The sequence below is a fragment of the Gibbsiella quercinecans genome (assembly GCF_002291425.1).
Classification (GTDB): domain Bacteria; phylum Pseudomonadota; class Gammaproteobacteria; order Enterobacterales; family Enterobacteriaceae; genus Gibbsiella; species Gibbsiella quercinecans.
Genome location: NZ_CP014136.1, coordinates 4,544,184 through 4,659,526, shown reverse-complemented (window position 1 = coordinate 4,659,526; position 115,343 = coordinate 4,544,184). Strand labels below are relative to the sequence as shown.

Genomic DNA, 115,343 nt, shown 5'->3' with positions numbered 1-115,343 from the left:
GTTTATACATTCACACGCCAAATCTCCATATTGTGTGTAGAGATGCCGGCAAAAATGAATATTCAGCTTTATGAGGCCATTTCCACCAACGGCTTAACGGCGCCGATGAGATGACAACCGTTATTTACCACCACACTTCTGCCTGAACGCCCACGCTGAGTTGGTCGTCTTTATCATCTGCGAAGCTAAATTGAGAAATGCCGTTTTGCAGCGATTTCAAATAGCTGGCATAGAAGCGAATTTCCGGGCGAGAGGTCAACATACTGGTATTGACTTTAAAGGTATGGAACAGCGTGGTTTTGTACCCTGATTCCCGGTAGTTGACATCGTTAGCCGTATTTTTTTGATTAAAATAGGCTAACTCCACCCCGCTCTGGTTGTACTGGTCCCAGATATAGGCCGGGCGCAACACGGCGCGGAATGTTTCAAAATCAGAGTGAGGGCCGGTCTCGTAGCTGTAGAGATCGTTCCCGCGGCCATAAACCAGCGCGTTCGCTACAATAACGTCCGGACGCAGGTATGCCTCACCCTGTGAGATAATGCGCAAGGCGGTGCCACCGGTATGCTCACCGTAGTAATATTTACCGTCGCCGTAATCAGGGTTAGCATCGGAAATACGCATAAACCCGCTGGCAATAGAGTTATTGGCAAACTGTACGGCAAGTTCATTAAACCCGCCCTTGGTGAATTTTTGCCTGATAACACCCGTCGCCAACCATGCGTCTTTCAACGCGAAATAGCTGCTTGATTTTTGGTTATTGCTTTTATTCGCCGTATTATATTTACCGTCAATTTCCAGCGTGGCGTTATCCCACAGCGGGATCTCGCGGTAGCGAATGTCCAGTGCATTGGTGTTAACCTGGGTAGTTGTTGAATAATCCTTTGAGTAAAGATCAAGATCCTGGCGCAACAAGGCCACGTCCATTTCCCCCCCCGCCACGTCGATATTTTCCAACCCAACAGCCCCAGCAGAATCCGCTTTATGGGCCTTCCAGTCCAACATCTGGATTTCATAATTGCGCAGATAGTGTTTACCCACCCAAAAAGACGCCTCCGGCAGGAAGGGAATAAAACCGGTGGTCGTTACGTACATATCAGAGAACTGCAGCAGGTTATCACTGCTGGAATCAAACATCCCATTACTGTACGACTGCCCTACGTTGCCATCCAGCCAAACAACTGCATGGACAGATTTGCCGTCCTGTTCATAAACTCGCTGATTAAGGATTAAATCAAACCAGCCACTGTGCTCATTGCCGAAACGGCCAAGCGAGCCAATGGCATAAGACTTCGGAACACCGTGTGACGCCGTGGCCCAGCCAGCACGGAAATAGCCAGAGTAAGTAAAGCCGATATCATTTTTCACGTACTTGCTGATATCGTCCAACGTGAGCGCCGGCTGGCCCACGCCGGCAGTGGCGGTTGCAGCCGCCGCCGGTTTATCCTCCCCAGTTTGTTTATCTTTGGCAGCCACCAGCGTTTTTTCCGCCACCGGAATATACACCTGCTCTTTGCCGGATAATTTATCCTGACGATCTTTTGCGGCTGCAGCCTTATATTCTTTTAACTCTTTTTTGGTTTCAATAAGCTCTTGTTCCAATAATGCCAACCGCTCCTCGACGGTTAATTTTACGGCAACTGCATTATGAGGAAAACCAATAGAGAGTATTGTTGACAGGACAACTCCTGCCGACAAAGTGTTAATTTTAGCCATCATCATATTCCCATTTCATTATTATAGATAGGCACGGGGATGCCCGCCGATTATCCCCGGCCGATTATCGTTGTCTTAAACAGTGCTGTTTATCGATATTGTTTTCGCACGGCGCCGTTTTATCGGTGCAAGCCGCCTTAGCGATTATTCCCTTTGCGCAAACCCATTACGGATAAAGTAACTGGGGGTGCAGCTCCAGGCATGACAGTAGCTATCGATTTGCTTACTACCATAGGGCGAAGATAGTGGGTTCTGGGGATCAAAAGCTTCCCAAAACGTATTTGTGCCGGTGCTCACCATCGCCCCCCAATATGTCTCTACCAGAGATTGCGCCTGCAACTTCAGCCCGCAACGTATCAGGGCATCCACCATATGGTGATACAAATACGGCGTCATCGGGCGAACGGCCTGCGGCATCGCCATGACGCGCTGCAACGCCTGCGCCATTTGTTCGCGCGGCAAGACATTGGCCAGCGCCATCCAAGCCTGGGATGCCCAAGAAACCTGGCGCTTTTCACCACTGACGAATACGCCCTGCGATTGATCGAAAAACTGACGCACAGCGGCCTGTTTCATCAACGCGACTTTGTTTTCGATATCCACCGCTTCTTGCTGACGGCCAACTTCACGCGCTAACACCAGCCCCTGCTGGCAGCTATAAATCAGCAGACCTTGCATCGCAGCCTGCTTATCCAACCCTTTCAACGCTTCGCTCTGATCCTGCCCCGGGTTCCAGTCAATAAAGACATAATCTTTCTCCGGCGCCACAAACAGCCCCTGTGCGTTAACGTTCTTCAGTGCCAGTTCCAGCTGTTGCTTCGCCACCGGCCATAGCTCCGCGGCGGTTTGCGTATCTTTGGTCGCATGCAAATAGTCAAGCACGATGCTGCCGAACAGGGCCGCATAGTCAATCAGCACCACTTCGCCAATGCGGGGTTGAGGTTTTTCATAAACGCAGGCGGTAATGTAGCCGTCTTCACGTTGCAAGCCGGCAAACAGATACAGGCAGCGGCGAACTAACGCGGCATTATTGAAACTGACATAGTTGACCAAGGCCTGCAGGCGCAAGTCCCCCACCCATAAACGCCGATCCCGCTTTGGTCCATCCTCAAAACAGGTTTGCATGCATTCATGCAGGGTTCGGATGCTGACCCGATCGATATCGCGCAGCATTGGGCTGGGGTAATTCGCGGGCCGCAGCCGATCGGCGCCGGCGGAAGACACTGCCTGCACCTGAAGATCGCTGAACGTCGCGCTGAAATTTGAAGACGTAGAGATCACCTCGATCTTGACGTAGCGAAAGGCGTGGCGGCGCACAATCCTCACCTGCTGCGGCAAAAAGTCCACGTTAAGCACCTCGTCCGGCAGCCAGGAAGCACTGATCCAGCCTTTATAGGGATACAACGGCTGGGCGACATCAGTGCTGACCTCACCGAAGATCAGGCGCAGGCGCACCGGCGCGTCGCACGACACCCCTTTCCAACCCAGCGTGAAGGTCAGATAGCCGGTATAGTGCTCGCCGAAGTCGATAATGAAACTTTCGCCGTTCTTAAAGCTTTTTCCCGGAAGTTCGGCAATGCCGTATTGGTTATCCATTACCACGCCCAGCAAATTGGTTTTGTCTTCACGCGGCACAACCACATCGATAGCGGGATAAGGCGTTTCTTTCAACGACGGTTTTAATATTTCAGCCATCTCAAGCCAATGCTGCTGCCGGGTAAGCGGGGCCGGCTTATTGTTTGCCGGCGTTCCAGACGTTGCGCTAACCGCGCTAGCAGCCTGTGCAGCCGGTAGTGCTTTTACACAACCAGCGACCACGGCGGCTTTGATTAATAACTCTCTTCGGTTCATCGTCATTCCTCTGCTGATTGGCGTTCAACAATCGCTCAAACGCTAAAATTTAGGCAAAAAAAAACCTAAACCCCTTTACTGCGGTGTAAGACACCACAGATAAAGAGATTTAGGTTTTGCCTCATGGCGCGGTGATGAAAACACGCCGCCCATAAAGTAACAATCCTGAATACCACCGCCCCGAAATAGCTGGCATTGGCAATAGTTTGAGTATGTTGTTATTTGGCCAATGAAGCAACAGCCCGCTGAAACACCTGTTTGCTTTTGTGACTAACTGCAAACTTTAAGCCTAATCGTGACGCAGCGTTAAATACGCGTCAATTCCCCCTACCTCCCCATCAGGCGGTGGCACGCCACCGCCTGATTTTCTTCCTTTTCAGACAATCGTGACAGTAGCGCACAGCATAGGCGCCATCCCCGCCCCAGACAGCCAGTGAACCCCGTTGACGGAGCGCGGTGTGGATATAGGTGCGGGCACGATAAGATCCTTAACGCTGCAGCGGCGTATAAGGCGTGAAGAAGTCCGCACCAGCCCAAGCCGGCATGTCAAAGGCAATCGCCGGGCCGCGTACAAAACTGGCGGCCTGATTCACATCCCCTTTACCGGCGTAGCTCACAGTATACGGCCACGGGTAAACGGGGCGGGTACGCAGGATCTTCACCGCCAGGGGCGCCGCAGGTTGATGTGCTTGCTTATCGGCCTTGCCCGGCTTATCGCCTACCGGAGCGCCAAAGTCGCTGGCGGCGGCTTGTTCAGGCTGGCTGGCGACGACCACTTCCGGCGCGGCACCCTTTTCAACCCAGCTCATCATCGGGGTGAGCAGATCCACCTGATACGGCCCTTCCCCGTTGCCGCAGTGGTACATGCCGGGGAACAGGTAAAGACGTGTAAAGGCATCGGCCTGGGTTTTACCCATCTGTTTTTCTACCGCCGTGTAATAGGCAATGGTGTTAATCGGCGATATATGCTGATCGGCCCAGCCGTGCCAGAGGATCAGCTTGCCGCCCGCGGCGGAAAAGGCGCTTAAATCCGGGTTGGTGGCATCAAACAGCGCGTGGCGTGGGCGCAGCTTATCGAAAGTGGCCAGATCGAACTTCATGTCGGCCAGGCCAAAACTGGCCGGCGGATTGGTTTCAAACGCCATATTGCGCAGCACCTGCAGCGAAACCATCTCGCTGAAGATTTTCTGATCGTGGGAGCTTGGCACGTAAACGCCGGTCCAGGCCAATTCAGAGCCGAACTGCGGGCCACCGGCCGTCAGGCGCGTGCCTGTCGCCGGATCGCGCGGGCCATCGTAGAATTTACGCACCACCCCCACTTCCGCCACCGTCAGGCAAGCCGATGTGTCTTCGGCGCCCGCCGGGCACTGCACAGTGGCCGGATCAAAGTGGCAGGCCAGCGGGTTCTGGATCAGCCCATCAGCCAGGCCGTCGAGTTTGTCACAGGCCGCGAGCACCGCTTGATGCAGGATCGGTAAACGTGATGCCAGCAAAATCGGCTTGCCATCCGCCCCGGTATTGGCACGTGCCTGCCAGGCATGGAACACCGCGTTCTGCGCCTGGAAGTTCAACGCGCTGGCGCCGGCGATAATACCATTAAAATCATCAGGATAACGTTGTGCTTCAATCAATGCCTCACGGCCACCGTCCGAGCAACCATTAAAATAGGCATAGGCGGCCTTCTGCCCGTAAAAGGCCTGAATCAGCGCTTTGGAGGCTACCGCCGTCAGATGTTGCGCACGGTGGGCAAAGTCCGCTCGCTTTTGCGGATCGCGCCCGAATGAGCCATCCTGATCCTGGTGCCCCATATCCGTGGCGGCAATAACAAAACCGCCGGCGTTCGACGGCGCACAGCCATCCGCCGCCCCCACGTTTTTCGCTACCCGGCCGCACAGCCCGCCGCAGCCAATCTGCAGATAGCGTTGCGTCCAACTTTCCGTCGGCAATTCCACCGAGAACGTAATTGACGGCGCCAGCACGCCCTCTACGGCGCAAACCGCCGCACCCTGGCTGGAGCGTTGTTCTTTCGCTGAAGTCACACGGCTGCCGCCGCCGCCGATAGCCGTCAGATCAAAGGTTGCCAGATTGGCACAGGCCGTAACGGGTTTAACGATCTCAAGCGCGGCATACTGTGCAGCCAGCGGCGTTTGCGCCGTAGCCGTCGATAAGGCGCTCCACGGCAACAGCGCGGCAGCCAGGCATGCCAGCCATGATGATCCAGATCCGCCTGAACGAACTTTGGGTGTAAGCATGAATGAAACCTCATTTCTTGTTGTTGATGACCACGGCGTTCGCATAACTCAGCGCCCAGCGCCGTGCCGACAAAGTGAGAGAGAAGCCTAATATAAACCAATCATCCGTCAGGTTTCTGATAAGAAAACGTTATTCTTTTCCGCAATGCGGGCATGCCATTCTTCGCTCGCGGTCTGGCAATAACGGGAAATCGCCGGTGCCGGCCGCAGGAAAAACCTATTGGCGATGAAGAGAAAAAACTGCGTGGCAAATCGTTATTCCACAAATGTGGATCATGAAAAAAGAGCAGAATGAGAGGCGCCCCATTCTGCCCTAAATCAGCAATATTTCTTTAGCATATTGCCCTGGCCGGATCCCGCGCTATCAACGGTAACCGGCCAGGGCGATGCCGATTAGAATGACATAGTCAGCCCGGCGTAGTAAGCACGACCCGGTTGGTTATAGGTGATAGCCCCGTTGTTTTCACGATAGATTTTTTTATCGAAGAGGTTGCTGATACCCGTATTCACCCGCAGGTTCTTCATCACGTCGTAGTTCACCCCTACGCCAACGATGGAGTAAGCACCAAGTTCATCGGTAGCCATCGAGTTTAACTCTGTACGTTTGTCGGCATATTGACGCGGTTTTTGACGGCCGTACATAGTCCAGGTGGCATTGGTGGACAGCTTGTCGGTAACCTGCCAATCCAGCATGGTGTTGATGGTATATTTCGGAATAACAGACAGCGGGTTACCCGTCTCTTTATTCTTGGACGTGATCATGTAGGTAGCATTGGTGCGCCAGTTAAGCGTATCGCGGATAACCGGCACCACCAGGTTAGCTTCCAGCCCTTCCACTAGCGCCTTACCGCCGTTTTCCCAACGCAGAATGTACTTATTGTCGGACGCCTGGCCTAAGACGTCGGTACCGGAGACAATCTTATTCTGGTAATCATTACGGAAATAAGTGATACCCGCATCGTAGCCGTTATGGGTGAACTCCAGGCCAATTTCTTTGTTGATACTAATTTCCGGCTTCAGATTACCGTTCCCCAGCAGATAGCAACCGTTATCCGTGGGTATCGTTACCGGGCACCCATTACCGCTGGTGCTTAATAAATAACCTTCACTAGACTGATACAGGTTAGGCGCTTTGAACACGCGGGCGATACCGGCCTTCAGCTTGAAGTATTCACCCAGCTCCTGCGATGCGTTCAGGCTTGGGCTCCAGTTGCTGCCAAATTTGCTGTGATAGTCGAAACGCAGCCCGGGAATGATAATGGTGCCCGGTACGGCTTCAATATTGTCTTCAAAATAAATCGCACTTAGCTCCGCGCTGTTTTTAGTACTACGCGCAGACGCATCGCCCGATATGTCGTCAATGGTCACCCCACTTGCAGAGGTCGCTTGCATTGAGGCCGGATCGTTTAGCTGCTCACGGTTCCATTCGGCGCCCAGCGTCACCGTTTGCTCAACCAGCAGATTGAGCGGAATGTTCACTTCACCGTTGGCTTTGTAGTTCTCCAGACGGCTGGTGGAGTATTCGTCACTGTTGATCATCCCTTCAACACGCCCGGTCGAACCTTCCTTCAGACGGGTGTTGTTGGTTTTTTCATAGTAGAAGCCCAGACGCGACTGGCCCCAATCCCAGATACCGTTGTGGGTGACACCATAGGACTGGCGATACATGCGGTTGGTTTCCGCGCCATACAGCGACGGCACCAGTGAACTAAGGTTACCGTTACTGTACTGGGTATCGCCGGCGTAGATATTGCCCTGGCGGCTGTAGGCGTATTCGAAGTCCACGATCTGCTGTGGATTGATTTTCCATGACAGCAGCGTGTTGATGTCCTTGTTGCGTACCCCTTCGCGCCCGGCCGCGTAAGAACCGTTTTGCTGGGTGTTGATGTCATAGGCATCGGCGTCGGTTTTGTTGATGTTGCCGTACATGCGCATGGTCAGCACATCTTCAATCAACGAACCGCTCAGGCTCACGTTGGCCCTTTTGGTCGCCCCTTCTTTATCGTTTTCAGGCTGGTTGGTATACAGGGAAAGCGAGCCATGCCAGTCTTTGGTTGGGCGCTTGGTGATAATATTGACCACCCCGCCCGCCGCGCCGGAGCCATAGCGTGCGGCAGCCGGCCCGCGCAGCACTTCAATACGCTCAACCATTTCCGCCGGCACCCAGTTGGTGTCGCCGCGCGTATCACGCTCGCCGCGCCAACTGTAGCGCACAGAGTTGCGTGACATCACCGGTTTGCCATCGATCAGGATCAGCGTGTTTTCCGGGCCCATACCGCGGATGTCGATTTGGCGGTTGTTGCCACGGTCGCCGCTGGCGCTGTTCCCGGTCAGGTTCACGCCTGGCATTTTACGGATAATATCGGAGAGATCGTTTACTGGAGGATCTTTTTTGATGTCTTCAGCGGTAATGATCGAGACACCCGGCTGCTGTTTGAGTTCTTGTTCTGCGGTGGCATGAACAACCAGAGTATCAGCCGAGTCAGTTTGATCTTCATCAGCAGCATAGGCATTGGCGCTGAGCAACCCGGCTAGCAGCAACGCAAGCGGTGTTTTTTTGTAATCTATTTTTACATTCACAGACCAAATCTCCATATTGTGTGTAGATATGCAAGTAAATGCGCATGATAATGATAACTATTATTATTGTAAACAATGTAAATAAATCTCCATATTTTCCTCACAATGTTCCATTTGGTGTAATTAAGTGAATAATTAACTTATTTCGTTAATAAATAATTCAGTTTTATAACTATATTCTTCTGGAAATGGCTTAATAAGGCGTTAAAGCCCCCGCAAATAGGTAACAAATCTTTATCTCATACCCTTTCCCTTGGCGGCTCGGGCGCTTTACAAATGATGGTTAGGGGGGATGGCTGTTCCCACAAAGGATTGCACATAGTGTAAAAAACCGTGAGGTGGTCGGCGCCAGGGGAATATCCCCTTAATAGAAGAAGGGATAATGAAACACGGTAGAAAACCAGGATAGGTTCTAAGGATTTCACCGGGCGGCCCAAAAGCGCTGCCCCGGCTTTTATAGAGTTACAATTGGCATTTCCTCGTTGTACAGTCTCAACAAGGGCTTTCGCAACGGCCTGTTTTTAGCCGCTGCCCGATCTTTAACGTGTGGGCTATATTCCTGGCGCAAACATGGATATTTTCAGAGGCGTTTCCCAGCGCACCGGTCAACGTGGTTACTTTGTTTAATATACTGAATGCCGAATCAATCCCGTGGGCATAAACCTCTTCAACGCCGTCGCCAAAGCAGCCGGCAATCACGATAACAGGAATGCCATGCGCCTTTGCCAGATGCGCAACGCCGATGGGCACTTTCCCATTAATACTTTGATTATCGATCCGCCCTTCACCGGTAATCACCAGATCGGCATCCCTAATGATCTCTTTCAACTTAAGAGATTCGGCGATGATATCGAACCCAGGCTTTAATTCTGAGCGAAAAAAAGCCAGCAGCGCCGCCCCCATCCCACCGGCGGCCCCCGCTCCAGGCACATCCGCTACCTCAATATTTAAATCACGTTTGATGACATAGGCAAAATGAGCCAGATTGTTATCCAACTGAACGATGGTTTTCTTCGTTGCGCCTTTCTGCGGGCCGAAAATCGCCGAAGCGCCATATTCACCCAATAGCGGATTCGTCACATCACAAGCAATGTGGAACTGGCAGGATAAAAGCCGCTTATCCATGCCAGACACATCAATTTTATCCAGCTTTGCCAACCCACCGCCGCCGAAAGGAATTTGCCTGCCTCGCTTATCAAGCAAACGCCCCCCCAGCGCCTGTATCATCCCCGCCCCGCCGTCATTGGTCGCGCTACCGCCGATGCCAATAATAAAACGACGCGCGCCCTGATCCAGAGCGGCTTTTATCAATTCCCCCGTGCCGAACGAGGTCGTGATCAGCGGATTACGTTTTTCTGGCGGCACCAACGCCAGCCCACTGGCCGCGGCCATTTCAATAAACGCGCAGGTTTTATCACGTGACAGGCCCAGAAAAGCACAGACTTTGTTCCCCAAGGGCCCGGTAACCTCTGCCTCCACGATGCTGCCCTGGATAGACTCGATCATTGTCACTACGGTCCCTTCCCCGCCATCAGCTACCGGGCATTTGATGTAGCATGCGTTGGGGAAGACTTCCATAAACCCTTTTTGAATATGAATTGCTACATCTAAAGCTGATAAACTCTCTTTAAATGAATCAGTCGCAATAATTATCTTCATCAGAAAAAAACCTCTCCACATCCGTTACAGCGTTTATCAGCTTGCCAAATAGTGAGTTAAATAAACCGAGCGTTATTTCGGCTCATCAATAATAAAGATCATGATCAATCCAATCACCGCGCAAACACCAAAATAGGTGAATACGGCGCCAAAATTCCCGGTAATATCCAATAAATAGCCCGCAACCATCGGTGAGACAAAACCACCCAAATTACCCCCACTGTTAACCAGCGATATAGCAATAGGATAATTCTTGCGATCGACAATTCCCATTGGGTAAGCGGTGAAAGCCGGCCAACCGATATTGAGCATTAACCCGACAAAAAACAGAGCGGCGGCCAGAATCGTGGTATTCCCAGGTATATTCACCATGATATACATCATGATCATCGTAGAGAAAGCAGTAAATAACATTGTCGGTTTACGCCGCCGCCCCAGCACTTTATCGGAGAACCATCCGCCAAAAATGGCACCGACAAAGCCACCGATAAACGGCATCGCGGCTATAAAACCCATTTTTATAAATGAAAAACCTTTTTCATTAACAAGATAGGAAGGTACCCATGTCAAAATACCATAAAGGATACTGACCATCATAAAGTACGCTATCGTGTTACCCCAGATGTTCCTGGATTTAAATATTTTTGCCGCTGAATCAATCGGAACAACTGATTTAGTACGGATGAATTTATCAAGCGACTGAAATTTATCGGCAATAACGATATTGCCTTCCACTTTGGCATTATCTACCGTGGCGTCTGAAGAACGGATATATTGCAGCTCGCTTTCTGAAACAAATTTACTCTCTTCAGGCCGGGATTTTACCAAGATAAACCAAAGTAATGCCAGAAATATGCCCGGTATGGCAAAGGCAAAAAATACCCAACGCCAGCCATAGGCGAGAGAGATCCAGACCACCAAGGGCGGCACAAGAATAGGTGCGAACATGGTGGAAGCAATGTAGACCCCCGTTGCCGTTGCTTTTTCTTTCGGCGGGAACCAGTTATTGATGGTTGAGGTTAATCCGACGGGCGTCGGCCCTTCCGCAACCCCCAGGCCAAAGCGAAGCCACTTAATCGCAAATGCAGAGTTGGCGGTGCCGATCAGCCACGTGAAAAGTGAAAAGCCAAGAATAGAAAACGAAATGATGCCCCGAACCCCTCTTTTCGCCATGAGAAACCCGGCGGGGATTTGGCATAGCGCATAGCCCAGGAAGAACATACTGGCTAGCGAACCGGCCTCAAAATTATTCAGCTTAAACTCTTCAACGATAAAAGGCAGAACGGCACCAATATTTGATCGATCGGCATAGTTAAGTGCATAAACAATGAATATCATAACAAGAACAAACCAACGATAATTTGTCTTTGGTTTTATTCCATTTATAGTCGCGTTTATCATAATGTTACCCTACCGAGTAAACTGTTTATTTGGATATTTTCAAATTAAGGCATTTGAAAACACTGTTTTATGATCGTAATGTAAACATCTTACAACGGAGAAAACGTTATCCCTTATTGGTAAATATAAAGGCCAACATTCCCTAATTATGTTTTACAGTTATCTATCCCAATGCACGGCCTAAGACGGAAAGAACGCCAGGCAGCCTGATACAAAAACATTTCATGCAGAAAAAACAACGTCAGTTTATAAGCAACTTATGCATAACTTTTTTTAGTGATGGGTAGAGTGATTCGTAAATTTCGAAATTCTTTTCATATATCTCTTTAATTTTCAAATCACGGTTCGGCTTAAATGACACCTCATCGGTTCTGATAATAGGAAGATCCGGATCATTAATACCGCAAAACTCACCGGCGCCCGTCGCGCCAATGATTGCCGCACCAAAAGCAGCGGCGTCGCTGCTCTGCGATATGCTGTACTCCACCTGAAGAATATCCGCTTTGATTTGAGTCCAAAGGTTGTTACGTGAGCCACCGCCAACGCTCAGAAGCTCATCCAGCGTGACGCCCCACTTCTCGTGCGCGATTTTAAGCAATTGCTTCATGCCAAAGGCGGTACCTTCAAATGCAGCCCTGATCATATCATTGCGATCGTGAGACAAACGTAGCCCAATCCATGCGCCGGAAGCCTTAGCGTCCCAGATAGGGCTTCTTTCCCCGGCAAGATAAGGCAAATAGATTAGCCCCCTGGCGCCAGGCTCTGACGCACTCGCCAATTTCTCCAGGCTTTTATGATCGTTAACCTCTGGCCAGACGGATTGATTAAGCCAGCCAAAAGTGCCCCCCGTGGTTGACATTGCGCCATGAGCCAACCATTGGTTTGGTACCACGTGATAACGGTTCATAAAGCGGCTGTCGAAGTTTGGCGTGTCCAGGCAAAACGTAATAACCCCCGAAGTCCCGGTAGATTCGAACGCGCTGCCGCCGTCGATCAAACCAACAGCAAACGCCGATGCGGCCGTATCCGCAGAACCCAGCACGATCGGAATACCACTCATTAACCCTGTCTCTTTTGATACCGCCTCGTTGACATGGCCAATCACAGAGGTGCACTGATAGATCGGCGGGAGAATATCGTGATCGAATGCCCAAAACTTCAGCAACGATGCAGACCATTTCGGCGCTCTGGCTAGCGCCACAGCCCCCGAATAGGCCGCCTGGGTTGGATCAATCCCGAGCTTGCGGCTCCCCAGTTTTAGCGCTAAAAATCCATTAAACAGCACCATACGGTGCACTTTTTTCATCAATTCGGGTTGATTCTGCTGTAACCAGCCCAGCGTCCCCACCCAACATGCGGACGGGCTTGGGCTGTTACAGATCAGACTTTTGACGCTTTCCTGATCTTCCCCGAGCGTTTGGTGAATAAAGGCCTCGGAACGGCCGTCCAAATAAGTAATCGCATTGCATACCGGATTATTAGCTTTATCTAATAAAACCAACGTAGGGCAAGCGACAGAAAGACCAATTGAAATAATGTTATCGACTTTTTCGGTCACTTCCTTTATCGCTGAAACAACCTGTTGCCAATACTCCGACAAATTGATTTCATGATTTCGTGAAGATTTTGAAATAATCTTTGTGTCTCTAGATGCTTTAGCCAGTAGTTCACCATGAAAATTAAATGCGCAAACCTTTACGCTGCTACTTCCGGCATCAATGCCTAAATAGGCTTTATTCATCTTATTCACCTCCATTAGGCGAAGGCTAGGTTGTATTCCACAATAATGCGTGAACACCGCTGGCAGTCATTGGGCTGGGGCCCAAGCCCGATCGCTACATAATCAGGCTTGAACATAGGCCCAGCCCGGCGCACTTTGTTTTGATCACAGGCCTTAGGGCCAACTATCTATTACGGACACAACCTAGTTATTAATAATTATTTTTATCGCCGCCCCCTCAAGGGCGCATTTAAAGGCATCTTCTACGTTTTCCAACGCAAAGCGATGACTGATCAGTTTTTCAACGTTAATTTGCCCCGAACTAATTAACGACAAGGCCGTTCTATACCCTTCCCGGCTGAGTGCACTGGCCCCGGTAATAATTAATTCGTTATAGTGAATAATATTCACATCGATACTGGCCATATCATCTTTTGAAAAACCGGCAAAAAGGTTTATGCGGCCGCCCTTGCGTGCCAGCGCTAACGATGCGTTGACCAGTGATGGAATACCAATCGCCATAATGACGACGTCAGCACCAACACCGCCGGTTTCTGCCAGCACCTTTCCGTGTAGATCCTCCTGGCTGGAATCAACGACATAGTCGGCACCGCACTGCAACGCCGCCTCGCGCCGCTGTGCATTCAACTCGCTGACAATAATTTTTGATGCGCCGGATAACCGTGCCAGCATGATATGCATCAGGCCAATCGGGCCGGCCCCGACAATCACCACGGTGTCGCCCAGTTCAATGCCCACATTTTTTTGGCCATTAATACAGCAGGCCAAGGGTTCGGCTAAGGCTGCAGCGTCATGGGTAATTCCCTCTGGGATGTTAAATACATTCCCCGCTTCCAGAGCAATTGCGGGTATGCGTACGTATTCGGCAAAAGCGCCATCAAATTCATAGCCAATCGCCTGCCGGTTCAGGCACACGTTTTCTTTGCCATTACGGCAATATACGCAGGCACGGCATGGGATCACCGGATCAACAGCAATGTGATCCGCGACCTTAAATTGCCTGACGCCTTGACCGACTTCGACAACTTCACCCGAGAATTCATGACCAATCACCGAAGGGTAACGCACTCCCTTGGTTTTTTTCCCGGTGACAATACGCCCATCCGTCCCACAGATTGCGGCGGACTTAACCCGGATAACCAACTCACCGGCATTCGCCTTGGGCTTTTCAACTTCTGCCAGTTCAAGTTTATTGGCCGCGAATAACACTGCTGCTTTCATCTCATTTCCTCCAGCATAAGTAGCAAACGGTTATTTGCCGCCGGCCTGTTGATAAACAGCAATCGCCTGATCAACGCTACAGTCACTGTTAATCAGAGCATCCAAGGCTTTCACCACCGCAGTCGGGGTTTCATGCTGCCAGACAAAACGCCCATAGGTAACGCCGCCGACGCCGATATCCAGCGCCTTACGGGTATTGGTTAAGAAACTCACCAGATCGCTCCCCATATCCCCACCGGCTAATGCCACCATTGCCGGGCAACAATCAACAACTTCCTTGAACGTTTCCGCCGAGCCCGACCACAGGGTTTTGATGATATCCACGCCCAATTCCGCCCCGGCGCGTACGCAATAAGCCAGGTTTTTCGGATCGAATGAATCTTCGATCATCGGCCCTTTGGGATAAATATGCGCCACTACCGGCAAGCCCACGGAACCGGCCGCTTTGGTTACCTGGCCGAGGAAGGTTAATTGCCTGGCCTGTTCTGGCCCGCCAAGAATACAACCAACGGAAATTGCATCAGCGCCAAAACGAATGGCTTCTTCAACATCTGCCACCGGGGTGTCGTATGCTTCATGATAAGGAATCGAATAGCTGGTGGCTTTCATGATAATTGACACATCGGAAGCCGCGTAAGGTGCAAATACTTTTTCAATAATGCCTTTATGCATCGTGATGGCATCCGGCTTCCCGGCAACGACCTTCTCCATCGCCGTATTAATATCGCCAATCCCAGGCAGAACGCCGCGCGTGATCGGGTGATCCATGGTGATCGCCAACAGGCGGCCGGAATGTGGGTTCAACAAGCGGTTCATACGAATTTTTTTGCCTAAGAACATAGTATTACCTCTTTGTATTATTAAAAAACAGCATACCCTTTCACACCTAAAATAACGGGCAGTTGAGTTATGGATTATTGGATATAACGTGGCAAAGCTAATTAACTAAATTAATTGGCTCTCCAGACAAATAAGCATTGATATTTTCTATCAGCTTATCGGCTAATGTTTGAATCGCCTCAAAGCTAGCCCAGGATATATGTGGCGTCAGAATAAAATTGGGCAGTTTGGTCAGGGCCATGATCAAATCCTGCGGTGCTGGTGGCTCGTTAACCGCCACATCAAAGGCCGCGCCGGCGATCTGGCCTTGAGTTAATGCATAATAGAGTGCTTTTTCATTGACGATCCCGCCCCGAGCCGTATTAATAACCAAACAGCTCGGCTTCATTTTTTCAAACTCGGCGCTATTTATCATGTTACGGGTTGAATCAAGCAATGGGCAATGAATCGAGATAATATCGCTCTCGCGCAATACCTCTTCAAACTGTGTATACAGCGGCCCCATGGATGAATTCCCCTTATATGCGGAGAATAAAACTTTCATTCCAAAACTTTTGGCAATTTCCGCCACGGCCTTACCTAAGACACCATCGCCAATCAACCCCAGCGTACAGCCCGACAGGTTTTTAATCGGATAATCGAAGAAACAAAACTGGCCGGCACGTTGCCAACGCCCGCAGCAAACAGCCTGATGATAGGCAATGATGCTGCGCCGCAGGGCCAACATTAATGCAAAGGTATGTTCAGGAACCGAATTCATCGCATAATGGCGGATATTCGCGACGGAAACCCCCCGCTCTTTACAGGCCGCAAGATCAACAACATCGGTGCCTGTTGCAGCAACGGCAATAAAACGTAATTTAGCGGATTTTTGTAATATTTCCCTGGTGATTTTTACTTTATTGGTGATAATGATATCAGCATCATTGATGCGTAATGAAATATCTTCCGGACTTGTATTCTCGTAAAGGACTATTTCATTAGGCGCATTGATCTTATTCAACACGATTCCCGGCGGGAACGTTGCGTGATCTAAAAAAACAATCTTTATCTTCTCCACCTTATCACTCACCTTATCATTGTGATGCAACAACACGTCCAATCGATGGGTTAATAATACGCGAAGGATAGAAAAAGCATTTTATGCAACTGCACAAAAATAATGTGGGCTAATGCCAATAAGCCATTCAAATGCACAAAATCGCGTTATACGGATCACACAATCATTTTCTACCGCGCGTTGTTCGGCCCCCGGTTCTGTGCAAAAAGAGCCGCGCCAATCTGTTATTACGCGTAACGCGATAAAAAGCATACTTGCACAAAAAATCAGGCTATTTCGCATCTCGCCAATTTACGTTGATAGGCGCGAGCAAAAAAATGTGATGTCTTTTCCATCTTCACATTTATCCCAGACCTTTTGTGCATTTGCACAATATGCCATGCAGTTTATTACATGTAGGCTCAGTCAAATCCGTGTCTTGGCCCAAATGGAGATCCTTATGGCAGCTTATCATCTCGATGGTAGACTGGCCCAAGTTATCGTTGATCGTACGATGAAGATTATCGACAGCAATGTTAACGTGATGGACAACCGCGGCCGAATTATCGGCAGTGGCGATCAGGATCGGATAGGCGAATTACACGAAGGCGCGCTATTGGCTATCTTGCAAGAGCGCATCGTTGAAATTGACGAGGCCGCCACCCATAACTTGCACGGCGTTAAGCCCGGCGTGAATTTACCGTTACGTGTCGAGGGCAACATCGTTGGCGCCATTGGTTTAACCGGTTCGCCAAAGGCGCTACGCCGTTATGGCGAGTTGGTCTGTATGACCGCAGAAATGATGTTGGAACAGGCGCGGCTGATGCATATGCTGGCGCAAAATACCCGCCTGCGCGAAGAGCTGGTGCTTAACTTGATCCACGCCGAGAAATTCTCCCCTCCTTTGATAGAATGGGCGCCGCGGCTGGGGATTGATCTGAATCTGCAACGGGTTGTCGTGGTGGTTGAAGTCGACAGCGGCCAGTTAGGCGTAGAAAGCGCGATGGAAGAACTCCAACAATTGCAAACGTTACTGCTTACCTCTGAGCGCGATAATCTGATCGCCATTGTTTCACTTTCACAGATGGTGGTGCTTAAACCCGCGCTGAACGCTCGCGGGCGTTGGGATCCGGATATCCATCGCCAGAAGCTGCAACAGTTGCTCTCGCGCATGTCCAAAAGCAGCCAGTTGAAAATACGCCTGGCGCTAGGCAACTATTTCCCCGACGACGGCGGGATCGCCCGGTCCTACCGTACAGCCCGCACCACCATGGCCGTGGGCAAACAGCGCATGCCGAATCAGCGCAGCTACTTTTATCAGGATATGGTGTTGCCGGTGCTGCTTGACAGCCTACGGGGAGGATGGCAAGCGTGCGAGCTGGTGCGCCCACTGGCCAAACTGCGGGGTATGGACGGTAATGGCCTACTGCGGCGCACCCTGGACGCCTGGTTCGCCAACAACGTCCAGCCCAGCTCTACAGCCAAAGCTTTATTTATCCATCGCAATACCCTTGAATACCGCCTTACGCGCATCTCGGATCTCACTGGCCTTAACCTGAGTAATTTTGACGATCGGCTGTTGCTTTACATCGCCCTGCAGTTGGATAACGGCAAGCCGGAACACGCCATGGCCGGCCAGCAGTCTGATTTACGACTATCTTCCCATTTCTAGGCGCACAGCCGCATCGCTGATTTCCCGGCCCGCCAGGCTACATGCGACAACTTTTTGGTTACGGCCTGGCGCATAAAAAAGCGTCTTTTCGCGCCGGCCTCATTAGGGCAATTTCACTTGCCAATTATGTCTACAAGGGCAATGTCTTAATTTACCTTTTGATAACACGCGCGAAACATTAAATAATCGATAGGTTCGGTTGCCGATTTTATATTTCTCTGTTGTGACCCGTTTCAATATTTTCTCTGGAAAAATCGTATACATTCTATGGGTAATTTTATTTATTTGTCCTGCAGGTGGATCATATGAATAATAAATATAAGCTGCACGAATTCCTTGATGTAAAAAGGCTGCAGACACTTCAGGATAATTTCAGTAAGTCGATGATGATTGCACTTGTCGTTGTCGATGAAAACGGCGTCCCGGTCACTAAACCCAGCGGCTTTTCTGATTTTTGCGCCCGCTCCCGCATGACCCCTGCTCTGGCAAACCATTGCTATGAGAGTGACGATGCGGGTGGCCGCTCGGCAATGCTGGCGGGCAAGCCGGTGGTTTATCGCTGTTACTGCGGCTTTGTCGAGTTTGCCGTGCCGATTATGATTAACGATCATTATCTTGGCGCATTTATATCCGGGCAGGTAAAAGTCGAACAAGAAATTGAACAAACGATACCTTATATTCTCGATAATACGGCCATTTGGCAAGAAATCCCCAGGTTGGTTAATTTGCATCAGAATACGAAACGTATGCCCTATGAACGTTTCGAATCGACTGCATATACCCTGCTACACGTTTCGTCCTATCTGGTTGAACAGGCGCATGCCAATAATATTCAGCGGGAGCTTCATAAAAAGGATCTTGAATTAACCGATGAACTGCGCAAGCGGGTTGAAATAGAACGCTCACTGCATGAAGCTGAGTTCAAAGCCTTATCCTATCAGATCAGCCCACACTTCTTATTTAACGTACTAAATACCATTGGCCGCCTGGCTTTTTTGGAAGGCGCGCAGCGCACCGAAACAATGGTGCATGACTTCTCCGATATGATGCGTTATTTACTACGTAAAAATAACCATGGGTTAATAACGCTCAGGAATGAAATAAATTATGTCACGAGCTACATGTCGATTCAAAAAGTCAGAATGAATGACAGGTTCAATTATGTATGCGATATACCAGAAAAATACCTGGATATCGTTTGCCCCTTCCTGATATTGCAACCCCTGGTTGAAAACTTTTTCAATTACGTAGTGGAACCACGTGAAATAAGTAGCCAATTGGTTATCCGTGCTACTGACGATGGCCATGATGTCATTATCGAAGTCAGCGATAATGGCGATGGTATTTCCGCACAAGACATTGATAATATTTTATCCGGCGATGAAACCCGCCGGAAAGGTGGGATCGGCATTAATAATATAAAAAACCGACTCCAGCTATTATTCGGTGAAAGCTATGGTTTGGAAATAATAAGTCCACATAAACCGCAAATGGGCACCACGATAAAACTACGATTTCCAATGCTACAGGCCTAAGATGCCGGGGATAGATTATGTATAATATAGTGATTGTCGAAGACGAACATATTGAGTCCGAAGCGTTACGCAGAATCATCTCGCGCTGTGTCGAAAATTCGGTGATCCACGAAGCCGCAACCGGCAAAAAAGCGATTCAGCTTATCGATCAGCTCAACCGAATTGATATGATGTTTGTAGATATCAATATCCCGTTGCCCAACGGCAGCCAGGTGATCCAATACCTAAGGAGAAACAATAACGACACCAAAGTCATCGTCACAACGGCCAATGATGACTTTGATATTGTACGCAGCATGTTGAATCTGAATGTCGATGACTATCTGCTAAAGCCGGTTAAACAAAGTACGCTGACCGCCACCATTAAAAAAACGCTTAACCATAGCGATGACGATAATGCGATTTCCCGTGAGATGAAGCAAAAAATCGCTGCGCTTATTGATGCTTGCAGTTACCGGCAGTGGCATGATTATTTGTTCGACACGCTCAATGGCAAGCAGAGCGCCACACCGGGCGAACAGAATAAGGCCTTCAGCGATTTTCTTGAGGTGCTTAATCAATACCTTGCAGGAAAAGAAGAAAAAATCAGCGCGCTGGGCAAAAAGGTGGATAACGTGATCCATGAGGTGGCCTTGCATGGGCTCACCAGCCACAGTTATTACCGCATTATGCTGGCGATGTTGAGCATCAGCGAAGAGATCTTCGATTACAGCTTTAAACACCTCAACGCCAATATGGACTTTGTCGAGCGAGCGAAATTCCATATTGAGAAAAATATATTGAAAAACATCACGTTGGATGACATTGCGACCCACGCTTTCGTCAGCTCATGCTATCTGAGCCGTGCCTTTAAAAAAGCGACCGGCACGGGTTTTTCCAACTATATCGCTAACCGAAAAATGGCGATCGCCAAATCGCTATTGCGGTTTAGCGATCTCAAGGTGAACACCATTGCATTAGAGTTATCCTATCAGGACGCCAACTATTTCTGCCGGATATTTAAAAAAGAAACCGATATGGCGCCTTCAGATTATCGCAAGGCGTGCTTACCGGCGCCGCATGCCGCGGGCGGGCAACCCTGCCATGCCTGTTAATTTTGTACCAATGCCAGGAGGGAAAACAAAAAAGTCCACCATGCAGGCAATATAGTTCACGCTAACGCTTTACGCTTATTTATATAATTGGATCAAACCATTATAACAAGCGGCGTTGGCGTGAATGACTCTCTGTTTACCTCAGAATCGGTGGCCGAAGGGCACCCGGACAAAATGGCCGACCAGATTGCGGATGCAATACTGGACGCCATCCTGTTGCAGGATCCCTGGGCCAAAGTCGCCTGTGAATGCCTGCTCAAAACCGGCGTCGCTGTTGTAGCCGGTGAAATATCCACCCATGCCACCGTGGATATTGAACAGATCGTCCGCAACACGATCAGAGATATTGGCTACGTGGGTTGCGGCGTGGGCTTTGATGCACTCACCTGCGGCGTGTTGAATATCCTGGGCAAACAGTCTGGCGATATCGCGCAAGGCACCCGCGGCGAATCCCCGCAGCACCTGGGCGCCGGCGACCAGGGCATAACCTTTGGTTACGCCTGTAATGAAACAGCGGAATATATGCCGGCGCCGCTGATATACGCCCACCGCCTGATGGAACGCCAGGCGTTACTGCGCAAATCGCGGCGCCTGCCGTTTCTGTTGCCCGATGCCAAAAGCCAGGTGACGTTGCGCTATCACCAACGTAACGTGCAATACGCCGATGCCATCGTGGTTTCCACACAGCACTGTGCCGATATTTCGCTGGCAGCGCTGCGCGAAGCGGTCGTCGAAGAGATTATCAAGCCCGTTATTCCCTCCCATTGGCTAACCCCAGCCACCCGCCTGCTGGTTAACCCCGCCGGGCAATTTATCATCGGTGGCCCGGTTGCGGACTGCGGCCTGACCGGCAGAAAAATTATTGTCGACACCTACGGCGGTGCTGCCCACCACGGCGGCGGCGCATTTTCAGGCAAGGATCCCTCCAAGGTTGATCGTTCGGCCGCCTACGCCGCACGCTATGTGGCAAAAAATATCGTCGCCGCCGGGCTGGCTTCGCACTGTGAAATCCAGCTTGCCTGGGCTATTGGCGTGCCGCACCCGGTGGCGCTGAGCGTGGAGACTTTCGGCAGCGGCAAACTGCCCGCAGAGAAATTGCAGCAGTTGGTCTATCGGCATTTTGATCTTAGCGTTTTCGGCATGATCCAGATGCTGGATCTGTTGGCGCCCCGCTATCGCCAAACGGCTTGCTACGGGCATTTTGGCCGGGAAATATTTCCCTGGGAAAAGACGGATAAGGCAGAAATATTACGTGAAGACGCCCAACGATAACGGGTTATACGCCGCCAGGCTGGGGCGGCCAGAGATGCCACATCATGAATACATCAACAGGAGAAGGTTATGACCGGGCAAAGTTTAGGTTTGATTGAAACCGTCGGCCTGGCCGCGGCAATAGCAGCGGCGGACGCCGCCGTAAAATCCGCGAATGTCAGCCTGGTGGGTTATGAACTCACCAAAGGCGGCGGCCTGGTGACGGTCAAACTGGAAGGCGAAGTTGGCGCAATCAACGCCGCCGTGGCTGCGGCGATCGTGGCCGCCGGCAAGGTTGGCCAGGTTTATGGCCACAGGGTTATTGCCCGTACGGCGCAACATATTGCCAGCCTGGTTCACTCGGCCGAAACGATCGGCCAAGCGCCCGCGCAACAGGCGCCGGCAACCCCCGCAAGCGATAAGATCCCCGTGGTCAACGTTGAGCCTGATCTGGCAACATCCTGCCTGGAAAGCGTGGAAGCAACTCCCCAACCCACTGCAGCAGAGGCACCGCCGGCCGTAGAACCACCAGCCGCTGAGCCAGAACCGGATGGCGTGAAGAAAAACACGCGCCCTACAGCAAAAAAAGGCGGCAACAAATAACCCCAGGCAAGAACCAGCACATTTAACCTTTCCCCGCCACCCGCAAAGCTGGCGGGGTTTTTCTTGCTATTGATTATCAAGAAGAAAAAAAAGAGAGAGGCCGGCAGAGAACCTGCCGGCGGTGCCGTTACAGCAAAGGCAATAGCGTGAAGAACCCAAGCATCGCCAACAGGTTAACCAGAGTGGTCATGATCGCAATGGTCATCGCGGGCGGATCGATATGGGTATCGCCATGCACCAGAAATACGCGCGAGACGAACTCCCCCAACAGGGCGCACAGCAGCCCGACTATCGCGGCCCAAATCAGGCTTTGCGAGAACATCGCGGCCAAGGCGGCAGGCAACGCAATATGATGTGATACCGGCACCTGGGTATTAAAGTGCAAAAAAATCAGCGAAAATGCCGAGAGGCCGAACGCCAGCAGCGCCCCATCCCCGCCGAACTTGTGGCCGAGATACCCCGCCATCAGCCCTATGCCCACGCCGAGCACCGACAACTGCGGAATACGGCTGTGGTACGGCATCCAGCATTTGTCCTGCGGCGGGTAGCAATGGCGGATCCCCAGCTCCGGTTTGCCCAACAGCCCCGTTTTACCAAAGGCCAGGCGCACCACCATACCGGAGATCACCACGGTTAATGCAACGGTATCCGTCCAGGCGTAGCCCGGCGCAAAGGCAGGGATCTGATTTAACCCCCAGGCAATCGCATAGCCCAGTACGCCAAATATTCCGCCAATCAATAATACGTCGTATGCGCCCAAACCACTTAGCCCCGCAGTAATATCACGCCCGGAGCTGAGCATGCCTTTCTTTGCCGCATAGGCCGTCGCCGCAACGCCGGCAGCAAACCCGCCGGTATGCGGGCCAAAAAAACCGAACGGAAATAAAATAAATTCTGAAGGTGCGCCGGTAATAATTTGAACAATAGCCATCACAATGACCAGTATCCCAACAAATTCAAACGCGGCCAGCGCCCCCACGGCGGCGCCAAAAACCCCGCCGCCAAATGCGACTAATATATCGAAGCTATTCATATAGCTTACCTCTTTAATTATTGGAAGAAATAAGATGTCTACGAAAGAAAATAGGGTTACCGCTGGCCGAAATGCATATTATTATGGGTATAGACTCAGCCACCGATCTGGCATTTAAACCCTAAAGACTCAACTTCTTTTTTTAATAGCGCCATTTTTTTATCATCGGTCTTCTGTGCATCCCCCATGGGATATTCCCGCCCCAGCAGGCCATATTTATTTTCACCAAACGCGTGATACGGCAACAAATGGAGGGTATCGACATTTTGCATTAACCGTGCAAATTCAGCGATGCTGTGAATTTCTTCGGGATTATCGTTTACCCCAGGCACCACTGGAATGCGTACAATCACTTTGGTGATCAGCGAAATGCGGATGAGGTTTTCCAGAATCCGGCTGTTATCCACGCCGGTATTGCATTGGTGCACCGCGGGGTTAATCGCCTTGATATCCGTCAGGGCAAGATCGACATACGGGAAAACATCTTCAATCACTTCCCGGGTTGTGAACCCGGTGGTTTCGATGGCGGTATGCCAGCCTTTCTCTTTGCAGGCCTTCAGCAGTTCACGCGCAAACTCTGGCTGCGCCAGCGGTTCACCGCCGGAAAGCGTCACCCCGCCGCCGGAACGGCGATAAAGATTCTCCTCTTTTTGCAGCTCGCGCATCACCTCCGCCACCGTCATGCGTTTGCCTTTCATTTCCAGCGCATGCGTTGGGCAAATCTGGGTGCATTTGCCGCACTGAATACAGCGTTCACGATCAACAAAGAAAAGATTATTGACTGAAAGCGCCTGCTGCGGACAAACCTCAATGCATTTGCCACAATGGATACAGTCATTTTTTTTGTAGATTAATTCAGGCTGCGGCCGTTGCGATTCAGGATTACTACACCATTTACAGGCCAGCGGGCAGCCTTTTAGGAAAGGAATTGTGCGTATCCCGGGGCCATCGTGTAAAGAATAACGTTGAATGTTAAATAAAACGCCTTCAGTATCGTACTGAACTTTATTCATAACATTGCTCTTAATAAACATTGCGGGGAATAAATACACGGAAATTACCCGCAAGATATTTAGATGCCAATTCGCCGCCAATAAAATAGCCAAGACGGCGAGCGCACGAATTTAATGCTGGTAATACCACCGCGATTAACGGTGACAAGCCGCAGGGCATGCTGTTATTCGGCCCGTCCTGGGCCGGTTAGCGAATCCATCAGCGCACGCGCCGTTTTACTGACTACGCATCAGAAGTGATGTTCAGTACGGCTGATAATGTCGTCCTGAACGTCTTTCGCCAGCACCACGAACTGCGCGCTATAGCCCGCAACGCGCACCACCAGATCCTGATGCTGCTCGGGGTTTTTCTGTGCTTCGATCAGGGCATTACGGTCGATAACGTTGAACTGCACATGCATGCCCTTTTTATCAAAATAGCTGCGCACCAGGCCGCTAAAGTTACGCAAACCACTCTCCCCGGCCAGTGATGAAGGCAGGAATTTTTGGTTATACAGCGTCCCGTTCGAAGCGATAAAGTGATCGAGCTTGGCTACCGAGTTTGCCGCAGCCGATGGCCCCAGGATATCCTTGCCCTGGCGCGGTGACACCCCATCCGCCAACGGCGCTTTGGCCAGACGGCCATCAGGCAGCGCCCCCACATCTTTACCGAACAGCACGTTGGCGGACACCGGGTAAATCCCCGCCTGGAACTGCCCCCCGCGTGGGTTGGTGTATTTCTCCACTTCCTGGCAGTAAATCAGCGCACACTGGCGGGCAACAAAATCGACATCGTCAATATCGTTACCGAAGCACGGCGTGTCTTCCATGATGCGGCGGATCTCTGCGTAACGCGTGCCGTTGCCCGCACCCGCCGGGGATGGTGATGCGCCATCAATGGAAAGCTGGCGGTAGACCTCTTTTTTGATCGCGGCAGGATCCAACGCGCCGTGCTGATCGATGATGCGTTTCACTACCGCATAAATATCCTGTTCGCCCAGTGCGGCTTTGCCTGCCGCCGCATGCGGCGCGCCGCCGATCGGATAGCCATAATTGGTATCCAGCGCGCTTTTCAGCTCATCAAGCGTCACTTTGCGGTCTTCAAACACCTGTTTTTGTATCGCATACACCGAATCGCCCGTGTCGGCGACGCCAAACGCCTGCGGGCCGGTGAAGTTATAAATCGCGCCCCCTTCCTGCAACGATTTACCGCGGCCGATACAATCATCCACCAGGGCCGAGAGAAACGGCAGCGGGCAACGTTCGCCGTGGGCGATGTCGACGCTGTTACAGGCTTCCACCAGTTGGTGCACAAAATGCGCCATTTGTTGACGGAAGGCCGTATAGAAATCATCCATACTGGTGTACTGCGTCATATCGCCGGTGGCCGGGCCGATCTGTTTATTCCCCGCCTTGCCGTTGTTCAGCGTAATCTCCAGCACCTTAGCCACATTAAAGAACGCGGCGTCATGCCAGCCCTCCGTGCGATGCGGCGCCTGCGGCTCCACGCAGCCGATAATGCAGTAATCACGGGCGTCATGCAGCGATACGCCGCGGTTTTGCAGCGCCGGAATAATCACTTCGTCGTTATACATCGCTGGCACGCCCAGCCCCAAACGCACCAGTTCGCACGCGCGATACAGGAATTCATCCGGCGTGCCCTGCCAGACGCGAATAGAGAATGAAGGCTGCGGCAGGCGCACATGCGCCGTCGCCTCCATGCACATGTAGCTCAGATCGTTGGTGGCATCGAGGCCATCTTCCGTCTGCCCGCCAACACACAGGTTCTGGAATACGGCATAGCCGGCAAACGCCTGGGCCGAAATTTCATCACGCGTTTTGTTAATGTCGTTGAGTTTGATCCAGCAGCAGTCCACCAGCTCCTGTGCGAACTCTTTCGAGATGGATTTATCCGCCGCCAGATAAGGATACATATATTGGTCGAAGCGCCCGGGCGAGATGGAATGGCCGCTGGATTCAATTTGCAGCATGCACTGAACAAACCAGAATGCCTGGCAGGCTTCCCAGAAGGTAGTGGCGCCGAATTCCGGCACGCGGCTGCAGTTTTGCGCGATTTGCTCCAGTTCGCGTTTGCGCGCCGGGTTGCTCTCTTGCTGGGCCAACTGCGCCGCCTGTTGGGCATAACGCTGCGCAAATTTAATGGCGGCGTTATAGCTGATAATAACGGCGTGGTAGAACTGCTCTTTCTTGATATAGCCGGAGGAGCTTCTATCAAGCTGCTCCAGCGCTTTGGTGGCGGCATTGATAATGCCGCGGAAGCCGATTTTCAGCACCTTGCCGTAGTCCACGCTGACGTGGCCGACGCCGCCATAAAAGTAGTTGCCCACGGTAAACACGCCGTTGGCCATACTCTCTTTGGTGCCTTCAGACATATACGATGCGGCCAACGAACTGGTGGTTTTACCCGGCCAATAGTTAAATGCCGCCTGCAGTTCCTGCACCGTTTTCTCTGGAATAATGAAAGGATCGGCCACGCGTGAACCCATGGTGCTAAATTCTTTCGCCACCCAGTCGAAGGAGAACTCTGGGCAGATTTCTGTTGAGCGTGGGTTAATGGTAACCGCACCGACGATAAGTTCGTCAGGCCGAATAGTCACCGGCAATTCGCTAAAGATCTTTTCGACCACTTTCGCCCGGCGCATGATTGCCGGTAGCGCTTCAGATGCCTTATAAGCCTCTGTCGCCAGCACTGCGCGCTCTGATTCAACATACGGTTTAGCATGCAGGATCATATTCTTGAGCTTTACAACACGATCGGTCGGATGAGTAAAACCTTTCTCTAACATACAATAACTCCCGAAAATTAATTTTGTTAACCTTGCGGCAGTGCAGGGTGCTTATGGATAATGTTCACGCCTAGCAGAGTAATAAACTGGCGCAGTATTGCCGGGTGCCCCATCCAGGTGGTTGCGGTAATTAAATTGCCGTCAATAACCGCTTCATCATCAGCCGCATTCATCCAGATGCCACCCGCCAACTCTATTTCAGGTTTTACTGTGAAAAATCCCGTTAAGGTTTTTCCTTGCAGCACGCCGGCGGCGGCTAATATTTGCGGCCCGTGGCATATTACGGCTAACGGTAATGAGAAGTTCATTGCATAGTGGACAATATTCAAGACGGATTTATTCAGCCGAAGATATTCCGATGAACGCCCACCCGAAATATAAACCCCACAGTAATCTTGTAATTTTACTTCATCAAAAGAGGCCGTTAGCCGGAATAAGTGGCCGGGTTTTTCGCTGTAAGTCTGGTCGCCTTCAAAATCATGCACGGCGGTTTTAATAAACTCCCCGACTCTTTTCCCCGGGCACACCACATCCACTCTGAAACCCAACATGCTTAATGCCTGCCACGGCACCATGACTTCGTAGTCCTCGGAAAAGTCGCCTGCGAGCAATAAGATTCTTTTCATCATTAGGTTCTCAGAAGTGGCTGTCATCATCCTCAATGGTTCGCATGGCTTCATTGACGGCGGCGACTTCGCCGAAAATAGCCAGGGTGGTCACATGCTGCGGGCAACTGCCGAAGATCTCCGACACCACAACGTGCGCACTTTTACTGGCCATATCGGCATAGAAATACAGGTCAGGCACCGGCAGCATAATCAGGCCAATCGCATCAATTCGAATCAAATCCAGCCGCGAACGAAATTCCCCCGGCATCCGGCGTTTTAACATGGCCAACACTTCCGGCGCCGGCGCATTAATGATGCGTTTTTTCATCTGGCTATGCCCCCGCCGAGCGTTAGCGAATATTCAGCGCTTCAACCATGATGCAGTGCCGCTTTCTGGCAAAATTGCGCGCCGACGTGAGCCCTTCGCCGGTGGGGCCAGCAATGGTAAACGTGGTATGCCCTTCGCCCCCGACCCCCAGCCCCGCATACGAAGGGCCATTCTTGACGAAAATGGTGGTTTGGATCTGCCGCGCCATTTTGGTCAGTTTGTCGACGTTGGTAGAGTGCATAATGGCGGTATGGCGATTGCCGTGCTCAACCTGCACCGCCAGTTCGATCGCCTCATCCACGTTCTCCACGCGCACCACAGGCAGCACCGGCATCATGAGCTCATGCACCACGAAGGGGTGCGTTTTCTCGGTTTCGATGACAATCACCTTAACCTCCGGCGGCGCGGCGATGCCGATCTGCTGGAGTAGATAGCCGGCATCTTTCCCGACAAACGCGGTATTCGGCCCATTGCCCTTTTCATTCATCACCAGGCGTTGCAGTTGCTGAATCAGCGCTTTATCGCACAACAAGTAACCGCCGCTCTTTTTCATGCAATGGATCAGGTAATCGGCGACCTGGTTCACGACAATCACTTCTTTTTCCGCTACGCACGGCAGGTTGTTATCAAAGCTGCAGCCCTTGATGATATCCCGGGCGGCTTTTTCAATATCGGCCGTTTCATCCACCACCACCGGTGGATTGCCGGCGCCGGCACCGATGGCTTTTTTGCCCGACGACATCACCGTTTTCACGATCGCCGGGCCGCCGGTCGCCACCAGCATATTGATGCGTGGATCGCTAATCAGCGCATTGGTGTTGTCAATCGAAGGCTGCGCCACCGTGACGACCAAATTGGCCGGCGCGCCCAGTTGCGCCAGCTTGTCGTTGATCAGTTCCACCGCATATAAAGACACTTTTCTTGAACGCGGATGGGGGCTGAATATCACGGTATTTCCCGCCGCCAGCATACCGATACTGTTGTTGATAATGGTTTCGGTCGGGTTGGTCGTCGGGGTGATCGAACCAATCACGCCGTAGGCGGAATATTCCACCAGGGTTAACCCGCTGTCCCCACTGCAGGCGCTGGTGGCCAAATCTTCCAGCCCGGGCGTCTTCAGCGCAGCCATGCGGTTTTTGATCAGCTTATCCTGGTAGTTCCCCATGCCGGTTTCTTCCACCGCCATGCGGGAGATGGTTTGCAGAACCTCATCCTGAAGAAAAACGCTGCGAATGCCGTTGATAAACGCAGTGCGATCCTGCATTGAGCAATAACGATACTGGACCTGCGCGGCAACCGCTGCGGCAATGGCCTGATCCATGCTGGCGAACACCCCGTTGCCCGCCGCGGGCGCCGGTTGCACCTGCTGCGCCAGCGCCTGGGCCACGATATCATCCAGGCCGGCCAACACCGCCGGCTGGGCGCTCGCCGGCGCTGCGGTTGGCGCCATGGCAGCGGCAGGCGCCGCTTTCGTGTATTTGCTCAGCACATTCGATACCGCTTGAGCTATTTCAATATCATTCATCTTTTCGATTCCTTACCCACACCGCACGCACGCTTCGCCATCCGAGGGTTTCAAATATAGGGCGTTGTGGTGGATTTGATTTCTGCTGGATCTAACGTGGCCAGGAGCTGCATCCCAACGTCACGGGCCGCAATCACCGCCTGGCGAACGGCGCCGGAATCCCCGGCAAAGGTAAAAATCACTTCATTGCTGAAACTGGTGCCTTTACTTGGGCTGGCATAGCCAATCGGCTCTATCACCGCGGATTTTGCCGCCGTATCCGCAATCACCACGCCGATCGCCGCCGGGGAGGCGCAGGTCATGCCGAAAGACTTACCGACCGGCGCGCCGAAGGCTTTATTCAGCGCGTAGCTGGCGCGGGCAGTGTATTGAAACTCAAGGTGGCCGGCGGGCGAACCATAAACGTCGCCCATCGTGCGTTCAATTTCGGACAGCGCAACCTCAATGGCGCGCCGAACGTCGGAAACATCTTCCGCCCCGAAGATAATCAAACAACCATGCCCACCGCCCCCTTCCGTATCACGGGCCAGTTCGATGACCAATATTTCACTGTTGGTCGCTTTAATCGCTTCATCGGCGGCAAAAATATGCGGCCCGGCGCCCGTGCGCGCACCAAGAATACCGATAGAGCGATATTTCTTGTCGATATTCATAATTTCATGCAGCTGATTATCGACGTTCGCAATGACCAGACCAATGGTATGGCCGATTGCAGTACCGACAAATTCAGTCAGGCCGCAGCCCATGAACGAAGCCGCGGTCGAGCCTTTGGTGGGAGCGTCGGTCTGTTTTGTCATCACTTCAGATATAATCTGCTCAACAAGATTATCTCTCATGGTCAGTATCCTCTGTAGTTATTAACCGACGGCTTTTGGCAGAATTTTTTCCACTTCGATATGCGGGCGCGGAATAACGTGTACGGAGACCAATTCGCCCACTTTCCCCGCCGCCGCAGAGCCTGCATCAGTGGCCGCTTTAACCGCGCCCACATCGCCGCGCACCATTACCGTTACCAGGCCGGAACCGATTTTTTCATAGCCAACCAAGGTCACATTGGCGGATTTCACCATGGTGTCAGCGGCTTCAATTGCGGAGACCAAACCTTTTGTTTCAACCATTCCTAATGCTTCTTGTTGCATAACGACCTCGATAATTCCGATAGAGAGTAAAGGTGCACAAAGCAATAACGCATCGCCGATGTGCGTAATATATTCATACAAGTTAATGTTATGGCTATTTAACGGAAATGTTTTGCCCGCCAGCGGGACTTTCTTGTTATATCGCCCGTAAACCGGACAACAAAATCCACCTGTGGTTAAAAACGTGGCCGGAAATAATAACGCGTTATTAGACACCTAAAATAAACTGTTCAATACGGTGAATTTAGCGGTTATTTTTGTTACCTCCCTCGCATTTTTTATTAAATTTTTTACTCTAAATAATTCGAGCTGCAGAAAAGCCAACACACCTGCAACTTTAAGTATGACGAGTATAGCGATATATATTCAGGCTTTTAACAAAACGGCCTGGGACAGCGCCGCCGCATCATGGGCAATCATTTTTTCTTCATTGGTAGGAATGACCGCGACAATCGGTGCGCCCGGCGGAGAAATCACCCCGCTGCGCCCGCCGCAGGTTTGTTCATTTTTTTCCGCATCAAGCCGCAGCCCCAGCACGGCCAGCTTTCTGACGGTCAGCGCGCGAATCAACGCCGAATTTTCGCCAATGCCGCCAGTGAACACCAACGCGTTGAGCTGCTTGAGCGAGGTAAGGTGCGCACCGATGTGCCTGGCCAGGCGGTGCACCATCACATCAATCGCCAGCGCTGCGCGCGGGTTGCCCTGGCTGCGCGCTTCTTGCAGCGTACGGCAGTCGCTGGAAATACCAGAAATCCCATACAGGCCGGACTGCGTATTGACCATGTGGTACAGCGATTCGATCGATTGTCGGGTGCATTTGGCAATATAGGCGGCGGCGCCAAAGTCCAGATCGCCGCAGCGGGTCCCCATCACCAGCCCTTCCAGCGGCGTCATCCCCATTGAGGTATCAACGCTTTTGCCATCTTTTACCGCGCACACCGACGAACCATTCCCCAGATGGGCGATGAGAATGCCGTGGTCGTCCGGATCCAAATTAAAGGTAGCAGCAGCCACGCCGGCGATATAGCGATGCGAGGTACCGTGAAAGCCATAACGCCGCACCTGATAGCGCTGCTGATATTCCAACGGGATGGCATAGGTGTAGGCTTCCGGCGGCAATGTCTGGTGGAACGCGGTGTCGAAGACCGCCACCTGCGGCAACGCCGGGAACAGCGCGATAGCGGCCTCAATCCCCAGCAGGTTGGCGGGGTTATGCAACGGCGCCAATACCGAAAGCGCCCTGATCTTCTCGACCACCTCAGCATTCAGCAACACCGAATGTTTAAAGCCGTTGCCGCCATGGGCGACCCGGTGACCAATAGCGTGGATAGCCGGCAACAGGCGTTGCTGCGCTAATTTATCAAATAACGCTTTTAGCGCCGCGCGGTGATTGGCCGCCTCCAATACCACGGCCGTTTTATTCCCTGCGCGATCCTTAAAGGTCATCACGGCATTATCCAGCCCCAGCCTTTCCGCAATGCCGGATAAAACCGGCGCGTCTTGCCCAAGCGGGATCAGCGAAAACTTAATGGAGGAAGAACCGCAGTTAATCACCAACACCAACGACGTTAAGGACATGCTGCCCCCTAAAGAAAAATGAAAAGAAACCCACGCATTTGGCCGGCCTGCCGCCGATGAACGCGATGGCGATGCGCGGCCTAAGCGATAAGCGAAAAATAGGTGGTGCTAAAGCGCCGGAGTACGTTACGGGCGATCGTCAAATCCTGTTCAACCGTGCCGCCGCTGATGCCTATGCCGCCGATTAGGCGCCCTTGCGCCCACAAAGGAAGCCCGCCACCAATGCAGCAAATATCAGCCAGATGCGGCAAGCCGTAGAGCACGGCGCCGGGCTGCACCAATGCGGCAAGCTCATGGGTCGGCATTTTCAACGCGACCGCGCTATAGGCTTTTTGAAAGGCCAGGGTGTGGCTGACCAACAGCGCGTGATCCATGCTGAAGAAATAGCGCTGGCGCCCGCTGCCATCTACCAGGCTAAACACGATGGGCACACCGCAGGCATCGGCCTCTTGTTGGGCGAACAGGGCTAAATGCGCCGCATCCTGCAGGCTGAACGCAGCCCCCGGTTCCGGCATTTGCCGGGCAATGGCGGCATCAACCCAGCGTTCAATCGGTGAATACCGGGCAGGATCTGGCGCTGACATAAGCGTTTCCTCATGACGATAAGCTGCGTTATTTCCCATTCAACTCAAGGGAATCCACAATGCCGACCACGGCGGCATCAATCACCGAATGCTCCCGGCCGTTACTAAAGCGCGCCGAGCTGCCGGTGGTGACGATGACAATTTCGCCATTGCCCGCGCCAACGATATCCACCGCCACCTGCACATTGCTGGTGGGTAAAAAATGTTCATCAAGGCGGGCGACGATGAGCAGTTTCGAACCGTTGAGTGAGGCATGCTTGGTGGTAGAAACCAACGCACCGGTCACTTTTGCCAGGTACATGTTCCCTCCTTATCAGCGTTGCGTAATGGAGATATGCCGCCGCCTGATTTCATCCAGTGCGGCAGGGGTAATCAGCGTATTGCTGTCGGCGGCAAGCGGTTCCCCAGTGGGATGCAGCCGAATATCACGCAGGGTAATCAGCGTTTTTTTCGCCCGCGGCTGCCGGTGGGCATCGGGCTGCCCGGTGGCAAGGCGTGGGACGGCGGGCTTGCGCCCTGAAATAACGATGCCATAGCTCGCCAGCGCCTGCGCATAGGATGCCAGTCTGGCCAGCCACGGTGCGGCCAGGCCGCCCCCGGACATGGCCAAACATTCGTTATTCAATGTGACAATCACCTGCTTTTGCCGGCGCAGCGCATCAAACACCCATTCGCCGGCGATGTTATCGCGGATACCCAGCGCAATTTTGCTCATGCTGTTGCCAGACAAGGCCGGCAAAAAAAGGCAGCCATAAGGGGTATCCTGCATATCGCCTGGCGGCAGCGCATGGCAGACCGCGCCGGGGCACTGGCGCGTGATCGCCTGCATATACTGGGTTTTCAACGCCGAACGGCCGGCACTGTGGGAAAAATACACCCGCAGCGGATAGCCACGGCGCGCCAGCGCAGCCAGGCAACCAAGAGTGGCGGGCAAGGCAGACATATCGTCACCGGTGATCAACACGCGCACGTCTTTATCCCCGGCCGGCGCGGCAGGCCTTTTTTGCGCCACCAGTTCAGCGATGATGGTATCCAGCAGTTGAGATAATGCCTGACTGTCCATAATCCCTCTCGTAATCGGGCCATTCCTCGCGGCAACGGCGGCTTAGGCGATCCGAACCTGGCGCACCCGATCGCCATTACGCAGCCCGAAGCCGTTGGCCTCTTCCACATCGATATGCAGTTCCAGCACCGCATCGACGCTGGCACGCACCACAACGTGGCGCAAGATGCCGCCACGTTGCCCTTCGGCCTGCACAGCGATCTCCATCCCATCACGCAAACCGTATTTTTCCGCGTCCTGCGGTGAAATATGAATATGGCGCCAGGCGACAATCATGCCGTTGGGTTTGATGACGCGCCCCAGTGGGCCGATGATTTCGATCCCCGGCGAACCGTCAATATCGCCAGACATTCTGACCGGCGCCTTCACCCCCAGGGCGAAACCGTCAGCGACCGAGATTTCAATCTGTGTTGCGCTGCGAAGCGGGCCCAGCACCCGCACATTGGCGATATCCCCCTTTGGGCCCCGCAGCGTCACCGTCTGTTCGGCGGCAAACTGGCCGGGCTGCTTCACCGCTTTTAACCGCGTCAGCGAGGAACCGTAGCCGAATAACTCATCCATATCCTGCCGGCACAGGTGAACGTGGCGGTTTGAAATGCCGACCGGAATGTCCAATACCGGGACACCGCCCATGTGCGGCACCGGCGCCGGGCGTTTCCCGGTGGCCAGCTCTTCCAGTATCTGCCGGGTGATCCATTCGGCTTGCTGTTGGCTATCTTGCATAAAATTATCGACCTGATGAATAAATGGGATAGTGGCACTGTCGCCCGCTGCCTTTTCTGGCTATTCAGCAAAGCGATGTTGTTTCTATCTTTCAACCGGCCTTTTTTACCCTTTGAGGGCAAGCAGACCGCCCTGGCCTGGCTACCCGGCAATCCGGGTGAGCAACCTATCAATATCTTGCGCCGACGGCGGGCGCGGGTTGGATGCCGTGCAACCATCCGCCAGCGCGGCATCAATCAACGCCTGGCGTAAACGCTCGAATAGCGCGAGATCCGTGCCCAGCTCGCGTAACGTCGCGGGTATACCAAACTGCTGATTTAATCCACGGATGCTTTCCGCCAATGATGTAATGCATTGGCGCGGCGGAGTATTCGCTATCCCGATAATTTGGGCGCAGCGGGCATAACGTTCGATGGTTATTTCCGTTGCCGCTTCGCTATTAAATTCAATCAGCAGCGGCAATAACATGGCATTAATTTTCCCATGGGGAATATGCAACATACCGCCGATCGCATGCGCCATGCCGTGCACCAGGCCTAAACCGGCGCAATTGAATGCCATACCCGCCATGCAGGAGGCATTGTGCATATGCGTGCGCGCCTGAATATCGGTCTCGTCGTTAAATACCTTGGGCAAATACGCCCAGGTCAGGGCAATGGCCTTTTCCGCCAGCGCATCGCTAAAATCATTCGCCCGGCTGGAAACCAGCGCTTCAATCGCATGCGTTAACACATCCATGCCGGTATCCACCGCCACCTGGCGCGGTACCGTCAGCACCAGGTGCGGATCAAGAATCGCGCTGTCCGGCACCAGTTGATCGGCAATCAGTGGGTATTTCCGGCCATTTTGCGGATCGGAAATGATCGCGTAGGCCGTCACTTCAGATCCTGAACCGCTGGTGGTGGGGATAGCGATTAATTCAATCGGCTGGCCGCGGTAGCACTCTTCCAGCGTCACCTTAATCCCCTTGGCGGCATCCAGCGATGAGCCGCCGCCCAAGGCGACGATAACATCCGGCCTGAAGGGTTCGAATAACGCCGCGCCAGCCTTGAGAATATCAATGTCGGGATCGGGCTTAACTGCGCTGAAAATAATGACCTCGGCACCGGGCATGAAGCTCATCAGATAGTCCGTCTTGCCGGATTTCGCCATAAAATCATCGGTAACAATGCCAACGCGTTTATTCTTCAAATCATTTAATGAAGAAATAGCGTCTTCGCCAAAATAAATACGCGGACTGGAGAAAAAATAGCTGCCCATTATTTTAACTACCTTTATTCGGTTACCGGCACGGTAAACAGAAGGTCAAAATGTATGGGTTAAGCTAACATGGCGCAGGTTTATTGGGGATTTGCATGCTTGTGCAGGTAGAGGATTATTTTGCGTAGCTCCCTTCAGGGGCGGCAAAATAATCCTGAGCAGCGCCGCAATGCCGATTGCCGGGCAAGGCGGTGAAAAGCGCGGAATAATGCATTTGAACAACGCAGGGCTTGCGCCCCACGTTTCCGGAATACAGCTTAGGCCAGATTTAATTCGTCATAGCGGGTGACCATGCGCCCGACGATGCCGTAATCAATCGCTTCCTGCGGGTTCATCCAATAGTTGCGATCGGTGTCTTTTTTTACTTTCTCTACCGGTTGCCCGGTGGCATCGGCAATTAATCTGTTCACCCGATCCAGCATGCGCACAATTTCTTTCGCTTCGATTTCAATATCGCTGGCCTGGCCGCGCACGCCGCCCAGCGGCTGATGGATCATAAAGCGCGTGTTAGGCAGTGAGTAGCGGCGCTCTTTGGGCGCAGCCAGAAAAATGGTGATCCCGGCGCTGGCCACCCAGCCGGTGCCGATAATATGCACTTCCGGTTTGATGAACTTGATCATGTCGTGGATCGTATCGGCGGCCTCAACATGCCCACCCTGGCTGTTAATGTAGATTTTGATTGGCGCATTGCTGATCCCCTGCAACAGCAGGAGCTGGGATACCACCCGTTCGGTCAATGCCTGGTTGATTTCACCGGAAATAATGATGGAGCGTGAATCCAGCATTTTTTGCTGAATCAGCGCGGAGGACGCGTTTTGTTCGGTTTCTTTGCTTTCATCATCATCTTTCTGAATAGCGAACACCATGGGACTCCCCTTCCATTAGAGTAAACGATGGAACAAGTATACGCCTTGTGCGCCGGATTGGCAGAAACCTGGCGGTAATCGCTGGCCTTGGGCGAGCCGCGCAAATAATAACGGCGGCCGCTGGCCGCCGTTCAGCGCTGCCGTCAGGCCAATTTATAGGCGTTGGCGCCGGCACCCGCCAAATTGCCGCCATCAACAATCAGGTATTCTTGGCGGATCGGCTTGCCTTCCAGGAAGTTCTGCAGAATTTCCAGCGTCCCGGCCGCATAGCGCGCCTGCCCCGACAGTGACGTGCCGGAAATGTGCGGCGTCATGCCCTGATGCGGCATGCGCCGCCATGGATGGTCGATCGGCGCCGGTTGAGGAAACCACACGTCGCCGCCATAGCCCGCCAACTGCCCGGTTTCCAGTGCGTGGACGATCGCATCGCGCTCACACAGCGCGCCGCGGGCGGTATTGATCAGGTAGGCGCCACGCTTGAACTTCGCCAGGAAGGCCGCATTGACGAACCCCTGGGTTGCCGGGTAAAGCGGCGTCTGCAGGTTAACCACATCGCAGACGCTGACCAGCGACTCCGGCGTATCGTGGTAAATTAAACCCAGCTCCTTCTCGCACTCCGCCGACAAACGGTGCGGATCGTAATAATGCAGTGGCATATCAAAGGGTTTTAAACGTCGCAGCACCGCCAACCCAATGCGCCCGGCGCCCAGCGTGCCGAAATGCATCCCTTCCACGTCATAGCTGCGCGCCACGCAGTCCGCAATGTTCCAACCGCCGTTGTTGGCGATTTGATGCGCCGGCAGGTAGTTGCGCACCAGGGCCAGTACCGTCATCACCACATGCTCCGCCACGCTGATGGAGTTGGAGAACGTCACCTCGGCCACGGTGATGCCGCGTTCGGCGGCGGCCTTGAGATCGACATGGTCGGAACCAATACCGGCGGTCAGCGCCAGTTTAAGCCTCTTCGCTTTGGCAATGCGTTCAGCGGTCAAGTAAGCCGGCCAAAACGGCTGGGAAATGACCACATCGGCATCCGGCAAATGGCGTTCAAATACCGAATCCGCGCCTTCTTTGTCACTGGTCACAATCAACTCATGGCCCTGACTTTCCAGATAGCGACGTAATCCCAGTTCCCCAGATACGCTGCCGACCAGCTCGCCGGGGGTAAAGCCCAATTCGCCAGCCGGCGTCGGCGCCGTCTGGCCATTCGGATAGCAACGGATATCAGGGATGCTGTCGCGGGCATAAACCGGCGGAAAACCGGTAACAGGATCGGGATACAATACGCACAAAATCTTGGACATCGTTATCTCCATTTAACCTTTTAGGGTAGTTACATAGCTGTGGCTTCCAGCCATATACCTTGTAACGCAGCCCAGTCTGGGCGCTGGCTACTACCCCGTCCAATTGTTTGAAAATATCAGCAGATAGCCCATACCTATCTGCGCATGCCGGCAATCGCCTGGTCGATTTTGCACGGCAAGTCGAGCTGGCTCGTCATCCCCCAAACCCGGTCCAATACCGCCGGCTGGCTTTCTTTACGCAGGCGCAGCAGGCTCATTTGTGGCAACGGCGGGGATGCTATCGGGTGAGCAACGATGCCATTGGTAATCAAATAGTCGGGGATCGCGCTGATCGGCGCGATACTGCAGGCCTGGCCGCTGCTGACCATTTCATACAGCACGCTGAGCGCGTTGGTCTCGACCACCACCAGGGGAACCACCCCGGCCTGATGAAAAGCCTGTTCGATCACCCGGCGGTTTTGCATCTCGTGGTTAAACAGGCACAGCGGCAGCGCCCCGACTTCGGCCCAGTTGAAAGCGGCGCCGGCCGGCGGCGCGACTTCACCATTAGACAACAGCACAAAGCGCTCGGCATACAGCGGCAGGGTTTCATAGATCGCCTCCGGGTGCTGTTCGGTATACGCAATGCCCAAATGCAAATCCTGCTTTTTTAGCCGGTTAAGAATTTCCCGGGTACTAAGGGAAAAAACTTTAAGGCTCAGCCGCGGAATGGCGCGCCGATACTCCCTGATCAGCATGGAAACCGCGTGCATGGCCGAGGGCACCACCCCAATCACCAGATGCCCCCCGGCGACGGCCTGCGCCAGAGCCGCTTCTTGCTTTAGCCCGTCCAACGAGGACAGGGTCTGTCTGGCCCAGGCCAGCACCCGCTCACCCTCCGGCGTAAAGCCCTGAAAGCGGCGATCGCGCTTAATGATAGTAATACCCAACTCACGCTCCAGCTGGCGGATAGCCACGGATAAAGACGGTTGCGAAACCCAGCAACTCTCTGCGGCCTGCGCAAAATGTTGATGTTCCGCCAATGCAAGCAGGTAGTGAAGTTGTCGCAGGAACACAGTTAGCCCCTTTTAAAATAAGGAAATTCCATTAAAAACCTATTGTTGAAGGCAGCAGCGAAGACTGCCCTCCTTCATCCAGGGCAATAAACGATGGGTTCATTTCACCTGAATGCGTTCAAACATAGTCCAGGTTGCGGGGAAAAGGAGGAAAGCACCGGATACGCAGCCAGTTTTTTTGCCAGAGATGGCAACGCAGGCGTAAAGAGAACAGCGGCGGAAGGAAAAAACCACGGGGATGTAGCGACGGGAACGTGGGCTTCGCCCCCGGCAACTGTGGCATAGCGTATAATAACCGGCGGGTCAGCCTGGCTTATTGGCAATCGCCCCCGCCTAACTCAAGATAAATCTGCGCCAGGTTTTGCAACTGCTCAAAACGATTGGTGTCCAGCGCAACCTGGGCCATGCGCCGGGTCTCCTGCGCATCCAGCCAAAAGTTGATGGGCGTGGCCCCATTACGATAGCGGATTTCATACATGCTTTCCGATTGCTGCGCCAACCCCAGCGCATGGCTTAACAGCTGTTCCTGTTTTAACAGTTGGCCACGCAGCGTCAGAGCATTATCGACATCGGCCATGGCGGCATACAGTGCCTGTTTGAAATCAATGACCCGTTGTTCATAATCGTTGCGGGCAATGTTTACATTGATATTCATTGTCCGCCACTGCAGGAACGGCAACGTTAACCCGGCATCAACAGCGGCGACCGGGTTACTCAGGAAGCGTATCAGGGCGTTACTGCTGGTGCCGAGTGAGCCGGTCAGGCTGAACGCCGGATAAAGCTGCGCCCGCTGCACGTCGACATTCGCCAGCGCCTCCCGTAACCGCAACTCCAGCGCTCTGATATCGGGGCGGCAAGCCAGCACGCTGGCCGGGATCCCCGGATTAACCTGCGGAAAAGGCCCACTGGGCAGCTGGGCTGGGTTCACTACCGTGCTCCCGCTCTTAGCCCCCAGTAACACGGCCTGCATGTTCAGCGCGCTTTGCCGTTCGCTTAACAGCGCCAGGTGGCTATTTTCCTGATTAACGACATTTTGCTCGGCAGCAATCCTATCCAGCGCAGAAACATCGCCGGCCTGAAAGCGGGCGGTAACCAGCCGCAGGGAGTCGTTCGCATGGTCAATACTTTGCTGACTGATGGCGATCCGCTGGTTCAAAAACGCCAGTTGCCAGTAGTTCGAGCTGGCATTTGCCAGCAGCGTCAGCCGGGCTTCATCCAGATCCTGCTCGGTGGCCTCACGCTCCCAGATCGCCGCATCCTGCTGGCGGGCCAGTTTGCCCCACAGATCCGCCTCATAACTGACGCTGACTGTGGCATAGCTGCTCTTGCTCCAGGGAAGTGAACGGTCCAACGGCCGGTTACGGCTGGCACTCAGCGTACCGCTAACCACCGGCTGATGCTCGATGCCGGTCAGTTGCTCATTCAACTGCGCGCGATACACTCGCAGCGCCGCAAGCGCCAGATCGTTATTTTTCGCAGCGACCAAATCCAGCCAGCGGATTAACGCCGGATCGTTGAAATCACGCCAGGAAAAGGGTACTGCCTCACCGGCGGCGCCAGCCTGCCGCCAATGCGCGGGGTAGTCAATCACCGGCGGCGCGTATTCGCTGCGCAAGGCATTTCCACAGCCTGCGCTGAGCATGACAGCAGCCACCAAGCCCAGATGGGGGACCCATTTTTTCATCTATTCCCTCGCCAGAGACAGAACCGGATCCATCCGCGCGGCTTTGCGAGCAGGGAGATAACCGAAAATCATGCCGATAAGGGTTGAACAGAAAAAGGCCAATACCGCGGTATGCCAAGAGCTGACGGCCGTCAGCACACCGCCTGACAGCGTGGAGAACAACGGGCCGATCCCCAGCGAAATAGCGATACCCAAAATGCCGCCCGCCAGGCAGACCAATACCGCCTCGATCATAAACTGTTGCATGATATCGCTCTCGCGGGCTCCCACTGCCATACGCACCCCGATTTCGTGGGTGCGTTCAGTGACGGAAACCAGCATGATGTTCATCACCCCGATACTGCCGATAATCAGCGCAATGGCCGCAATCATCAAAATCAACATGCGGAAAGTCATGGAGGTATGCTCGATAGTGCGGCGGAATTGATCGAGATTGAAAAGCCTGAAGTCCTCGGCGCCATGGCGTTGTATCAGCAGTTGGCCGATCGCGCCGACCGCCGCTTCATCCGCAACGTTCTCTTGCAGTTGCAGAGTGATGCTGTTGAGCGAAGATCGATTAACCAGGCGGCGCATCACAGTAGTATAAGGCAGCCAGACATTGAGGGTATTCGGGTTCATATTTTGATTGCTGTGCGCCACGCCGATAATTCTTACCGGCACATCCCCCAGGAAAACGATCTGGCCCAGCGGGCTGCCCTGTTCATTATCAAACAACGTTTTAACCAGGCCGTCTTCGATAATGACAACCTGCTGTGCATCAAGATCGTTATAAAAATTGCTCCCCTCGATAAGACTGATGCCGCCGATGCGGAAAAAATCGCGGCCGACGCCATTGATCACGGTATTGGCCGATTTGCCCTGAAAGCGGATCGGCTTTGAGGTTGTAATCATGGGGCTGGCACTGGCAACCACGCCCAGGCCAGCCAACGCATCCACATCCGCCGGGGTCAGGGTATGAAAACTTTTGGGGAACCCCTTGGAATAATCCACCGCAGGGTAAATATTGACCATGCTCGAGCCCAGGTTCTGGATGCTTTGCAACGTACGCTGCCTAGCCCCCTCGCCCAACCCGGCAACGCTCACCACGGCGGCGATGCCGAAAACAATGCCAATCATGGTCAGCCCCGTTCGCAGTCGGTGAGCCGCCATGGTTTTCAGCGCCATGCGCAACGATTCACGCACGCGGTCAAACAGGCTACGCCAATAGCGTTGCCCTGCGATACGCGGGCGCAGATGCGGCTCATAAGTAGCAGATATCTTCTGGCCGCTGTCAGCCACGATCTCACCGTCACGCAGCTCAATGATACGCTGAGCATGTTGGGCGACCGCCATATCGTGGGTAACGATGATAACGGTATGCCCACGCTGGTTAAGGCTGGCGAGGATTTGCAGCACCTCTTGCCCGGAATGGGAATCAAGCGCGCCGGTAGGTTCATCCGCCAGAATGACTTCCCCACCGTTAATCAGGGCGCGGGCAATGCTCACCCGCTGCTGCTGGCCGCCGGAAAGCGCCCCCGGCTTATGGTGTTCATAGCCGGCAAGCCCCAGTTGGCCCAGTAGTTGAGCGGCACGTTCGCGCCGTTCCCGACGATCGGCGCTGGCATAAATCGCCGGGATTTCCACATTCTCCAGCGCACTGGTGTCCGGCATCAGGTGATAACGCTGGAAAACAAAGCCAATATGCTCACGCCGCATACGCGCCAGCTCGTCTGGGGAAAGTAAGGCGGCATTCTGCCCACCGATGAAATAGTCCCCGCCGTCGGGTACATCGAGGCACCCCATGATATTGAGCAATGTTGACTTGCCGGAACCAGACGCACCGATGATCGCCACCATCTCGCCGGGGGCGATCACCAGGTCGATCCCTTTCAACACCCGGGATTGCGTGCCGCCGTTGGTGTAGGTGCGGCTGACATTGCGCAACTCGATGATGGTGTTCATCGGGTGTTCGCCGCCCCATTCTGCGTTGATGACAACACCACGCGTTCGCCCGGCTTCAGGCCCGCCAGCACCTGTATATCCACGTTATTGGTGATGCCGGTGGTGATCTCACGCGCCTGCGGTTTATCGTCGGCGCCCAGTATGAGCACTTCGCGTTTGCCGCCCGGTTTATTGGACACTGCCTGCAGGGGAATCAACGGGGTATTCTTGGCCTCGGCCCTAAGTATGGATACCTGAGCCGTCATCGCAATACGGAATTTGTTTTCCGCATTCGGCACGTCTAACAGCGCGTTATAATAAACCGAAGGGTTATCACTGCCGGAGGATGACTGGCTAACAGAAAGCGCGTCGTCCTGCATAACAGACTCCGGCGCGAGTTCCACGCTGCGTAATATCGCGTTATAACGCTCCCCCGGCTCGGAAAAAATGGTGAAGTAGGCTTTCTGGCCTATCGTGACATGGGTGATATCCGCCTCGGATATTTGCGCTTTAATATGCATGACATCCAGTTTGGCCAGTTTGGCGATAGTGGGCGCCGTTTGATTCGCATTGACCGTCTGGCCTTGTTGGGTGATAACCGCAATGACGGTGCCATCCATCGGCGCCAAAATCTTGGTATAGCCGAGAGCAAGTTTTTTGTTATCCACTTCGATTTGCGCTTGCAGAATCTGGGCTTTTAACGCCAGCAGATCGGCCTGGGTCGTCGCTAGCGTGGCTTCTGCACTTTCATAATCCTGTTGGGAGCTGGCATTATCGCTCAGCATTCTTTTTTGCCGGCGAAACTCGGCTTCCACCTGTTTCAAGGCGGCCTGCTTGGCTAACTGTTGGGCGTAGGCCACATTGAGCGCCGCTTCGGCATTGCGCAATTCATTACGTTGCGGCAAATCATCGATCTCGGCAATAAGCTGGCCCTTATGAACATGATCCCCCACTTTGATCTTCAGTGATTTCACCTGGCCAGACACTTGCGCGCCAACGTTGACGCGATCAATCGCATCCAGTTTGCCGGCGGCCAGTATGGTATTTTCGATGTCGCCGTTACGAACCGGCACGGTGATATAGGTTAACGGTGCCGCACGCGGCCAGAAAAGCAGCAAGGCCATAGCGATAATCATCGCGCCTATCAGGGCTACACCTCGCTGGCGGCGTTGGGAAAATAGCATCAACCCAAGGTCCTTATGTCATTTATAAGCGGTTCCCGCCGCTTTACGGCAGGCCAGCATCAGCCGCTCACGATAAGTTCTGGCGGCGCTCAAGCCATTTTTTCCGAGACTTGCCCTATATGTGCAATAAGAATGGAAAAGTGACACCAGCATTAGAAAAAAATGATGGGTGAAAACCTGTACAGATTGCGCCGGCGCGATGCAAATACGCAGCGCGCCGCATAAGGACAATGACAGGGCTTACGCCATGGAAACGGGATAAATATTTCTCGCTCAATCTGCTAATTCAACAAGGGTTTTCGGTACACCTTATTGAGCCTTAAAGATCGGAGAAATATCCGGGAATAGCGAAATATGTTCGATGCTCCGCTCATTGCTCCCTTCGTTAAGCTGGTTTTTTGGCTACAGAAAACACCCGGACTTCCCGCATCTTGAGGATAATGTAGCGTTTGCACAATTTGTCGGACCTGAAGATCTCTGGAGATCAGCCCGTTTAGCCATAGGTCTGACGCTCATCGCGCCAGAAACCCTTTACCCGGCACACAGTCATCCGGCGACAGAAATTTACCTTCCTTTGGCTGGCACAGGTTTATGGTCGATGGGGAATTCTGATTACCATCCTCGTAAACCAAGTGAGCTGATTTTTCACCGCAGTCATGTTCCACATACTACCCTGGCGCAAAAAGACCCCATTCTGGCTTTATATGTTTGGTATGGTGGTATCGGTTTGCCATCAGAATGGCAGTATGGATAGTGTGAATAACGGCAAGGCAAAGTAGTTGCCTCGAATCCACCCGCCAGACCGTTATAAAGATGATCGAACGCGGCGTACTCAAATCGGTGGACGCAGCGAGCGACGACCTTATAGTGCGCGGTAAAACCGCTCAGTTTGGGGAATTCGCATCTGATCTGACAGTCAGCCATGTGCTCATAGCTGCTCAAGTTGCTTTACTTACCACTCTGTCGCCGTATCTTTTGCAAAGGATCCGGCATATCGTGTTATGAGTATTAGCTCATTAACAGGAACAGAATGATGCGTGACCTTCCCCCTACAGCCACGCTGCGCGCATTTGAAGTCGCCACCCGCCACACGACTTTCACCTCAGCGGCGGCAGAGTTGTTTATTACGCAAAGTGCGGTCAGCCATCAGTTGAAAAACCTGGAGGAAATCTGGGGACTGCAACTTTTTGAGCGAGGGAAAAAACTTAGCCTGACGCCAGCAGGCGCTGCGCTCGCTCCCCTCGTGCGTGAATTCTTTAGCAAACTGGAAACCACGCTTGCCGATCTTCGTGAGCAAAATGGCCGGGTACGATTGCGCGTTAACACCACATATTCTTTCGCACTGAAGTGGCTGCTACCGCGCCTGCCAGATTTAGCGCGTTTGCATCCGGAGATTCTGGTGACCCTGGAGAGTACGGATAAACCCATTAACTTCGCCAGCACAGATTCCGATGTGGCGATCCGTTTCGGCCACGGTAACTATCCCGCGCTGCACACGGAATTTATGTTCCGTGAGCAACTATTTCCGGTTGCCAGCCCGGCACTATTACAGCGTTTTGGAACACCATGTGAACCCGCCGAGCTGTTGCGCTATCCGCTTCTGACACGTGAAGGTGCCGATCTGGTGCCGAAATGGGACGTCTGGTTTAAGCTGATCGGCATAAATACTGATGTGTTGCACGAAAGCGTACGCTTCGCCGACACAAATATGACGATTGAAGCCGCACTACTGGGGCAAGGCATTGCATTAGCGCGCAGCGGACACGTTGAAAAAGAGATCGGCGATGGCAGCCTGGTGCGGCTCTTTGACGTACCTTTTCCTTCACCGGCCGCCTATTACTTTGTCTGCCCAAAAGGCATCGAAATGCAGCCACACATCATGAAATTCCGTAGCTGGCTACTGGCAGAATCACAACAGGCCCAGCTCAGCTATCAATCATGAGTATTTACTCATACCTCAATGACGACACTTCACTTTTCATTCGGGCACGTGCTGTTTAGCATCAGCACATGCCTGGACACATTATGTTGCTTACATTATTCGCCGCCTTGCTGCATGCCAGCTGGAATGCCTTATTGCGCGGCGGTACTGACCGGTTGTGGTCGATGACCATCATGTGCCTGACGATAGCCCTTACCTGCGCCGTCATCGCGCTGTTTCTGCCACTGCCTGCCAGCGCCAGTTGGGCGTACGCCTTGCTTTCAGCGCTGCTGCACGTCGGCTATAACCTGTGTCTGGTACGCAGTTATCAGAGCGGAGAGCTCGGGCAAACCTACCCGATTGCGCGCGGTTCATCGCCGCTGCTGGTGACCTGCGCGGCGGCAATATTCGCCGGAGAAAAAATTGAATTTAGCACCCTTGGCGGCATCACGCTGATTTCCACTGGTATTCTGATGCTTGCCGTAACAGGGAGCAAACTGGCGATGCCTGGCCTGAAATATACCTTGGCAACGGGTGCCCTTATCGCCTCGTATAGCATAGTGGATGGTATGGGCGTGCGCCTGTCAGGCAATGCGCTCTCTTATACCGTATGGATGAGCACATTATGGGGTGTGCTGATGCCCGCACTCTATATCGCCTTACGCGACACGAAAAGTTTACTGTGCTGGCGGCCCGGTTTATTCAGTGCGGCGGCGGGGGGGCTGGTGTCGCTGATGGCTTACGGCATCATTATTTATGCGATGACGGCTGCACCAATGGGCGCAGTCTCAGCGCTGCGCGAAACCAGCGTGCTGTTTGCCGCTGTACTGGGTTATCTGTTTCTCGGCGAAACGTTAACGCTGAGAAAAATGCTGGCGTGTACGGTGATTGCCGCCGGCACACTGATGATGGGTTAATAATCAGGAGAATACGAAATGTCTGACCTTCCCACGATTGCTCTTATTGGTCCGGGTGCTATCGGTACCACCATCGCCGCTGTACTGCATGAAGTTGACCGCACGCCAGTCCTTTGCGGGCGCACCGCGCATCCGCAGTTAATTCTGCGTTACGATGACGGTGAAGTTGTGGTGCCAGGTCCGGTATTGAGTAATCCGTCGGCTATTAACCACCCGTTCGATCTGGTGTTTATAGCGGTGAAAACCACCCAGGTCGCTGACATCGCCAACTGGCTGGCCGCGCTGTGCGATGAAAACACCGTGGTATGTGCACTGCAAAATGGCGTCGAGCAGAAAACCCAGTTGGAACCCTCAGTCAATGGCGCAAAGGTACTGCCTTCAGTAGTGTGGTTCCCGGCACAGCGTGAGCCGGATGCCTCAGTCTGGCTGCGCGCCAAACCACGTCTGACGCTGCCGGATGTGCCGCAGGCAAAACGGGTCGCTGATGCGCTCAGCGGCACACGCTGCGCGGTTGAGCTGTCAACCGATTTTATCTCCATCGCCTGGCGTAAACTGCTGCAAAATGCGGTCGCTGGTCTGATGGTACTTGCGAATCGTCGTGCCGGGATGTTCTCGCGCGTGGATATCACTGAACTGGCACTGGCTTATCTGCGTGAATGTCTGACGGTAGCGCGTGCGGAAGGTGCAGTACTGGACGATAACGTTCCGCAGGATATCGTTAACGGTTTTCATCATGCCCCTGCGGATCTAGGCACTTCCATTCTCGCCGATCGCCAGGCCAACCGCCCGCTGGAGTGGGATATTCGCAACGGCGTGATACAGCGTTATGGTCACACTCATAGTATTCCTACACCTATCAGCGACGTGCTGGTACCGCTGCTGGCGGCAGGAAGTGAGGGGCCGGGTTGAAATCATTAACTACAGGAGTGTCTGCAAGACAATTACACCCTGAATCGCCACAGGTTTGAGCGATATATCCAGACTATTAAGATGGCTAAACAGTGCCCGGATGCAAGAGGCGACGACATGCCAGCGCCTCTGTAAGCACACCCGATTTTCATGTACTAATTTGTGTACTACTTCGGCGTGGTTAACGGGGGTTTTCAGTGGATTTCGCTGGAGGCTCAACAGAGCGATTAGCCTGTTGAATCAGAGAGCTACAGACTTTGGAGGACGTCTATAGAACAAGAATTGGAGCGGGAAACGAGGCTCGAACTCGCGACCTCAACCTTGGCAAGGTTGCGCTCTACCAACTGAGCTATTCCCGCATTATCATAACGCATTGATTCGTTGCTTACTTTCCGCAAACCACCGTTGCTGCCTGATGCGGTGCATTCTACTTACCTAATGCATTGAGTCAATAGAATTATTGCACCGCTGCGGCCGTTTGCCGATTTTTACAGCGTTTTGATCAGGGTTCCAGCAAATCTTTGCGTGCCGCATTCAGGTACTGGAACATTGACCAGAACGTCAGCACGGCGGCAATGTACAACAGGCCAAACGCCACATATTCCACGGTGCGATCCGGCCGCCAGAGCAAGCCGACCAGCGACATCATCTGTGCGGTGGTTTTCACCTTGCCGATCCATGAAACCGCAACGCTGCTGCGCTTGCCAATTTCCGCCATCCATTCACGCAGTGAAGAAATGATAATTTCACGCGCGATCATCGTGGCCGCCGGCAGCGTGATCCACCAGGTGTGGTAGTGTTCCGCCACCAGCACCAGCGCGATAGCCACCATCACCTTATCGGCAACCGGATCCAGAAAGGCGCCAAAGCGGGTTGTTTGTTTCCAACGACGGGCTAAAAAACCATCAAACCAATCGGTTACGGCAGCAAACACAAAAATAATCGCGCACACCATGGAAGCCCATTTGAAAGGCAGGTAAAAAGCCAGAACAAAAAATGGGATCAGCACTACGCGAAACAGGGTAAGCCAAGTCGGTATATTTAATTGCATATGCTACGGTAACTATCTGGCTGGAGTGGAAATTAAGAGTATGTTGCTACATTACCCTCAGTGTTTCAATGCATTGTGTATCTTTTCTGCCAATCCATGTGAAATACCCGGCACTTTTGCAATTTCCTCAATGCTGGCATTCAATAAAGGTTGAAGTCCGCCCATATACTTCAACAGTACCTGCCGCCGTTTCGGCCCAACGCCTTCAATCTGCTCCAGCGCACTGGTGTTCCTGACCTTTGCCCGGCGCTGGCGGTGGCCGGTGATTGCGTGATTATGCGAATCATCGCGAATATGCTGAATCACATGCAGCGCCAGGGAATCCGGCGGTAACGAAAACCCCTCGCCTTCCGGTTCGAAAAACAGCGTTTCCAACCCCGCCCGGCGATCGCTGCCTTTGGCAATGCCAATCAGCAACGGTTTGGTTTTATCCCAGGGCACGTTGAGCGCAGCGAACACGTCTTTCGCCATCCCCAGTTGGCCCTTGCCGCCGTCGATAAAAATGACGTCCGGGATTTTCTTCTCTTCCAACGCTTTGCCGTAACGCCGTTTCAACACTTGCGCCATGGCAGCGTAATCATCGCCCGGCGTAATATCGCTGATATTGTAGCGGCGGTATTCCGAGCGCAATGGGCCATTGCCGTCGAACACGACGCAGGAAGCCACCGTTTGCTCCCCCATGGTATGGCTGATGTCGAAGCACTCCATGCGGTTGATTTCCGGCAGCTTCAACACCCTGGCCAATTCCACCAAGCGTTGATGGATCGTCGACTGTTGGGATAGCTTGGTCGTCAGCGCCGTTGCCGCATTGGTGCGCGCCAGCTTCAGGTAGCGGGCGCGATCGCCGCGCGGCTTGCTCTGGATCTGGATCTTGCGGCCCGCGATATCAGACAGTGACTGCGCCAACAGATCTTTTTCCGCCAGGCTGAAATCCAGCAGGATCTCCGCCGGCAAAGTGCGCATCTGGCTGCCCTGCAGGTAAAACTGGCCGACAAACGTCTGCACCACCTCGCCCAGATCGGTATCGCCCGGCACCTTCGGAAAATAGCTGCGGCTGCCCAGCACCTTGCCCTGGCGGATAAACAGCACGTGCAGGCACGCCATCCCGGCTTCGAAGGCCACACCAATCACGTCCAAATCGTCCCCGGAACCGGAGACAAACTGCCGCTCGGTCACACTGCGCACCGCCTGGATTTGATCGCGAATGCGCGCTGCCTCTTCAAAGTTGAGCGCTTTGCTGGCCGTTTCCATCCGCGCGATCAGCTGGTGCAACACCTGTTGATCTTTGCCGGAAAGGAACAGGCGCACATATTCCACCTGCTGGCGGTAATCCTCTTCGCTGACCAACCCGGCGACACAGGGGCCCAGGCAACGGCCAATCTGGTACTGCAAACAGGGGCGGGAGCGGTTGCGGTAGACGCTGTTTTCACATTGGCGCACCGGGAACAGCTTTTGCAACAGCGCCAGCGTCTCGCGCACGGCGTAGGAATTGGGAAACGGACCGAAATATTCGCCCTTTTCATGTTTGGCGCCGCGGTGGATAGCCAGCCGCGGATGCGGATCCGCACTCAGGAAGATCAGGGGATATGATTTATCATCGCGCAACAGCACGTTGTAGCGCGGCTGGTACAGCTTGATATAGTTATGTTCCAGCAGCAGCGCTTCTGTTTCGCTGTGCGTAACCGTAACGTCTATTTGCGCGATGTTTTTGACCAGCGTCTCGGTTTTCCGGCTGCCAACCTGGGCGCGGAAGTAGCTGGAAAGACGTTTTTTCAGGTCTTTGGCTTTACCGACATAGATAACCTCAGCGGTGGCGTCATACATGCGGTAGACGCCAGGCTGGCTGGTGACGGTTTTTAGGAATGCTTTAGCATCAAAACGTTCAGTCACTGCTTAGCAACGTCTCCGCGTTGAACATGCCGTGGCGGATCGCCAGATGGGTCAGTTCGACATCACCACTGATGTTCAGCTTGCTAAACATACGATAGCGATAGCTGTTGACCGTCTTTGGGCTAAGGTTCAACTGCTCAGAAATCTCGTTCACCTTCTTCCCTTTAGTGATCATCAACATGATCTGCAGTTCACGGTCAGACAGGCAGTCGAACGGGGTTTCCGTTTGCGGCTCAAGCTGGCTTAACGCCATCTGTTGAGCGATATCGGAGGCAATATAACGTTGCCCCGAATGCACCATACGAATGGCATTGACCACTTCCTGTGGCGCAGCGCCTTTGCTTAGGTAACCCGCAGCCCCAGCCTGCATCACCTTGGCCGGCAAGGGATTCTCAGTGTGGATAGTCAACATAATGACCTTGGTATCAGGCGCATAACGCACAATTTTGCGGGTGGCTTCCAGCCCGCCGATACCAGGCATATTCATATCCATCAAGATGATATCTGCGGTATTTGCCCGGCACCATTTTACGGCGTCTTCGCCGCATTGAGCCTCACCGGCAACCTTTATGCCTTTGATATCTTCAAGAATGCGTCGTATCCCTGCGCGCACCAGTTCGTGGTCATCAACAAGAAGAACGCTAATCAAGGAAATTCTCCAAAAAAAGGGGAGTAACGCAATCAAACTCTGTTTCTTAACTAATATTACTTGTTTTTTATCAAGGAATGAATACAGATTAAAACATACTCTCAGTAAACTTTTGCGAAACAGGCCTAATTTTTAATTTTTTGGCCCTATCAAGTTAGCTAACGGTATGCGGCGGGCAAAAAATCGCCATATAAATTAACCCAATCCGCTTATCGATGCCCATAGTGCATCCACTTACCGTTTAAAACTACGCTTAAAAAGCCTAGCAAGTATGGCTTACTGATATTAACATTATACCAAAAATTTGGTAAGCAAATGATTTTTGCGGGTACCCCGCGGGTGAGCGGTACCTTCGCCGCCGCATTATTACTCCCCTATCCGGCAACGGCGCATGGAATCCTGACTGGATTAATAATTAATATCCGGCAAAAGAATAATTCATATATCAAACCATTAGTACCCTTGCGTAATAACTACAAAGATTTCCAGCAACAATTATTTTTCAAAAAATCAATGACCAGCCAATTATGGCTAATTACTGACCACGGCATGGCGCCGGTGGCGCAGCGCCCCTGTTCCCCTCAAACAGCTATGCTATACTTCATGCCAAACCGGGCACGCTGGCACAGCCGAACATTGGTGCCCCACAGTTGAAGGAAAAATCAGGAGAAAGTATGAGTAACGTTGATTTCACTACATCAGCCGATCCAGAAGCCCTGGCTGCCGAAGTCGCATGCCTGAAAGCCACGCTGACCTTAATCCTGAAGTCGATTGGCCAGGCCGATGCGGGGAAGGTTATTGTTAATCTGGAGCGCTTCATCACGCAGCTTGAAGATCCTGCACAGGCGGAAATATTCAAAAACAGCGTACTGCAAATCAAACACGCCTACCGCCAGTAGTCCCCTCCCTGGCCTGCCAACGCGCAGGCCTGTTTTATCCCCTTCAGACTTCAAGTTGCAGGTGTATTGGCTTGGTTACTCGGCTCAAAGGGGCCCGTGCCAGCGCTGTTCAAAAACGCTTTTGCGTTTTTGCCCGCAACTTGAATTCTTTTGGGGCTACCCTAATAGATTGATCTCTTATAACGTTTCAGGCAGTGTATTTTTTATTTAGCCGTGAGCCATTATGGGTATTGTTATTAAAGCGCTGATTGGCGCACTGGTTGTCGTTCTGATTGGGCTGCTGTCCAAAACCCGCAATTACTACATTGCCGGCCTGGTGCCGCTCTTCCCTACGTTTGCATTGATTGCGCACTACATCGTCGGCAGCGAACGCTCTGTCGAAGCGTTGCGAACCACCATCGTGTTCGGCATCTGGGCGGTACTGCCTTATCTGGTCTATCTGATCTCGTTGTACTTCTTCATTACCAGTATGCGTTTGCCACTGGCTCTGGGTGCCGCGGTGGGATGCTGGGTTGTAGCAGCCTGGTTGCTGATAACGGCCTGGGGCCTATGGCAGGGGCGTTAATCAAATCGGCCCTTGGCCGGGCCGCTTAGCGCAACCAACATACGTACCACATAAAATATCCGCACCATATATCAGTGCCGCCTATCATTAGCATCACGAGATAATCACTATTGTTTACCATTAATAGCGACCCTGCCACAGCACCGATAACATGCCTTATTTTCGCGGTATGGTATTGTTCACTACCCGTTTAATCTTTTGTCGCTACACGTGGCCCAGAGTAATAGCCAGATAAGATGAAAGGGCTTTTGAACGGATCATCCCGGCCAAAACCAAAGCACACAATAAGCCACGGAAAATCACCGGTTGGCACATCAACTATGCCGCTATCGTAAATAACAAGAAGAGATGACGGCGGTCACCCTAAAGAGTAGGAAAAAAACCAATGTTAGGTACTACATTCAATAAGACTTTCACTATTTATTCAGTTTCACCATCCCTTTTTCCAAATCATCCCGGAACATGCCGCCGACATAATCAAAGCCAATTTTGGTAACGTAAACGCGTGGATAACCGGATTCCGACTGTGTCACTATCATATAGCCGGCACAGGTCATTTCCGGCGTTGGGGTATTCATCCGCGTCAGCAGGCCACGCCCCCTGCACCACTGGTAAAACCGGGTGCGGCCGTACCCCAGAACCCCACCGACTTCAGAGAGGCTCTTTATTTCATTATGATTCAGGTGCAACGATAATGTTGCATTACAATCATTGTCTGCAACACCAAGTTTTCTTTTCAATGCCAGCTCCATGCAAAAACAAGAAATTAACATGAGAATTATCCGAACTTGTAATTTAGAAAAATTACAAGATAATTGCAATCTATTATCAACAATTTTATTATCGCTAAGCAGCATTTTTACGCCCACCTGGATTGCGTAGACACCTCATCTACTGTTGCGAAAAAAAGCAAACTGTATATTTTCCCCACAGAAAGTCTGTCAATAGCGATTATAGCTTGCAATATCAAGAGAGAACGGCAACATAATAAATAGTAAGATCGGCTTTAATTAATCTCACACTTCAGACCGCTTATTTGTTGTGAGAAAATAAACGTATATAAATTCCCAATATTTATTAAGCCATTATATTATTTTTATGCGAAAATTCTTAACCAGCACTTCACAAATGAAATGACTAATAATATGGCAGGAAACTATGCGGCAGCCTCTGTAAACGGCATATGCCGGTTGGAGAAAGCCGTGGGGGCAAAACGGAAAGCGCAGCTAAAGTAACAGGCCCGCGCAGCTTTGCGGGCCAGGGGATTAGCGGATGACCATTACCGAGGTCTTGGCATGGCGCACAATGGCCGCAGCATTAGAGCCAAGCAGGTAGGTTTTTACATTTGGCCTGCGTGAGCCAATCACGATCAGATCGGCTTCGATTTCTTCTGCCAACTCAATCACCTCATCGCGCGGTGAGCCAAAGCTGATGGTGTAGGACAGGCGATCCAAAGGCAGATCAATTTCCGACATGATCTTTTTCAATTTGTCGGCGGCTTTCACTTCCGCCTGGTTCTCAAACTCCTTGATGCCAAAAGAATACGCGGTAACAAACGCCGACGCATCCGGCAGCACGTGACAGAAATGCACCTTTGCATTCGACAGCTTAGCCAGATACTCCACATGCTTTAGGGCATGCTCGGTCAAAAAGTCCTCTTCAATATCTACCGGCACTAAAATGGTCTTGTACATAATCAATCCCTTCTATGACAACAGCGATGATTATAGATTACTGCCGCAGGCTGACGCCGTGAACCGCTTTGTGCCGCTTTTTGTGATCGGGATTAAACTGCGGTGCAATTAAAACGCCGCAGAAACGCCTGGGGAGAAATTGAGCGCCTGATGGCGTTATCCTGTTGGCGACAAAGCGCCGTGTTGCATAGTAAAGACCGGAAATGCAGCAATCAGCCACATTAATGACTTGAGACATACTAGGGCAAACGCAGCCGCAGCCATGGTGAAACCCGTTGTTTTCTCCGCCAGATGGGCATAAAAAAAGAGGCATCAAAGATGCCTCTTTTTTTGCTTAACCTATTGATTAAGCCTGTCTGCAAAACCGGCGAAATCGCTGCCGATTTACCCACCTGCGGCGTGCCAATAACGGGGCCACACGAGGAACAGCACCTAAGTGCTTGTTTCAAAATGGTGGGTCGTATAGGGCTCGAACCTATGACCAATTGATTAAGAGTCAACTGCTCTACCAACTGAGCTAACGACCCGTTGGCGTGGATTATTCGCTTCTGGGCGGCCGGTGTCAAATACTTTTATTCATTAGTTTTTCTCATGCGAGTTTTTTAACCACTAATCTAATCAACGAGATACTGATCACAAAGGCTGTTCATTTGCTATAGCGAGGAGTAATCTTCCGGCCCCAAGACGTCCGATTGGCCACAACCGTGTAATTATTAATCAATGTGACGAAAATCATATCGTTAAATTAATGTTACACAAGAGTGGCGTTATTGCACTACCTTACTAAAGCCGGAAACACCGGATTAAATGCATAAAAAGAGCCATTTTAGAGCTTATTATTTCACTCATGACAGGTAATACAGGACATCATCAGATGGTAGATCAATCTAAAATAACCACCGATGCAGCCACCGCATCAGAAGATAATCTCCGAAGAAACCTATCTAACCGGCATATTCAACTGATCGCTATCGGCGGCGCCATCGGGACTGGGTTGTTTATGGGATCGGGCAAGACCATCAGCCTTGCCGGGCCATCCATCATTTTCGTATATATGATCATCGGCTTTATGCTGTTCTTTGTGATGCGGGCGATGGGCGAGATTTTACTTTCCAACCTGCAATACAAATCCTTCAGCGATTTTGCCGCCGACCTGCTCGGCCCCTGGGCCGGCTTCTTCACAGGCTGGACCTACTGGTTCTGCTGGGTTGTCACCGGCATTGCCGATGTCGTGGCGATCACGGCCTATGCCCAGTTCTGGTTCCCGGGGCTTTCGCAATGGATCTCTTCGCTGCTGTGCGTGCTGTTGCTACTTGGCCTTAACCTGGCAACGGTGAAAATGTTCGGTGAAATGGAGTTTTGGTTTGCCATGATAAAAATCGTGGCCATCATCGCCCTGATCGTCGCCGGCCTGGCTATGATCGCCATGCATTTTCAATCGCCTACCGGCACTACCGCGTCGTTCTCGCACCTGTGGGATAATGGCGGCATGTTCCCGAAAGGGATCAGCGGTTTCTTTGCCGGCTTCCAGATTGCGGTGTTTGCATTCGTTGGCATTGAGCTGGTCGGTACCACGGCGGCTGAAACCAAGGATCCCGAGAACGTACTGCCACGCGCGATTAACTCGATCCCGCTACGCATCATTATGTTCTATGTGTTCTCGCTGATTATTATTATGTCAGTGACGCCATGGAGTTCCGTCGTTGCCGATAAGAGCCCGTTTGTCGAACTGTTCGTCTTAATCGGCCTGCCTGCCGCCGCCAGCGTGATCAATTTCGTGGTGCTGACCTCTGCGGCCTCTTCCGCCAACAGCGGCGTGTTCTCCACCAGCCGCATGCTGTACGGTCTGGCACAGGAAGGCGATGCGCCAAAATCTTTCGCCAATCTGTCTAAACGCGCTGTGCCGGCCAACGGCCTGACCTTCTCCTGCATCTGTCTGCTGGGTGGCGTCGTGCTGATTTACCTGATCCCCAATGTCGTGACGGTGTTTACGCTGGTCACCACGGTATCGGCCATTCTGTTTATGTTCGTGTGGAGCATTATCCTGTGCTCTTACCTGGTTTATCGTAAGAAACGGCCACAGCTGCACCAGAAATCGCGCTATAAAATGCCAGCGGGTAAACTGATGTGCTGGGTTTGCCTCGCGTTCTTTGCATTCGTGCTGTGCCTGCTGACGCTGCAGAATGATACCCGCCAGGCGCTGATGGTTACCCCGCTGTGGTTTGTCATCCTGGGCGTGGGGTATCTGCTGGTCCGCAACAAAAAAGCGGCCTAAGCCCCAGCGCTTCATAAAAAACCCGGCAATTATTGCCGGGTTTTTCTTATCTCACCCACTGCGGGAACGCGCTGCTACTTTCCCTGATGGCGCGGCATGATGCCGTTGATGATCACCTGCTGCACATTTTCGACCGTCTGCTGGAAAAAATCATCGTCCTGTAAACTTTTACCGGACACCGCCTCGACCTGCACCCAGAAATCCGCATAATGCTGGGTGGTGGCCCACAGCATGAAAATCAGATGATGCGGCTCCACCGGCGCCAGGTGCCCCTGCGCGATCCAGCGCTCAATCATGGCGGATTTCTCATCCACCAGGGTTTTCAATCCCCCCTTCAGCTGTTCCTTTAGCAACGGCGCCCCTTGGATCATTTCGAGGCAGAACAGGCGCGATGCCTGCGGATGATGGCGTGAGACCTCCAGCTTCAGCCGGATATATTCACGGATCGCCTGCAGCGGCTCTTGATCGGGGCGCAGCGCTTTCAACGGCGCCAACCACACATCAAGGATACCTGTCAGCACGGCAACATACAGATCTTCTTTGGACGGGAAATAGTACAGCAGGTTGGTTTTGGAAACGTCCGCCCGCTCCGCCACCTGATCAAGACTGGTGCCATGAATACCGTACAGGGAAAAAAACTCCAGTGCGGCATCCATAATGGTACTGCGTTTGGCGGCTACCGCGCGCGAGCGGCGCGTCGCCGGCTTTACCGATTGTTGCTTCACAGCATCTCCTTGGCGCAACCGTGATTTTCATCAGCATAACAAAGCCGATCGGCGAAACCCATGCTTTTACCCACCCCCACCGGGTATTCAGATGCACCATTTATGGGCAGGTGCGCCTATTTTTTGTGCAGATAATTTTTACCAAATGGTCTGTTTTAGACCATTCACTCAATTATTGACCTAGATCAAATTAACAGCCATTTGATTCCACTCGCTTTTCTAAAACTGGCATCGCCTTTGCAATAGCGAAACCAGCGCCGCGCAATTCGGAACCCGCAGGAAGCACTCAAGCAGCGCCTGAATCGTCCCATTTGCAGACCCGAGGTGTTCAAATGAAAATTGGTGTATTCATCCCGATCGGCAACAATGGCTGGCTGATTTCCAGTAACGCGCCACAGTACAAACCCACGTTTGAACTGAATAAAACCATCGTACAGAAGGCGGAGCACTACAACTTCGACTTCGCGCTTTCCATGATCAAACTGCGTGGCTTCGGCGGTAAAACCGAATTCTGGGACCATAACCTGGAATCATTCACCTTGATGGCCGGGCTGGCCGCCGTGACTTCACGCATTAAAATTTATGCCACCGCGGCGACGCTAACCATGCCGCCGGCCATCGTGGCACGCATGGCTTCCACCATCGATTCCATTTCAAATGGGCGCTTTGGCCTGAATGTGGTGACCGGCTGGCAAAAGCCCGAATATGAGCAGATGGGCATGTGGCCCGGCGATGACTACTTCGGCCGCCGCTACGACTATCTGGCCGAATATGTCCACGTGCTGCGCGATCTGTGGGGAACCGGCAAGTCAGACTTCAAGGGCGAATTCTTCCAGATGAACGACTGCCGCGTTAGCCCGCAGCCACAATCCGGCATCAAAGTGATCTGCGCCGGGCAAAGCGACGCCGGCATGGCGTTCTCGGCTAAATACGCCGACTACAACTTCTGTTTTGGCAAAGGCATCAACACCCCTACCGCCTTTGCGCCTACCGCCGCACGCCTGAAAAAGGCCGCGGATGCCGAAGGCCGCAACGTGGCCTGCTACGTGCTGTTTATGATTATCGCCGATGAAACAGACGAAGCTGCGCGCGCCAAATGGGAAAGCTACAAGGCCGGCGCCGATACCGAAGCGCTGGCCTGGCTGACCGAGCAAAGCGGTAAAGACACCACCTCCGGCGCCGACACCAACGTTCGCCAAATGGCCGATCCCACCTCTGCCGTGAATATCAATATGGGTACGCTGGTGGGCTCTTACGCCAACGTTGCGCGCATGATGGATGAAATCGCCACCGTTCCCGGCACCGAAGGCGTGCTGTTGACCTTCGACGACTTTATCAAAGGGGTCGAGGACTTCGGCGAACGCATCCAACCGCTGATGAAAAGCCGCGCCGATGTCGTTTCCCCCAACCGCGAGGTCGCCTGATGAAAGTTGTTGAAACTCATACCGTGGTGCGCCGCCAGGCGCCGGAAGCCGGGAAAACCGTTACCTTGCCGGCACGCCCAGAGGCGATTGCCTTTGCGCCACAGGAAACCGCGCTGATCGTCGTTGACATGCAAAATGCCTATGCCTCGCAGGGCGGCTATCTCGATTTGGCCGGGTTTGATGTCTCGGCCACCGCACCGGTGATCGCTAATATCAAACGCGCCATTGCCGCTGCCCGCGCCGCCGGCATAAAAGTGATCTTTTTCCAAAACGGCTGGGATAAACACTATGTGGAAGCCGGTGGCCAAGGCTCGCCCAATTGGCACAAATCCAATGCCCTAAAAACCATGCGTAAGCGCCCTGAACTGATGGGCAAACTGCTGGCCAAGGGCGACTGGGATTACGATCTGGTGGATGAACTGCAGCCGCTGCCCGGCGACATCGTCATCCCCAAACCGCGCTACAGCGGCTTCTTCAATACCCAGCTCGACAGCTTGCTGCGCTCCTACGGCATTCACCACCTGGTGTTCACCGGCATCGCTACCAACGTCTGCGTGGAATCCACGCTGCGAGACGGCTTTTTCCTTGAGTATTTCGGCGTGGTGTTGGAAGACGCCACCCACCAGGCCGGCCCGGCGTTTGCCCAGCAGGCGGCGCTCTACAACATCGAGACATTCTTTGGTTGGGTATCAGACGTAGACAGTTTTTGCCAGACCGTTGCAGCACCGCTCAGCCGTACGGCGTGACGGCTGCCTTTCAATCAACTTTTATTAAGGAAATCACTATGCCAAAAACCATCATTACCCCAGCAGGCACCGGCAAACCACTGGCGCCTTTCGTACCCGGCACCCTGGCCGACGGCGTGCTGTATGTCTCCGGCACGTTGGCTTTCGATAAAGACAATAACGTGGTGCATGTGGGCGATGCTGCGGCGCAAACCCGGCACGTGCTGGAAACCATTAAAAGCGTGGTGGAAGCCGCCGGGGGCACGATGGACGACGTCACCTTCAATTCGATCTTTCTTACCGACTGGCAAAACTATGCGGCGATCAACCAGGTGTACGCCGAATTCTTCCCCGGCGACAAACCGGCGCGTTACTGCATCCAGTGCGGGCTGGTAAAACCAGACGCACTGATCGAAATCGCCAGCATCGCCCATATCGGCCGTTAAAGGAGAGACGATGTATTTTGAGATCCTGGGGAAAGATACCCCGCTGGCGCAAACGGTGGTGCTTTCCGCCGGCCTGGGCGGCAGCGGCAGCTTCTGGCAGCCGCAGCTCGCCGCGCTCGGCGAGCATTTCCGGGTGATCATTTACGATCATCAGGGCACCGGGCGCAGCCAGGGCACAGTGCCGGAAGGCTACAGCATCGCCGACATGGCGGAAGAAGTGGCGCAGTTGCTGCATGCGATCGGCATCGAAAGCTATTATTTCGTCGGCCACGCGTTAGGCGGGATGATCGGCCTGCAACTGGCGCTCACCTACCCACAGCGGGTGGCGAAACTGGTAGTGGTAAATGGCTGGCCGGCGCTGGACAGCCAAACCCTGCGCTGTTTTAACGTCCGGCAGGATCTGCTGCTTAACAGCGGCGTAGCTGCCTATGTGCGCGCCCAGCCGCTGTTCCTGTTCCCGGCCGATTGGCTTTCCGCTCATGAGCAACAGTTAGCCGCAGAGCAAGCGCATCAGACCGCGCATTTTCAGGGAACGGAAACCCTGCTGCGCCGCCTGCACGCGCTGATGGCCGTGGATTTCCGCCCGCACCTGGCCAGTATCACCACACCAACCCTGGCGCTGTGTTCCCGCGACGATCTCTTGGTGCCCTACCGCTGCTCACACCAGTTGGCGGAAGAGCTGCCCCAGGGCGAGTTGGCGCAGATGCCCTATGGCGGCCACGCCATGAGCGTAACCGACAGCGAAAACTTTAACCAGATTCTGCTGGGCTGGCTGTTGAAGACACACATGCAGCCCTTACCACAGCAACCCACGCTGCGGCCCGAACAGGTACGGTAAGCAACAGGAGAAACACGATGCAGTCAACGGCCCTTTTCACTACGGCGGCGCTGCCGCCCTGTGTGGAAAAACAGGATTTCCGCGATACCATGGCGCGCCTTGGCTCAGCGGTCAATATCATTACTACCGACGGCCCGGCGGGGCGCGCCGGGTTTACCGCATCGGCCGTTTGTAGCGTGACGGATACGCCGCCAACGCTGCTGGTGTGCCTGAACCGTTCGGCCTCGGTATATTCCGTGTTCCAGCAAAACCAACGGCTGTGCGTCAATACGCTGGCGGCGGAACATCAGTCGCTGTCCAACCTGTTTGGCGGCAAAACGCCGATGGATATGCGTTTTTCAGCCGCACGTTGGGCAACCCTGGCGACCGGCTCACCGATCCTGCTCGGCGCGCTGGTCTCCTTCGATTGCCAAATAACCCAAACGGTCAGCGTCGGCACTCACGACGTGCTGTTCTGCCAGGTCGTTGATGTGGTGCGCAATGACGAAGGGCATGGGCTGGCCTATTTCGATCGCCGTTATCACGCGCTGAAGGCTCCCGTTTAGTGCCCCTCACCCCAACCCTCTCCCCGTGGGAGAGGGAGCAGTGCGGCGATAAGGGTAACAGGCGGAGTTTCATACCGCCCCCTCACCCCAACCCTCTCCCTATGGGAGAGGGAGCAGTGCGGCGATAAGGGTAACGGACGGAGTTTCATGCCGCCCCTCACCCCAACACTCTACCCATGGGAGAGGGAGCAGTGCGGTGATAAGGGTAATCGGCGGGGTTTCATACCGTCCCTCACCCCAGCCCTCTCCCCATGGGAGAGGGAGCAGTACGGCGATAAGGGTAACAGGCGGAGTTTCATAACGTCCCTCACCCCAACCCTCTCCTCATGGGAGAGGGAGCAGTGCGGCGACAAGGGTAACAGGCGGAGTTTCATGCAGGCACGATACTCCCCCTCTCCCCGCGGGAGAGGGCTGGGGTGAGGGGCTGTCAAACCGCATTTCATGCAAACCACACACTCTGGAGATGACAATGGCGAATACCTGGTTCCCCACATGGCGTATCAAGCAAGGTAATCTCGATGGCACGGTGGTCGCACCTGACGAACGGCTGCCGCTCGGCCCCACGCTGGTAATGGGGCTACAGCATGCCGTCGCGATGTTTGGCGCCACGGTACTGATGCCATTGCTGATGGGCTTCGATGCCAACCTCGCAATCCTGATGTCGGGTGTCGGCACCCTGCTGTTCTTCCTGATCGTCGGTGGCCGGGTGCCCAGCTATTTGGGCTCCAGCGCGGCGTTTGTCGGGCTGGTCATCGCACTTACCGGCTACAGCGGCCAGGGCGCCAACCCCAATATCGCACTGGCGTTGGGGGGTATTATCGCCTGCGGCCTGCTTTATACCGTGATTGGCTTTATTGTCATGAGCGTTGGAACGCGCTGGATTGAGCGCCTGATGCCGCCGGTCGTCACTGGCGCAGTGGTGATGGCGATTGGCCTTAACCTGGCGCCAATCGCCGTGCGCAGCGTCTCCGCGTCAAGCTTTGACAGTTGGATGGCGGTCGTCACCATCCTGTGCATTGGTTCAGTGGCGGTTTTTACCCGCGGATTGATGCAGCGGCTGCTGATTTTGGTTGGGCTGATCGTCGCCTACCTGCTGTATGTCGTCGTCACTAATGGTTTGGGGATTGGTAAACCCATTGATTACACTGCGCTAAGTCAGGCGGCCTGGTTTGGCCTGCCAACCTTTACCGCACCAGCATTTGACGCCCACGCCATGCTGTTGCTGGCCCCTGTCGCCGTGATTTTAGTGGCGGAGAACCTTGGCCATGTTAAAGCCGTCGCCGGTATGACGGGGCAAAACCTGGATCCCTACATCGGCCGGGCCTTCGTGGGCGACGGGTTGGCGACCATGCTGTCGGGCTCGGTCGGCGGCACCGGCGTCACCACCTATGCGGAAAATATCGGCGTGATGGCGGTCACCAAAATCTATTCCACGCTGGTGTTCGTCGCTGCAGCGATCGTGGCTATCGTGCTCGGCTTCTCGCCCAAATTTGGCGCATTGATCCACACCATCCCCGGCCCAGTGTTAGGCGGCGCCTCCGTGGTGGTCTTCGGGCTGATCGCTGTTGCGGGCGCCCGCATCTGGGTGCAAAACAAAGTGGATTTAAGCGATAACGGCAACCTGATTATGGTGGCAGTCACGCTGGTGCTGGGCGCTGGCGACTTTGCGCTGAGTATCGGCGGGTTCACCATGGGTGGGATCGGCACCGCGACCTTCGGCGCCATTCTGCTCAATGCGCTGTTGCGCAACCGCAAAATATTGCCGTTGGCCGATGGTTCAACACGTTAAAAGAGAGGTTAGGGCGTGCGCTTGCCGCCGCCCTACTCCGCCACAATCGCCTTTTTGGCCTTGCGGCGCAGGCGCAATTCGCTGACGATCACCCCCAGCACAATCAGCACGCCGCCCAGCAACGCCACGCCCGGCAGGCGTTCACCGGCAATACGGCCGACGATCCCCGCCCATACCGGTTCGCCAGCATAAATCACCGTGGCGCGCGTTGGCGAAACGCTGCGCTGCGCCCAGTTCATGGTCAACTGAATAAGCGCAGTAGCGATGCCCAAGCCCACCGAGCTATACAGCAGATAGTTGGAATACGCTGGCAGGCGCTCACCGGCGGGAGCCATCATCAAGAATGACAGCAACGACGCGGTGGCCAGTTGCACAATGGTGACCCGCTTGATGTTAACCTTGCCGGCAAAGGCGCCGATCAGGATAATTTCCGCCGCCACCGCCAGCGCACTGACCAAGGTGGCTATTTCGCCAAAGCTCAGAGAAATCGAAGTGCCATCCGGCCCGGCCAACAAGATTAGCCCGGTAAACGCCAACAGGATCCCCAGCCACGCCATAATGCCGGGGAAGCGGCCGAGCACCAGCCACTGCAACAGCGGGACGATAGGCACGTACATCGCCGTCATAAAGGCCGACTGGCTGCTGCTGATGGTTTGCAAGCCCACGCTTTGCAGGCCGTAGCCGCACATGATGGCAATGCCGATAAACACGCCGGCCCGCAGCTCATACCACGTCAGCCCACGCAGCGCCTTTAGCGAGAACAAAAGCAACGCCAGGGCCGCGGCGCCGAAGCGCAGACCGACAAAAAAGAAGGGGCCGCTCACCAGCATGGCATGCTGGACCACCAGAAAAGTCCCGCCCCAGATCATCGTAATGAAGATCAGTATCGCTTCTTGAGGCCGGATAGTCAGAAACAGGTTTGGAATAGAGGATTTTTTTACCACCGCCACAGTATTGCCCTTCATACAGAGTGCAATATAATGCACAACTGTTGCCAGTATGGGGCAAAGCCTGCAAATGAGCAATATAATGCACAATGGTAATCACGAACCGCCCAAGGTTCTACAATATCTAAGCAGTAACTTGCGCAGTTATCGCCGCCAGGCGGGGTTAAGCCAGGTGGCATTGGCGGAGCTTTCCGGCGTTAGCCGCCGCATGCTGGCCGGTATCGAAGCCGGGGATCGCAACGTTAGCCTGGCAGTGCTGGATAAACTGGCGGAAGCGCTGGGCGTCTCCTTCAGCCACCTGATCCAGGCGCCGGAAGCACGCGGCGATTTTTTGGTCGGCGAGCTGGCCTGGCAAGGCAAAGAGGCGCAAAGCCAAGCGCAGCTCAGCGCCAGCGTGCCGGCGCATCACCGGGTGGAGCTATGGGAATGGTCTTTGATGCCGGGCGAGCGCTATGATTCCGTTCCCGATGCCGAAGGCTGGCATGAAATCCTCTACGTCCTGGAAGGCATACTGACGCTGCAGTTGGAAAACCGCACTCTGACGCTGTGCCGTGGTGAAACCCACGTATTCAACAGCAATCAGCAATACGCCTATTGTAATAACAGCGGCCAATTGCTGCGGTTTATCCGCAACGTCACGTTCTGAGCGGCTTGTCGCCTGGGTGTCACCTTGCTGTCGTGGCCGATTAATCATCAGCGGTTACACTCATGGTTATTTTCAACCGGTACAGCACGGCAACGGTTCCGCCGTGGGAACGCCGCCGCTATTCAGTCAGGAGTATGCCATGCAACACTACAACATAAGGGAATTGCGCTTAGCCAAAGGGTGGTCGCAGGAACAGCTGGCCACTATCGCAGGGCTCAGCACCCGGACTATCCAGCGCATTGAGAATGGCCACCAGGCCAGCCTGGAAACGCTCGGCGCCATTGCGGCAGCACTCGGGATGCAGGTGTGCGATCTTACCCGCCAGGCGCCAGAACAAACGGCCTGGAGCGCAGCGGAATTAGCAGCCCGACGCCGGGTAGAAAACGAAGGCCTGCTATTGAGCAAGCTATTACGCTTTGTGATCTTGAGCCTGATCCTGCTGGCCATTAACGGCATTACCCAGCCGCAATACTGGTGGTCGCTATGGGCGATCGGCGCCATCGGGCTGGGGTTGGTCATGCGCGCCGCCCGCACGCTGGTGCTGCGCGATGCGTTGCAACGCTGGCAAACGCGGCGCCTGGCGCAAAAGCTCAAACAACTGTGACATAAGCGCCCCGCCGTTAACCGGCAGATACAAAAAAGCCCCAGGCTTGCGATAAGCCTGGGGCTAAAATATGGCGGAGGAGCAGAGATTCGAACTCTGGAACGGTTTCCCGTCGACGGTTTTCAAGACCGTTGCCTTCAGCCACTCGGCCACCCCTCCGTAACGAAGCGCACTATAAACATAGCAGATCCACTTGTAAAGACTGCCCACGTTCAACCGCACGAAAAACCAGCACACCCGGCGCAATTACGCCCATTTGCCATGATGATCGCGGCTACCGGCCGGGAACCCCGAAAGGGTGAACAACATCGTGCTTTTTCGTTGGGTTGCCACAATGATAACTAACGGTAAAGATTGGTAAACAAACTTTAATCAAATGCTTGCACTGCCTATCATCGTGATTAATTTTGTGATGACCTGATAAGAGAGATCATTATGGACCGCACTATCGTCTCATCCTCCTCGCGTGGCTCGCTGCTTAGTACGCATAAAGTCTTGCGTAATACCTATTTCCTGCTTTCGCTGACGCTGGCCTTTTCCGCACTGACCGCCACCGCCAGCACCCTGCTTGGCCTGCCTGCGCCAGGGTTGCTGCTGATGCTGGTCGGCTTTTATGGCCTGATGTTCCTGACCCACAAACTGGCTAACAGCCCGGCGGGCATTCTGGCGGCTTTCGCCCTGACCGGCTTTATGGGCTATACGCTGGGGCCTATCCTCAGTTCCTTTATCGGCAGCGGCGCAGGCGATCTGATCATGCTCGCACTGGGCGGCACCGCGCTAGTGTTCGTCTGCTGCTCTGCCTACGTGCTGACGACGCGCAAGGATATGTCTTTCCTGTCCGGGATGCTGATGGCCGGCTTCGTTGTGCTGTTGGTTGCGGTGATTGCCAACCTGTTCCTGCAAATCCCGGCGCTGCACCTGGCGATCAGCGCGCTGTTTATCCTGTTCTCCGCCGGCGCCATCCTGTGGGAAACCAGCAACATTATTCACGGCGGCGAAACCAACTACATTCGCGCTACCGTCAGCCTGTATGTTTCGCTGTACAACATGTTTATCAGCCTGTTGAGCATCTTGGGCTTTGCCCGCAGCAACTGATAACCGGCTTGTACGGCATAAAGCCCCGCTCACCCGAGCGGGGCTTTGTTTTTGGCGGCGGCAAAATTTGCTAGACTGCCGGGCGTGATGAATTACCCGTTAACGAGGCAGTATGTTGGAGTTTGAAGGCCAGATTATCGCTACAGATGCGCAAGGCTACCTGAAGAACAGCGCCGACTGGCACGAGGAGCTGGCGCCGATATTGGCCGCCCAGGAAGACATCGTACTGACGGAAGCCCATTGGGAAGTCGTCAGATTCGTGCGCGATTTCTACCAGCAGTTTAACACTTCGCCGGCGATCCGGATGTTGGTGAAGGCGATGGCGCAAAAATACGGTGAGGAAAAAGGCAATAGCCGTTACCTTTATCGCCTGTTCCCGAAAGGCCCGGCCAAACAGGCGACGAAAATCGCCGGCCTGCCCAAACCGGTCAAATGCATTTAGCTTAATAGCGGATGCTGAACCCTGAATACGCCGTTATGCCGCGCGGCTCTACTAACAGACGTTCGATTTTAGCGTTGCGCGGCCCGCCGTTTTTCAACCAGATCGTCAATTGGTCGACCTGCTCCGCGTCGCCACACACCACCACCTCTACGCTACCGTCGTCCAAATTACGGGCATAGCCGGTCAGCCCCAGTTCCGTCGCCTGCTGCTGGACGCTGTAGCGAAACCCTACCCCTTGCACAACGCCATAGGCGTACGCGGCAATACAAATTTGTGTCATAATCGGCTCCTTTGCTGTAATCGTACTTGTTATGGCATGCCTATGTTTTACCACAGGTATGCCGTTCTTTTTACCTAGTTGGCTGCATACTTAATTATGACCGTACGTCTGTTTCTCGCCAAAGGCCGTGAAAAATCCCTACTCCGCCGTCACCCGTGGATCTTCTCAGGTGCAGTGCAACGTATTGAAGGGAAAGCCTTTTCTGGCGAAACCATTGATATTTGCGATAACCAGGGCAAATGGCTGGCGCGTGGCGCCTATTCGCCGCAATCGCAAATCCGCGCCCGAGTCTGGACATTCAAACAAGATGAAGCCATCGACACCGGGTTTTTTATCCGCCGCCTGCAACAAGCGCAAGGCTGGCGTGACTGGGTGGCGAAACGCGATGGCCTGAATGGCTACCGCCTGATCGCCGGCGAATCCGATGGTTTGCCGGGCATCACCATCGATCGTTTCCAGAACTTCCTGGTGCTACAATTGCTGTCTGCCGGTGCCGAATATCAGCGTGACGCGCTGGTTGCCGCGTTGCAGCACTGTTACCCCGATTGCGCCATTTACGATCGTTCCGACGTTGCCGTGCGGAAAAAAGAAGGATTGCCGCTGGCGCAGGGGCCTGTGCTGGGCGAACTGCCGCCGGCGCTGCTGCCGATTACGGAACACGGCATGAAACTGCTGGTAGATATTCAGCAAGGGCATAAAACCGGCTTTTATCTCGATCAGCGGGACAGCCGCCTGGCCGCGCGTAACTATTCCGCCGGGCGCCGCGTACTGAACTGCTTCTCGTATACTGGCGCTTTCGCCGTTTCTGCGCTGATGGGCGGTTGCGAACAGGTGATCAGCGTTGACACCTCACAGGCAGCGCTGGATATCGCCAGGCAAAATATCGAATTGAACGGCCTGGATCTGCAGCGTGCTCAGTTTGTGCGTGACGATGTGTTCCAACTGCTGCGCAACTACCGCACACAAGGGGAAAAATTCGATCTGATCATTATGGATCCCCCCAAATTTGTCGAAAACAAGAATCAGTTGGCGAGCGCATGCCGCGGCTACAAAGACATCAACATGCTGGCCATGCAATTGCTGAATCCGGGGGGCATTTTGCTGAGCTTCTCCTGTTCCGGGCTGATGCCGACTGACCTGTTTCAGAAAATCCTGGCCGATGCCGCGTTGGATGCCGGCTGTGATATGCAGTTTATCGAACAGTTCCGCCAGGCGGCCGATCACCCGGTGATCGCCACCTATCCGGAAGGCCTGTATCTGAAAGGGTTTGCCTGCCGCGTGATGTAACTTGAAATCGCCCGCTTTTGCCCACATATATAGAGCAAAGCACTTTTTCAGGAGGACGTCATGATTACCAGTAAATTTGGCATCGGGCAACAGGTTCGACACAAGCTGCTGGGCTGCCTGGGGGTCATAATTGATGTCGACCCGGAATACTCACTGGCTCAGCCGAAAGCCGGTGAGATCGCGGTAAACGACCAATTGCGTTTAGCTCCCTGGTACCATGTCGTGATTGAGGATGAAGAGGGGCAGCCGGTGCATACCTATCTGGCAGAGGCGCAGCTCTCGGGCGAGTACCCGGATGCCCATCCGGAACAGCCTTCATTGGATGAGCTGGCCGAGTCGATCCGCCACCAGTTGCAAGCGCCGCGCCTGCGCAACTAAGCGCGTTGCGCCGTTTCATCGCACACAAGCCATCAGGGCCCGGCCATTCGCCGGGCCCTCTTTATTTATCTATCCGCCACGGGTGCCGGCCCTTACGCACGCACCAACCCCAGGCGCGGAATTTCAATTTTTGGGCAGCGATCCATCACCACCGCAAGCCCGGCCTCTTTTGCCAGCGCCGCGGCCGCCTCATTGATAACCCCAATCTGTAACCACAGCGCTTTGGCGCCGATGGCGATAGCCTCCTGCGCCACCCCATAGGCCGCCTCGGCATTGCGGAACACATCCACCATATCCACCGGTTGAGGGATCGCCGCCAGCGTGGCATAAACCGGTTGCCCCAGTAGCGTTTGCCCCGCCAGCTTCGGGCTGACAGGGATAACCTGGTAGCCTTGCTGCAGCAGATAGGCCATCACCCCGTAGCTTGGCCGCGCCGGGTTATCGCTGGCGCCAACCAGAGCGATGGTTTTGGTTTCTTGCAACAGTGCTGCAATTTCATGGTCTTGCATGATCGACTCCTGATTGAATAAAGAAATCCCCATAAGCCAAGTGTAACCCTTCAGCGCTCAAACGGCAGCTGCACTGGCTTTGCTAACCCCACCCTGCCGATCCGATGCCAAAAGGCGGTAGTTATGTAAAAGTGTGAAAATTGTAATATAAATGAAATACTTTGACACACTATCCCTTGTGCCCGACACTATGCCATGTTCCCTTACACAAGGAGATAATAATGAAATTTGGTCTGGTGGTTGCGGGGCTGCTTAGCCTATGGCTCAGTGCGCCTGCCGTAGCGACGACCCTAAAACTTTCCCCGGATATCGATCTGCTGGTGGTTGACGGCAGACAAATGACCGGCTCGCTCCTGAAAGGCGCCGATAGCCTGGAATTGGACAGCGGAGAGCACCAACTATTATTCAAAGTGGTCAAAACGGTCACGTCAAGCTCGCACGGGCCGATCACCTACACCTCACAACCCCTGATCGTGACGTTTAACGCACACAACACCCGCATGGTCAGCTTTGAACTGCCGCGCATTGACAGCGCACGCGACGGCTTGCAGTTCAATCATGCATTAAACTATCAGCTCGTCGACGACAGCGGCAAAAAATTGGCAACCAAAAACGACAAGCTGGCGGCCAATCCGGGCGCCGATCTGGAAAAAACCATGATCGCATACAATGGCCAGAAGCACGCCGCCTCGGTGCCGGCCTTCGCCCACCTTCGCGCCAGCACGCCCATTCCACCGCCAGGCGTAACGCCCCCGGGGCAAAAATCCATCACGCTGAAAGAAGCCTATGTTTCAGAGCAAATGTTGCAATACTGGTTTCAGCAGGCCGATCGGGATACCCAAAAACGCTTTCTGCGTTGGGCCAATCAGTATACTGAAAACCGCGAAACGCCCTGATTTCTTATCTGAATCCGTGCACTCTTCATATTTTCAGCGCTAAATGCTAGGCAGAGAAAAACAGTTTCAGTAACCTGTCGCTCACCTCCGCTCAGCAAAGGACATCAACATGGAAATGACCACCCGCACCATCGCCGTTCGCAAGCACATTGCGCTGGTGGCGCACGATCACTGCAAACAGGCGCTGCTTCAGTGGGTTGAAGACAACCAAACGACATTGGCGCAGCACCAGCTGTATGCCACCGGCACCACCGGCAATCTGGTTCAGCGCGCCACAGGGGTGCCGGTCAAGAGTATGATGAGTGGCCCAATGGGGGGCGATCAGCAGGTTGGCGCGCTGATCGCGGAAGGGCAAATCGATATGTTGATTTTCTTTTGGGACCCGCTGAACGCCGTCCCGCACGATCCTGACGTGAAGGCGCTGCTACGCCTGGCGACGGTTTGGAATATTCCGGTGGCGACCAACCGCTCCACGGCGGATTTCCTGATCGCCTCTACGCTGTTTATCCGCGAAGTGGAAATCGCTATCCCCGACTACCAGCGTTATCTGCAAAACCGCCTGCAATAACCGGTGCCCGGCGGCCTGGTATTCCACCACGCCGGCCGGTTACGGTTTTTTCTGCAGTGGCACGCCAATGTTATGCAATTGCTCAACAAAGACCGACGGGCGCTCACGATCCTGCAATAGCCATACCTGATGTTTTGCTCGGGTCAGCGCCACGTACAGCAAGCGCCGCTCTTCTGCATGCGGAAAATCTTCCGGCTGCGGCAACAAGACATCTTCTAACACCGACTCCCGCGCCGCCGCCGGAAAACCGTCATTTCCCTCATGCAGCCCGGTGATGATCACATACTCGGCCTGTTGCCCCTTGCTGGCATGGATGGTCATAAACTCGATGTTCAGCTTCGGCCACCGCGTCGCCGCCTTCTGCAGCACGTCCGGCTTGAGATGGTGGTAACGCGCTAAAATCAGGATGCGTTCGTCCGGTTTGGCATAGCCGCTCAGCTTATCCAACAGGTTTTCCAACTGCTCCTGCGGCAGGATCACCACCGACTTCTTATTGCCTTTGCTCAGGCTGTTGAGCGGTTTTTTCAACTGATGCGGGTTCTGTTGTACAAAACGATTCGCCACCTCACCGATACGCTCGTTAAAACGGTAGGTGGTATCAAGCGCGCACTGCGCCCCCTCGCCGAAGTTGTGGGAAAAGGCCGTCGTCAGCGCCAATTCTGCGCCGCTGAAGCGGTAAATAGCCTGCCAGTCATCGCCAACGGCAAACAGACAGGTCTGTTTGTTCTGTTTGCGCAATGCCGCCAGCAGCAACGCTCGCTGCGGAGAAATATCCTGGAACTCATCGACCAGAATATGCTTCCAGGGGCTGATGAAACGCCCCTTATCCAGGATGTTCACCGCCTGGTGTATCAGCCCGGAAAAGTCCACTGCGCCCTCTTCCTTCAACGCGCCTTTCCATGCTTTGAGCAGCGGCGCCATCAGGCGAATGCGCTTGGCGAACAGATCGCGGACTTCCTCATTCGCCTGTTCGATCATCTCGGCCTGGCTGCCGCCGTGCATCCGCATCAGCCCCAGCCAACGTTCCAGCCGCCCGGCCAACCGTTCGGCCAGGCGTTTATCCTGCCAGAAGTCCCCTTCCGGCACCTCCCATTCAAGCTCGTCGACCAACCACTGCCGCCACCCTTTGGCCTGGGCCTTTTTTTCGGCGCAGTTCTGCTGCCAGTGCGAGATCAACAGCGCCCGGCGAGCCTTGCTATCGGTTTCCAGCTTGCTGATCGCCGGCGCTTTGCGGCTGCCCAGCTGAATAATCTGCAGCGCCAATGCATGGAAGGTTTTCGCCTGGATCGCCGTTTCCCCCAGGCGTTGTTTGATTCGTTCGTTCATTTCCTGCGCCGCCTGGCGGCCGAAAGCCAGCAGCAAGATTTGCTCCGGCGCCGCTTCCTGGCGGCGCAGTAGCCAGCCGGCACGCGCAACCAGTACCGAGGTTTTACCGCTCCCGGCGCCGGCCAATACCAACACGGACTCTTCACCGTTAACTACCGCACGGCTCTGCGAGGCATTCAGCGGCGAAGTCTCTACCTGCTGGAAGAAATCCTGATGTTCCGCCAGCATGCGCTCGACCCACTGCTGATTGCGGCGGGCAACGCTTTGCGGGCCATGCTGTAGCCACTGTTGGCATGTTTGGTAGTCTTGCCGGCAGTTATCAAAGGCTTCCAACCTGGCGATCGGCATGGGCAGCGCGCCGAACGCCTGGCGGATTTGCTGTTGCAACTTGCCAAGCTCCGCACCGTTAAACCAGCGGTCCTGTTGCTCAATGCGCGCTATTTGCGCCACCTGCTCCTGCAGTACCTTGGCGCAAACGGCGCTCATCTCGCTGCTCCACTGTTGCCAGGATTGCAACAGGTAGTGATAGAAACGCTGGGTCTCCTGCCATTCGGTGCCGTGCAAACGCACCACTTTTTCGTCGGGAAGTTCAAACTCCAACTCGCCCCAGACAATCCCTCTTTTGCAGCGGATGTTAATCAACTGATTAAACGGGATCAGGTATTCGTGTTTTTCACCACTCACCTCAACGCCGGCATGCAGCAACCGCACACGGTTGTAAGGGTGCTGAGCAAGATGCTTGCCCAGCGATGTCGCTTTAAGTTCCATATCGTCGCGCCATGACTCAGTTGAGAATTAGATAATTACCCGTTTACCTGCGTTAAGCAGTGGCGCTCTAGCGCTAAAAAAAGGGTAGAATAGGCCCGATGTTACCATCACAACGCACCCGCCCTGCGGTTTGGCTATCATTAGAGCAGAATGACGATTATGCGTACTGTACTGAACATTCTTAATTTTGTATTAGGTGGTTTCTTTACCACCCTGGGCTGGCTGGTTGCCACTTTCTTCAGCATCGTGCTGATCATCACCCTGCCCCTCACCCGTTCTTGCTGGGAGATCACCAAGCTTTCATTTCTGCCTTATGGGAATGAAGCCATTCACGTCAACGAATTATACCCTGAAAAAAGCAACGCGCTGCTCAGCGCAAGCGGCTCACTGTTAAATATCATCTGGCTGATTCTGTTTGGCTGGTGGCTGTGCCTTTCGCATATTGCTGCGGGCATCGCCCAATGCCTGACCATCATCGGTATCCCGGTCGGGATCGCCAACTTCAAGATTGCCGCGATTGCGCTTTGGCCCGTTGGGCGCCGCGTAGTCTCTGTAGAAATGGCCCAGCAGGCAAGAAATGAAAATGCCCGCCGCCAGTATCAACAACGTTAACTTTTCTCTGCCAGGGGTTTTTTGTGCTCGCTTTAGCACCCGTGATGCGCCGTTACACGTACAACAGCAATTTGCTTTATAACCTGCGAATTTTTCTTTCACTGGCAGGGGCGGCGGCTGTGCCATGGTGGTTGGGCATCCCAACGTTGACCATCCCGCTGACGCTCGGTGTGGTTGCCGCCGCGTTAACCGACCTAGACGATCGCCTGGCCGGCAGGCTGTTGAACCTGGCCATCACCCTGTTCTGTTTTTTTGTTGCTTCGGCTTCTATTGAACTGTTGTTTCCTTACCCCTGGCTGTTTGCGCTGGGCTTAGCCATCTCGACCTGCGGTTTTATCCTGCTGGGAGCGCTTGGGCAGCGCTATGCCACCATCGCCTTTGGCGCGTTGTTGATCGCGGTTTACACCATGTTGGGCACCTCAATGTACGGCACCTGGTACCTACAGCCGCTGCTGCTGGTGATTGGTGCCGTCTGGTACAACCTGCTGACGCTGATAGGCCACCTGCTGTTCCCGATCCGGCCGCTGCAGGAAAATCTGGCGCGCTGCTATGATCAACTGGCCAACTACCTGGAGGCCAAAGCCAACCTGTTCGATCCCGACGCCGAACGCGACGCAGATCTGCCGTGGATGGAACTGGCGATGGCCAACAGTTCCCTTGTCGCCACGCTTAACCAGACCAAAGCCTCTCTGCTGACGCGGCTAAAAGGCGACCGCGGCCAACGCGGCACGCGCCGGACACTGCATTACTATTTTGTCGCCCAGGATATCCACGAGCGGGCCAGCTCTTCCCACGTGCTTTACCAGGCGCTTAGCCAGCAGTTCCGCCATAGCGACATTCTGTTCCGCTTTCAGCGGCTACTGACCATGCAGGCCGCGGCTTGCCGCCAGTTAGCACAGTCGATACTGCTGCGCCAAAAATACCAGCATAACGTGCGTTTTGAACCGGCGTTTACCCGTATTGAAGAAGCACTGGCGCGCATTACCATCACGCAGGAAAATCGCGAACTGGCCAAAGCGCTGTCCCACCTGTTGAAAAACCTGCGCGCGATTGATGCACAGTTGGCCAACATCGAATCCGAACAGGTGATAGCGAATGGCCAGACGGAAGAAAACAGCCTTTCAGACGACCGCATCACCGGCTGGAGCAATATTCGCCTGCGCATCAGCCGCCACCTGACGCCCCAATCAGCGCTGTTCCGCCATGCCATCCGGATGTCCGTGGTATTGTGTGCCGGCTACGCCTTTATACAGTTTACCGGGATGCACCACGGCTACTGGATCCTGTTGACCAGCCTGTTCGTCTGCCAACCCAACTACAATGCCACCCGGCGCAGGCTGGCGCTGCGCATTATCGGCACCCTGGCAGGTATTCTGCTTGGCTTGCCGATACTGTATTTTGTGCCTTCCCTTGAAGGCCAGTTGATCCTTATCGTCATCAGCGGCGTGCTGTTTTTTGCTTTCCGCACCGTCCAGTACGCCCACGCCACCATGTTTATTACGCTGCTGGTGCTGCTGTGCTTCAACCTGTTAGGTGAGGGGTATGAAGTGGCCGCCCCGCGGGTCTATGACACGCTTTTAGGCTGTGCGATTGCCTGGGCCGCCGTCAGCTTTATCTGGCCGGACTGGAAGTTCCGCCAACTGCCGATGGTGGTCAGCAAAACGCTGACTGCCGACTGCCGCTACCTGGATGCTATTCTGGTGCAGTACCACCAGGGGAAAGACAATAGCCTGCCCTACCGTATCGCACGCCGCGATGCGCATAATAGCGACGCGGAACTGGCTTCGGTGATTTCCAATATGGCTGCGGATCCCAAAGCGGACAAAACGCTGCAGGATGCGGCCTTCCGCCTGCTGTGCCTGAACCACACGCTGTTGAGCTACATCTCGGCGCTGGGCGCACACCGTGAACGCCTGGAGAACACGGACATTTTGGATCTGCTTAACGATGCCGTGTGTTATGTCGATGACGCGTTGCATCAGGCACCGCAGGATAACCAACGTGTCGCCCAAGCGTTGAGTGCGCTTTCCAACCGTATCCAGGCATTGTCGCCTGAGCCGGAAAGCAAAGAGCAGTTGGTATTACAGCAAATAGGCTTAGTGATTGAACTGTTGCCCGAATTGACGGCGTTGAATGCACAGATAGGCAAAGTTCAATAATTATTCGCGGCGCGGCAAAGGGCCACGGACGGCCGCCGCACGTTGCACTCCTGGTCTTGTGGCAATACTGTCAAACCAACTGAGCATTTCGCGGCGGATCGAAGCCGGCAATGCGGCATGATGATAGCCGGCAATGGCGCCGGCCAGCGACAGTAGCGCTTTCAGCCCCAGATTTTGTTGCTGCTGTTGCAGCAACAAATACCCCTCTTGCGCCCCAATCAGGCGCAGTTGATACACGGTGCGGATCCCGGCCCGCCACAGAGCGCGCTCCATGGCAATATCAATATTCGGCAAATCTTTTAACCGAGCAAAAGCGTGATTTGGCGGCTGAAGATTTTTTCTGACGGCCACGATCGCCCGGCTGGCGAACGCCAGAAGTTCCCGCTCCCGTTGCCAAAGCGCATCATCCACCCAATAGTAACGCATCGTGATGGGGAGCCCCCGTTTGGAATAGACCATATTTTCCATCCCCAGCGAGCGAAACTCAGCCTCTAAATCGCCAGGCGCACGGAGATACAGTTCCCCTTCGGCAATAATGGCGAACATGATGCCGTCGGCCAGCAAACCATACCCCCCGAACTGAGAGCGCGTGGTGATTTTCCCTAATACGCTAAAAATAGCCTTCGCCTGTGCCGTTCTGGCTGCATTTTTGCTTTTCATATATAACTCCCTTTAATAAATCGTATGCAAGTCATTCCATAATGCAATAAACGTAACGCGAACAACTAATTATGGAAAATACGCAGGTTCCCTCCCCCTGCCAATCACAAATTGGGCATGCACAAAAAACGATCGCAGATATGCGGCGCGTCACGAAAAATTGAGTTGATTTCCACCACTGATGCATATACTGTATATCCATACAGCAATACTACGGGCGGGATACTTTTATGCGTACTCAATCATTTCACCAACCCCATTTCGGCTACACGGCTTATGCGGCGGATTCCGCGGTAAACAGCACCAGCAACGGTAAAGAAAATGGTCTTATCAGTGAACTGGTCTACAGCGAACAGCAACCCGCCGTGGTGCAGCTCCTTTTGCCGCTATTGCAACAGCTTGGCCTGCAGTCGCGCTGGCTGCTGTGGCTCACGCCACAGCAAAAACTCAGCAAACGCTGGCTACAGCAATCCGGTCTGCCGGTCGGGAAAGTGGTGCAGCTTAGCCAGATCACGCCAACCGCTACGGTTGAAGCAATGGAAAAAGCATTATTGACGGGAAACTACAGTGTGGTGCTGGGTTGGTTACCGGAATTGAACGAGCAAGATCGGTTGAGATTGTCACGGGCGGCGGTTTCAGGAAACGCTTACGGGTTCATTATGCGCCCTCAGCGTGACATTAATTTGCTTCAGGGACAGTGTTCCACGCTAAAAATTCACTCTTCTTTGTATCATTAAGTAAATTTAGGAGTTTTCCCATCATTTTTATCCTCCGGGGGAAGCATCCCCGGGGGACAGCCAACAAAGCGTGATCGGCTGCGGCTCCACACACCTTAGAGTGTAAAAAACAACCAACTTTTTCGCTGCCAATTGTCAGCAAATATGTACAATTCGCTGTTTTTTTTTAGAGCTTTATCACATCACACTTGTAACTTTCGCGCCACGTTGTAGACTTTACATCGCCGAGGTTGCTCTATAACGCCAGAAAAACTGGCAGAGTAACAAACGAGGGCATAAACCTTGGCGAAGGAATTTAACCAAGGGCTTAAAATAGCTTTAAAGCTCATTGCCTATTTGGATGATAACGAGGCGCAAAATGAAAAAGACAGCTATCGCATTAGCAGTGGCACTGGCTGGTTTCGCTACCGTAGCGCAAGCCGCCCCAAAAGATGATACTTGGTACACTGGTGCTAAACTGGGCTGGTCCCAGTATCATGATACCGGTTTCTACGGTAATGGTTATGATAACCGTATCGGTAATGGCCCTACCCATGAAAACCAATTGGGCGCAGGCGCATTCCTGGGTTACCAAGCGAACCAATACCTGGGCTTCGAGCTGGGCTATGACTGGCTTGGCCGTATGCCTTACAAAGGCAGCGTGAACAATGGTGCTTTCAAAGCACAGGGCGTTCAACTGGCAGCTAAACTGAGCTACCCAATCACCGATGAACTGGACGTTTATACCCGTCTGGGTGGTATGGTTTGGCGTGCAGACTCCAAAGCCAACTACGGCAATGGTACTCGCCTGAGCAATCACGACACCGGTGTTTCTCCATTGGCAGCAGTGGGTGTTGAATACGCTCTGACCAAAAACTGGGCAACCCGCCTGGACTACCAATGGGTTAACAACATTGGTGACGCTGGTACCGTTGGCGCTCGTCCAGACAACAGCATGCTGAGCCTGGGCGTTGCATACCGCTTTGGTCAGGACGAAGCAGTAGCACCAGCTCCTGCTCCAGCACCAGCACCAGTTGTTGAAACCAAACACTTCACGCTGAAATCTGACGTGCTGTTCAACTTCAACAAATCAACGCTGAAACCAGAAGGCCAACAGGCACTGGATCAACTGTACACCCAGCTGAGCTCTCTGGATCCTAAAGACGGTTCCGTAGTTGTTCTGGGTTACACCGATGCCGTTGGTTCTGAACAGTACAACCAGAAACTGTCAACTCAACGTGCTCAAAGCGTTGTTGATTACCTGGTATCCAAAGGTATCCCTGCAGACAAAATCTCTGCACGCGGTATGGGCGAATCTGACCCAGTTACCGGCAACACCTGTGGCTACAAATCTGGCCGCGCTACCGCAGCACAGATCGCATGTCTGGCTCCAGATCGTCGCGTAGAGATCGAAGTTAAAGGCATCAAAGACGTTGTAACCCAGCCTCAGGCTTAAGTTACCGCTGATTAGTAAAAAACCCCGCGCTGCGGGGTTTTTTTTGGCTCAAATAATAATACGTTTTAACACGCCAGCGGCGTTAAGCTCGCATCACTCTTCGTCCTTACCGAGGATCGCTTTCAAGTCACGCTTTAACAATGACATCTGGCTGGCATATTTTTCTTTGCGCTCCGCATCTTCAATCAGTTGCACCACCGTTTCAGACAGCGTGGCATTGCGCCTACGCGCCAAGGCGGCCAGCCGCTGCCACACTAAAAACTCCAGATCGATAGATTTTTTGCGCGTGTGCTGATGCTCCGCGTTAAAATGGCGTTTGCGGCGGGCACGGATAGTCTGCTTCATCCGGTTGTTCAGCGCTGGGTTCATGTGCTCTGCAATCCATGCCAGCACGTTCACCGGTTCATTTTCCAGCTTGAGCAATTGGTCGACCGCTTCTTGCGCGGCGCTGCTTTCAATATGGCGGGTAATTTGCTCCCCTTCCCGGTGCTTCTTCACCAGGTATTTCCATTTCCAACCACTCTCAAGATTTTCCAGTTGCTGATATTTCATCGTGTGCTCTTCAGTGACCACGTAACTTTAATAAGCATAACAGCTTTACAACAAATTTCCCTGGCAATTAGACGCCGTTTTAGCTGTTTTTTTGCACAGTTGTCTAACAATGTCAAACTCACCGCGGGCAACGGTGACTCTGCGTGTATCAAGCTGGCGTTATTCTTGTATAATCGCTCTTTCCCTTTTTAAAGATTGCATCTAACACTTTGACCAATAACCGACTTGAATGGCAATCTCTGTTGCCTGCCGTTACGCCTTACCAGGCGATATTTGATACCGCCTCTCAGTTGGCACCCTTGCCTTTTGCTGCCGTTCAGCCCAGGCTGGAGAATGCGTTGGCGCTGTTTTGCCACCCGCAGTCGCAACCGCGCTTCATGTTGCTGAAGGCCCAGGAAACGCGTGAATACCTGGCGCTAATCGCCCGTGCAGTGGCGCCGTTATATACGCCTGGCACCGTGACAGGCAGCCGTTATCTGATCCAGGACGATGCCGTTCTGATTGAGCCAGCCACCCACAGTGATGAACCTTTTGCCGCTGGGGGCGCCTGCCTGTATCAGGAATGGGTGGAGCCGGAGCAGCTATTTGGCTGCGTGCGCATCCATCAGGGCAAAATTCATCTGCAGCCTGGCCTGGTGCATCAGGCTAACGGCGGCGTGCTGATTTTATCCGCCCGCACAATATTGGCGCAGCCGCTGCTGTGGCTGCGGTTGAAGCAAATGATCACCCAACGCCAGTTCCACTGGGTTTCGCCGGATGAGACGCGCCCATTGCCGTTGGCAATACCGCCGATGCCTTTGGCCCTGCGCCTGCTTGTGGTGGGCGATCGCCACAGCCTGGCCGATTTCCAGGATATCGAGCCGGAACTGTGTGAGCAGGCCGTTTACGGCGAATATGAAGACGATCTGCAACTCACCGATAACGATGACGTGGCGCTATGGTGCCGCTACGTCAATACGTTGATTGCCGAATACCAACTGCCAACGTTGGCCGCCGATGCCTGGCCAGCGCTGATGACACAGGCGGTGCGCTTTAGCGGCGATCAGGGCAACCTGCCCCTTTCCCCGCTGTGGGTTAACCAACAGATTTCTGAAGCCGCGTTATACAGCGAAAACCCGTTGATCGATGCTAATGCCCTGGAAGCGGCGCTTAACGCGCGCGCATGGCGCGAGAGCTATCTGGCCGAACGCATGCAGGATGATATCGAGCTGGGGCAGATCCTGATTGAAACCGAAGGGGAAGTTATCGGCCAGATCAACGGCCTGTCGGTATTGGATTTCCCTGGGCACCCGCGCAGCTTTGGCGAGCCTTCGCGTATCAGTTGCGTCGTTCACCTTGGCGACGGCGAATTCACCGATGTTGAGCGCAAAGCGGAACTCGGCGGCAATCTGCATGCCAAAGGCATGATGATCATGCAGGCATTTCTGATTTCCGAACTGGAACTGGATCAACAGTTGCCGTTTTCGGCTTCCATCGTGTTTGAACAATCCTACGGTGAAGTTGATGGGGACAGTGCTTCGCTGGCTGAACTGTGCGCATTGATTAGCGCGCTGTCACAGCAGCCCATCAATCAGCAAATCGCAGTAACCGGCTCCGTTGACCAATTTGGCAACGTGCAGCCCATCGGCGGCGTCAATGAAAAAATCGAAGGTTTCTTCGACGTGTGCCAACGCCGCGGCCTGACCGGCAACCAAGGGGTGATTCTGCCCGCCGCCAATGTGCGCCATCTGTGCCTGCGTCAGGATGTGGTCGATGCCGTGCGCGAGGGGCAATTCCATCTGTGGACAGTGGACTGCGTGGCAGAAGCCCTGCCGTTGCTGACCGGCTACCCGTATGCCGATGAACAACGGCCCAGCCTGCTGGCCGTGATTCAGGAACGCATCGCACAAGTGAACCCGCAAGAACGCCGGCGCCCATGGCCATTTCGTTGGCTCAACTGGTTTAACCACGGCTGATCGGACTTGTTCAGCGTACACGTGTTAGCTAATCTGCTCCATTCATTAAATTAAGGCTTACAGAAAACATGGTAGATAAACGCGACTCCTATACAAAAGAAGACCTCGAAGCATCCGGCCGTGGCGAACTGTTCGGCGCCGGTGGCCCACCGTTGCCGGCAGGTAACATGTTGATGATGGACCGCGTGGTCAAAATGAGCGAAGACGGCGGCTCCCACGGCAAAGGCTATGTGGAAGCCGAACTGGATATTCATCCCGATCTGTGGTTTTTCGCCTGCCACTTTATTGGCGATCCGGTCATGCCTGGCTGCCTGGGCCTGGATGCTATGTGGCAGTTGGTCGGCTTCTACCTCGGTTGGTTAGGCGGTGAAGGCAAAGGCCGTGCGCTCGGGGTGGGTGAAGTGAAATTCACCGGCCAGGTGTTGCCAACCGCGAAGAAAGTCACCTATCGCATTAACTTCAAGCGTGTGATTACGCGCAAGTTGATCATGGGCGTTGCCGATGGCGAAGTGCTGGTTGACGGCAAAGTGATCTATACCGCCAACGATCTGAAAGTGGGTCTGTTCAAAGACACCGAGGCATTCTAAGCCGCGGTATGCCTGTGACGGTGGCCAGCACTGGCCCCGTCCGTTTTTCTCTACCCTTCCCCAACGCCAGCCTTTTATTACACCGCCTGCGGATAGAGCCCCTTTGTTTGCCAAACCGGCGTCATAAACGCGCCCATCATAACGCCATGGCTCTGGGCCCTAAAAACGAAAGCCTCCGCGCAAAGGCGGAGGCCGTTCCCTACTCATGACAGGGGGCCGCTTAAGCGGTCACCGCCCTGTCCTCCATGGCCTGTCGCCAACCTCCCAGCCAATTTGCCCGGGCGTCTAAAGATTGATAGGGACAATGTTCCCTGGAACGCCCTGAAAGACCTGCCTGATAGCCTCGTGATTGAGCCCGTTCTAAACGATCTCGCTTTTGTCTCTTCATGCCTCGTTTCCCTCATTTTGGTCTGCTGGAAAGAAAACAGTGGCTGCTTTTTACACAACCACACCTCATCAATAGCGCTAAACGGAGGGAAGATCAACGCGCAAATTTCACGCCAATGTCACAATTGTGAGCTACATAGAGAAAAACAGTAACCCGCTGAAAAAGAAAGGATATGTTAATACATTGATCTGTAATGAAAACCCCTGTCATCCTGAAAGATGACTGTTCAGAATGACAGGGGTTTAGGTTATTTTTGTACAACTTATGACTAAAACTGGCGAGCCTGCGCAGCTATCGCCTGCGCCTCCTGTTGCCACCCGGCCGCCAGAGTGCGCACCAACGAATCGTACCCGTCGGCATCCTGTTTCAACATCAGGCTAAACGGCTTCTTCACCAGGCGGCCATTTTGGCTCAATACCCATTCACCGCGGATCACCGCCGTGCCATCATGGTGCCCGTGGAAGCCCGTTACCGACACGTTCAGCACGTCTTGCCCGCTGCTCATTGGCTGCGAAGAAACCACCCATCCTGGCAGCGCGCTGCTCAGGTTGGCGACCAGCGCCTGCTGGAGCTGTTGATCCAGCGGGCTGGCCCACAGGTTGTTCTGGGCAATCACATACTGCACATCGTTGGTTTGGTAGACAATCCCATTCTGCGCCAGGTAATCCGCCACGCCAACGTGCTCCAGCCAGAGCTGGCGCGTTGCCGAAGTGTCCTCCACCTGGGCCGGCGAACCTAACGCCGGCAGTTGATAGTAGGTCTTCTGTGGAGAACTGCTGCAGGCGCTGAGCAACAGCGCCAACGCTACCGGAATCCATTTCATCATTTTTTGGCCTTCTTCGGCTGTGGATCGTCGCTGCCCGCGGCTTCGAACACCAGGGCATTACTCTTTTCATTCAGGGTGCGCAGCACTGGCTGCAGCTCGCGCAGAACCTGATCAAGACGCTGCATATCAGCCACCATCTTATTGTAAGCCGGTGAGCCAGGCTGGAAGCCCTTCATGCTGCGGTTCAGTTCCTGCAGCGTTTTCTGCATATCCTGCGGCAGATCTTGCATCGACTTGCTGGAAATAATCTCATTGAGCGACTTCATGGTGTTCTGCGTTTCACGCATCACGCGCTGGCTTTCCGCCAACGTATTGGTCGCCTGTTCTATCATCGGGTTCAGCGGCATCGCATTGATCTTATCCAATACGTTGGTCAGCTTATGCTGGATCTGCGTCAGGCCGCCGCTTACCGTCGGCATCAATGGGTAGCCGAACAGTTCACGCGGGCCTTTCCACTCTTTCGCATTCGGATCGAAGTCCAGATCGATATACAGTGACCCCGTCAGCAGGTTAGCCGATTTCAGTGAAGCACGCAGGCCGCGCACTTCCGCGTCTTTCAGATGCTGTTGGAAATCGAAAGTCTTGCCGAGCTGTTTCTTGAAGCGATCCGGTTCAATGCGGATCAGCACGGGAATACGATAGTCGCTGTCCAGGCGCTGCTCCAAACCTTCTTTATAGAATGGCACCTGCGCCACCGTCCCCAGCCGGATGCCGCGGAACTCTACCGGCGCTCCCGGTTGCAAGCCACGTATGGAATCAGAGAAGAACATCAGATAGTCAACGTGTTCCGTGTACAGCGAATCCTGAATACTGCGCTGGTTGTCATACAGTTGGTATTCCGCCTTCGCTTTGGCAAGATCGCCACGGTCCCAGCCCTCTGGCACATCAAAGCTGACACCGCCGCTAAATAAGGTCGCCAGCGATCCCATTTCAACCCGCATCCCCTGCGCCGACATATCAAACGTCACGCCGCTGTCTTTCCAGAAGCGCACGTTGGTGGTAACCAGCTGATCATAAGGCGAGGAGATAAACAACTGATAACGCATGGCTCGCAACGTAGGATCGAAGTGGCTGGTTTCAACCGAACCCACACGGTAGCCGCGGAACAGTACCGGATCGCCGGCATTCAGCTGCCCGGATTGTTCGCTGCTCAGCAGGATCCGCAGCCCTTTGGCATCCGGCGAAGCCAATGGCGGCGCGTCCAGCAATTGATACTCACTCTTATCGTCATCGCCCTTGCTGCCGGGCTGTAGCTCGATATAAGCGCCAGAAAGCAGCGTCCCCAGGCCGGATACGCCACCGCGGCCGATTTGCGGTTTCACCACCCAGAAAGCGCTATCCTGACGCAACAGCTTTTCCATACCGGCATTCAGGCGCGCCTGCACCAAAACCTTGCTCAAGTCTTTACTCAGCGAGACACTTTCCACCATGCCGACATCCACACTGCGGCTCTTGATGGTGGTTTTGCCCGCTTCCAACCCTTCTGCGTTGGTGGTGTACAAGGTTACTACCGGCCCCTGATGGCTGAAGTGGTAAAACAGGATCCAGGCACCGATCAACGCGGTAACGATGGGAATAATCCACACCGGCGACCAGCGCTTGATCTTCTCAACGTCCGCGACGCTATGGTTAGTTTCCGTCACCTTACGGCTCCTTCTTTATTGTTTCACTTACGCGATCCCAGGTAAGACGAGGATCAAACGTCATGGCTGCAAACATCGTAAGGATCACGACCATGGCAAACAGCAGCGCCCCGGCAGCAGGATAAATACTCATCAATTGCCCCATGCGCACCAATGCCGACAATACGGCGATAACAAACACGTCGATCATTGACCAACGGCCAACAAATTCGACTACCTCATAAATCAAGTGCATACGTTCGTTATCTGCCTTGACCTTATGCTTATTTTTCACATCCCAGCAGAGCCAACCGATAGCCAGCATCTTCAACGTGGGCACCATGATGCTGGCGATAAAAATCACCAGCGCCACCGGGTAAGATCCTTCCCCCCACAGCAGAACCACACCGGCCATAATGGTCGACGTCATTTTATTGCCCAGCGCTTCCGTCACCATAATCGGCAATAGATTGGCCGGGATATACAGCATTATCGAGGTGATAAGCAGCGCCATCGTCCACTGCACGCTATGGCGGCGGCGCACATAGCCCGTGGTGTGGCAACGCGGGCATCGTTGCTGCCCGGCTGGCAGGATCGCCCCGCAGCACGCACAATTGCGCAGCCCCTGGCGCAACCCGGTGCGCCCAGGCGCCATCGGCAGGGCAACGTGCGGCGCCGGCTGGATATCATTCCATAGCCAACGCCGGTCGACGCACTGGAAAGCGCGCACCTGCAGCAGACAAAACAGACAATAGGGAATAAAACTGGGGCCAATGCCGATATCGCCATAGGCCATCAGCTTCACGAAACTCACCAGCACCCCGGCAAGAAAGATTTCAACCATGCACCAGGTTTTGAAGCGGAACAGCTGGCGGGCCATCCATTTTTTCAGCACCGGCGCCATGCGCACTTTGCCACACAGCAAAATAATGCTCAGCATGCAAAATGCAGGGATCAGTTGGACGAACACCATAAACAGCGTGGCCAGGCTGGCGTAATCTTCCGCCAGCATAACCTGTGGGATCTGCGTCAGTTGAATTTCATTACTCAGGCCGGCAACGCGCATATTGACGAACGGGAAAATATTGGCCAGCACCAGCATAAACAGTGCGCTAATCGCATAGCCAATCGGCCGTTTGCGCGGTTCATCCCAGCGAGCTGAAAGCACGGTGTGGCAGCGCGGGCAAACCGCTTTCGAGCCATAAGCCAACGGCGGCAGCCGCACCAGCATATCGCACTGTGGGCATAACATCATGTCACCCTGGCGATCGCCCGCGTTTATAGCGTTATGCTGCTCGTGATGGCTGTGTGAACACACCATATATCTCCTTTATGCAACATCGTTACCGGTGAAACTCCGCCCACTGCAGCACGTGGGCGGTATCGGCCAATTAACCGTTTTTCATGGCTTCCAATTCTTCCCAGCGGGCAAATGCCTCTTCCAACTGCTTTTCCGCCGCGGCCAGATCGGACAACACCTGCTGCGTCTCGCTGTGCGGCCGCGAGAAGAAATCAGCATCGCTGACCTGCGCCTGCATGGTTTCAATTTCGGCCTCCAACTGCTCCAGCCGCTGCGGCAGTTGTTCCAGCTCGCGCAGCAAGTTGTAGCTTAGCTTCGCTGCGGTTTTTTTCGGCTGTTCGGCTTTTTTCTCTGCAACCGGTTTGGCCTGGCTGATGGCGGCCTGGCGGATAGGCTGCGCCGTCGCCCGCTGGTGATGGGCATCATAATAGCCACCGACAAAGGCCTTGATCACGCCATTGCCCTCGAAGATCCAACATTCGGTAACTGAGTTGTCCACAAACTGACGATCGTGGCTCACTAACAGCACGGTGCCTTGGTAGCTGTCGATCAATTCTTCCAACAGTTCGAGTGTCTCAACATCCAGATCGTTGGTCGGTTCGTCAAGGATCAGCAGGTTGCTTGGCTTCAGAAACAGCTTGGCCAACAGCAGACGGTTACGTTCACCGCCGGACAACGCCTTCACCGGCGTCATGGCGCGCTTCGGATGGAACAGGAAGTCCTGCAGATAGCCAAGCACATGGCGGGAACGGCCATTGACCATCACCTCCTGCTTGCCTTCCGCCAGGTTGTCCATCACCGTGCGATCTGGATCCAGCTCGGCGCGGTGCTGGTCAAAATAGGCCACCTCCAGCTTGGTGCCGCAGTGCACCCGCCCGCTGTCGGCCTTCAGTTGGCCGAGCATCAGCTTCAGCAACGTCGTTTTGCCGCAGCCATTCGGGCCCACCAGCGCTATTTTGTCGCCGCGCTGCACCTGCGCGGAGAAATCACGCACCAGCACTTTATTGCCAACCTGATAATTGACGTTTTCCAGCTCAAACACGATCTTGCCGGAACGCACCGCTTCTTCCACCTGCATTTTGGCCGCGCCCATCACTTCACGCCGCTCAGAGCGTTCCGTACGCAACGCCTTCAGCGCACGCACGCGCCCTTCGTTACGGGTGCGCCGCGCCTTGATGCCCTGGCGGATCCATACCTCTTCCTGCGCCAACTTGCGATCAAATTCCGCATTCTGCAATTCTTCAACCCGCAGCGCTTCTTCTTTACCTAGCAGGTACTGATCGTAATTGCCCGGCCAGGAAACCAGTTTGCCGCGGTCAAGATCCACAATACGCGTTGCCATATTGCGGATGAATGAACGGTCGTGAGAAATAAAGACAATGCTGCCCTGGAATTCTTTCAGGAACCCTTCCAGCCAGTCGATCGTTTCAATATCCAGGTGGTTGGTTGGCTCATCCAGCAATAGCACGCGCGGTGCGCTGACCAGTGCCCGGCCAAGCGCCGCTTTACGCAGCCAGCCGCCGGACAGCGATGAAAGCTGGGCGTTGCCGTCCAGGCCAAGCTGCGCCAGTACTTCGCTGATGCGGCTATCAAGTTGCCACAGGCCCTGATGATCCAGCACTTCCATAATCTGCGCCATGCGCGCCAGGTTTTTCTCGCTCGGATCCTGCTCCACCCGCTTGGAAATGTCATGGTAGGCTTTCAGGTGCTCCGCCTGCTCCGCCACGCCTTCGGCAACAAAATCAAACACGGTGCCGCCGATATTACGCGGCGGATCCTGTTGCAGCCGGGCGACGATCAGATCCTGCTCATACACGATGCGCCCATCATCAAGTGGGATTTCCTTGCCAAGGATCTTCAGCAAGGTGGATTTCCCGGCGCCATTGCGCCCCACCAGACAAACGCGTTCGTTGTCTTCGATGTGAATTTCAGTGTTATCTAAAAGCGGCGCATCGCTGAAAGACAGCCAGGCACCGGACATGCTGATTAACGACATAACTATTCTTTTCCTTCGCCGGCATGGGTCACCAGCCAACAGTTATGGATCTGACGGTTACGGGCAAAATCCTGCGACAGCGTCTGAGCGGTGATTTCTTTCGCCGCCAGACCCAATGCGCCAAGACCGGCCAGATCCATTTGGAAGCCGCGCTTGTTGTTGGAGAACATAATCGTCCCGTTACGGCGCAGCAAACGTTTCAAATCTTTCATCAGCGCCAGATGATCGCGCTGAACATCAAAGGTGTTTTCCATCCGCTTGGAATTGGAGAACGTTGGCGGATCGATGAAAATCACGTCGAACTGTTCGTTGGCATTATGCAGCCAGGACAGGCAGTCGGCCTGTATCAATCGGTGCTGTCTGCCCACCAGATCGTTCGCCCGCAGGTTCTTTTCCGCCCATTCCAGATAGGTGCGCGACATATCTACGGTGGTGGTGGAACGCGCGCCCCCCAGCCCGGCGTGCACACTGGCGGTGCCGGTGTAGGCGAACAGGTTAAGGAAATCCTTGCCGGCGCTCATTTCCCCGAGCATGCGGCGTGCATTACGGTGGTCGAGAAACAGCCCGGTATCCAGATAATCCGTCAGGTTCACCCATAGCTTGGCGCGGAATTCTTCCACCAGCATAAATTCCCCCTTCTGCGCCAGCTTCTCATACTGGTTTTTGCCTTTCTGGCGCTCACGGGTTTTCATCACCAGTTGGTTGGACGACAGTTCCAGCACCGCCATCGTGGCGTTGATCACGTCAAACAGGCGCTGGCGGGCCTTCTGCGCATCCACCGTTTTCGGCGGCGCATACTCTTGCACCACAACCTTGCTGCCATAGCGATCCACCGCTACGTTATACTCCGGCAGATCCGCATCGTACAGACGATAGCATTCAATGCCCTGCTGCCTGGCCCATTTATCCAGTTTTTTCAGGTTTTTGCGCAGGCGGTTGGCGAAATCTTCCGCGACCTGCACGCCGCCCCCCGCCGCCGTTTCCGCCAACCGGTAATTTTTCTGCACACAGTCCAGCGGGCCGTTTTTCGCCTTGAACTGGCGCTCGGCACGCAGTTGCAGACAACTCAACAGCTCCGGCGATGCGCTGAACAACGAGAGTTGCCAACCGCCAAAGGCGCTTTTCATCACCCGCCCCAGCATATTATGCAGGGCAATCAGCGCCGGTTCGCTTTCCAGGCGCTCGCCGTAAGGCGGGTTGCTCAGCACGATGCCCTGCGGGCCGTCCGGCAGCGGATTAGTCAGCTTACTGACGTCATTGACGTTAAAGGTTATCAGTTCGCCAACACCGGAGCGGCGCGCATTAGCGCGCGCAATCTCAATCACCCGGCGATCGATATCCGAGCCGAAAAAGCGGGAGGGGGTTTCCTGCAGGCCGCGGCGTGCGCGCACCTGGGCTTCGGCAAGCAGTTCGCGCCATAGCTCGGCATTATGCCCGCGCCAGGCGGTAAAGCCCCAGTGCTGGCGTTGCAGGCCCGGCGCGCGATCACTGGCGATCATCGCCGCTTCGATCAGCAAGGTGCCGGAACCGCACATCGGATCGAGCATCGGCATGCCCGCCTGCCAGCCGGAGCGTTGCACGATGGCCGCAGCCAAGTTTTCCTTCAGCGGCGCCAGGCCGGTGAGATCGCGGTAGCCGCGCTGGTGCAGGCCTTCACCGCTCAGATCGAGTGCGACGCTTGCCGTATCACGCTGCAGGAACACGTTAATGCGGATGTCCGGCTGTTGCTTGGCAACGCTCGGGCGCTGATCAAGCTTGCGGGTGAAACTGTCGACGATCGCATCTTTCACTTTCAATGCGCCATATTGGCTGTTGCGGATCTCTTCATTAACACCGCTAAAATGCACGGCAAAGGTGTCATCAACGCTAAAGATCGTTGACCAGTCAATGGCCTGTACGCCAAGGTAAAGGTCCAGATCGCTGTGCACACGGAATTCGTTGAGCGGCAACAGAATACGTGAAGCCAGGCGGCTCCACAGCAGGCTTTGGTACAGAAGACGATCGTCACCCTGAAAATGTACCCCACCCTGCACCACTTTGCAGGCATGGGCGCCAAGCGCTTCCAGTTCGCTTTTTAACAGTTCTTCCAGGCCACGCGCTGTGCTGGCAAACAGAGAGTTCATATCGTACTTATCACCAAAAAGAAAATTGTTGCGCATTATAGCTAATCCAGACCGCTTGTCATAAAGTTGCCTCTTTCTATTTAATAATCACACGGAGATAAGGTGATTACACTTTCGCGTCTTTATGTCCATCCGGTCAAATCGCTACGTGGTTTGCAGCTCTCCCATGCGCAGGTTGCGCACCAAGGGCTGGCATTTGATCGTTCGTTTATGGTCACCGAGCCGGACGGCACTTTTATCACCGCACGCCAATACCCGCAAATGGTGCTGTTCACGCCGGCGCTGCTGGCCGATGGCCTGCATTTAAACGCGCCGGACGGCGAAAGCATGACTATCCGCTTCAGCGATTTTAGCCGGCAAGCACACCCCACTGAAGTATGGGGTAACCACTTCACCGCGCTAATCGCGCCACCGGCGGTGAATCAGTGGCTTAGCGGCTATTTCCGCCGCAGCGTACAGCTACGCTGGCTGGGGCCGGAGCTCACCCGCCGGGTAAAAAAACACCCCGAAGTTCCGCTCTCTTTTGCCGACGGTTATCCCTTTTTGCTGGCCAATGAAGCCTCATTGCATGATGTGCAGCAGCGCTGCCCCAGCAGCGTTAAAATGGAACAGTTCAGGCCGAACCTGGTGATAAGCGGTACCGCGGCCTGGGCCGAAGACGGTTGGCAAACTATTCGTATCGGCAATGTTATTTTTGACCTGGTGAAACCGTGCAGCCGCTGTGTACTGACCACCGTCAGCACCGAACGCGGGCGCAAACATCCAAGCGGTGAGCCCCTGAGCACGTTACAGCAATTCCGTACCGCCGATAACGGCGATGTGGATTTTGGCCAGAACATGATTGCACGCACCAGCGGTATTATTCGCGTGGGGGATACGGTCGATGTCTTGGCCCTGAAGCCGCCACGCCCCTATGGCAGAGGGAAGGTCGTCGAGAGCGTACAGGCGCCGCAGCAGCGCGAACGGCCGGTCACGATTGAATACGCAGGGAAGATCTTTCAGGGCAATAACCAGCAAATCCTGCTGGAACAGTTGGAACAACAAGGCATCCGCATCCCCTATTCCTGCCGCGCGGGCGTTTGCGGCAGCTGCCATATGGCGTTGCTCAGCGGCAAAGTCGCACCGTTGAAGAAAAGCGCCGTGGCGGCGGATGGCACCATACTGGCATGCAGTTGCATACCGGAAAGCGATCTGAAGCTGGCTTAAGCCGTATTACGCAGCGAGGCGCGGGGAGCGGCGTTGGCCTGCTCATAGGGTTTGAGGCGATCGTGCATGACCTTGATGGCATCACCCAAAATCATGGTGCGGCCCGCCAGCGACAGTTGACCCTGCGCCAGCAGGCACAGGCTGGCGTTATCGCCGGCTTCCACCACCAACAGGCGAGCTTCTTCATTACTGGCCATTACCTTCACCGCCGCCAGTTCGCCGTTTTTCGGCTGCAGCGGAAAATGTTGCTGCGAGAAGTGCCAACTTTTGGGCATCAACGGTTTGAGGAAGCGAAAGGCCACCAGCGCGTTCAATACCAATTCGGCCCGCTGCTCGTTGCTCAGGTTAATTTGTTTGCATTGCTCGTCATAGGTGAAATAAAGCGCCGCGTCGTCAACGCAAAAAGCGCATTCAGCAAACGCATCCGGGGTTAGCATTTTTGCCGGAAAACGCGAACGGAAGATCATACCATTAGCCAAATCGAGCATTAGCCGATCGTGTTCAGCGTCAAAATACCAACGCCAATTATCGTCAGGTTTTATCTTCATTAGTTATCCTTTTCGCCTCGAGCCAACGCCGTATTTACCCCAAGCGACGATGCTAACATCGCCAATGTCGCTTAAACATCGGATAATTCCGCGAACAATATTTATGCCAACGAACAAAATATAAACGAGCCGGGAGCAGAAATAAACCCCCAGCACGGTATGAAAGGAAAAATATTAGATATGGGTAACGATATCTTTAATCAAACCTGGGCCACGGAAAATAAACCCGGAATAAATTTGTATCAGCGAAGCGCCCGCAGCCACTTTTTCACGCGCGGCCATCAGCGAATCAATACCGCCAACGCCGATGATAGGCAAACGCCCCTGAAGCTCTTGCGATAAACGGCGTATCACTTCGGTGCTGCTTGACTGTAATGGACGGCCGCTCAAGCCCCCGGTTTGTTCGCAGTGATTAAGGCCCTGCACCAATTTACGATCCAGCGTGGTGTTGGTTGCAATCACACCGTCAATATTATGGCGCACCAGACTATCGGCTATTTGGATCAATTCTTCTTCAGAAAGATCCGGCGCGATCTTTACCGCCACGGGGACATATTTATGATGGCGGGCATTCAGCTCTGCCTGCTTATTTTTGATCGCCGCTAAAAGATCGTCCAGCGCTTCACCGTACTGCAAGGATCTTAAACCGGGGGTGTTAGGGGAAGATATATTGATCGCAATATAGCCAGCATAAGGATAGATCTTATCCATGCAGATCAGATAATCATCTTTTCCTTGCTCAACCGGGGTGTCTTTATTCTTGCCAATATTAATCCCAAGAATGCCGCCGAAGTGGGATTTTTTAACGTTCTCGACCAGGTTATCCACCCCATGATTATTAAAGCCCATTCGGTTTATCAGGCCTTCCGCTTCGACAATGCGAAACAAGCGGGGCTTTTCATTACCTGGCTGAGGGCGCGGCGTGACCGTTCCTACCTCAATAGAGCCGAAGCCCATCGCGCCCAGGGCATCGATACAGTCACCGTCTTTATCCAGGCCGGCGGCCAGCCCTAACGGATTTTTAAATGAGAGCCCCATACAGTTTACCGGCTTTGTCGGCACGGACTGGCGGACCAGAAACTCAAGCGGGGTGCCGGTAATACGGCGCAGCTGTTGGAAGGTTAATTCATGCGCGCGCTCTGGATCGAACTGGAATAGCGCTTTCCTGACGAGGGGGTAGTACATGTACTCTCCTGATTTCCCGGTTGCAGACCGGGGGCGTATTATCCGGGATCCCAGCGCCAATTGGAATTGATTCAGGGCAAAAAATCGCGTGTTCATCGCGTCATTTCTCGCCTTCTCCCTGCCGACAGATTAACAACCCCATCATGCGAGCAACCTAATCCCAACTAACTCATAACAAAATTAAAAAAAGAGATTTAAACAACGCCCTACTTTGCTGGTAGTTTTAAAACACTTCATAAACATTTTCTGATTAAACCTAACTTTTAGTTATAAGGAGTCGTCATGCGGGTTATATCACTGGCGGGTAGCCCTCGTCTCCCCTCTCGTTCAGCAGCACTGCTCACCCTGGGGCAAAAATGGCTGCAACAGCGTGGGGTGGAAGTGATCGCCTATACCTTGCACGATTTTGACGCTGAAGATTTGCTGTACGCCAACTTTAATAGCCCACAAATCAAGGCATTTACCGCGCAGTTGGCGCAAGCCGACGGTTTACTGATCGCCACGCCCGTTTATAAAGCGTCGTTTTCCGGTGCACTGAAAACCCTATTGGATCTGCTGCCGGAGCGCGCGCTGGATCATAAAGTGGTGTTGCCGCTGGCAACCGGGGGTTCCATTGGGCATATGCTGGCCGTGGACTACGCCCTGAAACCCGTACTGGCGGCGCTCAAAGCGCAGGAAGTTCTGCACGGCGTGTTTGCCGACGACAGCCAGGTATTACAAAACGGCGACGATATCCAACTGCAGGAAGGCGTAGCGGCGCGCCTGGAAGAAGCGCTGGAAAGCCTGTATCTGGCCTTGGGCCGCCGTCACCCCGTCACGGCCAGGGCCCCCTCGGCATTACTGACCGGCCAATCGGCGTAATGCGCCACGGGGAACACTATCATGAGCCTTAACGCTGAGGAGCCCAAACATGGCGAGTAATACTACGCGTATACTGCACCGGTTGGCCCCCTGGGCCTTGCCGGTAACGCTGATCGTGCTGTGGCAAATCGCGGTCGAAGCCGGCTGGCTGTCAAACCGTATCCTGCCGGCGCCCAGCGCGGTGATCACCGCCTTTTGGGCATTGGCGAAAAGCGGCGAACTGTGGCAACACCTGTCAATCAGCACCTGGCGCGCCCTGATCGGTTTTAGCATCGGCGGCAGCCTGGGATTGACCCTGGGCTTTATTACCGGGTTGTCACGCTGGGGTGAGCGCCTGCTCGACAGTTCTATCCAAATGATCCGCAACGTGCCGCATTTAGCGTTGATCCCACTGGTGATCCTGTGGTTCGGCATCGACGAATCCGCGAAGATCTTCCTGGTGGCCCTTGGCACCCTGTTCCCGATTTATCTCAACACCTATCACGGGATCAAAAATATCGATCGCGGTCTGCTGGAAATGGCTCGCAGCTACGGGCTAAGCGGCTTCCAGTTATTCACTCAGGTCGTGCTGCCCGGCGCCCTACCCTCTATTATGGTGGGCGTGCGCTTTGCCCTCGGCTTTATGTGGCTGACGCTGATCGTGGCCGAAACCATTTCCGCCAACTCCGGCATCGGCTATCTGGCGATGAACGCCAGAGAATTCTTGCAAACCGACATCGTGGTGGTGGCAATCGTCCTGTATGCCCTGCTCGGCAAATTGGCCGACGTCAGCGCTCAACTCCTGGAGCGCGTTTGGCTACGCTGGCATCCGGCTTACCAACTGAAACAAGGTGAAGCGTCATGAGTACCCCTGCCCGCATCCCACAAGGCACGCCAGTCACCCTGGAATCGATCGCCAAACGGTACGGTAACCGCACCGTGCTCGACAATATTCAACTGCGCATTACCGCCGGCCAGTTTGTCGCCGTCGTTGGCCGCAGCGGCTGCGGTAAAAGTACGCTGTTGCGCCTGATGGCCGGGCTGGAAACCGCCAGCGGCGGCGCGCTGTTAAGCGGCAACGCCCCACTCAGCAGCGTGAAAAACGATACCCGCCTGATGTTCCAGGATGCGCGCCTGCTGCCGTGGAAAAAGGTTATCGACAACGTTGGCCTTGGCCTGCGCGGCAACTGGCGCGAGGCCGCATTGCAGGCGTTGGAAGCTGTGGGCCTGGCCGACCGCGCCAACGAGTGGCCCAGCGCGCTCTCCGGCGGCCAGAAACAGCGCGTCGCGCTGGCCAGAGCGTTGATCCATCGCCCCCGCCTGTTATTGCTGGATGAGCCTTTGGGGGCGCTGGATGCCCTGACGCGCATTGAGATGCAGGGGCTGATTGAAAGCCTGTGGCAACAGCACGGCTTTACCGTCTTGCTGGTGACGCACGACGTCAGTGAAGCGATCGCCCTGGCCGATCGGGTGATTTTAATTGAGGAAGGCAACGTTGGGTTGGATTTAACTATCGATCTGCCGCGCCCACGCCGCAAGGGCTCCGCCAAACTGGCCGAGCTGGAGGCCACCGTGCTCGACCGGGTGCTGACCCCCACCGTAGCGCCGGCTCAACGCCTGGCCAATTAAAAATAAATATCCTCCGGCATAGCCGGAGGTTTTTCTGATGCGCCTATAAGGCTCTGTTACCAGCCGCGCCCTAACAGGCGCATACGATCTGACATTTGCATCAGACTCCGTTACTTACGGCCCGTAAACGGGCTGCCCGGGTAAGGGATCGATAACTGCTCGCCCATTTTATCCTCTTCAAGTTGGTGCTTTATGTATTCCTGTATCTTCGCGGTGTTCTTCCCCACCGTATCTACGTAGTACCCCCGGCACCAGAACTCCCTGTTTCTGTATTTGAATTTCAGATCTCCAAACTGCTCATAAAGCATCAGACTGCTTTTCCCTTTCAGATATCCCATAAAGCCAGATACGCTCATTTTGGGCGGGATTTCCACAAGCATATGGATATGATCTGCGCAGCATTCAGCTTTCAGGATCCGTACATTTTTCCACTCACATAGCTTTCTTAAGATACTGCCTATCGCCAGACGTTTCTCTCCGTAGAACGCTTGTCTTCGGTATTTTGGCGCAAAAACTATGTGATATTTACAGTTCCATCGGGTGTGCGCTAAGCTCTTTTCGTCCCCCATTGGGACCCCCTTTTGATTTCTTGTTGAACTTTTGCAGTTGCCAGACCGCAAGATGTTTTAACAAATCAAAAGGGGTTTTAATAACTGGCTTAAAGCTGAAAGCTTTCCGGAACCCCCAGCCTAGCTGGGGGTTTTCCATAGACAAAAAGGGCGGCCCACGAATGTGCCGCCCTTTCCTTCATCACCCTAAGGCGCTCTGCGTTTAGGCTTCCAACGCTTTGGTGATTTTCTCGTACAGATCGCCTGACAGGTTTTCCAACCCTTTCAGCTGTTCCAGTGCGCTGCGCATCAGCGCTTGGCGCGAGGCATCGTAACGTTTGAGGCGGATCAACGGTTCAATCAGCCGCGCGGCCACCTGCGGATTACGCGTGTTCAAATCGCTCAAGATCTCCGCCAGGAACTGGTAGCCGCTGCCATCCGCCGCATGGAACGACGCTGGGTTGGCCGAGGCGAAAGCGCCAATCAACGCGCGCAGACGGTTCGGGTTGCTCAGGCTGAATGAGCGGTGTTGCAGCAGGCTGCGCACCTTGGCCAATACGTTGGCCTCCGGGCTGGTAGCCTGCAGCACAAACCATTTATCCATTACCAGTCCATCCTGATGCCAGCGTTCGTCAAACGCCGCCATCAGTTCATCACGGCACGGCAGCTGCGCGCTGACCGCCGCCGACAGCGCGGCCAGCGAATCGGTCATATTATCGGCCTGCCGGAATTGCTGCACCACCAGCTTATCGGCCAACGCCACTTCGCCAAACGCCAGATAGTTCAGGCAAACGTTGCGCAAGGCGCGTTTGGCGATATCCCCATGCTCGACGCGATAACCCGCCGTTTTGTTGGCGTGGTAGACGGCCAGCCATTCATCCGCCATTTCATCCGCCAGGCAGCGGGTCATGGCGGTACGCACCGCAGCGATCGCTTGCGGATCAATGGTAGTGAACAACTCGGCGATCTCGCTCTCCGTCGGCAGCGTCAGGATCTGCGCCGCCAACGCCGGATCGAGTATCTCATCCAGCAATACGGCGCGGAATGCATCCACCACGTGCAACGGCAGCGACAGCGGCTGTTGCTGCTGATATTTGGCGACGTTAAGCTTGATATAGGTCGCCAGCAGGCTCTGTGCGGCATCCCAACGGGCGAAGTCGTTGCGCGCGTGCTGCATCAGGAAGGTCAGTTGCCGATCGCTGTACGGGTAGTCCAGCTTCACCGGCGCAGAAAATTCCTGCAGCAGCGACACCACCGGTTTTTGCTCGACGCCGTCAAAAATAAAGGTCTGCTCCGCCTGGGTGACATTCAGCACGTTGTTGACCGGCTGACCGTCTTTCTGCAGCGCAATCACCTGGCCTTCACTGCCATACAGTTCAATATCCAGCGGAATATGGAGCGGCAGCTTTTCCGGCTGTTCCGCCGTTGGCGGCGTTTGCTGGCTGACATGCAGGCGATACTGTTGCTTCTCGGCGTCGTATTCATCGCGCACCGTCAGCACTGGCGTGCCGGCCTGGCTGTACCAACGGCGGAACAGCGACAGATCGACATTGGAGGCGTCTTCCATCGCCTGCACAAAATCATCGCAGGTGGCGGCGCTGCCGTCATGGCGTTCAAAATAGAGCTGCATCCCTTTCTGGAAGTTCTCTTCGCCCAACAGGGTATGCATCATTCGGATCACTTCCGCGCCCTTCTCATAGACCGTCAGGGTATAGAAGTTGTTCATTTCGATCACTTTATCCGGCCGGATGGCGTGCGCCATCGGGCTGGCGTCTTCGGCAAACTGCGCGCCGCGCATCACTCGCACATTATTGATGCGGTTGACCGCCCGCGAGCCGAGATCGGAACTGAATTCCTGATCGCGAAAGACCGTTAGCCCCTCTTTCAGGCTAAGCTGGAACCAGTCGCGGCAGGTAACGCGGTTACCGGTCCAGTTGTGGAAGTATTCATGGCCGATGACCGCTTCAATATTCAGGTAATCCTTGTCCGTGGCGGTTTCCGCCTTGGCCAGCACATATTTGGAGTTAAATACATTTAACCCCTTGTTTTCCATGGCGCCCATATTGAAGAAATCCACCGCGACGATCATATAGATATCGAGATCGTATTCCAGGCCGAAGCGCGTTTCGTCCCACTTCATCGCATTTTTCAGCGAGGTCATCGCCCAGCCGGCGCGATCCAGATTGCCGCGATCGACAAACAGCTCCAGCGCCACGTCGCGCCCGGAGCGGGTGATGAAAGTATCCCGCAGGACGTCAAAGTCCCCCGCCACCAGCGCAAACAGGTAGCAAGGCTTCGGGAAAGGATCCTGCCACTGCACCCAGTGGCGGCCATCGTCCAGTTCGCCCTGCGCCACGCGGTTGCCATTGGAAAGCAGGAAGGGGTATTTGGCCTTGTCGGCCACAATGCGCGTGCTAAAGCGGGCCAGCACGTCCGGCCGATCGAGATAATACGTGATATGGCGGAAACCTTCGGCCTCACACTGGGTGCACAGCGCATCGCCCGACAGGTAAAGCCCTTCCAGCGCGCTGTTTTGCGCCGGGTGAATATCCGTAACGATGGTCAGCGTGAACTGCGCCGGCAGTTGCTCAACCACCAGCGTATTCTCCTGCTGGCGGTAATGGCTCCAGTCCTGCCCGTCAATCTGCAGGCTTACCAGCGCCAGATCTTCGCCATCCAGAATCAACGGGGCACCGGCGGCGCCCTGGCGCTTAACCTGGCTGACGGCCGTCACCTGGGTGGTGGTGGCATCCAACTCAAAATTCAAATCAAGATCGGTAATGGTATAGTCAGGTGCGCGATAGTCGTGGCGATACTTCGCCCGAGGCTGCTGAGTCATAAAAAACCTTCTTATTCCGGAATTACGGGAGTCCCGGCACCATCAACCGCGCGGGCGTTTCGGCTGACCAGAACGCAGTGCAGCAGTAATGTGCCTGATTGTAAACAAACTGTATCACAGCCACAGAAAAAACCCAGAGCCGGAGCAGGCTAACCGATCGGCCGCCTTTCAAGGGGCCGCCATCTGCCTTCCCGCGTAAATATTTTTCGTTAGATGTAGTGTTTAAAATAATTAACACTATAATTTCTATTACTAAATAAGCTAAGTTCGCCACCTGACTGGTTTACTTGGCTTTTATGCCAGCCCCCCTGGCGCCGGCGAGAAAACGGCACGTTTAATCCTCGACCCGCTCTGGCGATTTGTGGTGTCATGGGGCTTCAATCACAGAATAATCCGGGTATACTCCTGCAAAATTTTTATATTGCGCCGGATTTGGACACGCGCCTGACGAGGATGCTGTAACGCATATGACTCAATACGCTTCCCCAATTTTGACATCGTTGCTTGATACCGATGCCTACAAGCTTCATATGCAGCAAGCGGTGTTCCACCGCTACCCTGCGGTTACCGTGGCGGCCGAGTTCCGTTGCCGCGGCGATGAATTGCTGGGTGAGTATGCCGGTGAAATCCGCGAGCAGATTGCGCTGATGAGTGAACTGGCGCTGACTGAAGCCGAAAGTCGCTATCTTTCGACGCTGCCCTTTTTCCGCCAGGATTACCTTAGCTGGCTACGCAATTTCCGCTACGATCCGCAGCAGGTGCAGGTGACCAATCAACACGGCCGCCTGCATATCCGCATCGCCGGGCCGTGGCGCGAGGTGATCCTGTGGGAAGTGCCGTTGCTGGCATTAATCAGCGAAGTGGTGCATCGCCACCGTTCACCGCAGGTGACCACAGAGATGGCAACCGATCGTCTGCGCACCAAACTGGAGCATTTCCAGCAGGTGACGGCCGATCTGGATATTTCGCGCTTTAAACTGATGGACTTCGGTACCCGCCGCCGTTTTTCCCACGGCGTACAAAAAGCCATCGTCAGTACGCTGAAAGCGGAATTTCCTTATTTTATCGGCACCAGCAACTACGATCTGGCGCACCAACTGCAGCTCACGCCCGTCGGCACGCAGGCGCATGAATGGTTCCAGGCCCATCAGCAAATCAGCCCAGTGCTGGCCAACAGCCAGCGTGCGGCGCTGCAGGCGTGGGTGGATGAATATCCCGACCAGTTGGGGATTGCGCTCACCGATTGCATCACAATGGATGCGTTCCTGCGCGACTTTGGCCAACAGTTCGCCCAGCGCTATCAGGGCTTGCGCCATGACTCGGGGGATCCTTTCGCCTGGGGCGAAAAAGCCATCGCCCATTATCAAAAACTGGATATTGATCCACTGAATAAAACGCTGGTGTTCTCCGACAACCTGGATCTGGACAAGGCGCTGGCGCTTTACCGCCATTTCGATCGGCGCGTCAACCTGGTGTTTGGTATCGGCACCCACCTGACCTGCGATATCCCCGGCGTGAAACCGCTGAATATCGTCATTAAGCTGGTGGAATGCAAAGGCAAACCGGTGGCCAAACTGTCGGACAGCCCGGGGAAAACCATCTGCCAGGACAAAGCCTTCGTCAAGGCGTTGCGTAAAGCCTTTGATCTGCCGTTGGTGAAGAAAGCCAGTTGATCCCCCCAGCCGGCGGCACCCGCACGCCGGCTTTTCACTTCCTTTATATAGCTGTGCTCATTTGCCCTGCACGGGCATGCGAAATGTTGCACCGATTTGGCGATTTCTACTTGTGCTCTGCACCGCGGCAAGTAACATAGTGAGGCTCCCATACTATGGGGTTGTTAGCTATTCCTGAACCAAAAACCTATAAAGAGAGAAATCTATGAGCGTAGTGCCTGTAGTCGACGTACTGCAAGGCCGTGCCCCGGTTGACAGTGAAGTCACGGTGCGCGGTTGGGTACGTACCCGGAGAGATTCTAAAGCTGGTATCTCCTTCCTCGCCGTTTATGACGGCTCCTGCTTTAATCCGTTACAGGCCGTTGTTAATAATTCTCTGCCCAATTACCAGGATGAAGTGCTGCATCTGACCACCGGCTGCTCCGTGGAAGTCAGCGGTAAAGTCGTGGCCTCACCCGGTGGCGGCCAAAGCTTTGAGCTACAGGCAACCGCGGTAAAAGTCGTCGGTATGGTTGACGATCCGGATACCTACCCGATGGCGGCCAAACGCCACAGCATCGAATACCTGCGCGAAGTCGCCCACTTGCGCCCACGCACCAACCTGATCGGCGCAGTGGCCCGTGTGCGCCACACGCTGGCCCAGGCTATTCACCGTTTCTTCCATGAAAATGGTTACTTCTGGGTATCCACCCCGTTGATCACCGCCTCTGATACCGAAGGCGCCGGCGAAATGTTCCGCGTTTCTACGCTGGATCTGCAAAACCTGCCGCGTGACGATAAAGGCGCCGTTGACTTCAGCGAGGATTTCTTCGGCAAAGAAGCGTTCCTGACCGTATCCGGCCAGTTGAACGGTGAAGCCTATGCCTGCGCGCTGTCTAAAATTTACACCTTTGGCCCGACCTTCCGTGCCGAAAACTCCAACACCAGCCGCCACCTGGCGGAGTTTTGGATGATCGAGCCTGAAGTCGCCTTCGCCACGCTGGAAGACATCGCCGGGCTGGCGGAAAATCTGCTGAAATATGTCTTCCAGGCCGTGCTGAATGAACGTGCTGATGATATGCAGTTCTTTGCCGAGCGCGTGGATAAAGATGCCGTTGAACGTTTGTCGCGCTTTGTTTCTTCTGATTTCGCCCAGGTGGACTACACCGAAGCCGTTGAGATTTTGTTGGCTTCCGGCCAAAAATTCGAGAACCCGGTATCCTGGGGCATCGATCTTTCTTCTGAACATGAACGCTATCTGGCGGAGCAACACTTTAAAGCGCCGGTGGTAGTGAAAAACTACCCGAAAGATATTAAAGCGTTTTATATGCGTATGAACGAAGACGGCAAAACCGTGGCGGCAATGGACGTTTTGGCACCTGGCATCGGCGAGATCATTGGCGGTTCTCAGCGTGAAGAACGCCTGGCGGTGTTAGATAGCCGCATGGAAGAGATGGGCCTGAACAAAGAAGATTATTGGTGGTACCGCGATTTGCGCCGTTACGGCACGGTTCCTCATTCAGGCTTTGGTTTGGGCTTTGAGCGCCTGGTTGCTTATGTTACCGGTGTGCAAAACGTGCGAGACGTGATTCCTTTCCCACGTACGCCGCGAAACGCAACGTTCTGATTGCTAAAACCAAACAGACAACATACCTTTTAGTTACAAAATAAAGGCCAGCTCAGCTGGCCTTTCGCATTTTCTATACTTGACTTTCATCACAAAGTTCCCTTATTTTTACATTCTGTTACAGCATTTTTCTTTTTGAAACCGGATTAGGATATTAGTAGCATTTTCGCTCTAGATTAACCCGGCTTTGAATGGAACACTGCGTGCAGACACAGGACGACACCAAACTATCTACAATAGTTCCCAAGAATTATTGGCGGCAGTGGCAAGGTGTCCGAATAACACCAATGAGGGTAATAATGATGAAGCGCAACATTCTTGCAGTGGTAATCCCGGCTCTGTTAGCGGCTGGTGCTGCTAACGCAGCAGAAATCTATAACAAAGACGGCAACAAACTGGATCTGTACGGTAAAGTTGACGGCCTGCACTACTTCTCTAAAGATAACAGCGCAGACGGCGACCAGTCTTACGTCCGTTTTGGCTTCAAAGGTGAAACCCAAATTACCGACCAACTGACCGGTTACGGCCAGTGGGAATACAACGTTCAGGCGAACCACACTGAATCTGAAGGCACCGAAGGCACCAAAACCCGTCTGGGCTTTGCAGGCCTGAAATTCGGCGACTACGGTTCACTCGACTACGGCCGTAACTACGGCGTATTCTACGATGTAGTTGGTTATACTGACGTTCTGGCTGAGTTTGGTGGCGATTCAGCTTACACTGACGTCTTTATGTCTGGCCGTACCAACGGCGTAGCAACCTACCGTAACACCAACTTCTTCGGTCTGGTCGACGGCCTGAACTTTGCTCTGCAATATCAGGGCGCTAACAATGAAAGCAGCAACAACGGCCCAACAGGCCGCAGCGCTCAGAAATCCAACGGCGATGGCTACGGTTTGTCTGCTTCCTACGATTTCGGCCTGGGCATTGGCGCAGTAGCCTCTTACAGCAGTTCAAAACGTTCATTAGCCCAAAATTCGCTGGCTTACGGTCAGGGTGATAAAGCTGAAAGCTGGGGTGCTGGCCTGAAATACGACGCCAACAACCTGTACCTGGCAACTATCTACACCGAAACCCGTAACGCAACGCCATTCTCTGGCACTGTTAACAACAATGATGTAAGCGGTTTTGCCAACAAAGCCCAAACCCTGGAACTGGTAGCTCAGTACCAGTTTGATTTCGGCCTGCGCCCATCACTGGCCTACGTTCAGTCTAAAGGCAAAGACATCGAAGGCATCGGCGACGCTGACCTGTACAAATACGTTGACGTTAGCGTTAGCTACGCATTCAACAAAAACATGTCTACCTACGTTGATTACAAAATCAACCAACTGGACAACAACAACCCACTGGGTCTGAACACCGACGACACCGTGGCTGTTGGCCTGGTTTACCAGTTCTAATTTGTTAAACGCCTGACAGTGGCGGTTTACTGCCACAGGTGTGAAAAACAGGGCTACGGCCCTGTTTTTGTTTTTGCTGCCTTTGCCCCTCTGCGTCTTTTCATCCCTGCTCTTTCATCACCTTTTCCTGCGGATTATGCCGCGGTCACAAGTTCGAGGTATTTTTCTCGCAAACGGTTGGCAAAGCGCATAACTGGCGCTACCCTGAACCTTCTGACTGCTTAACTCTAGGCCACGGAAGCATCTGAATGTTTGAAAAAATCACTGCTGCACCGGCCGACCCGATTCTGGGTCTCGCCGAAACTTTCCGCGCGGACGCCCGCCCTAATAAAATCAACCTCGGGATCGGCGTTTATAAAGATGAAACGGGTAAAACACCGGTGCTGACCAGCGTAAAAAAAGCTGAACAATATCTGCTGGAAAATGAAACCACCAAAAGCTACCTCGGTATCGAAGGCATTCCCGCATTCGCAGCGTGCACCCAGGCATTGCTGTTCGGCAAAGACAGCACAATTATTGCCGAACAACGTGCGCGCACGGCGCAAACCCCTGGCGGTACCGGCGGCTTGCGCGTGGCGGCAGACTTTATCGCTACGCAAACCGGTGCCAAACGCGTGTGGATCAGCAACCCAAGCTGGCCAAATCATAAAAACATCTTCAACGCGGCGGGCCTTGAGGTAGTGGAGTATGACTATTACGACGCGGCCAATCATGCGTTGGATTTTGACGGTCTGGTTAACAGCCTGAAACAGGCGCAGGCCGGCGACGTGGTGGTTCTCCATGGGTGCTGCCATAACCCGACAGGTATCGATCCAACCGAAGCACAATGGCAAGCGCTGTCCGATCTGGCCGCGGCCAACGGCTGGCTGCCGCTGTTTGACTTCGCCTACCAGGGCTTTGCCAACGGCCTGGAAGAAGATGCTCAGGGGCTGCGTATTTTCGCCGCGCAGCATAGTGAACTGATCGTCTCCAGTTCATATTCGAAAAACTTTGGCCTGTACAACGAACGCGTTGGCGCCTGTACGCTGGTCGCTGCTGATGCACAAACGGCCGAGCGCGCATTCAGCCAGGTTAAAGCCGGCATCCGCGCCAACTATTCCAACCCGCCGGCTCACGGTGCGGCTATCGTTGCAACTATCCTGAGCAATGAGTCACTGCGCGCGATGTGGGAACAGGAGCTGGCCGATATGCGCCAACGTATCCAGCGTATGCGCCAACTGTTCGTCAATACGCTGCAGGAAAAAGGCGCCCAGCAGGACTTCAGCTTTATCATCAAGCAAAATGGGATGTTCTCATTCAGCGGTTTGACCAAAGACCAGGTGCTGCGCCTGCGTGAGGAATTCGGCGTCTATGCGGTAAATTCCGGCCGCGTCAACGTCGCCGGGATGACGCCAGACAACATGGCGCCACTGTGCGAAGCCATCGTCGCCGTGCTATAAATCAGCACGCATAGATAAAACAAAGGGGCGCAGAAGCGCCCCTTTGTTATTCTGCAACGCCCTGCCACTACCAGATGGCAGGTTCGTCGCGCAGAAACGGATTGGTCTGGCGTTCATGCCCAAAGGTGGACATAGGGCCGTGGCCGGGAATAAAGGCCATGTCATCCCCCAACGGCAACAGTTTGGTGCGGATCGCGTTGATCAACGCCTGGTGGTCGCCGCGCGGGAAGTCGCTGCGCCCAACGCCGCCATTGAACAGCACATCGCCCACCAACGCCAGGCGTGCCTGTTGGTTGATAAACACGATATGGCCTGGCGTATGCCCTGGGCAGTGCAGCACCTGCAGCGTCATTTCCCCGACCTGCACGCTATCCCCTTCCTGCAACCATTTGGTCGGGGTCAAGGGTTCACACTCCTCCAGGCCGAACATGCGGCTCTGTGCCGGCAGGCCGTCAAGCCAGAAGGCATCTTCCTTATCCGGGCCGATAATCGGCACCTGATAGTGCTGGGCCAGCTCTGCCGCCGCACCCACGTGATCCAGATGGCCGTGAGTCAGCAAAATCTGCCCAACGGTGACGCCCTGGCGAGCGACCTCGGCTTTCAGTTTTTCCGCTTCACCACCGGGATCCACCAATGCGGCCTGCCCGGTTTTGTCACACCAAATCAGGGTACAGTTCTGGCTGAACGCGGTGACGGGAATAATCTGGTATTTCATAAGGCTCCATAACAATCACATTGCGGCGTAACCATACAGCTTACCGGAACAGATTGCGGGTTACCAGGTTCTGACCGGCCCGGTGTCTATATGCACAAAATTGCTACGCGGATAATATCCTACGCCGCCGGCGCGCATTTTTAACGCCGCTTTACGGATATTGCTTAGCTGAATACCTTCAATATGAAAATCCATCGCCTGCCCTTTGGTGTGATAACTTTGTTTTGCCACACCGCGGCTGTGCCCACGCAGTTCATTATTGGTAGCCAGGGAACGATAACCCGAAATTAATTGAATTGGCTTATGAGTGCCTAACATGCCTTGCAGGCGATAGAGATGATCAAATAAACGCGGATCAATTGATTTGATTTTATTCGCACGGTAATCACGGAACAAATGGTTAAGGCGAGCTAACTCATCGCTATTGTAATTTTTCCCGTCGAAAAACTCGGCCTTAAGTGATTCCCCCGTATTCAGGTTATTGACCACCAAAATACGCGGACGAGAGGTGGATAAACTGGCAAACGCCTGCTCTGGCAGCAGCGCTAACCCCAAGGCGGCGCTACCCAACGCCAGCCATCTACGGCGGTGATGATCGATGTTGTCCATGTTTCTGTCAGACCCGGAAAGAATATCGGAAAAATATGCACAGAAAAGCGCACTACCCGAACCATAACCGCCCGGCCGGGTTGAGTCAACCCGTGTGCCGCGTGGTTTGCGGGCAGAAAGCAAATACCTGCCCGCAGGATGGCCAAATATTCTGACCGTTATTTATTTAGAATTACTGCATTTACTGCAGTAATTTTTCTGCCTGAGCCAAAATTTGCGCGCCAGATCTCACCGTATCGTCATAATTGTAAATATCTGTACGAAATTGTGGCTTTCCATCATCAGAAACCCAGGCTGTTAAATAATACAATTTGACCGGAATATGCTGGCGAATATTGACGTATGTCGTGTTGCCGCCCTTCAGGGTCGAAGAGACGCGGGAATCATTCCAGCCCGCATCCTGCAGCAGCATATTCGCCAAATCAGACGCTTTATTCACACGCACACAGCCGGAACTGAGTGCCCGAATGTCTTTCTGAAACAGCGCATGATTCGGCGTATCGTGCAAATAAATGGCATCAGAGCTTGGCATATTGAATTTGAAACGCCCCAGCGAGTTATTGGTGCCCGGCGCCTGGCGGATGCGATACGGGAAATTACGGGCGGAAACCGTGTTCCAGTCAATCATCGCCGGATCGATCACCGTTGCATCGCTGCTCCAGCCCGACAACAATGTATAACCGTGTTTCTGGAAATAGCTGGCGTCACGCATCGCTTTCGGCACGATATCCTCACGCACCAGCGTCGTCGGCACATTCCACGGCGGATTCATCACCACGTTATTAAGCACGCTGCTCATCATCGGTGTTTTGCGGCTTGGCCGGCCGACAATAACCCGGGATGACAACACCTCATTACCATTTTGGTAGTAAGTCAGCGAATAGTTAGGGATGTTCACCATAATGCCGGTATTGACACTGTTGGGTAGAATACGCAAACGTTGGATATTCAAGGCCAGCAGAGAAGCGCGCATGTTGGGCGACACATTCAGCCACTCGCGCGTACGCGCGCCGATAACGCCGTCGTCGCTCAGGCCCTGCCATTTTTGGAAACGTTTTATCCCCTCCACCAGATCGCCAGTATAAATATTATCGCTGACCGCAGCCGGCCCGGCCGGCTGCTGCGCTGTATCCGCCGTTACTGAAGGCGCAATATCCTTTACCGGCGCAGCGGATGGGCTAACCACCGCTGGCGGAGCTTCCTGCGCTTTCTCTTCATCAACGGAAAGACCGCCGTCGTCGCCGGCATTCGATGAAATCAGCACGGCTGCAGGCTCCGTTGCCGGCGCCACCGCTGCAGCGCTTAGCATGCCATTACGCGTCAGAATTTCGCGCAGTGCCGGGATATCATTGCTCATTTGGCCGGGGCGCAGGCTTGGGCCATTGGCCAACCGCGGCCAGGGGCGACTATCCGCCAGCATGGCGCGCAGCGCCTGGTGCATCTTGGCATACTGCGGGTGTTGCGGCGCCAGGGATTCAACATAGGCCAGGGTTTTCCCATCGCGCACCGCCAACTGCCACTGGTTAATCACCGTGTTGGGCGGCAGGCCCAGCTTGTAAGGAATATTACTGTACAGCCAGTCATTGCCATTTGCCGCAATCGACGACACGAATTGCAGGTAGCCCAACATGGCGTCCGACAGCACAATATCACGCGCCATACCGCTGATTGCCGGATCCGTCAGTTGCTTGACCCATTGAGTAAACTGCGGCTGCACGCCGGAGATCGCCAGCTCGGCCAACTGCTGTTGAAACTGCCGTACCGCCTCGCGATCCTGCCACATGGGCTGCATATGATGGCCAGCATACAGCGCCGCCAGCGTAGAGAGGTTATGCGGCGTGACGCCAGACGGCAACGCCGCCATCAATTCAACACGACTTTGTGCGGCAGAGATGCCGGATGATGAAACCGGAAACGCTGGCACGGCTGCCCGTGTAGGTAACGACGCACTAATACTGCATGCCATAGCACAACTCAGTGCGAGACGCCGTATAGAGCCTCCATTTTCAAGCAACATCCTTTCCCCCTGTTTGCCCACAAAAAAACAACAATATTACCAGGTCGCCCGGCAAGAGCATTAACGGGCTTTTTTACTGAACGGCACCACGAACCCACTACAAAGACAACCTAGGTTTAGTATACAAACAGAAAACCCGTTTTGCTCTCAGGCGCCGTAGAATAACTGTTTATTTCATGGCGCTACAGCATTCCTGGTAATAAAAACGGCCAGATCATCTCCTTGATGAAAAAAATAGCCATCCTTTGATGGCTATTTTCAGATTTTTAGCAGGCCTTTTTACCTATGGCGTCTCCGCCGCCGCCGAGTCACGCGCCGCTGGCTCGTTAATCGCGAAGCCACGCAGCCCAACCACATGCACATGTTCGTGGTTTTGGAACACTTTACGCACCAGCTTATAAGTGGTGCCTTTTTCCGGGCTGATATTTTCCGGCGCGGCGATAATCAGCTGCATCTCCAAGCGCTCGCACAGTTCGAACAACGTAGCGATAGACTTCGCATCCAAACGTGCGGCTTCATCCAGGAACAACAGGCGGCAAGGCGAAATGTCTTTGCCGCGCAGGCGGCGGGACTCTTCTTCCCAGCTTTGCACCACCATCACCAGGATCGACATACCGGTACCGATCGCCTCACCGGTCGACAGCGCGCCGCTTTCTGCACGCAGCCAACCGTCGGAGCCACGGAACACTTCGACTTCCAGCTCCAGATAGTTGCGGTAATCAAGCAGTTCCTCACCGATGGTCTGCGGCGTGCGCTGCCCCATATCAATCTGCGGATTCAGGCGCTGATACAGCTTGGCCAATGCCTCAGAGAAGGTCAGGCGGTTGCTGTTGAACAGATCCTGATGCTGTTCCTGCTGTTCAGACAACACGTCCAGCAACGTGGCGTGCGCTTCCCGCACGTTCACGTTCAACCGCACGCTCTTCACCTGGCCGAAGGACACTGCCTGCAGCCCCTGGTTAAGCATGCGGATGCGGTTTTGTTCCCGCTGAATGGTTTTGCGAATGATGTTGGCCACGCTTTTCGCGCTAATCGCCAGCTTCTGTTCGCGCGCGGTCAGCTCTTCCGTCAAGCGGCCAAGCTCGATCTCCATCTGTTCAATCGCTTCGATCGGATCGCCCGTGCGGATAATATCCTGGCGAATACGCTCACGCAGATGCTGATACACCGCAATATAGAACTGGATCTTACGCTCCGGCCGTTTAGGATCTTCGGAAAGGCGCAGCACATCACGCAGGTGTTCGTTATCCGCCACCGCCAGGCGCAACGCCCCCAACGCCTTATCCGACATCGAGCGCAGTTCGTCGCCGTCCATATAGGCCAGCTCACGCCGGTGCAGGCGGCGCTCCACGCCGTTGTCTTTCACCAGGCGCATCACCGCGCACCAGCCGGCCTTGGCGGTCACGACCTGTTCGCGCATCTGGTGATAATCACGCTCCAGCTTGCGCAATTTTTTCTGCAGGCTGTCCATTTCCGCTTCACAGAAGGTCAGCTGTTTTTCCAACTGATTGCGGCGCGCGCGGTTATTGCTTAACGCCGTGTGCAGTTCATCGCGGCGGATACGAGCGCGCTCTTCGGCATTGGCATCGGCCTGCACACCGATATCCACCAGTTCCTGGTTAAGCTCTTTGAGCATGTCGCGCTTGGCGTCATACGAGCTTTTCAGCGAAGCCAGCACCTGGCTGAACTGGGTGAACTGCGCCTGATACTGGCGCAGTTGGTCACGGGCGCGGCTGCGTTCAGCCTCCGCCTGCTCCAGCCGCTGACGCAGTTTTTCGTTCAGATCGTTATTGGCGTTCTGCATGCCGGCGGAATCGGCATAGCTGAAATGCGCTCGCCGTTGCACCACTTCCGTCAGCGCAAATGCCTGTTGCTTAGCCTGACGCTGCGCGTGCTGCGCCTGCTGATAATCCTGCTGCAATTGTTCATGCTGCTGTGGATCGCTCTGCAGCACGGCCAACAGCGGCTCCAGCTTCGCCAGCGCGGCGCCGTGCTGCTGGATATAGCGCGCGGCATCCTGCGCATCGTCAAGCTCGTCGCGGATTTCATCGACGCGATCCTGCAACGTGTCGTCGTTGAGCAGGGAAACCAGCGGCATCAGGCGGTTGAGCGCGGAAATGCCCTCTCTGGCCTGCTCATACTGTTGGCGCTGCTGCTGGTTCTGCGCTTCATGGTTATTTAGCGCGCGTTCAATTTCGCCCCGCCGGCCATTGAGCTTGCGGATTTCCGCTTCAGGATCGGCATCGAACGCCACCGCCAGGTGGGTGCCGATAAAGCGGCTGAATGCCTGATGCGCACGTTGCGTTTTTTGCACATCAAACGACAGCGTCGCGTAACGCTCTGCCAGAGAATCGCGTTCGGCATGCAGCACTTCCAGACGGCTTTCCCGCGCCGCACGGCCAAACAGCGGCACTTCCGGGAAACGTGAATAGCGCCATTGACGATCGGCGATTTTCACCACCACCGCCTTTTCCTGCTCTTCGACAGCGAATACGCTGTCATCGAACGACTGCGGATCCCCTTCAATCAGGTAAAGATCCTCTGGGCAATCCTCCAGCCCGTCAAGCAGCTCACGCACCAACGACAGATCCGGCACCACAATCGCGTGGCGTGACGGGCCGTACAGCGCAGAGAAGTAAGGCGCGTCATCAAGGGTGACATCGTCGTAAATTTCCGAAAGCAGCACGCCGCCAAAACGTTCGGCCAGCGTGACCAGGCGCTGATCTTCCGCCCCGCTCGGCTGGCTGAGGCGCTCGATCTGCGCTTCAACCGCGCGCTTACGCGCCGCCACGTCGTCGCGCTCGACGGTGGTTTCGCGCTCGCGCTCCAGCAGTTGCTGCATGTATTCGGTAACCTGCTGGCTGTCTTCCAGCGCTTCGCCGCTCTGTTCGCTAAGCTGGCTCAGGGCATCCTGGGCGGCCAGCCAGACCGGCGCGCGCGCGGTCAGGGCTTTGATGCGCTGCTGAATCTGCTCCAGTTCCTGGCGCATTTCCATCCGGCGCTCGCCGGCTTCGCTCACGTTTTGCGACAGCGACTCCAGGCGTTCTTCCAGCTCTTGCTGCAGGCTTTCCAGATCGTCTGGTTGATAGTCCTGCCCATGCCGTTTGCAGAACTCCTGCAACAGGCGTTCGGCGTCTTGCTGTGAGCGCAGGCGCTGTTCCAGCTCGCTCAAGCGCATCCGCAGCGGCTGAACACGCTCGGCCAGGTGTTGCTGTGAAGGCCAGTCGCGCAACAGTTCGCGCGCCGTCTGCCAGGCTTCGCTGCGGCTAACTTCGCCGGCAATCTTGCCCACCAGCTGATAGGCCTGCTCAAACTGGCCGTGAGCCGCGTCAGCCACGCTCAGTTTTTGTTCAAGCAGCAGCAGGGCTTCCGTCGCCTCTTGCTCCCGCGCCTGGAAGGTATCCAGCCAGGTTTCCGCATTCTCAGCGGTCAACTCCGGCAGTTGGCACAGGCCGCGGGCCCGTTCTAACGCCTGCAACGCCTGCTGGTACTGGATGGCACGGGTTTGCTGCACATCCAACGCCTGCTGGTAATCCGCCAGTTGGCTCTTCAGCTCATCGACTTCCAGTTCGGCGGCTTCGGCCCGCGCTTCGTTGTCTGCCTGTTGCTCACTGGCCTCGGCGACCACCTCATTCTGTTCTTCCAGGCGGTAGGACAGCTCTTCCAGATCGGCCTCGTAGCGCTCGACCTTCTCCCGCTGACGCATCGCCGTCTGCACCAGGTTGAGGTGATCGCTGGCGGCCTGGTAATCGGTTTCCAGATCGGATTCGGCGCCGCTTTGCTCAGCCAGCTCGCGCGCCATTTCAACGTGGCGGTACTGCTCAGCGGCCAGTTGCTTACGGCTGGTGAACAATTCGCTGCGCAACGCAATGGCGCTATCCAAATGGATGCGGCGCTCATTGGTGTGGCGCATATAGTCGGCGGCCACATAGGCGGTGGCGTCGGCAATTAAGTGTTTAAACAGATCGCGATCCGATTGGGTGACGCGGATCGCTTCCAGCGTCATACGGTTCTCGCGCAGCGCGGCTTCCATATCCTGGAACGCCTTGCGCACGCCGCTGTTTTCCGGCAGCAGGTAATCACGCAGCGAACGGGTAATGGCGCTGGAGATCCCGCCGTACAGAGAGGCTTCAATCAGCCGATAGAACTTGCTGCGATCGGCCGAAGAACGCAGGCGCTTCGGGATCACCCCTAAATCGAACATCAGCGAGTGGTAATCGGTAATGGAATTGAACTGCTTGAACTGCACCCCTTCCATTTCCTCCACGCGCTCTTTCAACTCCTGCAGCGGCAGCACGCGCGCCTGGCGCTCGCCCACCGTTTGCGTGAGCAGTTCCGTGGGCTGAATTGAGGTCGGCAAGCCCTGAATGGTGAACGGCTTGATGTCCACTTTACGATCGCGGCCGGCCACCTGCTGCAAGCGCACGCCAACGACCACGCGCTGATGGCGCGAGTTGACCACGTCCAGCGTGGAATAACACACCCCGGCGCGCAGCTTGCCGTGCAGGCCTTTATCACGCGAGCCGCTGGTGGCGCCGGCTTCGGTGGTGTTACGGAAGTGCAGCAGCGTCAGATCCGGGATCAGCGCCGTGACGAAGGCCGCCATGGTGGTGGATTTTCCGGCGCCGTTACCGCCGGAAAGTGTCGTAACCAGTTCATCAAGATCAAAAGTGCGGGCGAAAAAGCCGTTCCAGTTAACCAGCGTCAACGAGCGAAATTTACCGCGTTCAATCATTCCTGTTCATCCTCTGCACTGTCCTGGGCATTGGCTGCCGATTGCTCATCGCCTTCGTTGTCATCATGAAGTGACAGGCTGTTTTCAATCGGCATGGCCTCACCGTCGCGAATCATGCGCAACTGCGCTTCACGCGGATCGTCACCGCTGCGCACGTCTGCACCGAAGCGGAACACCGCTTCGGTAATGCGAAATTTGCTGCTGTCGCCGCCCATGAAGTAAACCATCCCCAAGCGGCGCAGGCGGTTAAGCGAGGTGCGCACCTTTTCATGCAGTTTCTGCCGATCGAGATCGGAACCGGTTGAACGTTGGTTGACGAACTTCAGCAGTTTGCTTTCATCCGCCAGGCTCAACAGTTCATCATACAGTTCCTGATGGCTGAAGATGCCCTCGTGCGCCAGGCGCTCTGGGCTGAGGTAGAGATAACAGAGGATTTTGCCCACCATCATATCCAGCTCGGACAGCACCGAACGTGCGATCAGCGTGGTAGAACGCGGGCGCAGGTAGAAAAAGCCTTCCGGCGCACGGATCAACTCCACGTTGTAACGGCCGTAGAACAGCTCAAGCTCTTCCTGAAAATCCATCAGGAAGGCGTGGTTGTCCAGCTCATCAATACCGATGTGGCGGCCGGCGCGTAGTTGGCTGTCCAGCGCCGGGAACAACGCATTAGACAGTGCCTTGGCCAGTTTAACTGGCATTACTTGTTCAATATTTGTCGATGACATGGGCCTGTACCTTGGCTCCGTAATCATTGATTGCCTGCCATTCGGCCGGCAACCCTGAAAAATCAGCTTCAGCCACACCAAGACGCACAGCCTGGTCGACCACTATACGCGCCACGTCAAAATGACGGGCACGCGGATATTGCGCCAGATAATCGCGCATTACCGTTCCTAAATTGAGCGGTATTTTTTGTTCCTGATAAACCTGTAGCGCCTGCTCGATCATGGCGGCCAACTGCTCGCGGATCTCGCTAAACTCCTCGAATTCCAGATCCGGCGGCAGTTCCCCGGTCACTTCCTCGCTACGCAGCGCCAGCTCTTCATCACGCATGTCCAGCAGGCGATCGGCATTGGCGAAGGTCAGCGCCCATGGGTTGTCGAAATAGTTTTGCACCGACTGGCGCAGGCGTTGTGAGAACACCCGGTTTTTATCCATATCGATGGCGGTACGAATGAACTTATGCACGTGGCGATCGTAGCCGATCCACAGATCGATGGCCTGTTGGCCCCAACTGATGATGCGATCCAGCTTGCCCTGCAGATCAAACACCAGCTTATCGACAAAGCTCAGTTCCGCGTCGCCCAGGGTGGCGTCCTGAATACGCAGCAGGTTAGCCTGCAGCTTATCGCCCGCGGCTTCCAGCGTATCTTGCAGTTCGCGCAGGGTGCCGGAAGTTTCCGACAGCAGCATTTCGCAACTGGAAATGGCCGCACGCCAGTCCTGATTCAGCAAGGCGGCAATGTCTTCTTTAACGCTTTGCTGCTGCTCGTCCATCACGCGCTGGGTCATATCGATGCTGTCGAAGATTTCCGCCACCGAGTATTTCAGCGGCGCGAACACGTTACGGTGCCAGTGGAAATCATCCCCGCCTTCTTCTGCGGCGTCCGCCGCGCGCTTAAGTTCCTGCGCCACAATAGACAGCTGCATCGACAGCCGCAGCGTCGAAAACTCGCGCTGGCGGATATAGTAGTCGGTAATGCCGATGCCAAGCGGCGTCAGACGGTAGATGGCATTGCCATCCGCCAGTTCGCTGGTAAAGCGGTTCAACAGGCGCTGGCGCACCATATCGTTAATGGCATTGTTGGCACGAATCGCCACCGTTTCATGCGTCTGCTCAAAGCCTTTGCTGACATGACGAAAGGCATCAATCAGCTCCCCTTCGCTCATCTCGCCATCCAGCCGCTCGCCGTTTAACGTGGCAATAGCGAGCAGAAACGCAAGACGCTCCGTTGGGAGCGAAAGAGAGAAATCATTTTTCCGTGCCCAGGCGACCAGTTCGGGTACAGTCTGGGAAAACTCACTCATAGTTCGTCCTTCAGGTCGGGTTTATGCGCCATCACGTGAATATAGCGCCCCAAACTCACGTACGGCTCTTGCCGGCAATAGCGCTGTTCAAGCGCCAGTAGCTCTTCAAATTTTTCGGACTGTAACTGCCGGCTTTGCAGATAATCATGGAACACTCGCACACCAGTTTTGCCGCTAATGCGCAGCCCCAGTTGTTCCAGCCAGCCGTAGACATCCTGTGGCTGGTGCGGGTACTGCGGCGACAACGAACGCTTTCT

100 protein-coding genes and 3 tRNA genes (1 of these 103 only partly in view) are annotated in these 115,343 nt (G+C 54.3%); 41 read left to right on the top strand and 62 right to left on the bottom strand.

The features are described 5' to 3' along the window. Nucleotides 1–124: 124 nt before the first annotated feature. The 10 genes from ACN28Q_RS21215 to ACN28Q_RS21170 form a co-directional block, all read right to left on the bottom strand. Entirely contained in the window at nucleotides 125–1,714 is a 1,590-nt protein-coding gene (locus ACN28Q_RS21215) for a carbohydrate porin (RefSeq protein WP_095849134.1), read from the bottom strand. Nucleotides 1,715–1,858: 144 nt separating this feature from the next. Next, complete coding sequence (locus ACN28Q_RS21210; RefSeq protein WP_230474291.1) at nucleotides 1,859–3,409, bottom strand: alpha-L-rhamnosidase-related protein; 1,551 nt, start codon at nucleotides 3,407–3,409, stop codon at nucleotides 1,859–1,861. 644 nt (nucleotides 3,410–4,053) lie between these two features. Beyond that, complete coding sequence (locus ACN28Q_RS21205) at nucleotides 4,054–5,817, bottom strand: tannase/feruloyl esterase family alpha/beta hydrolase (RefSeq protein ID WP_095848156.1); 1,764 nt, start codon at nucleotides 5,815–5,817, stop codon at nucleotides 4,054–4,056. Nucleotides 5,818–6,210: 393 nt separating this feature from the next. Then, nucleotides 6,211–8,397: a TonB-dependent siderophore receptor gene (locus tag ACN28Q_RS21200; RefSeq protein ID WP_329957329.1), complete on the bottom strand. Its 2,187-nt coding sequence runs from the start codon at nucleotides 8,395–8,397 to the stop codon at nucleotides 6,211–6,213. 492 nt (nucleotides 8,398–8,889) lie between these two features. Continuing rightward, nucleotides 8,890–10,056, bottom strand: coding sequence for a glycerate kinase (locus tag ACN28Q_RS21195; RefSeq protein ID WP_095848154.1), 1,167 nt, complete (start codon nucleotides 10,054–10,056; stop codon nucleotides 8,890–8,892). 72 nt (nucleotides 10,057–10,128) lie between these two features. Continuing rightward, nucleotides 10,129–11,457 (bottom strand): MFS transporter, encoded by a 1,329-nt coding sequence (locus ACN28Q_RS21190; RefSeq protein ID WP_095848153.1) that lies wholly within the window; start codon nucleotides 11,455–11,457, stop codon nucleotides 10,129–10,131. A 241-nt stretch (nucleotides 11,458–11,698) separates the two neighbouring features. Further along, nucleotides 11,699–13,198: a xylulokinase gene (locus ACN28Q_RS21185; RefSeq protein ID WP_230469544.1), complete on the bottom strand. Its 1,500-nt coding sequence runs from the start codon at nucleotides 13,196–13,198 to the stop codon at nucleotides 11,699–11,701. Between the two features lie 183 nt (nucleotides 13,199–13,381). Next, nucleotides 13,382–14,419, bottom strand: a complete 1,038-nt coding sequence (locus ACN28Q_RS21180) for a zinc-dependent dehydrogenase (RefSeq protein ID WP_095848151.1) — start codon at nucleotides 14,417–14,419, stop codon at nucleotides 13,382–13,384. A gap of 30 nt (nucleotides 14,420–14,449) precedes the next feature. Continuing rightward, nucleotides 14,450–15,259, bottom strand: a complete 810-nt coding sequence (locus tag ACN28Q_RS21175) for a class I fructose-bisphosphate aldolase (protein WP_095848150.1) — start codon at nucleotides 15,257–15,259, stop codon at nucleotides 14,450–14,452. Nucleotides 15,260–15,356: 97 nt separating this feature from the next. After that, entirely contained in the window at nucleotides 15,357–16,319 is a 963-nt protein-coding gene (locus ACN28Q_RS21170; protein WP_230469545.1) for a D-2-hydroxyacid dehydrogenase, read from the bottom strand. A gap of 439 nt (nucleotides 16,320–16,758) precedes the next feature. Here ACN28Q_RS21170 and ACN28Q_RS21165 point away from each other — a divergent pair, with 439 nt between their 5' ends. The 5 genes from ACN28Q_RS21165 to ACN28Q_RS21145 all read left to right on the top strand — a co-directional run bounded on the left by ACN28Q_RS21165 (nucleotide 16,759) and on the right by ACN28Q_RS21145 (nucleotide 22,453). Continuing rightward, a complete protein-coding gene (locus tag ACN28Q_RS21165) occupies nucleotides 16,759–17,970 on the top strand; it encodes a CdaR family transcriptional regulator (RefSeq protein WP_095848149.1) in 1,212 nt (403 codons plus the stop codon). A gap of 305 nt (nucleotides 17,971–18,275) precedes the next feature. Then, nucleotides 18,276–19,505, top strand: coding sequence for a sensor histidine kinase (locus ACN28Q_RS21160; protein WP_095848148.1), 1,230 nt, complete (start codon nucleotides 18,276–18,278; stop codon nucleotides 19,503–19,505). Between the two features lie 17 nt (nucleotides 19,506–19,522). Next, nucleotides 19,523–20,599: a response regulator transcription factor gene (locus tag ACN28Q_RS21155; protein ID WP_095848147.1), complete on the top strand. Its 1,077-nt coding sequence runs from the start codon at nucleotides 19,523–19,525 to the stop codon at nucleotides 20,597–20,599. Nucleotides 20,600–20,719: 120 nt separating this feature from the next. Then, nucleotides 20,720–21,871: a methionine adenosyltransferase gene (gene metK / locus ACN28Q_RS21150; RefSeq protein ID WP_095848146.1), complete on the top strand. Its 1,152-nt coding sequence runs from the start codon at nucleotides 20,720–20,722 to the stop codon at nucleotides 21,869–21,871. Between the two features lie 69 nt (nucleotides 21,872–21,940). After that, nucleotides 21,941–22,453: a BMC domain-containing protein gene (locus ACN28Q_RS21145; protein ID WP_095848145.1), complete on the top strand. Its 513-nt coding sequence runs from the start codon at nucleotides 21,941–21,943 to the stop codon at nucleotides 22,451–22,453. Nucleotides 22,454–22,580: 127 nt separating this feature from the next. On the opposite strand, the gene ACN28Q_RS21140 is transcribed toward ACN28Q_RS21145, so the two are convergent. The 20 genes from ACN28Q_RS21140 to ACN28Q_RS21045 all read right to left on the bottom strand — a co-directional run bounded on the left by ACN28Q_RS21140 (nucleotide 22,581) and on the right by ACN28Q_RS21045 (nucleotide 44,106). After that, nucleotides 22,581–23,486 carry a DUF7973 family transport facilitator gene (locus tag ACN28Q_RS21140; protein ID WP_095848144.1) on the bottom strand — a complete coding sequence of 302 codons (906 nt, stop codon included), beginning with the start codon at nucleotides 23,484–23,486 and terminating at the stop codon, nucleotides 22,581–22,583. Between the two features lie 95 nt (nucleotides 23,487–23,581). Further along, the gene (locus ACN28Q_RS21135; protein ID WP_095848143.1) at nucleotides 23,582–24,499 is read right to left on the bottom strand and encodes a glycyl-radical enzyme activating protein; all 918 of its coding nucleotides are present in this window, start codon (nucleotides 24,497–24,499) and stop codon (nucleotides 23,582–23,584) included. A 230-nt stretch (nucleotides 24,500–24,729) separates the two neighbouring features. Then, nucleotides 24,730–27,285 (bottom strand): glycyl radical diol dehydratase GrpM, encoded by a 2,556-nt coding sequence (grpM, locus tag ACN28Q_RS21130; RefSeq protein ID WP_095848142.1) that lies wholly within the window; start codon nucleotides 27,283–27,285, stop codon nucleotides 24,730–24,732. Between the two features lie 26 nt (nucleotides 27,286–27,311). Then, a complete protein-coding gene (locus ACN28Q_RS21125) occupies nucleotides 27,312–27,911 on the bottom strand; it encodes a DJ-1/PfpI family protein (RefSeq protein ID WP_095849131.1) in 600 nt (199 codons plus the stop codon). 10 nt (nucleotides 27,912–27,921) lie between these two features. Then, on the bottom strand, nucleotides 27,922–28,221 hold the full coding sequence (locus ACN28Q_RS21120) for a BMC domain-containing protein (RefSeq protein WP_095848141.1): 300 nt from the start codon (nucleotides 28,219–28,221) through the stop codon (nucleotides 27,922–27,924). A gap of 22 nt (nucleotides 28,222–28,243) precedes the next feature. After that, nucleotides 28,244–29,746 (bottom strand): aldehyde dehydrogenase family protein, encoded by a 1,503-nt coding sequence (locus ACN28Q_RS21115; RefSeq protein WP_095848140.1) that lies wholly within the window; start codon nucleotides 29,744–29,746, stop codon nucleotides 28,244–28,246. 50 nt (nucleotides 29,747–29,796) lie between these two features. Then, nucleotides 29,797–30,582, bottom strand: a complete 786-nt coding sequence (gene pduB / locus ACN28Q_RS21110; RefSeq protein WP_095848139.1) for a propanediol utilization microcompartment protein PduB — start codon at nucleotides 30,580–30,582, stop codon at nucleotides 29,797–29,799. A gap of 21 nt (nucleotides 30,583–30,603) precedes the next feature. Continuing rightward, the gene (gene grpH, locus ACN28Q_RS21105; RefSeq protein ID WP_002438304.1) at nucleotides 30,604–30,885 is read right to left on the bottom strand and encodes a propanediol utilization system shell hexameric protein GrpH; all 282 of its coding nucleotides are present in this window, start codon (nucleotides 30,883–30,885) and stop codon (nucleotides 30,604–30,606) included. Between the two features lie 366 nt (nucleotides 30,886–31,251). Further along, nucleotides 31,252–32,463: a propionate kinase gene (tdcD, locus tag ACN28Q_RS21100; protein ID WP_095848138.1), complete on the bottom strand. Its 1,212-nt coding sequence runs from the start codon at nucleotides 32,461–32,463 to the stop codon at nucleotides 31,252–31,254. Between the two features lie 80 nt (nucleotides 32,464–32,543). Further along, the gene (locus ACN28Q_RS21095) at nucleotides 32,544–33,047 is read right to left on the bottom strand and encodes a GlcG/HbpS family heme-binding protein (RefSeq protein WP_095848137.1); all 504 of its coding nucleotides are present in this window, start codon (nucleotides 33,045–33,047) and stop codon (nucleotides 32,544–32,546) included. A 28-nt stretch (nucleotides 33,048–33,075) separates the two neighbouring features. Further along, entirely contained in the window at nucleotides 33,076–33,348 is a 273-nt protein-coding gene (locus ACN28Q_RS21090) for a EutN/CcmL family microcompartment protein (RefSeq protein WP_095848136.1), read from the bottom strand. 12 nt (nucleotides 33,349–33,360) lie between these two features. Then, nucleotides 33,361–34,110, bottom strand: a complete 750-nt coding sequence (locus ACN28Q_RS21085) for a flavoprotein (protein WP_095848135.1) — start codon at nucleotides 34,108–34,110, stop codon at nucleotides 33,361–33,363. Between the two features lie 42 nt (nucleotides 34,111–34,152). Continuing rightward, on the bottom strand, nucleotides 34,153–34,833 hold the full coding sequence (gene pduL, locus ACN28Q_RS21080) for a phosphate propanoyltransferase (RefSeq protein WP_095848134.1): 681 nt from the start codon (nucleotides 34,831–34,833) through the stop codon (nucleotides 34,153–34,155). 141 nt (nucleotides 34,834–34,974) lie between these two features. Continuing rightward, nucleotides 34,975–36,093 (bottom strand): 1-propanol dehydrogenase PduQ, encoded by a 1,119-nt coding sequence (locus ACN28Q_RS21075; RefSeq protein WP_095848133.1) that lies wholly within the window; start codon nucleotides 36,091–36,093, stop codon nucleotides 34,975–34,977. Nucleotides 36,094–36,350: 257 nt separating this feature from the next. Then, a complete protein-coding gene (locus ACN28Q_RS21070) occupies nucleotides 36,351–36,959 on the bottom strand; it encodes an ATP-dependent Clp protease proteolytic subunit (RefSeq protein ID WP_095848132.1) in 609 nt (202 codons plus the stop codon). A gap of 143 nt (nucleotides 36,960–37,102) precedes the next feature. Beyond that, nucleotides 37,103–38,263 (bottom strand): NAD-dependent formate dehydrogenase, encoded by a 1,161-nt coding sequence (locus tag ACN28Q_RS21065; protein ID WP_095848131.1) that lies wholly within the window; start codon nucleotides 38,261–38,263, stop codon nucleotides 37,103–37,105. A 134-nt stretch (nucleotides 38,264–38,397) separates the two neighbouring features. After that, complete coding sequence (locus tag ACN28Q_RS21060) at nucleotides 38,398–39,318, bottom strand: LysR family transcriptional regulator (RefSeq protein WP_095848130.1); 921 nt, start codon at nucleotides 39,316–39,318, stop codon at nucleotides 38,398–38,400. 313 nt (nucleotides 39,319–39,631) lie between these two features. Next, the gene (etsC, locus tag ACN28Q_RS21055) at nucleotides 39,632–41,002 is read right to left on the bottom strand and encodes a macrolide efflux RND transporter outer membrane subunit EtsC (protein WP_095848129.1); all 1,371 of its coding nucleotides are present in this window, start codon (nucleotides 41,000–41,002) and stop codon (nucleotides 39,632–39,634) included. After that, nucleotides 41,003–42,943, bottom strand: a complete 1,941-nt coding sequence (locus ACN28Q_RS21050) for a MacB family efflux pump subunit (protein ID WP_095848128.1) — start codon at nucleotides 42,941–42,943, stop codon at nucleotides 41,003–41,005. It abuts the gene before it with no gap. Beyond that, nucleotides 42,940–44,106, bottom strand: a complete 1,167-nt coding sequence (locus ACN28Q_RS21045; protein WP_095848127.1) for an efflux RND transporter periplasmic adaptor subunit — start codon at nucleotides 44,104–44,106, stop codon at nucleotides 42,940–42,942. Before ACN28Q_RS21045 ends, ACN28Q_RS21050 begins: the two co-directional genes overlap by 4 nt. Nucleotides 44,107–44,431: 325 nt before the next feature. On the opposite strand from ACN28Q_RS21045, the gene ACN28Q_RS21040 reads away from it, so the two are divergent. From ACN28Q_RS21040 to ACN28Q_RS21025, 4 genes are all read left to right on the top strand, one after another. Then, nucleotides 44,432–44,860, top strand: a complete 429-nt coding sequence (locus tag ACN28Q_RS21040) for a dimethylsulfonioproprionate lyase family protein (protein ID WP_329957375.1) — start codon at nucleotides 44,432–44,434, stop codon at nucleotides 44,858–44,860. 279 nt (nucleotides 44,861–45,139) lie between these two features. After that, on the top strand, nucleotides 45,140–46,048 hold the full coding sequence (gcvA, locus tag ACN28Q_RS21035; RefSeq protein ID WP_095848125.1) for a transcriptional regulator GcvA: 909 nt from the start codon (nucleotides 45,140–45,142) through the stop codon (nucleotides 46,046–46,048). Between the two features lie 68 nt (nucleotides 46,049–46,116). After that, the gene (locus ACN28Q_RS21030) at nucleotides 46,117–46,944 is read left to right on the top strand and encodes an EamA family transporter (RefSeq protein ID WP_095848124.1); all 828 of its coding nucleotides are present in this window, start codon (nucleotides 46,117–46,119) and stop codon (nucleotides 46,942–46,944) included. 18 nt (nucleotides 46,945–46,962) lie between these two features. Beyond that, on the top strand, nucleotides 46,963–47,853 hold the full coding sequence (locus ACN28Q_RS21025; protein WP_095848123.1) for an oxidoreductase: 891 nt from the start codon (nucleotides 46,963–46,965) through the stop codon (nucleotides 47,851–47,853). A gap of 283 nt (nucleotides 47,854–48,136) precedes the next feature. Here ACN28Q_RS21025 and ACN28Q_RS21020 read toward each other — a convergent pair. From ACN28Q_RS21020 to uvrY, 4 genes are all read right to left on the bottom strand, one after another. Further along, a tRNA-Gly gene (locus ACN28Q_RS21020) sits at nucleotides 48,137–48,212 on the bottom strand. 143 nt (nucleotides 48,213–48,355) lie between these two features. Continuing rightward, nucleotides 48,356–48,904: a CDP-diacylglycerol--glycerol-3-phosphate 3-phosphatidyltransferase gene (gene pgsA, locus ACN28Q_RS21015; RefSeq protein ID WP_095848122.1), complete on the bottom strand. Its 549-nt coding sequence runs from the start codon at nucleotides 48,902–48,904 to the stop codon at nucleotides 48,356–48,358. Nucleotides 48,905–48,961: 57 nt separating this feature from the next. Continuing rightward, nucleotides 48,962–50,794 (bottom strand): excinuclease ABC subunit UvrC, encoded by a 1,833-nt coding sequence (gene uvrC, locus ACN28Q_RS21010; protein WP_095848121.1) that lies wholly within the window; start codon nucleotides 50,792–50,794, stop codon nucleotides 48,962–48,964. After that, complete coding sequence (gene uvrY / locus ACN28Q_RS21005) at nucleotides 50,787–51,443, bottom strand: UvrY/SirA/GacA family response regulator transcription factor (protein WP_095848120.1); 657 nt, start codon at nucleotides 51,441–51,443, stop codon at nucleotides 50,787–50,789. Before uvrY ends, uvrC begins: the two co-directional genes overlap by 8 nt. Before the next feature lie 315 nt (nucleotides 51,444–51,758). On the opposite strand from uvrY, the gene ACN28Q_RS21000 reads away from it, so the two are divergent. The 3 genes from ACN28Q_RS21000 (at nucleotide 51,759) to ACN28Q_RS20990 (ending at nucleotide 52,907) form a co-directional block, all read left to right on the top strand. Next, nucleotides 51,759–52,097 carry a hypothetical protein gene (locus ACN28Q_RS21000; protein WP_147439803.1) on the top strand — a complete coding sequence of 113 codons (339 nt, stop codon included), beginning with the start codon at nucleotides 51,759–51,761 and terminating at the stop codon, nucleotides 52,095–52,097. Nucleotides 52,098–52,117: 20 nt separating this feature from the next. Continuing rightward, nucleotides 52,118–52,342 carry a DUF2594 family protein gene (locus tag ACN28Q_RS20995; protein WP_095848119.1) on the top strand — a complete coding sequence of 75 codons (225 nt, stop codon included), beginning with the start codon at nucleotides 52,118–52,120 and terminating at the stop codon, nucleotides 52,340–52,342. 223 nt (nucleotides 52,343–52,565) lie between these two features. Beyond that, nucleotides 52,566–52,907 (top strand): GlpM family protein, encoded by a 342-nt coding sequence (locus ACN28Q_RS20990; protein WP_095848118.1) that lies wholly within the window; start codon nucleotides 52,566–52,568, stop codon nucleotides 52,905–52,907. A 416-nt stretch (nucleotides 52,908–53,323) separates the two neighbouring features. On the opposite strand, the gene ACN28Q_RS20985 is transcribed toward ACN28Q_RS20990, so the two are convergent. From ACN28Q_RS20985 to ACN28Q_RS20975, 3 genes are all read right to left on the bottom strand, one after another. Further along, entirely contained in the window at nucleotides 53,324–53,764 is a 441-nt protein-coding gene (locus ACN28Q_RS20985; protein ID WP_131929002.1) for a hypothetical protein, read from the bottom strand. A 408-nt stretch (nucleotides 53,765–54,172) separates the two neighbouring features. After that, nucleotides 54,173–54,601, bottom strand: a complete 429-nt coding sequence (locus ACN28Q_RS20980; RefSeq protein WP_095848117.1) for a universal stress protein — start codon at nucleotides 54,599–54,601, stop codon at nucleotides 54,173–54,175. Between the two features lie 451 nt (nucleotides 54,602–55,052). Further along, nucleotides 55,053–55,128 (bottom strand) — tRNA-Lys (locus ACN28Q_RS20975). Nucleotides 55,129–55,475: 347 nt separating this feature from the next. On the opposite strand from ACN28Q_RS20975, the gene cycA reads away from it, so the two are divergent. Next, nucleotides 55,476–56,876, top strand: a complete 1,401-nt coding sequence (gene cycA, locus ACN28Q_RS20970) for a D-serine/D-alanine/glycine transporter (RefSeq protein WP_095848116.1) — start codon at nucleotides 55,476–55,478, stop codon at nucleotides 56,874–56,876. Nucleotides 56,877–56,950: 74 nt separating this feature from the next. On the opposite strand, the gene rutR is transcribed toward cycA, so the two are convergent. Further along, entirely contained in the window at nucleotides 56,951–57,601 is a 651-nt protein-coding gene (rutR, locus tag ACN28Q_RS20965; RefSeq protein ID WP_095848115.1) for an HTH-type transcriptional regulator RutR, read from the bottom strand. Nucleotides 57,602–57,933: 332 nt separating this feature from the next. Between rutR and rutA the strand changes: the two genes are divergently transcribed. From rutA to rutG, 6 genes are all read left to right on the top strand, one after another. Further along, nucleotides 57,934–59,025 (top strand): pyrimidine utilization protein A, encoded by a 1,092-nt coding sequence (gene rutA, locus ACN28Q_RS20960; protein ID WP_095848114.1) that lies wholly within the window; start codon nucleotides 57,934–57,936, stop codon nucleotides 59,023–59,025. Further along, nucleotides 59,025–59,771: a pyrimidine utilization protein B gene (gene rutB / locus ACN28Q_RS20955; protein ID WP_095848113.1), complete on the top strand. Its 747-nt coding sequence runs from the start codon at nucleotides 59,025–59,027 to the stop codon at nucleotides 59,769–59,771. Before rutA ends, rutB begins: the two co-directional genes overlap by 1 nt. A 38-nt stretch (nucleotides 59,772–59,809) precedes the next feature. After that, nucleotides 59,810–60,196: a pyrimidine utilization protein C gene (gene rutC, locus ACN28Q_RS20950; protein ID WP_095848112.1), complete on the top strand. Its 387-nt coding sequence runs from the start codon at nucleotides 59,810–59,812 to the stop codon at nucleotides 60,194–60,196. A gap of 10 nt (nucleotides 60,197–60,206) precedes the next feature. Further along, complete coding sequence (gene rutD / locus ACN28Q_RS20945) at nucleotides 60,207–61,034, top strand: pyrimidine utilization protein D (protein WP_095848111.1); 828 nt, start codon at nucleotides 60,207–60,209, stop codon at nucleotides 61,032–61,034. A gap of 17 nt (nucleotides 61,035–61,051) precedes the next feature. After that, entirely contained in the window at nucleotides 61,052–61,579 is a 528-nt protein-coding gene (rutF, locus tag ACN28Q_RS20940; RefSeq protein WP_095848110.1) for an NADH-dependent FMN reductase RutF, read from the top strand. A gap of 469 nt (nucleotides 61,580–62,048) precedes the next feature. Then, nucleotides 62,049–63,368, top strand: coding sequence for a pyrimidine utilization transport protein G (gene rutG, locus ACN28Q_RS20935; RefSeq protein ID WP_095848109.1), 1,320 nt, complete (start codon nucleotides 62,049–62,051; stop codon nucleotides 63,366–63,368). 32 nt (nucleotides 63,369–63,400) lie between these two features. Here the strand turns inward: rutG and ACN28Q_RS20930 are convergent, their stop codons facing one another. Then, nucleotides 63,401–64,318, bottom strand: a complete 918-nt coding sequence (locus ACN28Q_RS20930; RefSeq protein ID WP_095849130.1) for a DMT family transporter — start codon at nucleotides 64,316–64,318, stop codon at nucleotides 63,401–63,403. Nucleotides 64,319–64,385: 67 nt separating this feature from the next. Here ACN28Q_RS20930 and ACN28Q_RS20925 point away from each other — a divergent pair, with 67 nt between their 5' ends. Both ACN28Q_RS20925 and ACN28Q_RS20920 read left to right on the top strand, forming a co-directional pair. Beyond that, entirely contained in the window at nucleotides 64,386–64,961 is a 576-nt protein-coding gene (locus ACN28Q_RS20925; protein ID WP_095849129.1) for a helix-turn-helix domain-containing protein, read from the top strand. 139 nt (nucleotides 64,962–65,100) lie between these two features. Next, nucleotides 65,101–65,565, top strand: coding sequence for a helix-turn-helix domain-containing protein (locus ACN28Q_RS20920; RefSeq protein ID WP_095848108.1), 465 nt, complete (start codon nucleotides 65,101–65,103; stop codon nucleotides 65,563–65,565). A 71-nt stretch (nucleotides 65,566–65,636) separates the two neighbouring features. Here the strand turns inward: ACN28Q_RS20920 and ACN28Q_RS20915 are convergent. Then, nucleotides 65,637–65,724: transfer RNA gene (locus tag ACN28Q_RS20915), tRNA-Ser, on the bottom strand. Nucleotides 65,725–66,000: 276 nt separating this feature from the next. On the opposite strand from ACN28Q_RS20915, the gene yccA reads away from it, so the two are divergent. Then, nucleotides 66,001–66,660, top strand: a complete 660-nt coding sequence (yccA, locus tag ACN28Q_RS20910) for an FtsH protease modulator YccA (protein ID WP_095848107.1) — start codon at nucleotides 66,001–66,003, stop codon at nucleotides 66,658–66,660. 112 nt (nucleotides 66,661–66,772) lie between these two features. Continuing rightward, the gene (gene tusE, locus ACN28Q_RS20905; RefSeq protein WP_095848106.1) at nucleotides 66,773–67,102 is read left to right on the top strand and encodes a sulfurtransferase TusE; all 330 of its coding nucleotides are present in this window, start codon (nucleotides 66,773–66,775) and stop codon (nucleotides 67,100–67,102) included. A gap of 1 nt (nucleotide 67,103) precedes the next feature. Here the strand turns inward: tusE and yccX are convergent, their stop codons facing one another. Continuing rightward, nucleotides 67,104–67,382, bottom strand: a complete 279-nt coding sequence (yccX, locus tag ACN28Q_RS20900) for an acylphosphatase (protein ID WP_095848105.1) — start codon at nucleotides 67,380–67,382, stop codon at nucleotides 67,104–67,106. Between the two features lie 96 nt (nucleotides 67,383–67,478). Here yccX and rlmI point away from each other — a divergent pair, with 96 nt between their 5' ends. Together rlmI and hspQ are read left to right on the top strand one after the other, a co-directional pair. Beyond that, on the top strand, nucleotides 67,479–68,669 hold the full coding sequence (rlmI, locus tag ACN28Q_RS20895) for a 23S rRNA (cytosine(1962)-C(5))-methyltransferase RlmI (RefSeq protein ID WP_095848104.1): 1,191 nt from the start codon (nucleotides 67,479–67,481) through the stop codon (nucleotides 68,667–68,669). 60 nt (nucleotides 68,670–68,729) lie between these two features. Further along, a complete protein-coding gene (gene hspQ, locus ACN28Q_RS20890; RefSeq protein WP_095848103.1) occupies nucleotides 68,730–69,047 on the top strand; it encodes a heat shock protein HspQ in 318 nt (105 codons plus the stop codon). Between the two features lie 92 nt (nucleotides 69,048–69,139). On the opposite strand, the gene ACN28Q_RS20885 is transcribed toward hspQ, so the two are convergent. Further along, nucleotides 69,140–69,556, bottom strand: coding sequence for a CoA-binding protein (locus ACN28Q_RS20885; protein WP_095848102.1), 417 nt, complete (start codon nucleotides 69,554–69,556; stop codon nucleotides 69,140–69,142). 221 nt (nucleotides 69,557–69,777) lie between these two features. Here ACN28Q_RS20885 and ACN28Q_RS20880 point away from each other — a divergent pair, with 221 nt between their 5' ends. Both ACN28Q_RS20880 and ACN28Q_RS20875 read left to right on the top strand, forming a co-directional pair. Next, complete coding sequence (locus ACN28Q_RS20880) at nucleotides 69,778–70,452, top strand: DUF2057 family protein (protein WP_095848101.1); 675 nt, start codon at nucleotides 69,778–69,780, stop codon at nucleotides 70,450–70,452. Between the two features lie 109 nt (nucleotides 70,453–70,561). Then, entirely contained in the window at nucleotides 70,562–71,020 is a 459-nt protein-coding gene (locus ACN28Q_RS20875; protein WP_095848100.1) for a methylglyoxal synthase, read from the top strand. A gap of 39 nt (nucleotides 71,021–71,059) precedes the next feature. Here the strand turns inward: ACN28Q_RS20875 and helD are convergent, their stop codons facing one another. Beyond that, nucleotides 71,060–73,114 carry a DNA helicase IV gene (gene helD / locus ACN28Q_RS20870; RefSeq protein WP_095848099.1) on the bottom strand — a complete coding sequence of 685 codons (2,055 nt, stop codon included), beginning with the start codon at nucleotides 73,112–73,114 and terminating at the stop codon, nucleotides 71,060–71,062. A gap of 159 nt (nucleotides 73,115–73,273) precedes the next feature. On the opposite strand from helD, the gene ACN28Q_RS20865 reads away from it, so the two are divergent. Together ACN28Q_RS20865 and yccS are read left to right on the top strand one after the other, a co-directional pair. Beyond that, entirely contained in the window at nucleotides 73,274–73,726 is a 453-nt protein-coding gene (locus ACN28Q_RS20865; RefSeq protein ID WP_095849128.1) for a YccF domain-containing protein, read from the top strand. Between the two features lie 23 nt (nucleotides 73,727–73,749). After that, nucleotides 73,750–75,885, top strand: coding sequence for a YccS family putative transporter (gene yccS / locus ACN28Q_RS20860; RefSeq protein ID WP_095848098.1), 2,136 nt, complete (start codon nucleotides 73,750–73,752; stop codon nucleotides 75,883–75,885). Here the strand turns inward: yccS and ACN28Q_RS20855 are convergent, their stop codons facing one another. Beyond that, a complete protein-coding gene (locus ACN28Q_RS20855) occupies nucleotides 75,886–76,545 on the bottom strand; it encodes a TfoX/Sxy family protein (protein ID WP_095848097.1) in 660 nt (219 codons plus the stop codon). Between the two features lie 230 nt (nucleotides 76,546–76,775). Here ACN28Q_RS20855 and sulA point away from each other — a divergent pair, with 230 nt between their 5' ends. Then, nucleotides 76,776–77,282, top strand: coding sequence for an SOS-induced cell division inhibitor SulA (gene sulA / locus ACN28Q_RS20850; protein WP_095848096.1), 507 nt, complete (start codon nucleotides 76,776–76,778; stop codon nucleotides 77,280–77,282). A 358-nt stretch (nucleotides 77,283–77,640) separates the two neighbouring features. Beyond that, entirely contained in the window at nucleotides 77,641–78,717 is a 1,077-nt protein-coding gene (ompA, locus tag ACN28Q_RS20845) for a porin OmpA (protein ID WP_095848095.1), read from the top strand. 93 nt (nucleotides 78,718–78,810) lie between these two features. Here the strand turns inward: ompA and matP are convergent, their stop codons facing one another. Then, complete coding sequence (gene matP, locus ACN28Q_RS20840) at nucleotides 78,811–79,269, bottom strand: macrodomain Ter protein MatP (protein ID WP_095848094.1); 459 nt, start codon at nucleotides 79,267–79,269, stop codon at nucleotides 78,811–78,813. 209 nt (nucleotides 79,270–79,478) lie between these two features. Between matP and ACN28Q_RS20835 the strand changes: the two genes are divergently transcribed. Both ACN28Q_RS20835 and fabA read left to right on the top strand, forming a co-directional pair. Then, nucleotides 79,479–81,224, top strand: coding sequence for an AAA family ATPase (locus tag ACN28Q_RS20835; RefSeq protein WP_095848093.1), 1,746 nt, complete (start codon nucleotides 79,479–79,481; stop codon nucleotides 81,222–81,224). 68 nt (nucleotides 81,225–81,292) lie between these two features. Beyond that, nucleotides 81,293–81,811 (top strand): bifunctional 3-hydroxydecanoyl-ACP dehydratase/trans-2-decenoyl-ACP isomerase, encoded by a 519-nt coding sequence (gene fabA, locus ACN28Q_RS20830; RefSeq protein ID WP_095848092.1) that lies wholly within the window; start codon nucleotides 81,293–81,295, stop codon nucleotides 81,809–81,811. A gap of 220 nt (nucleotides 81,812–82,031) precedes the next feature. On the opposite strand, the gene rmf is transcribed toward fabA, so the two are convergent. From rmf to rlmKL, 6 genes are all read right to left on the bottom strand, one after another. Beyond that, the gene (rmf, locus tag ACN28Q_RS20825) at nucleotides 82,032–82,199 is read right to left on the bottom strand and encodes a ribosome modulation factor (RefSeq protein WP_095848091.1); all 168 of its coding nucleotides are present in this window, start codon (nucleotides 82,197–82,199) and stop codon (nucleotides 82,032–82,034) included. Nucleotides 82,200–82,467: 268 nt separating this feature from the next. Then, entirely contained in the window at nucleotides 82,468–83,025 is a 558-nt protein-coding gene (gene pqiC, locus ACN28Q_RS20820) for a membrane integrity-associated transporter subunit PqiC (RefSeq protein ID WP_095848090.1), read from the bottom strand. Next, nucleotides 83,022–84,668, bottom strand: a complete 1,647-nt coding sequence (gene pqiB, locus ACN28Q_RS20815; RefSeq protein WP_095848089.1) for an intermembrane transport protein PqiB — start codon at nucleotides 84,666–84,668, stop codon at nucleotides 83,022–83,024. Before pqiB ends, pqiC begins: the two co-directional genes overlap by 4 nt. Nucleotide 84,669: 1 nt before the next feature. After that, complete coding sequence (pqiA, locus tag ACN28Q_RS20810) at nucleotides 84,670–85,968, bottom strand: membrane integrity-associated transporter subunit PqiA (protein WP_095848088.1); 1,299 nt, start codon at nucleotides 85,966–85,968, stop codon at nucleotides 84,670–84,672. Nucleotides 85,969–86,038: 70 nt separating this feature from the next. After that, nucleotides 86,039–87,943, bottom strand: coding sequence for an ABC transporter ATP-binding protein (locus tag ACN28Q_RS20805; protein ID WP_095848087.1), 1,905 nt, complete (start codon nucleotides 87,941–87,943; stop codon nucleotides 86,039–86,041). A 2-nt stretch (nucleotides 87,944–87,945) separates the two neighbouring features. Then, a complete protein-coding gene (gene rlmKL / locus ACN28Q_RS20800; protein ID WP_095849126.1) occupies nucleotides 87,946–90,066 on the bottom strand; it encodes a bifunctional 23S rRNA (guanine(2069)-N(7))-methyltransferase RlmK/23S rRNA (guanine(2445)-N(2))-methyltransferase RlmL in 2,121 nt (706 codons plus the stop codon). Between the two features lie 102 nt (nucleotides 90,067–90,168). Here rlmKL and ACN28Q_RS20795 point away from each other — a divergent pair, with 102 nt between their 5' ends. Further along, a complete protein-coding gene (locus ACN28Q_RS20795; protein WP_095848086.1) occupies nucleotides 90,169–91,272 on the top strand; it encodes a YcbX family protein in 1,104 nt (367 codons plus the stop codon). Here the strand turns inward: ACN28Q_RS20795 and ACN28Q_RS20790 are convergent. Then, a complete protein-coding gene (locus ACN28Q_RS20790) occupies nucleotides 91,269–91,820 on the bottom strand; it encodes a cell division protein ZapC (RefSeq protein WP_095848085.1) in 552 nt (183 codons plus the stop codon). The genes ACN28Q_RS20795 and ACN28Q_RS20790 overlap by 4 nt on opposite strands. A gap of 174 nt (nucleotides 91,821–91,994) precedes the next feature. Then, complete coding sequence (gene pyrD / locus ACN28Q_RS20785) at nucleotides 91,995–93,005, bottom strand: quinone-dependent dihydroorotate dehydrogenase (RefSeq protein WP_095848084.1); 1,011 nt, start codon at nucleotides 93,003–93,005, stop codon at nucleotides 91,995–91,997. A 282-nt stretch (nucleotides 93,006–93,287) separates the two neighbouring features. Between pyrD and ssuE the strand changes: the two genes are divergently transcribed. Genes ssuE through ssuB form a run of 3 tightly spaced genes read left to right on the top strand, consistent with a single transcriptional unit; the run spans nucleotide 93,288 to nucleotide 95,474 of the window. Continuing rightward, nucleotides 93,288–93,866: an NADPH-dependent FMN reductase gene (ssuE, locus tag ACN28Q_RS20780; RefSeq protein WP_095848083.1), complete on the top strand. Its 579-nt coding sequence runs from the start codon at nucleotides 93,288–93,290 to the stop codon at nucleotides 93,864–93,866. 49 nt (nucleotides 93,867–93,915) lie between these two features. Further along, nucleotides 93,916–94,710 carry an aliphatic sulfonate ABC transporter permease SsuC gene (gene ssuC, locus ACN28Q_RS20775; RefSeq protein WP_095848082.1) on the top strand — a complete coding sequence of 265 codons (795 nt, stop codon included), beginning with the start codon at nucleotides 93,916–93,918 and terminating at the stop codon, nucleotides 94,708–94,710. Continuing rightward, nucleotides 94,707–95,474, top strand: coding sequence for an aliphatic sulfonates ABC transporter ATP-binding protein (gene ssuB / locus ACN28Q_RS20770; protein ID WP_095848081.1), 768 nt, complete (start codon nucleotides 94,707–94,709; stop codon nucleotides 95,472–95,474). The genes ssuC and ssuB overlap by 4 nt, the downstream gene beginning before the upstream one ends. Before the next feature lie 110 nt (nucleotides 95,475–95,584). On the opposite strand, the gene tnpA is transcribed toward ssuB, so the two are convergent. Both tnpA and pepN read right to left on the bottom strand, forming a co-directional pair. Next, a complete protein-coding gene (gene tnpA, locus ACN28Q_RS20765) occupies nucleotides 95,585–96,043 on the bottom strand; it encodes an IS200/IS605 family transposase (protein WP_145957814.1) in 459 nt (152 codons plus the stop codon). A 202-nt stretch (nucleotides 96,044–96,245) separates the two neighbouring features. Beyond that, nucleotides 96,246–98,861, bottom strand: a complete 2,616-nt coding sequence (gene pepN, locus ACN28Q_RS20760) for an aminopeptidase N (protein ID WP_095848080.1) — start codon at nucleotides 98,859–98,861, stop codon at nucleotides 96,246–96,248. A gap of 467 nt (nucleotides 98,862–99,328) precedes the next feature. Between pepN and pncB the strand changes: the two genes are divergently transcribed. From pncB to ACN28Q_RS20740, 4 genes are all read left to right on the top strand, one after another. Beyond that, nucleotides 99,329–100,534: a nicotinate phosphoribosyltransferase gene (pncB, locus tag ACN28Q_RS20755; protein ID WP_095848079.1), complete on the top strand. Its 1,206-nt coding sequence runs from the start codon at nucleotides 99,329–99,331 to the stop codon at nucleotides 100,532–100,534. A 205-nt stretch (nucleotides 100,535–100,739) separates the two neighbouring features. Beyond that, on the top strand, nucleotides 100,740–102,140 hold the full coding sequence (gene asnS, locus ACN28Q_RS20750; protein WP_095848078.1) for an asparagine--tRNA ligase: 1,401 nt from the start codon (nucleotides 100,740–100,742) through the stop codon (nucleotides 102,138–102,140). A gap of 299 nt (nucleotides 102,141–102,439) precedes the next feature. After that, a complete protein-coding gene (gene ompC, locus ACN28Q_RS20745) occupies nucleotides 102,440–103,543 on the top strand; it encodes a porin OmpC (RefSeq protein ID WP_095848077.1) in 1,104 nt (367 codons plus the stop codon). Between the two features lie 248 nt (nucleotides 103,544–103,791). Beyond that, on the top strand, nucleotides 103,792–104,982 hold the full coding sequence (locus ACN28Q_RS20740) for an amino acid aminotransferase (RefSeq protein WP_095848076.1): 1,191 nt from the start codon (nucleotides 103,792–103,794) through the stop codon (nucleotides 104,980–104,982). Nucleotides 104,983–105,049: 67 nt separating this feature from the next. On the opposite strand, the gene ACN28Q_RS20735 is transcribed toward ACN28Q_RS20740, so the two are convergent. The 7 genes from ACN28Q_RS20735 to cmoM all read right to left on the bottom strand — a co-directional run. Then, nucleotides 105,050–105,697 (bottom strand): MBL fold metallo-hydrolase, encoded by a 648-nt coding sequence (locus ACN28Q_RS20735; protein ID WP_095848075.1) that lies wholly within the window; start codon nucleotides 105,695–105,697, stop codon nucleotides 105,050–105,052. Between the two features lie 60 nt (nucleotides 105,698–105,757). Next, the gene (gene mepK / locus ACN28Q_RS20730) at nucleotides 105,758–106,306 is read right to left on the bottom strand and encodes a peptidoglycan L,D-endopeptidase MepK (protein WP_095848074.1); all 549 of its coding nucleotides are present in this window, start codon (nucleotides 106,304–106,306) and stop codon (nucleotides 105,758–105,760) included. A 181-nt stretch (nucleotides 106,307–106,487) separates the two neighbouring features. Then, the gene (gene ldtD, locus ACN28Q_RS20725; protein ID WP_095848073.1) at nucleotides 106,488–108,323 is read right to left on the bottom strand and encodes a L,D-transpeptidase; all 1,836 of its coding nucleotides are present in this window, start codon (nucleotides 108,321–108,323) and stop codon (nucleotides 106,488–106,490) included. A 283-nt stretch (nucleotides 108,324–108,606) separates the two neighbouring features. Continuing rightward, nucleotides 108,607–113,058, bottom strand: coding sequence for a chromosome partition protein MukB (gene mukB, locus ACN28Q_RS20720; RefSeq protein WP_095848072.1), 4,452 nt, complete (start codon nucleotides 113,056–113,058; stop codon nucleotides 108,607–108,609). Then, nucleotides 113,055–113,783 (bottom strand): chromosome partition protein MukE, encoded by a 729-nt coding sequence (gene mukE, locus ACN28Q_RS20715; RefSeq protein ID WP_095848071.1) that lies wholly within the window; start codon nucleotides 113,781–113,783, stop codon nucleotides 113,055–113,057. Before mukE ends, mukB begins: the two co-directional genes overlap by 4 nt. Continuing rightward, nucleotides 113,764–115,086: a chromosome partition protein MukF gene (gene mukF, locus ACN28Q_RS20710; RefSeq protein WP_095848070.1), complete on the bottom strand. Its 1,323-nt coding sequence runs from the start codon at nucleotides 115,084–115,086 to the stop codon at nucleotides 113,764–113,766. The genes mukE and mukF overlap by 20 nt, the downstream gene beginning before the upstream one ends. After that, nucleotides 115,083–115,343: the end of a tRNA uridine 5-oxyacetic acid(34) methyltransferase CmoM gene (gene cmoM, locus ACN28Q_RS20705; protein ID WP_095848069.1), read on the bottom strand. It continues 525 nt past the right edge of the window; 261 of the gene's 786 nt are visible here — the last part of the coding sequence; its start codon lies off the right edge, out of view; it ends in the stop codon at nucleotides 115,083–115,085. The genes mukF and cmoM overlap by 4 nt, the downstream gene beginning before the upstream one ends.

What these genes read in the sequence shown, in the direction of transcription:
- rutB (WP_095848113.1), top strand. Translation starts at nt 59,025, where the DNA reads ATGAAAGTTGTTGAAACTCATACCGTGGTGCGCCGCCAGGCGCCGGAA.
- ompA (WP_095848095.1), top strand. Translation starts at nt 77,641, where the DNA reads ATGAAAAAGACAGCTATCGCATTAGCAGTGGCACTGGCTGGTTTCGCT.
- mukB (WP_095848072.1), bottom strand. Translation starts at nt 113,058, where the DNA reads ATGATTGAACGCGGTAAATTTCGCTCGTTGACGCTGGTTAACTGGAAC.
- pepN (WP_095848080.1), bottom strand. Translation starts at nt 98,861, where the DNA reads ATGACTCAGCAGCCTCGGGCGAAGTATCGCCACGACTATCGCGCACCT.
- asnS (WP_095848078.1), top strand. Translation starts at nt 100,740, where the DNA reads ATGAGCGTAGTGCCTGTAGTCGACGTACTGCAAGGCCGTGCCCCGGTT.
- ssuC (WP_095848082.1), top strand. Translation starts at nt 93,916, where the DNA reads ATGGCGAGTAATACTACGCGTATACTGCACCGGTTGGCCCCCTGGGCC.
- ACN28Q_RS21025 (WP_095848123.1), top strand. Translation starts at nt 46,963, where the DNA reads ATGTCTGACCTTCCCACGATTGCTCTTATTGGTCCGGGTGCTATCGGT.
- tdcD (WP_095848138.1), bottom strand. Translation starts at nt 32,463, where the DNA reads ATGTCCTTAACGTCGTTGGTGTTGGTGATTAACTGCGGTTCTTCCTCC.
- rmf (WP_095848091.1), bottom strand. Translation starts at nt 82,199, where the DNA reads ATGAAGAGACAAAAGCGAGATCGTTTAGAACGGGCTCAATCACGAGGC.
- ACN28Q_RS20735 (WP_095848075.1), bottom strand. Translation starts at nt 105,697, where the DNA reads ATGAAATACCAGATTATTCCCGTCACCGCGTTCAGCCAGAACTGTACC.
- ACN28Q_RS20920 (WP_095848108.1), top strand. Translation starts at nt 65,101, where the DNA reads ATGCAACACTACAACATAAGGGAATTGCGCTTAGCCAAAGGGTGGTCG.
- pgsA (WP_095848122.1), bottom strand. Translation starts at nt 48,904, where the DNA reads ATGCAATTAAATATACCGACTTGGCTTACCCTGTTTCGCGTAGTGCTG.
- ACN28Q_RS21190 (WP_095848153.1), bottom strand. Translation starts at nt 11,457, where the DNA reads ATGATAAACGCGACTATAAATGGAATAAAACCAAAGACAAATTATCGT.
- ACN28Q_RS20995 (WP_095848119.1), top strand. Translation starts at nt 52,118, where the DNA reads ATGAGTAACGTTGATTTCACTACATCAGCCGATCCAGAAGCCCTGGCT.
- ACN28Q_RS21115 (WP_095848140.1), bottom strand. Translation starts at nt 29,746, where the DNA reads ATGAATGATATTGAAATAGCTCAAGCGGTATCGAATGTGCTGAGCAAA.
- ACN28Q_RS21120 (WP_095848141.1), bottom strand. Translation starts at nt 28,221, where the DNA reads ATGAAAAAACGCATCATTAATGCGCCGGCGCCGGAAGTGTTGGCCATG.
- ompC (WP_095848077.1), top strand. Translation starts at nt 102,440, where the DNA reads ATGATGAAGCGCAACATTCTTGCAGTGGTAATCCCGGCTCTGTTAGCG.
- ACN28Q_RS21050 (WP_095848128.1), bottom strand. Translation starts at nt 42,943, where the DNA reads ATGAACACCATCATCGAGTTGCGCAATGTCAGCCGCACCTACACCAAC.
- ACN28Q_RS20985 (WP_131929002.1), bottom strand. Translation starts at nt 53,764, where the DNA reads ATGCTGCTTAGCGATAATAAAATTGTTGATAATAGATTGCAATTATCT.
- rlmKL (WP_095849126.1), bottom strand. Translation starts at nt 90,066, where the DNA reads ATGAACTCTCTGTTTGCCAGCACAGCGCGTGGCCTGGAAGAACTGTTA.
- ACN28Q_RS21065 (WP_095848131.1), bottom strand. Translation starts at nt 38,263, where the DNA reads ATGTCCAAGATTTTGTGCGTATTGTATCCCGATCCTGTTACCGGTTTT.
- ACN28Q_RS21140 (WP_095848144.1), bottom strand. Translation starts at nt 23,486, where the DNA reads ATGAATAGCTTCGATATATTAGTCGCATTTGGCGGCGGGGTTTTTGGC.
- yccX (WP_095848105.1), bottom strand. Translation starts at nt 67,382, where the DNA reads ATGACACAAATTTGTATTGCCGCGTACGCCTATGGCGTTGTGCAAGGG.
- ACN28Q_RS21195 (WP_095848154.1), bottom strand. Translation starts at nt 10,056, where the DNA reads ATGAAGATAATTATTGCGACTGATTCATTTAAAGAGAGTTTATCAGCT.
- rutC (WP_095848112.1), top strand. Translation starts at nt 59,810, where the DNA reads ATGCCAAAAACCATCATTACCCCAGCAGGCACCGGCAAACCACTGGCG.
- ACN28Q_RS20865 (WP_095849128.1), top strand. Translation starts at nt 73,274, where the DNA reads ATGCGTACTGTACTGAACATTCTTAATTTTGTATTAGGTGGTTTCTTT.
- ACN28Q_RS21135 (WP_095848143.1), bottom strand. Translation starts at nt 24,499, where the DNA reads ATGAATAAAGTTCAGTACGATACTGAAGGCGTTTTATTTAACATTCAA.
- tusE (WP_095848106.1), top strand. Translation starts at nt 66,773, where the DNA reads ATGTTGGAGTTTGAAGGCCAGATTATCGCTACAGATGCGCAAGGCTAC.
- helD (WP_095848099.1), bottom strand. Translation starts at nt 73,114, where the DNA reads ATGGAACTTAAAGCGACATCGCTGGGCAAGCATCTTGCTCAGCACCCT.
- ssuB (WP_095848081.1), top strand. Translation starts at nt 94,707, where the DNA reads ATGAGTACCCCTGCCCGCATCCCACAAGGCACGCCAGTCACCCTGGAA.
- pqiC (WP_095848090.1), bottom strand. Translation starts at nt 83,025, where the DNA reads ATGATGAAATGGATTCCGGTAGCGTTGGCGCTGTTGCTCAGCGCCTGC.
- ACN28Q_RS21205 (WP_095848156.1), bottom strand. Translation starts at nt 5,817, where the DNA reads ATGCTTACACCCAAAGTTCGTTCAGGCGGATCTGGATCATCATGGCTG.
- rlmI (WP_095848104.1), top strand. Translation starts at nt 67,479, where the DNA reads ATGACCGTACGTCTGTTTCTCGCCAAAGGCCGTGAAAAATCCCTACTC.
- cycA (WP_095848116.1), top strand. Translation starts at nt 55,476, where the DNA reads ATGGTAGATCAATCTAAAATAACCACCGATGCAGCCACCGCATCAGAA.
- ACN28Q_RS21175 (WP_095848150.1), bottom strand. Translation starts at nt 15,259, where the DNA reads ATGTTCTTAGGCAAAAAAATTCGTATGAACCGCTTGTTGAACCCACAT.
- sulA (WP_095848096.1), top strand. Translation starts at nt 76,776, where the DNA reads ATGCGTACTCAATCATTTCACCAACCCCATTTCGGCTACACGGCTTAT.
- ACN28Q_RS20805 (WP_095848087.1), bottom strand. Translation starts at nt 87,943, where the DNA reads ATGTCGTTAATCAGCATGTCCGGTGCCTGGCTGTCTTTCAGCGATGCG.
- matP (WP_095848094.1), bottom strand. Translation starts at nt 79,269, where the DNA reads ATGAAATATCAGCAACTGGAAAATCTTGAGAGTGGTTGGAAATGGAAA.
- rutF (WP_095848110.1), top strand. Translation starts at nt 61,052, where the DNA reads ATGCAGTCAACGGCCCTTTTCACTACGGCGGCGCTGCCGCCCTGTGTG.
- etsC (WP_095848129.1), bottom strand. Translation starts at nt 41,002, where the DNA reads ATGAAAAAATGGGTCCCCCATCTGGGCTTGGTGGCTGCTGTCATGCTC.
- mepK (WP_095848074.1), bottom strand. Translation starts at nt 106,306, where the DNA reads ATGGACAACATCGATCATCACCGCCGTAGATGGCTGGCGTTGGGTAGC.
- ACN28Q_RS21125 (WP_095849131.1), bottom strand. Translation starts at nt 27,911, where the DNA reads ATGAAAAGAATCTTATTGCTCGCAGGCGACTTTTCCGAGGACTACGAA.
- ACN28Q_RS20875 (WP_095848100.1), top strand. Translation starts at nt 70,562, where the DNA reads ATGGAAATGACCACCCGCACCATCGCCGTTCGCAAGCACATTGCGCTG.
- ACN28Q_RS21075 (WP_095848133.1), bottom strand. Translation starts at nt 36,093, where the DNA reads ATGGGCAGCTATTTTTTCTCCAGTCCGCGTATTTATTTTGGCGAAGAC.
- ldtD (WP_095848073.1), bottom strand. Translation starts at nt 108,323, where the DNA reads ATGTTGCTTGAAAATGGAGGCTCTATACGGCGTCTCGCACTGAGTTGT.
- pduB (WP_095848139.1), bottom strand. Translation starts at nt 30,582, where the DNA reads ATGAGAGATAATCTTGTTGAGCAGATTATATCTGAAGTGATGACAAAA.
- ACN28Q_RS20740 (WP_095848076.1), top strand. Translation starts at nt 103,792, where the DNA reads ATGTTTGAAAAAATCACTGCTGCACCGGCCGACCCGATTCTGGGTCTC.
- ACN28Q_RS20880 (WP_095848101.1), top strand. Translation starts at nt 69,778, where the DNA reads ATGAAATTTGGTCTGGTGGTTGCGGGGCTGCTTAGCCTATGGCTCAGT.
- ACN28Q_RS21210 (WP_230474291.1), bottom strand. Translation starts at nt 3,409, where the DNA reads ATGGCTGAAATATTAAAACCGTCGTTGAAAGAAACGCCTTATCCCGCT.
- ACN28Q_RS20855 (WP_095848097.1), bottom strand. Translation starts at nt 76,545, where the DNA reads ATGAAAAGCAAAAATGCAGCCAGAACGGCACAGGCGAAGGCTATTTTT.
- ACN28Q_RS20925 (WP_095849129.1), top strand. Translation starts at nt 64,386, where the DNA reads ATGAGCAATATAATGCACAATGGTAATCACGAACCGCCCAAGGTTCTA.
- ACN28Q_RS21155 (WP_095848147.1), top strand. Translation starts at nt 19,523, where the DNA reads ATGTATAATATAGTGATTGTCGAAGACGAACATATTGAGTCCGAAGCG.
- rutD (WP_095848111.1), top strand. Translation starts at nt 60,207, where the DNA reads ATGTATTTTGAGATCCTGGGGAAAGATACCCCGCTGGCGCAAACGGTG.
- yccA (WP_095848107.1), top strand. Translation starts at nt 66,001, where the DNA reads ATGGACCGCACTATCGTCTCATCCTCCTCGCGTGGCTCGCTGCTTAGT.
- ACN28Q_RS21045 (WP_095848127.1), bottom strand. Translation starts at nt 44,106, where the DNA reads ATGCTATTTTCCCAACGCCGCCAGCGAGGTGTAGCCCTGATAGGCGCG.
- ACN28Q_RS20790 (WP_095848085.1), bottom strand. Translation starts at nt 91,820, where the DNA reads ATGAAGATAAAACCTGACGATAATTGGCGTTGGTATTTTGACGCTGAA.
- ACN28Q_RS21215 (WP_095849134.1), bottom strand. Translation starts at nt 1,714, where the DNA reads ATGGCTAAAATTAACACTTTGTCGGCAGGAGTTGTCCTGTCAACAATA.
- ACN28Q_RS20885 (WP_095848102.1), bottom strand. Translation starts at nt 69,556, where the DNA reads ATGCAAGACCATGAAATTGCAGCACTGTTGCAAGAAACCAAAACCATC.
- ACN28Q_RS21165 (WP_095848149.1), top strand. Translation starts at nt 16,759, where the DNA reads ATGGCAGCTTATCATCTCGATGGTAGACTGGCCCAAGTTATCGTTGAT.
- ACN28Q_RS21030 (WP_095848124.1), top strand. Translation starts at nt 46,117, where the DNA reads ATGCCTGGACACATTATGTTGCTTACATTATTCGCCGCCTTGCTGCAT.
- pyrD (WP_095848084.1), bottom strand. Translation starts at nt 93,005, where the DNA reads ATGTACTACCCCCTCGTCAGGAAAGCGCTATTCCAGTTCGATCCAGAG.
- rutG (WP_095848109.1), top strand. Translation starts at nt 62,049, where the DNA reads ATGGCGAATACCTGGTTCCCCACATGGCGTATCAAGCAAGGTAATCTC.
- ACN28Q_RS21180 (WP_095848151.1), bottom strand. Translation starts at nt 14,419, where the DNA reads ATGAAAGCAGCAGTGTTATTCGCGGCCAATAAACTTGAACTGGCAGAA.
- ACN28Q_RS20980 (WP_095848117.1), bottom strand. Translation starts at nt 54,601, where the DNA reads ATGTACAAGACCATTTTAGTGCCGGTAGATATTGAAGAGGACTTTTTG.
- ACN28Q_RS20990 (WP_095848118.1), top strand. Translation starts at nt 52,566, where the DNA reads ATGGGTATTGTTATTAAAGCGCTGATTGGCGCACTGGTTGTCGTTCTG.
- pncB (WP_095848079.1), top strand. Translation starts at nt 99,329, where the DNA reads ATGACTCAATACGCTTCCCCAATTTTGACATCGTTGCTTGATACCGAT.
- ACN28Q_RS21145 (WP_095848145.1), top strand. Translation starts at nt 21,941, where the DNA reads ATGACCGGGCAAAGTTTAGGTTTGATTGAAACCGTCGGCCTGGCCGCG.
- ACN28Q_RS21160 (WP_095848148.1), top strand. Translation starts at nt 18,276, where the DNA reads ATGAATAATAAATATAAGCTGCACGAATTCCTTGATGTAAAAAGGCTG.
- ACN28Q_RS21070 (WP_095848132.1), bottom strand. Translation starts at nt 36,959, where the DNA reads ATGGTGTTCGCTATTCAGAAAGATGATGATGAAAGCAAAGAAACCGAA.
- ACN28Q_RS21090 (WP_095848136.1), bottom strand. Translation starts at nt 33,348, where the DNA reads ATGTACCTGGCAAAAGTGACCGGTGCGTTGGTTTCTACCACCAAGCAT.
- pduL (WP_095848134.1), bottom strand. Translation starts at nt 34,833, where the DNA reads ATGCAAGATAGCCAACAGCAAGCCGAATGGATCACCCGGCAGATACTG.
- ACN28Q_RS21000 (WP_147439803.1), top strand. Translation starts at nt 51,759, where the DNA reads ATGATTTTTGCGGGTACCCCGCGGGTGAGCGGTACCTTCGCCGCCGCA.
- fabA (WP_095848092.1), top strand. Translation starts at nt 81,293, where the DNA reads ATGGTAGATAAACGCGACTCCTATACAAAAGAAGACCTCGAAGCATCC.
- grpM (WP_095848142.1), bottom strand. Translation starts at nt 27,285, where the DNA reads ATGTTAGAGAAAGGTTTTACTCATCCGACCGATCGTGTTGTAAAGCTC.
- gcvA (WP_095848125.1), top strand. Translation starts at nt 45,140, where the DNA reads ATGCGTGACCTTCCCCCTACAGCCACGCTGCGCGCATTTGAAGTCGCC.
- ssuE (WP_095848083.1), top strand. Translation starts at nt 93,288, where the DNA reads ATGCGGGTTATATCACTGGCGGGTAGCCCTCGTCTCCCCTCTCGTTCA.
- ACN28Q_RS21085 (WP_095848135.1), bottom strand. Translation starts at nt 34,110, where the DNA reads ATGGACAGTCAGGCATTATCTCAACTGCTGGATACCATCATCGCTGAA.
- mukF (WP_095848070.1), bottom strand. Translation starts at nt 115,086, where the DNA reads ATGAGTGAGTTTTCCCAGACTGTACCCGAACTGGTCGCCTGGGCACGG.
- tnpA (WP_145957814.1), bottom strand. Translation starts at nt 96,043, where the DNA reads ATGGGGGACGAAAAGAGCTTAGCGCACACCCGATGGAACTGTAAATAT.
- rutA (WP_095848114.1), top strand. Translation starts at nt 57,934, where the DNA reads ATGAAAATTGGTGTATTCATCCCGATCGGCAACAATGGCTGGCTGATT.
- hspQ (WP_095848103.1), top strand. Translation starts at nt 68,730, where the DNA reads ATGATTACCAGTAAATTTGGCATCGGGCAACAGGTTCGACACAAGCTG.
- pqiA (WP_095848088.1), bottom strand. Translation starts at nt 85,968, where the DNA reads ATGGTGTGTTCACACAGCCATCACGAGCAGCATAACGCTATAAACGCG.
- grpH (WP_002438304.1), bottom strand. Translation starts at nt 30,885, where the DNA reads ATGCAACAAGAAGCATTAGGAATGGTTGAAACAAAAGGTTTGGTCTCC.
- mukE (WP_095848071.1), bottom strand. Translation starts at nt 113,783, where the DNA reads ATGTCATCGACAAATATTGAACAAGTAATGCCAGTTAAACTGGCCAAG.
- ACN28Q_RS21185 (WP_230469544.1), bottom strand. Translation starts at nt 13,198, where the DNA reads ATGAATAAAGCCTATTTAGGCATTGATGCCGGAAGTAGCAGCGTAAAG.
- ACN28Q_RS21095 (WP_095848137.1), bottom strand. Translation starts at nt 33,047, where the DNA reads ATGTCAGCGCCAGATCCTGCCCGGTATTCACCGATTGAACGCTGGGTT.